Origin of the sequence: Streptomyces sp. NPDC014861, assembly GCF_043081625.1 — a bacterium.
Classification (GTDB): Bacteria; Actinomycetota; Actinomycetes; order Streptomycetales; family Streptomycetaceae; genus Streptomyces.
Genome location: NZ_JBIBWV010000019.1, coordinates 43,390 through 138,401 on the forward strand (window position 1 = coordinate 43,390; position 95,012 = coordinate 138,401).

General features: G+C 73.0%; 93 protein-coding genes. 41 read left to right on the forward strand and 52 right to left on the reverse strand.

All coding sequences use genetic code 11. From position 1 onward, the window contains the following. From ACF1BN_RS28445 to ACF1BN_RS28460, 4 genes are all read left to right on the forward strand, one after another. Nucleotides 1-3,548 (forward strand): condensation domain-containing protein (locus ACF1BN_RS28445; RefSeq protein ID WP_392334447.1); only part of this gene is annotated, 3,548 nt, incomplete at its 5' end. A gap of 50 nt (nucleotides 3,549-3,598) precedes the next feature. After that, nucleotides 3,599-3,802 (forward strand): MbtH family protein, encoded by a 204-nt coding sequence (locus ACF1BN_RS28450; RefSeq protein WP_360310823.1) that lies wholly within the window; start codon nucleotides 3,599-3,601, stop codon nucleotides 3,800-3,802. Between the two features lie 44 nt (nucleotides 3,803-3,846). Further along, the gene (panD, locus tag ACF1BN_RS28455) at nucleotides 3,847-4,218 is read left to right on the forward strand and encodes an aspartate 1-decarboxylase (protein WP_376600176.1); all 372 of its coding nucleotides are present in this window, start codon (nucleotides 3,847-3,849) and stop codon (nucleotides 4,216-4,218) included. 104 nt (nucleotides 4,219-4,322) lie between these two features. Further along, the gene (locus ACF1BN_RS28460) at nucleotides 4,323-5,462 is read left to right on the forward strand and encodes a glycine amidinotransferase (protein WP_392334448.1); all 1,140 of its coding nucleotides are present in this window, start codon (nucleotides 4,323-4,325) and stop codon (nucleotides 5,460-5,462) included. 77 nt (nucleotides 5,463-5,539) lie between these two features. On the opposite strand, the gene ACF1BN_RS28465 is transcribed toward ACF1BN_RS28460, so the two are convergent. Then, nucleotides 5,540-5,806 (reverse strand): hypothetical protein, encoded by a 267-nt coding sequence (locus ACF1BN_RS28465; protein ID WP_392334449.1) that lies wholly within the window; start codon nucleotides 5,804-5,806, stop codon nucleotides 5,540-5,542. Continuing rightward, on the reverse strand, nucleotides 5,799-6,680 hold the full coding sequence (gene mca / locus ACF1BN_RS28470) for a mycothiol conjugate amidase Mca (protein WP_392334450.1): 882 nt from the start codon (nucleotides 6,678-6,680) through the stop codon (nucleotides 5,799-5,801). Before mca ends, ACF1BN_RS28465 begins: the two co-directional genes overlap by 8 nt. Before the next feature lie 97 nt (nucleotides 6,681-6,777). Here mca and ACF1BN_RS28475 point away from each other — a divergent pair, with 97 nt between their 5' ends. Both ACF1BN_RS28475 and greA read left to right on the forward strand, forming a co-directional pair. Next, nucleotides 6,778-7,179 carry a DUF4307 domain-containing protein gene (locus ACF1BN_RS28475; RefSeq protein ID WP_392334451.1) on the forward strand — a complete coding sequence of 134 codons (402 nt, stop codon included), beginning with the start codon at nucleotides 6,778-6,780 and terminating at the stop codon, nucleotides 7,177-7,179. Between the two features lie 189 nt (nucleotides 7,180-7,368). Then, nucleotides 7,369-7,866 (forward strand): transcription elongation factor GreA, encoded by a 498-nt coding sequence (gene greA, locus ACF1BN_RS28480; protein WP_392334452.1) that lies wholly within the window; start codon nucleotides 7,369-7,371, stop codon nucleotides 7,864-7,866. A 79-nt stretch (nucleotides 7,867-7,945) separates the two neighbouring features. On the opposite strand, the gene msrA is transcribed toward greA, so the two are convergent. Together msrA and ACF1BN_RS28490 are read right to left on the reverse strand one after the other, a co-directional pair. Then, complete coding sequence (gene msrA, locus ACF1BN_RS28485; RefSeq protein ID WP_392334453.1) at nucleotides 7,946-8,602, reverse strand: peptide-methionine (S)-S-oxide reductase MsrA; 657 nt, start codon at nucleotides 8,600-8,602, stop codon at nucleotides 7,946-7,948. Between the two features lie 79 nt (nucleotides 8,603-8,681). Next, nucleotides 8,682-9,788, reverse strand: a complete 1,107-nt coding sequence (locus ACF1BN_RS28490; protein WP_392334454.1) for a hypothetical protein — start codon at nucleotides 9,786-9,788, stop codon at nucleotides 8,682-8,684. Nucleotides 9,789-9,860: 72 nt separating this feature from the next. On the opposite strand from ACF1BN_RS28490, the gene ACF1BN_RS28495 reads away from it, so the two are divergent. Continuing rightward, the gene (locus ACF1BN_RS28495) at nucleotides 9,861-11,015 is read left to right on the forward strand and encodes a cystathionine gamma-synthase (protein ID WP_392334455.1); all 1,155 of its coding nucleotides are present in this window, start codon (nucleotides 9,861-9,863) and stop codon (nucleotides 11,013-11,015) included. A gap of 55 nt (nucleotides 11,016-11,070) precedes the next feature. Here the strand turns inward: ACF1BN_RS28495 and ACF1BN_RS28500 are convergent, their stop codons facing one another. Both ACF1BN_RS28500 and ACF1BN_RS28505 read right to left on the reverse strand, forming a co-directional pair. Continuing rightward, on the reverse strand, nucleotides 11,071-11,262 hold the full coding sequence (locus ACF1BN_RS28500; protein WP_392334456.1) for a DUF1059 domain-containing protein: 192 nt from the start codon (nucleotides 11,260-11,262) through the stop codon (nucleotides 11,071-11,073). Between the two features lie 324 nt (nucleotides 11,263-11,586). Further along, on the reverse strand, nucleotides 11,587-12,099 hold the full coding sequence (locus tag ACF1BN_RS28505) for a MarR family winged helix-turn-helix transcriptional regulator (protein ID WP_376601830.1): 513 nt from the start codon (nucleotides 12,097-12,099) through the stop codon (nucleotides 11,587-11,589). A 146-nt stretch (nucleotides 12,100-12,245) separates the two neighbouring features. Here ACF1BN_RS28505 and ilvA point away from each other — a divergent pair, with 146 nt between their 5' ends. From ilvA to ACF1BN_RS28520, 3 genes are all read left to right on the forward strand, one after another. Beyond that, nucleotides 12,246-13,475, forward strand: a complete 1,230-nt coding sequence (ilvA, locus tag ACF1BN_RS28510; RefSeq protein ID WP_392334457.1) for a threonine ammonia-lyase — start codon at nucleotides 12,246-12,248, stop codon at nucleotides 13,473-13,475. Between the two features lie 63 nt (nucleotides 13,476-13,538). Continuing rightward, complete coding sequence (locus tag ACF1BN_RS28515; protein WP_392334458.1) at nucleotides 13,539-14,567, forward strand: ATP-binding cassette domain-containing protein; 1,029 nt, start codon at nucleotides 13,539-13,541, stop codon at nucleotides 14,565-14,567. Beyond that, on the forward strand, nucleotides 14,564-15,424 hold the full coding sequence (locus ACF1BN_RS28520) for an ABC transporter permease (RefSeq protein WP_392334459.1): 861 nt from the start codon (nucleotides 14,564-14,566) through the stop codon (nucleotides 15,422-15,424). The genes ACF1BN_RS28515 and ACF1BN_RS28520 overlap by 4 nt, the downstream gene beginning before the upstream one ends. 7 nt (nucleotides 15,425-15,431) lie before the next feature. Here the strand turns inward: ACF1BN_RS28520 and ACF1BN_RS28525 are convergent, their stop codons facing one another. The 3 genes from ACF1BN_RS28525 to ACF1BN_RS28535 form a co-directional block, all read right to left on the reverse strand. After that, nucleotides 15,432-15,800 (reverse strand): DUF1330 domain-containing protein, encoded by a 369-nt coding sequence (locus tag ACF1BN_RS28525; protein ID WP_392334460.1) that lies wholly within the window; start codon nucleotides 15,798-15,800, stop codon nucleotides 15,432-15,434. 103 nt (nucleotides 15,801-15,903) lie between these two features. Beyond that, nucleotides 15,904-17,172, reverse strand: a complete 1,269-nt coding sequence (locus ACF1BN_RS28530; protein ID WP_392334461.1) for an Ig-like domain-containing protein — start codon at nucleotides 17,170-17,172, stop codon at nucleotides 15,904-15,906. Between the two features lie 204 nt (nucleotides 17,173-17,376). Beyond that, nucleotides 17,377-17,748, reverse strand: a complete 372-nt coding sequence (locus ACF1BN_RS28535; RefSeq protein ID WP_392334462.1) for a hypothetical protein — start codon at nucleotides 17,746-17,748, stop codon at nucleotides 17,377-17,379. A gap of 114 nt (nucleotides 17,749-17,862) precedes the next feature. On the opposite strand from ACF1BN_RS28535, the gene ACF1BN_RS28540 reads away from it, so the two are divergent. After that, a complete protein-coding gene (locus ACF1BN_RS28540; RefSeq protein WP_392334530.1) occupies nucleotides 17,863-18,129 on the forward strand; it encodes a hypothetical protein in 267 nt (88 codons plus the stop codon). A 48-nt stretch (nucleotides 18,130-18,177) separates the two neighbouring features. Here the strand turns inward: ACF1BN_RS28540 and hutH are convergent, their stop codons facing one another. The 3 genes from hutH to ACF1BN_RS28555 all read right to left on the reverse strand — a co-directional run bounded on the left by hutH (nucleotide 18,178) and on the right by ACF1BN_RS28555 (nucleotide 21,133). Further along, nucleotides 18,178-19,719 (reverse strand): histidine ammonia-lyase, encoded by a 1,542-nt coding sequence (hutH, locus tag ACF1BN_RS28545; protein WP_392334531.1) that lies wholly within the window; start codon nucleotides 19,717-19,719, stop codon nucleotides 18,178-18,180. Nucleotides 19,720-20,124: 405 nt separating this feature from the next. Beyond that, nucleotides 20,125-20,319, reverse strand: coding sequence for a DUF397 domain-containing protein (locus tag ACF1BN_RS28550; protein WP_392334463.1), 195 nt, complete (start codon nucleotides 20,317-20,319; stop codon nucleotides 20,125-20,127). After that, the gene (locus tag ACF1BN_RS28555; RefSeq protein WP_392334464.1) at nucleotides 20,312-21,133 is read right to left on the reverse strand and encodes a Scr1 family TA system antitoxin-like transcriptional regulator; all 822 of its coding nucleotides are present in this window, start codon (nucleotides 21,131-21,133) and stop codon (nucleotides 20,312-20,314) included. Before ACF1BN_RS28555 ends, ACF1BN_RS28550 begins: the two co-directional genes overlap by 8 nt. 110 nt (nucleotides 21,134-21,243) lie before the next feature. Between ACF1BN_RS28555 and ACF1BN_RS28560 the strand changes: the two genes are divergently transcribed. From ACF1BN_RS28560 to ACF1BN_RS28570, 3 genes are all read left to right on the forward strand, one after another. Then, complete coding sequence (locus tag ACF1BN_RS28560; RefSeq protein WP_392334465.1) at nucleotides 21,244-21,510, forward strand: hypothetical protein; 267 nt, start codon at nucleotides 21,244-21,246, stop codon at nucleotides 21,508-21,510. Next, entirely contained in the window at nucleotides 21,510-21,728 is a 219-nt protein-coding gene (locus tag ACF1BN_RS28565; protein WP_392334466.1) for a hypothetical protein, read from the forward strand. The genes ACF1BN_RS28560 and ACF1BN_RS28565 overlap by 1 nt, the downstream gene beginning before the upstream one ends. A gap of 128 nt (nucleotides 21,729-21,856) precedes the next feature. Then, entirely contained in the window at nucleotides 21,857-22,792 is a 936-nt protein-coding gene (locus tag ACF1BN_RS28570) for a hypothetical protein (RefSeq protein WP_392334467.1), read from the forward strand. 3 nt (nucleotides 22,793-22,795) lie between these two features. Here ACF1BN_RS28570 and ACF1BN_RS28575 read toward each other — a convergent pair whose 3' ends face one another. The 4 genes from ACF1BN_RS28575 to ACF1BN_RS28590 all read right to left on the reverse strand — a co-directional run bounded on the left by ACF1BN_RS28575 (nucleotide 22,796) and on the right by ACF1BN_RS28590 (nucleotide 27,026). Then, nucleotides 22,796-23,929 (reverse strand): diguanylate cyclase domain-containing protein, encoded by a 1,134-nt coding sequence (locus ACF1BN_RS28575; protein WP_392334468.1) that lies wholly within the window; start codon nucleotides 23,927-23,929, stop codon nucleotides 22,796-22,798. A gap of 85 nt (nucleotides 23,930-24,014) precedes the next feature. After that, nucleotides 24,015-24,803 (reverse strand): enoyl-CoA hydratase/isomerase family protein, encoded by a 789-nt coding sequence (locus ACF1BN_RS28580; protein ID WP_376599341.1) that lies wholly within the window; start codon nucleotides 24,801-24,803, stop codon nucleotides 24,015-24,017. A 50-nt stretch (nucleotides 24,804-24,853) separates the two neighbouring features. Further along, nucleotides 24,854-26,032 carry an adenylate/guanylate cyclase domain-containing protein gene (locus ACF1BN_RS28585; RefSeq protein WP_392334469.1) on the reverse strand — a complete coding sequence of 393 codons (1,179 nt, stop codon included), beginning with the start codon at nucleotides 26,030-26,032 and terminating at the stop codon, nucleotides 24,854-24,856. 142 nt (nucleotides 26,033-26,174) lie between these two features. Next, nucleotides 26,175-27,026: a biotin--[acetyl-CoA-carboxylase] ligase gene (locus tag ACF1BN_RS28590; protein ID WP_392334470.1), complete on the reverse strand. Its 852-nt coding sequence runs from the start codon at nucleotides 27,024-27,026 to the stop codon at nucleotides 26,175-26,177. Nucleotides 27,027-27,160: 134 nt separating this feature from the next. Here ACF1BN_RS28590 and ACF1BN_RS28595 point away from each other — a divergent pair, with 134 nt between their 5' ends. Together ACF1BN_RS28595 and ACF1BN_RS28600 are read left to right on the forward strand one after the other, a co-directional pair. Further along, nucleotides 27,161-28,765: an acyl-CoA carboxylase subunit beta gene (locus ACF1BN_RS28595; RefSeq protein WP_392334471.1), complete on the forward strand. Its 1,605-nt coding sequence runs from the start codon at nucleotides 27,161-27,163 to the stop codon at nucleotides 28,763-28,765. A 20-nt stretch (nucleotides 28,766-28,785) separates the two neighbouring features. After that, the gene (locus ACF1BN_RS28600) at nucleotides 28,786-28,998 is read left to right on the forward strand and encodes an acyl-CoA carboxylase epsilon subunit (protein ID WP_392334472.1); all 213 of its coding nucleotides are present in this window, start codon (nucleotides 28,786-28,788) and stop codon (nucleotides 28,996-28,998) included. Between the two features lie 67 nt (nucleotides 28,999-29,065). Here the strand turns inward: ACF1BN_RS28600 and ACF1BN_RS28605 are convergent, their stop codons facing one another. Further along, nucleotides 29,066-30,517: an MFS transporter gene (locus ACF1BN_RS28605; protein ID WP_392334473.1), complete on the reverse strand. Its 1,452-nt coding sequence runs from the start codon at nucleotides 30,515-30,517 to the stop codon at nucleotides 29,066-29,068. A 69-nt stretch (nucleotides 30,518-30,586) separates the two neighbouring features. Here ACF1BN_RS28605 and ACF1BN_RS28610 point away from each other — a divergent pair, with 69 nt between their 5' ends. After that, nucleotides 30,587-31,219: a TetR/AcrR family transcriptional regulator gene (locus tag ACF1BN_RS28610; protein ID WP_392334474.1), complete on the forward strand. Its 633-nt coding sequence runs from the start codon at nucleotides 30,587-30,589 to the stop codon at nucleotides 31,217-31,219. 96 nt (nucleotides 31,220-31,315) lie between these two features. Here ACF1BN_RS28610 and ACF1BN_RS28615 read toward each other — a convergent pair whose 3' ends face one another. Further along, nucleotides 31,316-31,864: a dihydrofolate reductase family protein gene (locus ACF1BN_RS28615; protein WP_392334475.1), complete on the reverse strand. Its 549-nt coding sequence runs from the start codon at nucleotides 31,862-31,864 to the stop codon at nucleotides 31,316-31,318. A 102-nt stretch (nucleotides 31,865-31,966) separates the two neighbouring features. Here ACF1BN_RS28615 and ACF1BN_RS28620 point away from each other — a divergent pair, with 102 nt between their 5' ends. The 3 genes from ACF1BN_RS28620 to ACF1BN_RS28630 are packed head-to-tail and all read left to right on the forward strand — an operon-like array spanning nucleotide 31,967 to nucleotide 33,718. Beyond that, a complete protein-coding gene (locus ACF1BN_RS28620; RefSeq protein WP_392334476.1) occupies nucleotides 31,967-32,908 on the forward strand; it encodes a LysR family transcriptional regulator in 942 nt (313 codons plus the stop codon). Between the two features lie 47 nt (nucleotides 32,909-32,955). Next, the gene (gene mmpB / locus ACF1BN_RS28625; protein ID WP_360310879.1) at nucleotides 32,956-33,084 is read left to right on the forward strand and encodes a morphogenic membrane protein MmpB; all 129 of its coding nucleotides are present in this window, start codon (nucleotides 32,956-32,958) and stop codon (nucleotides 33,082-33,084) included. Between the two features lie 13 nt (nucleotides 33,085-33,097). Beyond that, nucleotides 33,098-33,718, forward strand: coding sequence for a nucleoside triphosphate pyrophosphatase (locus ACF1BN_RS28630; protein WP_392334477.1), 621 nt, complete (start codon nucleotides 33,098-33,100; stop codon nucleotides 33,716-33,718). 7 nt (nucleotides 33,719-33,725) lie between these two features. On the opposite strand, the gene ACF1BN_RS28635 is transcribed toward ACF1BN_RS28630, so the two are convergent. After that, the gene (locus tag ACF1BN_RS28635; RefSeq protein ID WP_392334478.1) at nucleotides 33,726-34,151 is read right to left on the reverse strand and encodes a hypothetical protein; all 426 of its coding nucleotides are present in this window, start codon (nucleotides 34,149-34,151) and stop codon (nucleotides 33,726-33,728) included. Between the two features lie 373 nt (nucleotides 34,152-34,524). Here ACF1BN_RS28635 and ACF1BN_RS28640 point away from each other — a divergent pair, with 373 nt between their 5' ends. Continuing rightward, on the forward strand, nucleotides 34,525-36,279 hold the full coding sequence (locus ACF1BN_RS28640; RefSeq protein ID WP_392334479.1) for an acetyl/propionyl/methylcrotonyl-CoA carboxylase subunit alpha: 1,755 nt from the start codon (nucleotides 34,525-34,527) through the stop codon (nucleotides 36,277-36,279). A 213-nt stretch (nucleotides 36,280-36,492) separates the two neighbouring features. On the opposite strand, the gene ACF1BN_RS28645 is transcribed toward ACF1BN_RS28640, so the two are convergent. Beyond that, nucleotides 36,493-37,455 carry a DeoR/GlpR family DNA-binding transcription regulator gene (locus tag ACF1BN_RS28645; protein WP_392334480.1) on the reverse strand — a complete coding sequence of 321 codons (963 nt, stop codon included), beginning with the start codon at nucleotides 37,453-37,455 and terminating at the stop codon, nucleotides 36,493-36,495. Between the two features lie 213 nt (nucleotides 37,456-37,668). Next, a complete protein-coding gene (locus ACF1BN_RS28650) occupies nucleotides 37,669-39,108 on the reverse strand; it encodes an NAD(P)H-quinone dehydrogenase (protein ID WP_392334481.1) in 1,440 nt (479 codons plus the stop codon). 230 nt (nucleotides 39,109-39,338) lie between these two features. Here ACF1BN_RS28650 and ACF1BN_RS28655 point away from each other — a divergent pair, with 230 nt between their 5' ends. The 3 genes from ACF1BN_RS28655 (at nucleotide 39,339) to ACF1BN_RS28665 (ending at nucleotide 42,747) form a co-directional block, all read left to right on the forward strand. Further along, nucleotides 39,339-39,776 carry a gamma-glutamylcyclotransferase gene (locus ACF1BN_RS28655; protein ID WP_189847237.1) on the forward strand — a complete coding sequence of 146 codons (438 nt, stop codon included), beginning with the start codon at nucleotides 39,339-39,341 and terminating at the stop codon, nucleotides 39,774-39,776. Nucleotides 39,777-39,951: 175 nt separating this feature from the next. Beyond that, complete coding sequence (locus tag ACF1BN_RS28660) at nucleotides 39,952-40,755, forward strand: purine-nucleoside phosphorylase (protein ID WP_392334482.1); 804 nt, start codon at nucleotides 39,952-39,954, stop codon at nucleotides 40,753-40,755. A gap of 333 nt (nucleotides 40,756-41,088) precedes the next feature. Further along, complete coding sequence (locus tag ACF1BN_RS28665; protein ID WP_392334532.1) at nucleotides 41,089-42,747, forward strand: phospho-sugar mutase; 1,659 nt, start codon at nucleotides 41,089-41,091, stop codon at nucleotides 42,745-42,747. Nucleotides 42,748-42,816: 69 nt separating this feature from the next. Here ACF1BN_RS28665 and ACF1BN_RS28670 read toward each other — a convergent pair whose 3' ends face one another. From ACF1BN_RS28670 to ACF1BN_RS28725, 12 genes are all read right to left on the reverse strand, one after another. Continuing rightward, nucleotides 42,817-43,638 (reverse strand): phosphate ABC transporter ATP-binding protein, encoded by an 822-nt coding sequence (locus tag ACF1BN_RS28670; RefSeq protein WP_392334533.1) that lies wholly within the window; start codon nucleotides 43,636-43,638, stop codon nucleotides 42,817-42,819. Nucleotides 43,639-43,687: 49 nt separating this feature from the next. After that, on the reverse strand, nucleotides 43,688-44,560 hold the full coding sequence (locus ACF1BN_RS28675) for a sortase (protein WP_392334483.1): 873 nt from the start codon (nucleotides 44,558-44,560) through the stop codon (nucleotides 43,688-43,690). Next, nucleotides 44,557-45,822: a hypothetical protein gene (locus tag ACF1BN_RS28680; protein ID WP_392334484.1), complete on the reverse strand. Its 1,266-nt coding sequence runs from the start codon at nucleotides 45,820-45,822 to the stop codon at nucleotides 44,557-44,559. Before ACF1BN_RS28680 ends, ACF1BN_RS28675 begins: the two co-directional genes overlap by 4 nt. A 220-nt stretch (nucleotides 45,823-46,042) precedes the next feature. Further along, nucleotides 46,043-47,017: a hypothetical protein gene (locus ACF1BN_RS28685; RefSeq protein ID WP_392334485.1), complete on the reverse strand. Its 975-nt coding sequence runs from the start codon at nucleotides 47,015-47,017 to the stop codon at nucleotides 46,043-46,045. 131 nt (nucleotides 47,018-47,148) lie between these two features. After that, nucleotides 47,149-49,725: a hypothetical protein gene (locus ACF1BN_RS28690; protein ID WP_392334486.1), complete on the reverse strand. Its 2,577-nt coding sequence runs from the start codon at nucleotides 49,723-49,725 to the stop codon at nucleotides 47,149-47,151. Beyond that, nucleotides 49,722-51,605 (reverse strand): phosphate ABC transporter substrate-binding protein PstS, encoded by a 1,884-nt coding sequence (gene pstS / locus ACF1BN_RS28695; protein ID WP_392334487.1) that lies wholly within the window; start codon nucleotides 51,603-51,605, stop codon nucleotides 49,722-49,724. Before pstS ends, ACF1BN_RS28690 begins: the two co-directional genes overlap by 4 nt. Next, entirely contained in the window at nucleotides 51,602-52,816 is a 1,215-nt protein-coding gene (pstA, locus tag ACF1BN_RS28700; protein ID WP_392334488.1) for a phosphate ABC transporter permease PstA, read from the reverse strand. The genes pstS and pstA overlap by 4 nt, the downstream gene beginning before the upstream one ends. 14 nt (nucleotides 52,817-52,830) lie before the next feature. Beyond that, nucleotides 52,831-53,874 (reverse strand): phosphate ABC transporter permease subunit PstC, encoded by a 1,044-nt coding sequence (gene pstC, locus ACF1BN_RS28705; RefSeq protein WP_392334489.1) that lies wholly within the window; start codon nucleotides 53,872-53,874, stop codon nucleotides 52,831-52,833. 78 nt (nucleotides 53,875-53,952) lie between these two features. Next, nucleotides 53,953-54,324 carry a DUF1508 domain-containing protein gene (locus tag ACF1BN_RS28710; protein WP_392334490.1) on the reverse strand — a complete coding sequence of 124 codons (372 nt, stop codon included), beginning with the start codon at nucleotides 54,322-54,324 and terminating at the stop codon, nucleotides 53,953-53,955. A 139-nt stretch (nucleotides 54,325-54,463) separates the two neighbouring features. After that, nucleotides 54,464-55,096: a PH domain-containing protein gene (locus tag ACF1BN_RS28715; protein WP_392334491.1), complete on the reverse strand. Its 633-nt coding sequence runs from the start codon at nucleotides 55,094-55,096 to the stop codon at nucleotides 54,464-54,466. 207 nt (nucleotides 55,097-55,303) lie between these two features. Next, nucleotides 55,304-55,945, reverse strand: coding sequence for a class F sortase (locus tag ACF1BN_RS28720; RefSeq protein WP_392334492.1), 642 nt, complete (start codon nucleotides 55,943-55,945; stop codon nucleotides 55,304-55,306). Nucleotides 55,946-56,169: 224 nt separating this feature from the next. After that, nucleotides 56,170-57,726, reverse strand: coding sequence for a hypothetical protein (locus ACF1BN_RS28725; protein WP_392334493.1), 1,557 nt, complete (start codon nucleotides 57,724-57,726; stop codon nucleotides 56,170-56,172). A 317-nt stretch (nucleotides 57,727-58,043) separates the two neighbouring features. On the opposite strand from ACF1BN_RS28725, the gene deoC reads away from it, so the two are divergent. From deoC to ACF1BN_RS28745, 4 genes are all read left to right on the forward strand, one after another. Continuing rightward, complete coding sequence (deoC, locus tag ACF1BN_RS28730) at nucleotides 58,044-59,003, forward strand: deoxyribose-phosphate aldolase (protein ID WP_376602226.1); 960 nt, start codon at nucleotides 58,044-58,046, stop codon at nucleotides 59,001-59,003. Nucleotides 59,004-59,008: 5 nt separating this feature from the next. Further along, a complete protein-coding gene (locus ACF1BN_RS28735; RefSeq protein WP_392334494.1) occupies nucleotides 59,009-60,445 on the forward strand; it encodes an aldehyde dehydrogenase family protein in 1,437 nt (478 codons plus the stop codon). Further along, entirely contained in the window at nucleotides 60,438-61,328 is an 891-nt protein-coding gene (locus ACF1BN_RS28740; protein ID WP_392334495.1) for an aldehyde dehydrogenase family protein, read from the forward strand. Before ACF1BN_RS28735 ends, ACF1BN_RS28740 begins: the two co-directional genes overlap by 8 nt. Nucleotides 61,329-61,406: 78 nt before the next feature. Beyond that, nucleotides 61,407-62,849 carry a TerD family protein gene (locus tag ACF1BN_RS28745; RefSeq protein ID WP_392334496.1) on the forward strand — a complete coding sequence of 481 codons (1,443 nt, stop codon included), beginning with the start codon at nucleotides 61,407-61,409 and terminating at the stop codon, nucleotides 62,847-62,849. 10 nt (nucleotides 62,850-62,859) lie between these two features. On the opposite strand, the gene ACF1BN_RS28750 is transcribed toward ACF1BN_RS28745, so the two are convergent. Next, a complete protein-coding gene (locus ACF1BN_RS28750; RefSeq protein ID WP_392334497.1) occupies nucleotides 62,860-63,264 on the reverse strand; it encodes a hypothetical protein in 405 nt (134 codons plus the stop codon). 52 nt (nucleotides 63,265-63,316) lie between these two features. Here ACF1BN_RS28750 and ACF1BN_RS28755 point away from each other — a divergent pair, with 52 nt between their 5' ends. Further along, nucleotides 63,317-64,012, forward strand: coding sequence for a uridine kinase (locus tag ACF1BN_RS28755; RefSeq protein ID WP_392334498.1), 696 nt, complete (start codon nucleotides 63,317-63,319; stop codon nucleotides 64,010-64,012). A 203-nt stretch (nucleotides 64,013-64,215) separates the two neighbouring features. Here ACF1BN_RS28755 and ACF1BN_RS28760 read toward each other — a convergent pair whose 3' ends face one another. Next, nucleotides 64,216-64,941: a SigE family RNA polymerase sigma factor gene (locus ACF1BN_RS28760; protein WP_392334499.1), complete on the reverse strand. Its 726-nt coding sequence runs from the start codon at nucleotides 64,939-64,941 to the stop codon at nucleotides 64,216-64,218. Between the two features lie 171 nt (nucleotides 64,942-65,112). Between ACF1BN_RS28760 and afsQ1 the strand changes: the two genes are divergently transcribed. From afsQ1 to ACF1BN_RS28785, 5 genes are all read left to right on the forward strand, one after another. Further along, entirely contained in the window at nucleotides 65,113-65,790 is a 678-nt protein-coding gene (afsQ1, locus tag ACF1BN_RS28765; RefSeq protein WP_392334500.1) for a two-component system response regulator AfsQ1, read from the forward strand. Further along, nucleotides 65,787-67,337, forward strand: a complete 1,551-nt coding sequence (locus tag ACF1BN_RS28770; RefSeq protein WP_392334501.1) for an ATP-binding protein — start codon at nucleotides 65,787-65,789, stop codon at nucleotides 67,335-67,337. The genes afsQ1 and ACF1BN_RS28770 overlap by 4 nt, the downstream gene beginning before the upstream one ends. Next, the gene (locus ACF1BN_RS28775; RefSeq protein ID WP_392334502.1) at nucleotides 67,334-67,954 is read left to right on the forward strand and encodes a hypothetical protein; all 621 of its coding nucleotides are present in this window, start codon (nucleotides 67,334-67,336) and stop codon (nucleotides 67,952-67,954) included. Before ACF1BN_RS28770 ends, ACF1BN_RS28775 begins: the two co-directional genes overlap by 4 nt. Before the next feature lie 74 nt (nucleotides 67,955-68,028). Further along, nucleotides 68,029-68,631: a VanZ family protein gene (locus tag ACF1BN_RS28780; RefSeq protein WP_392334503.1), complete on the forward strand. Its 603-nt coding sequence runs from the start codon at nucleotides 68,029-68,031 to the stop codon at nucleotides 68,629-68,631. 90 nt (nucleotides 68,632-68,721) lie between these two features. Continuing rightward, nucleotides 68,722-68,925, forward strand: coding sequence for a PspC domain-containing protein (locus ACF1BN_RS28785; RefSeq protein WP_360601528.1), 204 nt, complete (start codon nucleotides 68,722-68,724; stop codon nucleotides 68,923-68,925). A gap of 125 nt (nucleotides 68,926-69,050) precedes the next feature. Here the strand turns inward: ACF1BN_RS28785 and ACF1BN_RS28790 are convergent, their stop codons facing one another. Together ACF1BN_RS28790 and ACF1BN_RS28795 are read right to left on the reverse strand one after the other, a co-directional pair. Then, nucleotides 69,051-69,416: a hypothetical protein gene (locus ACF1BN_RS28790; RefSeq protein ID WP_392334504.1), complete on the reverse strand. Its 366-nt coding sequence runs from the start codon at nucleotides 69,414-69,416 to the stop codon at nucleotides 69,051-69,053. A 188-nt stretch (nucleotides 69,417-69,604) separates the two neighbouring features. Continuing rightward, nucleotides 69,605-70,759 (reverse strand): adenosine deaminase, encoded by a 1,155-nt coding sequence (locus ACF1BN_RS28795; protein WP_392334505.1) that lies wholly within the window; start codon nucleotides 70,757-70,759, stop codon nucleotides 69,605-69,607. Between the two features lie 281 nt (nucleotides 70,760-71,040). Between ACF1BN_RS28795 and ACF1BN_RS28800 the strand changes: the two genes are divergently transcribed. Together ACF1BN_RS28800 and ACF1BN_RS28805 are read left to right on the forward strand one after the other, a co-directional pair. Then, nucleotides 71,041-71,814, forward strand: a complete 774-nt coding sequence (locus tag ACF1BN_RS28800) for a GNAT family N-acetyltransferase (protein WP_392334506.1) — start codon at nucleotides 71,041-71,043, stop codon at nucleotides 71,812-71,814. A gap of 88 nt (nucleotides 71,815-71,902) precedes the next feature. Further along, on the forward strand, nucleotides 71,903-72,682 hold the full coding sequence (locus tag ACF1BN_RS28805) for an alpha/beta hydrolase (protein WP_392334507.1): 780 nt from the start codon (nucleotides 71,903-71,905) through the stop codon (nucleotides 72,680-72,682). On the opposite strand, the gene ACF1BN_RS28810 is transcribed toward ACF1BN_RS28805, so the two are convergent. Then, nucleotides 72,668-73,657, reverse strand: coding sequence for a LysR family transcriptional regulator (locus ACF1BN_RS28810; protein WP_392334508.1), 990 nt, complete (start codon nucleotides 73,655-73,657; stop codon nucleotides 72,668-72,670). The genes ACF1BN_RS28805 and ACF1BN_RS28810 overlap by 15 nt on opposite strands. Before the next feature lie 62 nt (nucleotides 73,658-73,719). Between ACF1BN_RS28810 and ACF1BN_RS28815 the strand changes: the two genes are divergently transcribed. From ACF1BN_RS28815 to ACF1BN_RS28825, 3 genes are all read left to right on the forward strand, one after another. Further along, nucleotides 73,720-74,979 (forward strand): MFS transporter, encoded by a 1,260-nt coding sequence (locus ACF1BN_RS28815; protein ID WP_392334509.1) that lies wholly within the window; start codon nucleotides 73,720-73,722, stop codon nucleotides 74,977-74,979. A gap of 101 nt (nucleotides 74,980-75,080) precedes the next feature. Then, a complete protein-coding gene (locus tag ACF1BN_RS28820; protein WP_392334510.1) occupies nucleotides 75,081-75,788 on the forward strand; it encodes a L,D-transpeptidase in 708 nt (235 codons plus the stop codon). Nucleotides 75,789-75,868: 80 nt separating this feature from the next. After that, nucleotides 75,869-76,840 (forward strand): sigma-70 family RNA polymerase sigma factor, encoded by a 972-nt coding sequence (locus ACF1BN_RS28825; RefSeq protein WP_392334511.1) that lies wholly within the window; start codon nucleotides 75,869-75,871, stop codon nucleotides 76,838-76,840. A 173-nt stretch (nucleotides 76,841-77,013) separates the two neighbouring features. Here ACF1BN_RS28825 and ACF1BN_RS28830 read toward each other — a convergent pair whose 3' ends face one another. The 12 genes from ACF1BN_RS28830 to ACF1BN_RS28885 all read right to left on the reverse strand — a co-directional run bounded on the left by ACF1BN_RS28830 (nucleotide 77,014) and on the right by ACF1BN_RS28885 (nucleotide 90,674). After that, nucleotides 77,014-77,280, reverse strand: coding sequence for an STAS domain-containing protein (locus ACF1BN_RS28830; protein WP_392334512.1), 267 nt, complete (start codon nucleotides 77,278-77,280; stop codon nucleotides 77,014-77,016). Between the two features lie 119 nt (nucleotides 77,281-77,399). Beyond that, entirely contained in the window at nucleotides 77,400-78,677 is a 1,278-nt protein-coding gene (locus ACF1BN_RS28835) for a thymidine phosphorylase (RefSeq protein ID WP_392334513.1), read from the reverse strand. An 84-nt stretch (nucleotides 78,678-78,761) separates the two neighbouring features. Continuing rightward, on the reverse strand, nucleotides 78,762-79,166 hold the full coding sequence (locus ACF1BN_RS28840) for a cytidine deaminase (protein WP_392334514.1): 405 nt from the start codon (nucleotides 79,164-79,166) through the stop codon (nucleotides 78,762-78,764). Then, nucleotides 79,163-80,425 carry an ABC transporter permease gene (locus ACF1BN_RS28845; RefSeq protein WP_392334515.1) on the reverse strand — a complete coding sequence of 421 codons (1,263 nt, stop codon included), beginning with the start codon at nucleotides 80,423-80,425 and terminating at the stop codon, nucleotides 79,163-79,165. The genes ACF1BN_RS28840 and ACF1BN_RS28845 overlap by 4 nt, the downstream gene beginning before the upstream one ends. Then, a complete protein-coding gene (locus tag ACF1BN_RS28850) occupies nucleotides 80,422-81,540 on the reverse strand; it encodes an ABC transporter permease (protein ID WP_392334516.1) in 1,119 nt (372 codons plus the stop codon). Before ACF1BN_RS28850 ends, ACF1BN_RS28845 begins: the two co-directional genes overlap by 4 nt. Continuing rightward, complete coding sequence (locus ACF1BN_RS28855) at nucleotides 81,537-83,144, reverse strand: ABC transporter ATP-binding protein (protein WP_392334517.1); 1,608 nt, start codon at nucleotides 83,142-83,144, stop codon at nucleotides 81,537-81,539. The genes ACF1BN_RS28850 and ACF1BN_RS28855 overlap by 4 nt, the downstream gene beginning before the upstream one ends. Nucleotides 83,145-83,360: 216 nt before the next feature. Beyond that, nucleotides 83,361-84,413, reverse strand: a complete 1,053-nt coding sequence (locus ACF1BN_RS28860; protein ID WP_392334518.1) for a BMP family protein — start codon at nucleotides 84,411-84,413, stop codon at nucleotides 83,361-83,363. 260 nt (nucleotides 84,414-84,673) lie between these two features. Further along, nucleotides 84,674-85,885, reverse strand: a complete 1,212-nt coding sequence (locus tag ACF1BN_RS28865; protein ID WP_392334519.1) for an amidohydrolase — start codon at nucleotides 85,883-85,885, stop codon at nucleotides 84,674-84,676. 116 nt (nucleotides 85,886-86,001) lie between these two features. Further along, nucleotides 86,002-87,276 carry a hypothetical protein gene (locus tag ACF1BN_RS28870; RefSeq protein ID WP_392334520.1) on the reverse strand — a complete coding sequence of 425 codons (1,275 nt, stop codon included), beginning with the start codon at nucleotides 87,274-87,276 and terminating at the stop codon, nucleotides 86,002-86,004. Next, complete coding sequence (locus tag ACF1BN_RS28875; RefSeq protein ID WP_392334521.1) at nucleotides 87,273-88,166, reverse strand: N-acetylneuraminate synthase family protein; 894 nt, start codon at nucleotides 88,164-88,166, stop codon at nucleotides 87,273-87,275. The genes ACF1BN_RS28870 and ACF1BN_RS28875 overlap by 4 nt, the downstream gene beginning before the upstream one ends. Before the next feature lie 13 nt (nucleotides 88,167-88,179). Next, nucleotides 88,180-89,385 carry a cytidylyltransferase domain-containing protein gene (locus ACF1BN_RS28880; protein ID WP_392334522.1) on the reverse strand — a complete coding sequence of 402 codons (1,206 nt, stop codon included), beginning with the start codon at nucleotides 89,383-89,385 and terminating at the stop codon, nucleotides 88,180-88,182. Continuing rightward, nucleotides 89,385-90,674, reverse strand: a complete 1,290-nt coding sequence (locus ACF1BN_RS28885) for a DUF6716 putative glycosyltransferase (protein ID WP_392334523.1) — start codon at nucleotides 90,672-90,674, stop codon at nucleotides 89,385-89,387. The genes ACF1BN_RS28880 and ACF1BN_RS28885 overlap by 1 nt, the downstream gene beginning before the upstream one ends. Before the next feature lie 219 nt (nucleotides 90,675-90,893). Between ACF1BN_RS28885 and ACF1BN_RS28890 the strand changes: the two genes are divergently transcribed. Continuing rightward, nucleotides 90,894-91,922, forward strand: a complete 1,029-nt coding sequence (locus ACF1BN_RS28890; RefSeq protein WP_392334524.1) for a glycosyltransferase family 2 protein — start codon at nucleotides 90,894-90,896, stop codon at nucleotides 91,920-91,922. After that, nucleotides 91,919-93,244, forward strand: a complete 1,326-nt coding sequence (locus ACF1BN_RS28895; RefSeq protein WP_392334525.1) for a polysialyltransferase family glycosyltransferase — start codon at nucleotides 91,919-91,921, stop codon at nucleotides 93,242-93,244. The genes ACF1BN_RS28890 and ACF1BN_RS28895 overlap by 4 nt, the downstream gene beginning before the upstream one ends. Nucleotides 93,245-93,294: 50 nt before the next feature. Here ACF1BN_RS28895 and ACF1BN_RS28900 read toward each other — a convergent pair whose 3' ends face one another. Continuing rightward, complete coding sequence (locus tag ACF1BN_RS28900) at nucleotides 93,295-94,116, reverse strand: MerR family transcriptional regulator (RefSeq protein ID WP_392334526.1); 822 nt, start codon at nucleotides 94,114-94,116, stop codon at nucleotides 93,295-93,297. 51 nt (nucleotides 94,117-94,167) lie between these two features. After that, nucleotides 94,168-94,824, reverse strand: coding sequence for a leucine efflux protein LeuE (leuE, locus tag ACF1BN_RS28905; protein WP_392334527.1), 657 nt, complete (start codon nucleotides 94,822-94,824; stop codon nucleotides 94,168-94,170). Nucleotides 94,825-95,012: the final 188 nt, after the last annotated feature.

A 95,012-nucleotide genomic window follows, 5' to 3' on the forward strand; every position in this document is an offset into this window, starting at 1 on the left:
CCGGCATCCGCCTCACCCCCAAACACGTCTTCACCCACCGCACCGCCTCCGCCCTCGCCGACTTCCTCCAGCAGAACGCCCCCACCCCGCCGGCCGCGGACCGGGCGGAGGCGCCGCGCGCGAACGACGCCCGGGGCGAACGGGCGGAGAGGACCGGGAAGGGCGCCGAGGACGCGAAGGGAGCGAAGAGCGAGCGGAGCGCGCCGAGCGACCGGGAGGTCATCGCCACCCTGCGCGAGCTCTTCGGCCAGGTGCTGAACCTGGAGGACGCGGCCGACGGCGACGACTTCTTCACCCTCGGCGGCGACTCCATCACCGCCATCCAGCTCGTCGCCCGCGCCCGCAAGGCCGGCATCCGCCTCACCCCCAAACACGTCTTCACCCACCGCACCGCCTCCGCCCTCGCCGACTTCCTCCAGCAGAACGCCCCCACCCCGCCGGCCCCGTCCCGGGCGGAGGCGGCGGCGGACAAGGCACCCCCGAAGTCGGCGGCGTCGGCCCCGCGCCCGCCGCGGCGGGACACCACGCCCACCCCGACCGCGCCCGCCGAGGTCGTGCCCGCGACCCCGATCATGCGCTGGCTCCACGAGAGCGGCGGCGCGATCGACGCCTTCCACCAGTCGACGCTGCTGCGCGTCCCGCCCGGCCTCGGCATCGACCATCTGACCGCCGCCGTCCAGGCCATGACGGAACGTCACCAGTCGCTGCGCGGACGCCTCGACGAGACCGGCGATCTGGTCGTGGAGCCGGTGGACGAGGCCGCGATCCGCGAGGCGGTGCGCCGCGTCGACGTCTCCGGCCTCACCGAGGACGCGCTGCGCGCGAAGCTGACGGTCCACGCCCGCCAGGACGCCGCCGCCCTCGCGCCCCGCCGAGGGGCGATGGTCCGGGCGACCTGGTTCGACCTGGGCCCCGCCCGGCCCGGTCGCCTCCTCGTCACCATCCACCACCTGGCCGTGGACGCGGTCTCCTGGCGCATCCTCCTCACCGACCTGTACCTGGCCTGGCGGAGCGTCGCCTCGGGCGCCGCGCCCGCCCTCGAACCGGTGCCGTTCCCGCTGGCCGAGTGGAGCCGGCGGCTCGACGCGGCGGCCCACAGCCCCGAGGTGCTGCGGGAGCTCCCGTACTGGCGGCGGACGCTCGGCGCGGGTTCCGTGCCGCTGAGCGAGGCCCGTCTCTCCCCCGCCCACGACATCTACGCGACGGCCGGCGAGCTCGTCCTCACCCTGCCGTCCGAGCTGACCTCGCCGCTGCTGACCACGGTGCCCGCCGCGTTCGGGGTGCGGACCGTCGACGTGCTCCTCACCGGCCTCGCCCTGGCGGTCTCCGCCTGGCGCGGGACCGGCGGCGCCGGCACCGACACCGCCGTGCTGATCGACGTGGAGGGGCACGGCCGCGAGCCGCTCGACGACACCACCGACCTGTCGGCCACCGTCGGCTGGCTGACCTCGATGTACCCGGTGCGCGTCGACGCGGGCAACGGCGACTGGAAGGCGGACAGCGACCCGGCCGACCCCCGGCTCGGTGCCGCCGTGCGCCGGGTCGCCGCCCAGCTGGCCGAGGTCCCCGAGAGCGGCATCGGCTTCGGACTGCTGCGCCATCTGAACCGGGAGACCGCCGCCGAGCTGGCAGCCTGCCCCGCCCCCCAGATCGGCTTCAACTACCTGGGCCGACAGGGTGGTTCCGAGGACGGCGACGAGGACTGGAGCCCGGCCGCCGAGGCGGACGCGCTGCCGCTCGGCGCCGATCCGCGGATGCCGATGACGCACGTCGTCGAGGTGAACGCGGCGATCGACGACTCCCCGACCGGCCCCCGGCTCGTCGCCCACTGGCTCTGGGCCCGGCTGCACCTGACCGACGCCGAGACCGCCGAGCTGGGCCGGCTCTGGTCCGCGGCGCTCCGCGCGCTCGTGGAGCACGCCGAGACGGTCCGCGCCCGGCGGCTGCCCTCCGGCACCGTCGACGCCGGCCCGGCGGAGCTGGCCCGGCTCACCGCCCGCACCGGCCTGCCGGTCGCCGAGGTGCTGCCGATGACCCCGCTCCAGGAGGGCCTGCTCTTCCACGCCCGGTACGACAGCCGGAACCTCGACGTCTACACCGTGCAGATGGTCCTCGAGGTCCAGGGCGACCTGGAGGCGGACCGGGTGCGGACCGCCTGCGACGCGCTGCTGCGCCGCCACCCGATGCTGCGGGCCGGCTTCGCGCAGCTGCGCTCCGGCGAGCCGGTGCAGGCGATCCCGGCCGAGGCCCGGATGCCGTGGCACCGGCACGACCTGACCGGCCTGGACCCGGCGGAGCGGGACGAGCGGCTCGCCGCGCTCCTCGACGAGGACCGGCACCGCCGCTTCGACCCGGCCCGCCCGCCGCTGATGCGCTGCACGGTGATCGACCTGGCCCCGCACCGCCGGCAGCTGGTGCTCACCCTCCACCACCTGCTGGTGGACGGCTGGACCACCGCGCTCGTCCTGCGCGACCTGCTCGCCCTGTACGACGACCCCGCCGGCACGCTGCTGCCCACCCCGCCCGCCTACCCCCGGTACCTCTCCTGGCTGGCCGGCCAGGACCCGGCCGAGGTCCTGTCGGCCTGGTCCGCCGCCCTCGCCGGACTGCGGGAGCCCACCCTGCTCTGCGCGCCCGAGGAGACCGCGCGGGTCCGGGCACTGCCCCGCACGACGGTCGTCGAGCTCACCGAGGAGCGGACCGCGGCCCTGCACACGGCGGCCCGCGCCCACGGTGTCACCGTGAACACCCTGGTCAGGGCCGCGTGGGCGCTGTGCCTGCACCGCCGGACCGGCAGCCACGACCTCGTCTTCGGCGCGACCGTCTCCGGCCGGCCGGCCGAGCTGCCCGAGGTGGAGGACATGGTCGGCCAGTTCATCAACACCCTTCCGGTACGGGTGCGGCTCCAGCCGCAGGAGAGCGTCGCGGCGCTCCTCGCCCGGCTCCAGGAGGAGCACGCCGAGCTGCTGCCGTACCACCACGTGCCGCTGCCGGACGTGCAGCGGGCCGCCGGTCTGGGACCGCTCTTCGACACCTGCGTGGTCTTCGAGAACTTCCCGGGCGCCGAGGAGCTGCCGGCCGACCCCGACGACACCCTGCGCCTCGTGGAGGTCTCCGGCCACGACGCGTACCACTACCCGCTGAAGCTGATGGTGGTGCCCGGCGACCGGCTGCGCCTCGAACTCGGCCACCGCCCCGACCTCGTCGAGGACGAGGCCGCCGGGGAGGTCGCCGGCCTGCTGCGGGAGCTGCTCGACGGACTGCCCGAGGCCATGACGGAACCGGTCCGGCGGTTCCTCGCGCCGGAGCCCGACCCCGACGGCACGCTGCGCGGCCGGGTGGCGGAACTGGTCGCCGAGGTCCTCGGCCGGGACTCCGTCGGCGCGGACGAGGACGTCTTCGGCCTGGGCTGCGACTCGCTGCTCGCGCTGCGCCTCGCCGGCCGCCTGGAGGCGGAGCTGGACCGCCCGGTGGACGTCGCCACCGTCTTCCGGGCCCGCACCGCCCGCGCCCTGGCCGCGGCCCTCGCCCGGCCCCGTACCGCCTGAGCACCGACCACCCCACCGAGACCGAGACCGACCGGAAGGACGAGAACGCCATGACCAACCCGTTCGACAACGAGGACGGCACCTTCCTGGTGCTGGTCAACGACGAGCGCCAGCACTGCCTGTGGCCCGCCTTCGCCGTGGTCCCGCCCGGCTGGAACGTCGTCGTCACCGAGACCGACCGCAAGAGCTGCCTCGAGTACATCGAGACGCACTGGACCGATATGCGCCCGGCGAGCCTCGCCGACGCCGTCTGACCGATCCGCCGGGGTGCGCCCCGCCGTCAAGGAAGCCACACGCCATGCAGCGCATCATGCTCAAGTCCAAGATCCACCGGGCCACCGTCACCGAGGCCAACCTCAACTACATCGGCTCCGTGACGGTCGACCGCGACCTGATGGAGGCCGCGGACCTCCTCGTCGGCGAGCAGGTACACATCGTCAACATCAACAACGGCGCCCGTCTGGAGACGTACGTCATCGAGGGCGAGCGCGGCTCCGGCGTCATCTGCCTCAACGGCGCCGCCGCCCGGCTCGTCGCCCCCGGTGACCTGGTCATCCTCATCGGCTACGCGTCGGTCGACGACGCCGAGGCCGAGAAGCTGGAGCCGAAGGTCGTCTTCGTCGACGAGCGGAACCGGCCCCTGAAGCTGGGCTCGGACCTCTCCTCCTGACCCGCCGGCAGGCCCCTCCGGCGGCCGGCCCCACTCCCCCGTCCCTCCTCCTGCACACCCCCCACCTTTGCTCCCGTCAGCACTCCACAGACAGGCAGCCTTCCATGCAGCAGAGTGTTCCCCAGGTCAACTCGTGGAACGAGTGGGACCCGCTCCAGGAGATCGTGGTCGGTTCCGCCGACAACGCCCAGTTCGAGCCCGTCGAGCCCGGCAGCCGCCCCGGCATCCGGAACCGCCCCGACACCCCCTTCCCCACCGGCCCGAAGTCCAAGGAGGCCATCGACCTGGCCAACGAGGAGCTCGCCGGCCTGGTGAAGGTGCTCGAAGGCCAGGGCATCACGGTCCGCAGGCCCGAGACCCACGACTTCTCCACCCCGGTGAGCACGCCGGACTTCGAGGTGGAGAACCAGTACTGCGCGGTCTGCCCCCGCGACGTGATGATCACCCTCGGCAACGAGATCATCGAGGCGACCATGTCGCGCCGGGCCCGGTACTTCGAGTACCAGCCCTACCGCAAGCTGGTCTACGAGTACTGGGACGCCGACCCGCGCGTGCAGTGGACCACGGCGCCGAAGCCCTCGATGGCGGACGGCATGTACCGCGAGGAGTTCTGGGACTGGCCGCTGGAGGAGCGGCACGCCCGGATGCACAGCTTCGAGTTCTGCGTGAACCAGGACGAGGTCATCTTCGACGCGGCCGACATGAGCCGGTTCGGCCGTGACGTCCTCGTCCAGGAGTCGATGACCACCAACCGGGCCGGCGTCCGCTGGCTCAAGCGGCACCTGGAGCCCAAGGGCTTCCGCGTCCACCCGGTCCACTTCCCGCTGGACTTCTTCCCCTCGCACATCGACTGCACCTTCGTGCCGCTGCGCCCCGGTCTGATCCTCACCAACCCGGACCGCCCGCTGCGCGAGGGCGAGGAGCGGATGTTCCTGGAGAACGACTGGAAGCTGGTCGAGGTCCCGGAGCCGGTCCTCACCAACGAGGAGATGCCCGAGTACTGCCAGTCCTCGAAGTGGCTGTCGATGAACGTGCTCAGCATCTCGCCGACCAAGGTGATCTGCGAGGAGCAGGAGAAGCCGCTCCAGGACATGCTGGACGGCCTCGGCTTCGAGGTCTTCCCGGTGCCCTTCCGGAACGTCTTCGAGTACGGCGGCTCGCTCCACTGCGCCACCTGGGACGTGCGGCGCGACGGCGTGCGGGAGGACTACTTCCCGAACCTCGACTACCGCCCCCTCGTCTGAGACACGCCGCACCGGCCCGTACCCGCTCTCCGCGGGTACGGGCCGGTGCGCTGTCCGGGGCCGGGACGGGCCCGGCCCTAGGAGGCGGCGGAGGCCTTCCTGCCGGCCTCCTCGCCGGTCTTCTCCCCGGCCCGCGTCCCGGCCTCGGCCGGGTCCGCGGGCTCGTCGAAGGAGATCCGGTTCATGTGGCGGTTCATCGACCTCATCAGCATCCAGACCGCGACCGCGAGGACCGCGAAGACGACGAAGCCCAGGACGCCCGGGGTCACCTTGTTCTTGTCCAGCTCCTCGGCGGCGAAGGGGACCAGCTGCGTCAGTGCGAGGTGTGCGCTCATGTCAGGCATTGTCGCGGATGCCCGCGAAGAGATCTTCCTCGGGGAGGGAGGTCGGCACCAGCGACTTGCTGAGCTCGTACTCCTCCGTCGGCCAGACCTCCTTCTGGATCTCCATCGGGACCCGGAACCAGCCGCCCTCGGGATCGATCTGGGTGGCGTGCGCGATCAGCGCCCGGTCGCGGGTCTCGAAGAACTCGGCGCACGGGACGAAGGTGGTCAGCGTCCGCTCCTTGCGCTCGAACTCCTTCCAGCGCTCCAGCCACTCGCCGTACGGGGACTCCAGGCCCCGGTCGAGCAGAGCCCGGTGCAGGGCCTCGGTGCGCGGGCGGTTGAAGCCCTGGTTGTAGTAGAGCTTCTGCGGCTCGAAGACCGGGCCGAAGTCGGCCTCGGGGAACTTCTCGGCGTCGGCCGCGCCGTCGAAGGCCACCATCGTGATCTTGTGGGTCATGATGTGGTCGGGGTGCGGGTACCCGCCGTTCTCGTCGTAGGTCGTGATGACCTGCGGACGGAAGGAACGGATCTTGCGGACCAGCTCGCCGGCCGCGTGGTCCACGTCCTCCAGGGCGAAACAGCCCTCGGGCAGCGGCGGCAGCGGGTCGCCCTCGGGCAGGCCCGAGTCGACGAAGCCGAGCCACTCCTGCTCGACGCCGAGGATCTCCCGGGCCTCGTCCATCTCCCTGCGCCGGACCTCGTGGATGTTCTCCTCGATGTAGGGGTCGCCCTGGAGCTTGGGGTTCAGGACCGAGCCGCGCTCCCCGCCCGTGCACGTCACCACGAGGACGTCCACCCCCTCGGACACGTACTTGGCCATGGTCGCCGCGCCCTTGCTCGACTCGTCGTCGGGGTGGGCGTGAACGGCCATCAGTCGCAGCTGCTCAGTCAAGACTCGATCCTCAGTGATTCGACGCGGAGGGGGGTCTCTATAGTGACGGAATCGGGGGGAGGAAAATTCCGCCGCCCCCGCCCGAGAGGACTGAACGATGAGCGCCGTGCGAGACCAGCTGCCCGAGGGGCGTTACGGGCGCTCGGCGGACGAGCGGGCCGACCGGAAGCTCCGGATCATCGGCGCGGTCCTCGGGGTCCTCTTCGTGGCCATGATCGGCTGGTTCGGCTGGCACCACGTGGGCGGCAACAAGATCAGCGCCGAGCTGATCAAGTTCGACGTGGTGAGCGACACCGAGGTGCAGGTGCACCTGGAGATCCGCAAGGACCAGGGCGTCCGGGGCGTGTGCACGCTCCGCTCCCGCTCCGAGGACGGCGCCGAGGTGGCCCGCAAGGACGTCACCGTCGACGAGCCGGACGGCAGGATCGACCGCGTGTACTCCCTCCGCACCACCGCCCGCGCGACCAGCGCCGAGCTCATGGGGTGTACGGAGCGGTAGCGGTGGGTAGGTGAGGAGGAGCGAGTTCCGGCGGGTCGCCGCGGTGACCTGGACCGACGCCATCCTTATGGTTTATGTCCTCCCGCTTTCCGCCACTCATTGTTAGGCTCGTGCTTTCGCCCACCCGGGAAGCGAAGATCTCCCGAGTAGGGCGATGCTTTGTATTCCCAGTACCTACGAGGAGCACCTGTGACCCAGACCAGCGACAACGTCACCTGGCTCACCCAGGAGGCGTACAACAAGCTCAAGGACGAGCTTGAGTACCTGTCTGGTCCCGCGCGTACCGAGATCGCCGCGAAGATCGCCGCCGCGCGCGAGGAGGGCGACCTGCGCGAGAACGGCGGGTACCACGCGGCCAAGGAGGAGCAGGGCAAGCAGGAGCTCCGGGTCCGCCAGCTCACCCAGCTGCTCCAGAACGCGAAGGTGGGCGAGGCCCCGGCGGACGACGGCGTCGTCGAGCCGGGCATGGTCGTGACGATCGCCTTCGACGGCGACGAGTCCGACACCATGACCTTCCTGCTCGCCTCCCGCGAGTACGCGAGCGGTGACATCGAGACCTACTCGCCGCAGTCGCCGCTCGGCGTCGGCGTGAACGGCAAGAAGGCCGGTGACGACGCCGAGTACGAGCTGCCGAACGGCAAGAGGGCCATGGTGAAGATCCTCAGCGCGAAGCCGTACACCGGCTGAGCCCCCTTCCGCACGTGCCGAAGGGCCGGTCCCCCGCGGGGGACCGGCCCTTCGTCGTCTCCGGGAGCGCCGGCCGGACCTAGGCCTTCGCCACCCCGATCGGGCAGGAGACACCCGTGCCGCCGATGCCGCAGTAGCCGGCCGGGTTCTTGTCCAGGTACTGCTGGTGGTACGCCTCCGCGGGATAGAAGGGGCGGTCGGCGGCCGGGAGGACGGCGGTGGTGATCTCGCCGTGGCCGGAGGCCGACAGGACCTCCTGGTAGGCGGCGCGGGACGCCTCGGCGGTCCGCGCCTGGGCGGGCGAGTGGGTGTAGGCGGCGGAGCGGTACTGGGTGCCCACGTCGTTGCCCTGGCGGAAGCCCTGCGTCGGGTCGTGGGACTCCCAGAAGAGCTTCAGCAGGGTCTCGTACGACACCTTCGACGGGTCGAAGACGACCCGGACGACCTCGGTGTGCCCGGTGAGGCCCGAGCACACCTCGTCATAGGTCGGGTTCGGCGTGTGGCCGCCCTGGTAGCCGACGAGCGTCGTCCAGACGCCGTCGGTCTGCCAGAACTTCCGCTCGGCGCCCCAGAAGCAGCCGAGGCCGAAGTCGGCGACCTCAAGACCCTCCGGGTACGGGCCGAGCAGCGGGTTGCCGAGCACCGTGTGGCGCTCGGGGACGGAGAACTCCGGCTCCGGGCGGCCGCGCAGGGCCTGCTCCGGGGTGGGCAGGACGGGGGTGCGGGACAGGAACATGCGGCATCTCTCCTCGACGCGGATCGGCAGTCCTCACAACACCGGCGCGCCCGGCCCTGTTCCCCTCGCCCCCGACCGCTCACCGGCGGAGGGTGGCCGGGCTGCCGCCGTTCGCCTCGTAGCCGGCCACCGCCAGGTTGCGGTGGAGGGTGTAGTCGGCGGCCGGGTCGCCGCTCAGGGTCCACGGGAGGGCGCCCACGTGCCCGTCGACGCGGACCAGCTGGTGCATCGCCTCGGCCCAGCGCTCGCCGCGGACCAGGAAGAGGATCAGCAGGTGGCGCACGTGCGACAGCATCGGGTCGTCGGCGCGGGCCGAGTGCACCGCGTACAGCGCGCCCTCCATCGCCTTGCTCACCACGGCCGTCCGGTAGAAGTCCTGCACCAGCACCACGTCCGGCACGTGCTCGAAGACCGCGAAGAGCGGCAGCGCGGCGAGCAGCGAGCCCTGCGGGGCGCGCGCCGCGGCGGTGGTGGCGAAGTGGTCGGCCTCCTCGCGCGAGCCGTGCCACTTCTCGCACCAGTAGTGCAGCGCCGCCAGGTGCGCGCCCATGTGCCGCGGGGCCCGGTCGATGACCTTGGCCCACACCTGGTCGAACTGCTCGTGGCTGTAGCCGAGTCCGCGGGCCACGGCGAGCTGCGTGATGTACGGGACGGGGTCGCCGGGCGCGAGCAGCGCCGCCTCGTCGGCGACCTTCCGAGCCTCCTCCAGGATGATCCGGAAGTCGTCGGAGCCGGCCGCCGAGGAGCGCCAGGCCTGCTGCACCAGGAACTCGGCGTGGACGGCCGCGGCGCCCGCGTCCTTGGGCGCGTCCGAGCGCCAGGCGCGCAGCCAGGCGCCGCCGGCGCCGGGCTTCTCCGCGAGCTCCAGGGAGGCCGCGCCGGCGAAGGCCTGGACGCGCTGCCAGCGGACCTCGCCCTCCTTGGGCGTGCCGGCGAGCAGCTGGGCGGCGGCCCGCCAGTCCTGGGTGGCCTGGACGACGTCGAGGACGTCGAGGAGATCGTGGTCCGGGCCGGGGAGCCGCACGTCCAGGTCCTCCTGGCGGACGAACCCGTACGCCTCCGGGTCGGCGGCGTCGGGCGTGCCGGGCGCGACCTGCCGGATGCCGCCGGAGCGGCGGCGCAGCATGTAGGGGCCGAGGACGCCGAAGAGCAGGCCCAGGGCGATCAGGAACCAGAGAATCTCCATGTGTCCATTGTCCAGGACACCGTCGTGGACGAATCGCGGCGGTGGGCGGGCCCCGGCACTACGCTCCTGAGCATGAGCGACCAGCACAACCACCAGAACTTCGAGACCCGCGCGATCCACGCGGGCAACACCGCCGACCCGCTGACCGGCGCGGTCGTCCCGCCCATCTACCAGGTGTCCACCTACAAGCAGGACGGTGTGGGCGGGCTCCGCGGCGGCTACGAGTACAGCCGCAGCGCCAACCCGACGCGTACCGCGCTGGAGGAGAACCTGGCGGCGCTGGAGGGCGGCCGGCGTGGTCTCGCCTTCGCCTCCGGGCTCGCCGCCGAGGACTGCCTGCTGCGCACGCTGCTCTCCCCCGGCGACCACGTGGTCATCCCGAACGACGCGTACGGCGGCACCTTCCGGCTCTTCGCCAAGGTCGTGCAGCGCTGGGGCGTGGACTTCTCCGTCGCGGACACCTCCGACATCGCGTCCGTGCGGGGCGCGCTCAACGACCGTACGAAGCTGATCTGGGTCGAGACGCCGTCGAACCCGCTGCTCGGCATCACGGACATCGAGGCGATCGCGGGCGTGGCCCGCCAGGCCGGGGTGAAGCTCGTCGTCGACAACACCTTCGCCTCGCCCTACCTCCAGCAGCCGCTGGCGCTCGGCGCGGACGTGGTCGTGCACTCCCTCACCAAGTACATGGGCGGCCACTCGGACGTCGTCGGCGGGGCGCTGATCGCGGCCGACGCGGAGCTGGGCGAGGAGCTGGCGTACCACCAGAACGCGATGGGCGCGGTGGCCGGTCCGTTCGACTCGTGGATCGTGCTGCGCGGCATCAAGACGCTCGCCGTCCGGATGGACCGGCACAGCGAGAACGCGACGAAGGTGGCGGACTTCCTGACCCGGCACCCGAAGGTGACGCAGGTGCTCTACCCGGGTCTGGCGGAGCACCCGGGCCACGAGATCGCGGCGAAGCAGATGCGGTCCTTCGGCGGCATGATCTCCTTCCGTGTCGAGGGCGGCGAGGAGGCGGCGGTCGGCGTGTGCGACCGCGCGAAGCTCTTCACGCTGGGCGAGTCGCTGGGCGGTGTCGAGTCGCTGATCGAGCACCCGGGGCGGATGACGCACGCGAGCGTCGCGGGCTCGGCCCTGGAGGTCCCCGCGGACCTGGTCCGGCTCTCGGTGGGCATCGAGAACGCGGACGACCTGATCGCGGACCTGCGCGAGGCGCTGGGCTGAGCCGGACGGCTGCGCGGCCCGGGTGCGGCTTCCGCTCCCGGGCCGCCGCGTCCGGTCAGGTGCCGGGCATCGCGTCCTTCAGGCTCGACCGGACCTCCTCGCGCAGTTCCGGGGTGTCCGTGTGCTGGTGGACGGAGACCGCGTGCTCGGTGGCGGCGCGGACGACCTCGTCCTCCTCGCCCGAGATGTAGAGCGAGCAGCCCGACACGCTCGGCGCGTCCCGGCAGTCGGCGGCTTTCCTGGTCATGTCGGCCTCCTGGTCCTGCGACGGTTTTCCGACCGACCCCTCCTTCCAGGCTAGGTCCGTCGTCACGGCCCGGCGAACGGCGGGGTGGGGACGCCGTGGATCGCGCCCCGGTCGCGCGCCGCGCGGGCGTGGACGAGGGCGGCGGCAGCGGCGCGGGGGTACGGGGCGCGGGTGCGCGTCGCGTCGGTGGGCGGTGTGGCGGCGTGTGGCGGCCGTCCCGCGGCGTCCGCCGCGGCGGGGCCGAACTCCTGGGCGCGGGCGGCCTGTTCGGATCGGCTCCGGAGCCGCCCCGCCCCTCGTCGAGGCCCCGGGCGGGAGTCGGGGTCAACCCCCGTGCGCGGAGCCCCCGGTGCCGGTCTGGTGCGCCGACTGGCGGGCGGAGAGGGCGGCGTTGAAACGGGTGAGGAGCGAGCAGAAGGAGTCGCGCTCGTCCTCGGTCCAGCCGTCGGTGACCTCGGCCATCAGCGTGCGGCGGGAGGAGCGGACCTCCTCCAGGCGCTCCAGGCCGCGCGCGGAGAGCTGGAGGACGACCGCGCGGCCGTCCTCGGGGTGCGAGGTGCGCTTGACGAGACCGGAGTCGACGAGCGGGGCGACCTGGCGGGTGACGGTCGAGGAGTCGATCCCCATGCCCGCCGCGAGCGCCTTGACGCCCATCGGGCCTTCCTGGTCGAGGCGGTTGAGGAGGAGGTAGGCGGCCCGGTCCATGGAGTTGCGGAGCTGGCCGGTGCCGCCGAGGCGGGTCTGCTCGGCCCGGCGGGCGAAGACGGCCACCTGGTGCTGGAGGGCGTCGAGGAGACCGGGGTCGAGCTCAGTCGTCATGTCCTGAGACGGGGGCATGGCTGGGGGTCTCTCTCGTGCGGGGGTGGTCGGTGTGGGGGACAGAGTACGCGGACGCGGCGGGCTCCGTACCGGCCGTGCGCAAACCGGCGCCGGGGCCGTGGCCCGCGCGCCCGCGACCCCGGTGAGCTGCGAGACTTGGGGTCATGACCTTCAGTACGCGACACCCCTTGCACCGCCTGATGCTCGATGACGTGCGCGGCGCGCAGCGGATGCTGTCGGGGGTCGCCCGGATGACCGCGCTGGAGGGGAGCCGGCACCTGTCGTCGCTGGTGGGGGCGCCGGTGCTGCTCAAGTGCGAGAACCTCCAGCGGACCGGTTCGTTCAAGCTGCGCGGGGCGTACGTGCGGATCGCGGGGCTCCGGCCGGAGGAGAAGGCGGCGGGGGTGGTCGCCGCCTCGGCCGGGAACCACGCGCAGGGTGTGGCGCTCGCCTCACAGCTGCTGGGGGTGCGCGCGACCGTGTTCATGCCGGTCGGCGCTCCGCTGCCGAAGGTCGCGGCGACCCGGGAGTACGGGGCGGACGTGCGGCTCCAGGGGCATGTGGTGGACGAGACGCTGGCCGCGGCGGAGGAGTACGCGCGGGACACCGGGGCGGTCTTCATCCACCCCTTCGACCACCCGGACGTGATCGTGGGGCAGGGCACGGTCGGCCTGGAGATCCTGGAGCAGTGCCCGGAGGTCCGCACGATCGTGGTCGGGGTCGGCGGCGGCGGTCTCGCGGCCGGGGTCGGTCTCGCGGTGAAGTCGGTCCGGCCGGACGTGCGGATCGTGGGGGTGCAGGCAGAGGGGGCGGCGGCCTATCCGCCGTCGCTGGCGGCCGGGCATCCGGTGGTGGTGGACGCGCCGGTGACGATGGCCGACGGGATCAAGGTGGGGCGGCCCGGGGACGTGCCCTTCGGGCTGGTCCAGGAGTACGTGGACGAGGTGCGCACGGTCTCGGAGGACGCGCTCTCGTCGGCGCTGCTGCTCTGCCTGGAGCGGGCGAAGCTGGTGGTGGAGCCGGCCGGGGCGAGTCCGGTGGCGGCGCTGCTGAGCGACCCGGAGTCGTTCCGGGGGCCGGTCGTCGCGGTCCTCTCGGGCGGGAACGTGGATCCGCTGCTGCTCCAGCGGATCCTGCGGCACGGCATGGCGGCGGCCGGGCGGTATCTGAGTCTGCGGCTGCGGGTGGCGGACCGGCCGGGGGCGCTGGCGACGCTGCTCGCGGTGCTGACGGTGGTCGACGCGAACGTGCTCGACGTCAGTCATGTGCGGACCGACCCGCGGCTCGGCCTCACGGAGGTGGAGGTGGAGCTGCGTCTGGAGACGAAGGGGCCGGAGCACTGCCGGGAGGTCGAGGGGGCGCTGCGGGAGGCGGGGTACACCGTCCTGGCCTGAGCGCCACTCCCCGCACTGCCCTAGGATCGGCAGAAATGCCCGAATTGATCCGGGAGTGTGGACATGCCAGGCGCGATCCACGCCGAGGGACTGGTGAAGACCTTCGGCGACGTCACAGCACTCGACGGGGTGGACCTCGACGTCCCCGAGGGCACCGTCCTCGGCCTGCTCGGCCCCAACGGAGCGGGGAAGACCACCACCGTACGGGTCCTGACCACCCTGCTCCGCCCCGACAGCGGCACCGCCACGGTCGCCGGCATCGACGTCCTGCGGCACCCCAACGAGGTCCGCCGCTCCATCGGCCTCTCCGGCCAGTTCGCCGCCGTCGACGAGTACCTCACCGGCCGCGAGAACCTCCAGATGGTCGGACAGCTCTACCAGATGAAGGCCAAAGCGGCGAAGGAGCGGGCCGGTGAGCTCCTGGAGCGCTTCCACCTCGCCGACGCCGCCGACCGCACCGCCAAGACCTACTCCGGCGGCATGCGCCGCCGGCTCGACCTCGCCGCCGCCCTCGTCGTCGCCCCGCCCGTGATGTTCATGGACGAGCCGACCACCGGCCTCGACCCGCGCAACCGCCAGGCCCTGTGGGACGTGATCAAGGAGCTCGTCTCCGGCGGCACCACCCTCCTCCTCACCACCCAGTACCTGGAGGAGGCCGACCACCTCGCCCACGACATCGCCGTGGTCGACCACGGCAAGGTCATCGCCCGCGGCACCTCCGACCAGCTCAAGGCCCGCACCGGCGGCGAACGCGTCGAGGTCGTCGTCCACGAGCGGGACGCCATCGCCCCCGCCCGGACGGTCCTCGCCCGCTACGGGCCCGGCGACCGGGGCCCCGACGCCGTCACCGTCGAGGACCACACCCGCAAGCTCACCGTCCCGGTCACCGGCGGCGCGAAGCTGCTCGCCGAGGTCATCCGCGACCTCGACACCGCCGGCATCGAGATCGACGACATCGGACTGCGCCGCCCCACCCTCGACGACGTCTTCCTCTCCCTCACCGGCCACACCGCCGAGCGCGCGCAGGACGAGGAGAACGGCGCGACGCCCGCCGACCGGGCCCGCAAGCACCGGAAGGAGCCGGCCGCGTGACCACCCTCACCGACGGAGCCCCGCGGACCCCCGCCGCGCGCGGCGGCATCGCCCAGTCCTTCGGGGACTCCCTGGTCGTCACCAAGCGGAACCTGATCCGCATGTCCAGGATCCCGGAGATGATCCTCTTCGGGCTGATCCAGCCCGTCATGTTCGTCATCCTGTTCACGTACGTCTTCGGCGGCTCGATGCAGATCGGGGACAGCACCGACCCGGACGTCTACAAGAACTTCCTGATGGCGGGCATCTTCGCGCAGACCGTCACCTTCGCCACCGCGGGAGCGGGCGCCGGCATCGCCGACGACATGCACAAGGGCCTCATCGACCGCTTCCGGTCGCTGCCGATGGCGCGGGGCGCGGTGCTGACCGGCCGGACGATGGCGGACCTCGTGCAGACGGCGGTGACCCTGCTGGTCCTCGCGATCGTCGCCCTGATCATCGGCTGGCGGCCCGGCTACGCCGCGCCGACCAACGCCGGGAAGATCATGCTCGGCTTCGCGCTGCTCCTCCTGCTCGGGTACGCCTTCACCTGGATCGGCGCCCTCATCGGCCTCTCCGTGCGCACTCCGGAGGCGGCGACCTCCGGAGGGCTGATCTGGCTCTTCCCCGTCACCTTCATCTCGAACGCCTTCGTCGACTCCAGCAAGCTGCCCGGCTGGCTCCAGCCGGTGGCGGAGTGGAACCCGTTCAGCGCGACCGTCCAGGCGTGCCGCAAGCTGTTCGGCGATCCGGGCCTCTCGCCGTCCGACGCGTGGCCGATGCAGTACCCGGTGTGGGCGTCGCTGATCTACTCGGTCCTGATCATCGTCGTCTTCCGCACCCTCTCCGTCCGCAAGTACCGGCGCGCGGACGGCTGACGGCGGCTCACGCCCGCGCGCCGTCCTCCCCCGGGTGGCCGGCGCGCAGGGCGGCGGCGGTCGTGGCGGGGTCGTAGCCATCGGGGGTGCCGTCGATCAGCAGGACGTCGCCCGGCATGTGGCGGGTGCGCAGCGGGAGCAGGGCCTGGTACGGCTCGGAGTCGTACCAGGCCCTCGCCGTGTCGAAGTCGGGGAAGGCGATGAGGACGACGGCGCCGGGCCACTCTCCTTCGAGCACTTCGCGCCGGGGGGCGCCGTGCACGAGGAAGCGTCCGCCGAAGGGGTCCAGGGTGGCCTGGATCCGCTCCATGTAGGCGAACACCTCGGGGTCGAGGACGGGCTTGGGGCTCAGGTTGGCCATCGCGTATGCGGTCATGGGTCCAGCCTGGCGCAAGCGTCCCGCGGGGTCGATGACCTCGGAGGTCATGACGAGGGCCCCCTCCGGGGCGGAGGGGGCCCATGTCACGGGTGCGGGCGGGTCAGAGCGCCGATCCGGCCTTCCAGTCCGACCAGTTCATGTTCCAGCCGTTGAGGCCGTTGCTGGGGGCGATCGTCTTGTCCTTGGAGTTCTTGACGATGACGACGTCGCCGGTGATCGACTGGTCGTAGAGCCAGGCGGCCGCCTGCTTGGGGTCGCCGGCGCCCTTGACGTCGGCGAGGCCGATGCAGCCGTGGCTGGTGTTCACGGAGCCGAAGATGGAGCGGTCGCCCCAGTAGTTGCCGTGGATGAAGGTGCCGGAGGTGGACAGGCGCATGGCGTGCGGCACGTCCTTGATGTCGTACTCGCCCTTGCCGTCGGAGTCGGTGAAGCCGACGGTGGCGCCGTTCATCCGGGTCTCCTTGAACTTCTCGGAGATCACCATCTCGCCGTTGTAGGTGGTGTTGTCCGGGGAGCCGGCGGAGATCGGGATCGTCCGGATCACCTTGCCGTCGCGCTTGACCGTCATCGTCTTCGTCGCGACGTCGACCGTGGAGACCTGGCTGCGGCCGACCTTGAAGGTGACGGTCTTCTGCTGGACGCCGAAGACGCCGTCGGCGCCCTCTACGCCGTCGAGGTCGAGCTTGAGGGTGACCGTCGAGCCGGCCTTCCAGTAGTCGTCCGGACGGAAGTCGAGGCGCGTGCCGTCGAACCAGTGGCCGACGATCTCCTGGCCGGAGCTGGAGGTGACGGTGATGCCGCTCTGGACGGCCTTCTTGTCGGTGATCGCCTTGTTGAAGTTGATCGAGACCGGCATGCCCACGCCGACGGTCGAACCGTCCTCCGGGGTGAAGTTGCCGATGAAGCTGTTCTCCTTCGACACGGTGGTGAAGGAGGAGTTCTCGTGCGCCTCCAGGCCCGACGCGTCGACGGCGGTGGCGGCGATCTTGTAGACGGTCGCCCGCTCCAGCTGGCCGGTCGGCTTCCAGGAGAGGCCGTCGGCCGCTATCTCGCCCTTGACCGCGGTGCCCTCGGCGGAGGTCATGGTGACCTCGGTGAGCTTGCCCTCGGTGACGGCGACCTTGGCGTCGTTGTTGATCGAGGCGTTCTTCGCGCCGTTCTCCGGCGAGATGGTGATCTGCGCCTGGGAGGTCTTCTGCTCGGCGGCCTCGTCGACCTGGGCCTGCGAGGTGGCGGACGGCGAGCCGGACGCGGCCGTACCGGCGTCGTCGTCACTGCAGGCGGAGAGCACGAGTACGCCGCTGAGCACCGCCGCCGCGGCTGCCAGGCTCCTGCGGTGCTTGCCGACCGTCATCACACGCTTCTCCATCGTCGCCGATTTCCCTGTCAATCCATCAGAACACCCATGACACCCCGTCCGGTTCCGGAAGCGGGGGGTTTGTGGGGAACACCACTGATCGACACGCTCGGCGGAACGTTCCGGTTCCCGCCCGCCGCGCAACGGCGCGAAAAGGCCCCGGGACACCGCCCCGGGGCCCTGGCTCCCGGGCCGGCCCGGTCCGGGAGGAACGCCCTACGGCCGGTCGGTCTCGTCGTCTTCCTCGTCCCCATCCTCCTCGTCGAGCTCCCACTCCATGGCATCGGGGTCGTACTCGATCTCCTCGCTGCTCCAGGCGGCCTGGACGAGTTCGACGCCGGGCAGGTCGCGGACCAGGTCGAACGGCTCCACCAGGTAGGCCAGGGCCTCCGAGGGGTCCTCCTGGACGGAGGCCCGGGCGTGCTCGCGCTCCTCGGCCGGCATGAACTCGTCGGAGTCGATCCGCCCCTCCGCCGCGGTGGTCAGTTCGGCGGGGCCGTCGATCTCCAGGACGATGTCGACCCGGAGGCGGACGTGGCGGGTGGTGGTCTCGGTGCCGGGGGTGCCGGGGGTTTCGGAGGTGCTCATGGCTGGGAGCGTAGGGTCTGCCCGGCCTCCGCTTTCCCGCGACCCGCTGTGTTCACTACCATCTGGCCACCGCGGGGTCCCGCGGGGCTTTCCGTGAGGGAGATCGAGATCCGCGTGTCCGCCGCCCGACGCCCGCTGCTGACCGCCACCGCGGCGGGGACCCTCCTGTGCGCCCTGTGGTTCGTCCCGTCGGCGAACGCCTCCGAGGGCGCGACCGGTGCCGCGGCCCGGAGCTCCCACCCGGCCTCCCCCGGCGGCGACCGGCTCGCCGAGACCGGGGGTCCCGACACGACGGCGTACCTGCTGGGCGGGACGGGGTTCCTCGGGGTGGGCGCCGGGTTCGTGGCGCTGGCGATGCGGCGGCACGGACGCGCGTCCTGACGCCCTCGGGGCCGCCCGCGGAGGCGGCCCCGAGGTCTCCCGCAAGGGTCAGGCCAGCGGGCCGGTGACCGGCTCGACGGCGGCGACCAGCCGGCCCTCGCGGACGAAGGCGTCGGCGGCGGCCAGGTCGGGCGCGAGGAAGCGGTCCGGGCCGGGGCCCTCGACGCCGGCGGCGCGCAGGGCGTCGATGGCGGCCCGCGAGGCGGGGGCGGGGGTCAGGCCGTGGCGCAGCTCGATGCCTCGGGTGGCGGCGTACAGCTCGACGGCGATGATCCGGGCGAGGTTGCCGACGGCGGTGCGCAGCTTGCGGGCGGCGGACCAGCCCATGGAGACGTGGTCCTCCTGCATGGCGGAGGAGGGGATGGAGTCGGCGGAGGCCGGGACGGCGAGCCGCTTCATCTCGCTGACCAGGGCGGCCTGCGTGTACTGGGCGATCATGAGGCCCGAGTCGACGCCGGCGTCGTCGGCGAGGAAGGGCGGCAGGCCGTGGCTGCGGTTCTTGTCGAGGAGCCGGTCGGTGCGGCGCTCGGCGATGGAGCCGAGGTCGGCGGCGGCGATGGCGAGGAAGTCGAGGACGTACGCGACGGGGGCGCCGTGGAAGTTGCCGTTGGAGCGGACCTCGCCGTTGGCCAGGACGACCGGGTTGTCGACGGCTGCGGCCAGTTCGCGCTCGGCGACGAGCAGGGCGTGGGCCATGGTGTCGCGGCCGGCGCCGGCGACCTGCGGGGCGCAGCGGATCGAGTAGGCGTCCTGGACGCGGGGGGCCTCGCCGGCCTGGAAGTGGCCGGTCAGGCCGGAGCCCTTGAGGACGGCCAGCATGTTGGCGGCGGAGGCGGCCTGGCCCGGGTGGGGGCGGATGGCGTGCAGTTCGGGTTCGAGGACCTTCTCGGTGCCGAGGAGGGCTTCGAGGGAGAGGGCCGCGGTGACGTCGGCCGACTTGTAGAGGGTGTCGAGGTCGGCGAGGGCCATGACCAGCATGCCGAGCATGCCGTCGGTGCCGTTGAGGAGGGCGAGGCCCTCCTTCTCGCGCAGGACGACCGGCTCGATGCCGGCGGCGGCGAGCAGCTCGCCGGCGGGCCGCACGGTGCCGTCGGGGCCTTCGGCGTCGCCCTCGCCCATGAGCGCGAGGGCGCAGTGGGAGAGCGGGGCGAGGTCGCCGGAGCAGCCGAGCGAGCCGTACTCGTGGACGACCGGGGTGATGCCGGCGTTGAGGACGTCGGCCATGGTCCGCGCGACCTCGGGGCGGACTCCGGTGCGGCCGGAGGCGACGGTCTTGAGCCGCAGGAACATCAGGGCGCGGACGACCTCGCGCTCGACGTGCGGGCCCATGCCGGCGGCGTGCGAGCGGACGATGTTCCGCTGGAGCTGGGTGCGCAGCTCGTGGTCGATGTGCCGGGTGGCGAGGGCGCCGAACCCGGTGGAGACGCCGTAGACGGGCTCGGGCTTGGCGGCGAGCGCGTCGACGACGGCACGGGAGGCGGCGAGCGCCTGGACGGCCTCCTCCGACAGCTCGACACGGGCGCCGTGGCGGGCGACGGCGATGACGTCCTGCGGGGTCGTGCCGGACGTGCCGAGAACGACTGTCTGCATATCCATATTCAGCACCCTACGGATTGAAGACCTGTCTGTCACTAGGTGACTTCGTCACCGTCCCTCACCGGGACGGACCCTTACGCGCCCCTGTGGCGGACGGGGCGGTTCCAGTCTGACGCGCGAGGGGCCGGGGGCAGCGGAGGCGGCGCTCCCGGGGTGGCGGTTCCTCCGTGCGCGACCGGACGGAGTGGGCGGGGCTCGACGGCGCCCGCGGGGCCCGGCGTACGGGGTGGGGACTTCGACGCGTTCCGTACGGGCGGGCGCACGGCGACCGGCCGGGCCACGGGAAGGGGGGGAGGGACGCGCAGGACGTGCGGGCGTCGCCGCGTACGTCCCCGAGCGCGGCGAGCGTTCGTGGGTCGGCGGCTTCACGGCGGGCCCGCGCCCGCCCGAGCGGGCAGCTCAGACCGTGTGCGTCCGGGCGAAGGCGGTGAACGCGGTCCAGGCGGCGGGGGTGGCGGTCACTTCACCCTGGGCGTGATCCTTGGTGTCGCGGACGCGGATCACGTCGGGGGCGTTGTCGGCGATCTCGACGCAGGAGTCGTTGGTGTTGCCGCTGTAGGTGCTCTTGTGCCAGTTCGGCGAGGGCTCAGTCATCTTGTTCCTTCGCGATGTCGCGCATCAGTTCTCGGGAGGCCCGAACGCCCAGGGCAGCCTGTTGCAGCAGATCATAGACACGCTGGAAGTGCATCACCTCGGCTGGATCCTCGGTGTAGTTGCCCGTGTTGAATCCCTCCGTGTAAGCCCCTCGCTGCCCCTTCGCGAACGTGAGGAGCGACACCGAACCGGCCACCGGCGCACCCTTCATGGGCAGCACCTGGATATTCACCTGAGGCCGCTCGCCCATCGCGAGCAGATGCTCGATCTGTTCACGCATCGCCCGGGCGCCGCCCATGTCACGGCGCAGACAGGCTTCGTCGAGGACGAGCATCATCCATGGCGCGTCAGGACGGTCGAGTACGGCTTGGCGCTCCAGCCGCCCCCGTGCGTAGTCGTTGATCTGGGCCGGGGTGCCGGCCAGTCCGGCCTGCATCGCGGCCCGGGCGTATCCGGCGGTCTGGAGAAGCCCCGGCACCACGATGGAGAACTCGTGGATGGCCGTGGCTTCGAGCTGCCGCCTCAAGTAGGTCTTCGCATAGTCACGGACCGTCCGCTCCGTGAGGATCTTCACCAGGTTCACCAGCGTCCCCGGCGGCAGCCTCAGCACGATCTCCAGCCTCCGCGCCAGCTCCCGGTCCGGCGGGTCCTCCCCGCGCTCGATCTCGGAGATCCTCGTCCCGCTGCTGAACGTCTTCCCCGCCACGTACGCCTGCGTCCAGTCGCGCCCGAGGGCCAGCCGTGCCTCGCGGACCACGTTGCCGAGGTACTGCTCGATGCTCTCTCCGGGTTCCAGATCCTGTGGTCCTGGCATATGCCTCGTTCCCCGCCCGCCCGCAGTCACCCAACTCCTGGTGAGCGTAGGGCGGTCGGCGTCATCGTGGAGGGGTTCCCGGAGGAGATCCGTCAGAAAGTGAGCCCTCCATGCACGCGTACAGCGCCCTTCCCCCCGACCACCTCCCCCACCACCCCGTCCACTCCATCCGTCCCGTCTCCGAGGCCGAGGCCGCGCACGCCTACCGGGAGCTCAAGGCCGCCATGGAGGCGACCGGGCTGCCGACCAACGGTCTGTACCGCGAGGTCCTGCGCGGTTCCGGAACGGACACCCACCTGTACGGGATCGGGACCTTCACGCTCGCCGGGGCCCTGCGGCTGACCGCCGTCCTGAACTCGGCCGGGAGCGGCCGGTGATGTACCGCATCGGGGAGTACGTGACCGACGCGACCCGGGCCCTGACCGGGCAGGTCCACGCCGTGCACGGGAGGACGCTCGTCCTCCTGCGGCCCAGCGGGTTCCTGTGGGAGGCCGAGGCCGACCAGTGCTGGAAGGCGAGTCCGCAGGAGCGGGCCGGCCTGACGCCCGCCGGCGGGGTCCGCGTCATCAGCACCGCCCGGCGCCAGGCCCGCTGAACAACACCCGTCACCCGTACGGTGGATCTTTGTTTCGATCGGCCCAACGGGCATATGCCGTGCGGTACGTTCGCCACGAAAACAGCCCCCGCGATGGCGGCAACCATCCGCGAGGGCCTGGACCACCAGTGGAAAGCCCCACCGTGATCTACCGCAACTTTATCGCGCCCTCGCGCGCCTTCACCCGGTTCTCGCACGAGATCATCCGGCATCCCCGGCTCAGCTCCGACGCCGTACGGCTGCTGACCTGGCAGCTCTCCCTCCCCCAGGACGCCCGCGAACCGCTGTCCCGCACCGCCGAACGTGCCCGGATCGGGGCATGCGCGTTCGGGACGGCCAAGCGGCAGCTCAAGGCGGAGGGCTTCGTCCACGAGCGGCGGGTGCAGATCGGGGGCGGGCGCTGGATGACCCAACAGCTCGTCTCCAGCCGCCCCTTGAGCGCGGGCGAGGCGGCGAAGATCCTCGCCGGGATGCCCGCCTACGCCGGGGAGGGGACGGCGCCCCGACCGGCGACACCGCAGGTCGCGCCGAGTGACGGGATCCCGGCCGCCGGTGCGCCGGTGCGTCAGGCCGCCGACGGTCATCCACAGCAAGAACCCACCGCAGGAAAGACCTCTCTCCTTCCGGCCGCCGCACCGACGGCCCCCGCCGTGGCGGAACCGGCCCCCTCGGACGAGGCCCGCGCCGTCATCGGCGCGCTCCCCGTGCTCTCGCCCGCCCTGCGGCACGTCCCGCCCGGCATGCGGGACGAGCTGGCGCGGCTGGCCGCCCGCTGGCTGGAGGCCGGACACACCCCCGCCGACGTCTGCGCCCACATCCGCTCCGGGCTGCCGAAGGACGGTACGCCGGTGCTGCGGCCCGGCGGGCTCGTGCGGTACCTGCTCCGGGAGGTGCCGGAGCTCGTACCGCCGCCGCTCCCGGGGCCCGTACCCCCGCCGCCCTCCCCCGCGCCCCCGGTCTCGACGCGGCTCGCCGGGATGCGGGAGTGCGAGGGACGGCACGACCAGGCGTACCTCTTCCGGCCCGTGGGCGACGAGGACCTGTGCCCCCGCTGCGCGGGCTAGGCGTCACCGCTCCGGCGGCAGTTCCACCGTCGGCGCGTCGCGGAAGCGGCGGCGGTCGCGGCCGCCGGGCGGGGCGTCGGCCAGTCGGATGACGGTGCCGTCGCGCCCGGCCACGACCGGTTTCACGGAGCGGGCGGCCTTGGCCTGGTACTGGGCCGCGTCGGCGAGGCGGAAGAGGCGGCGGGCCGACTTGAGGGGGCCGATCGGGTCGCCGGTGGAGGCGACCCCGCAGGCGACGCCCTCACCCAGCTCCAGCTCGGCGGCGCGGACGCACAGCTCCTCGGCCACCGCGACCACCTCGTCCGCGGTGGGGCCGACGGCCAGGAGGCAGAACTCGTCGCCGCCGAGACGGGCCGCGAGGGCGCCGCGCAGGCGAGCGCCGCAGCGCGAGAGCACGGAGCCGAAGCGTTCGAGGAGGCGGTCGCCGACGGCGTGCCCGTGGGTGTCGTTGACGCGCTTGAGGCCGTTGAGGTCGCAGACGACGAGGCTGACCACCGCGCCGTCGGCCCGGTAGCGCTCGATGGCCTCGTCGAGGCGGGCGTCGACCGCGCGCCGGTTGGCGAGGCCGGTGAGCGGGTCGGTGAAGGCGAGCTTGCGGACCTCCTCCAGGCGTTCGGCCTGGGCGATGCCGGCCGCGACGACCGCGGCGAGGACGTTCGCGAAGTCCGCGTCGGCGTCGGTGAAAGGTTTCGCCCCCGCGGGCCGGGCCACGTACAGCTCGCCCCAGGCACGCCCGTGCAGCACCACCGGGGCCACCACGCAGCAGGACCGGCCACGCCGCCGCAGGCCCGCGACCCGGCCGGAGACGACGGGCGCGTCGGCGGTCTCGACCCAGGCGTGCGGGCCGGCGCCGACCGCCCACCGCTCGTGCAGGAACTCGGTGATCTCCGGGAACTGGTGGACCGGGTACGTCTCCCCGTCCGGGAACTCCTCCTCGCCGGCCGCCCGCGCCCCGGCGTTCACCAGCACCCGCAGCCGTCCGTGGTCCCGCTCCCAGACCGACAGGGCGCCGAAGCTCCCGTCGAGCCCCGCGCACGCGCCGAGCGCCGCGGCCCGCCAGAACTCCCGCGGGGTGTGCGCCGCCGCCATCCCCTGCGCCAGCGCCACCACGGCCCGCAGCCGCACGTCCTCTCCCATTCCTCCAGCTTAGGGAGGTTTGATCCGTTTTCCCTTTCGAGACGTCACAGAAAGTGACATCTGGTACGAAACGGGATCATTCAGGTCACTCGCCGGGCCACTCCGGCTTCCGCTTCTCGTTGAACGCCGCCACACCCTCGGCCCGGTCGCCGGAGAAGGCCACCGAGCGCCAGGCCGCGTCCTCGACCTCCAGGCCGGCCCGCAGGTCCAGGCCCTGTCCCAGCCGCATCGCCTTCTTCGCGGCGCGCAGCCCGACCGGGGAGTTCGCGGCGATCCGCCCGGCGAGCTCCAGCGCGGCCGTCCGGGCCTCCTCCGCGACGACGTCCACCAGGCCCAGCTCCCGGGCCTCGGCGGCCTCCACCCGGCGGGCCGTGAAGACCAGCTCGGCGGCGCGCGCCGCGCCCACCCGGCGGGGCAGCAGCTGCGTACCGCCGCCGCCCGGGATGACGCCGACGGAGACCTCGGGGAGGCCGACGACGGTGGTGGCGTCGGCGACGATCAGGTCGCAGGCGAGCGCCAGCTCGTAGCCGCCGCCGAGGGCGAAGCCGTGCACGGCGGCCACGGTCGGCATCGGCAGCTCCAGGACGCCGGTGTAGGCGGCGCGGGCGGTGGGGCGCTGGCGGACCAGCTCGGCGTCGGTGAAGGAGTTGCGCTCCTTGAGGTCGGCGCCGACGCAGAAGGCCCGGTCGTTCGAGGAGGTCAGGACGGTGACCCGGACGGCCGGGTCGGCGGCGAGGGCGGCGCACGCCTCGCCGATGGAGCGGGCCATCGCGGAGGAGACGGCGTTCATCGCCTTGGGCCGGTCGAGGACGAACTCGGCGACGTGCCCCTCCCTGCGGACCAGCACGAACTCACCAAAACGCTGCTCGGTCATCCCTCACGCCCTCCCGGTTAACGACGGTTCACACCGTCCCGGGAGGGATCTTAGGTCGGCCGGCGGTTCAGGAGCCAGGGCTCCACGACGCCGAGGCCGCGGACGGAGCGCTGCCACATCGGCTGGAGCGCGAAGCGGTACGTCCGGTGCGGCCGGCCCTCCTTCTCGGCGCGGGCGGCCTCCTCCGCCGCCTCGGCCTCCGACACCGGCACCTCGCCGGTCCTGGTCAGCTCCTCGGCGAAGGCGCTGTCGACCAGGACGGCGTCCTTCGGCGCTATCGAGGTGAGCCGGCTCGCGAGGTTCACGGTGGTGCCGAAGACGTCGCCCATCCGGGTCGTGACGGTGCCGAAGGCGATGCCGACGCGCAGCGACGGCATCGTCTCGTCCTGGCTGAGGGTCTCGATGAGGCGCAGCGCGATCTCGGCGGCGATGCCGGCGTCGTCCGCCGCGTACAGCACCTCGTCGCCGAGCGTCTTGATGAGCCGGCCGCCGTGCGCGGCGACCAGGTCGGCGCAGGTGGTCTCGAAGGCCTCGACCAGTTCGCCGAGCTCCTCCTCCTCCAGGCGGCGGGTGAGGCGGGTGAAGCCGACGAGGTCGGCGAAGCCGACGGCGAGCCGCCGGTCGACCATCTCCTCGTCGTCGGCGGCCTGCACGACCCGGCCGGTGGCGGCGGCGAGCTGGCGCCGCCACACGTAGATCAGGAACTCCTCCAGCTCCGGGAGGAGCAGTTCGACGAGGGGGTACGTGACCTCGGTGCGGGTCATGCCGGGCTCGGGCGGCTCGGTCAGGCCCTCCAGGAAGGAATCGATCTGCCATTCGGCCAGTCGGGCGGTGGTCTGCCCGGTGGAGCGGGCGACCTGCACCGCCATCGGCTCGCTGAGCAGCCCCGCCTCGACGAGGCCGGCGAGCCGCCGCAGGGCGAGCACGTCGGCCTCGGTGAGCGCCTTGGCCTGTCCGATGTCGGCGAAGCCCATGGCCCGCCAGAAGCGGGAGGCGAGCTCCATGGAGACGCCGGCGGTGCGGGCGGCCTGGAAGGGGGTGTAGCGGCGGTCGGCGCCGAGGATGAGCTGTTCGAGGCGGATGGCGAGCGGGTCGTCGGTCGGCTCGACCGTGTGGTCGACGGCGTGGTGGGGGGTGGGATACGCCGAGGTCTCCGCGGCCGCGGCCGTCCCGGCCTGCCCGGACGGCTCGGACCGGTCGTCGCCCGTGTTCGCGTCGTCGACGGTCACCGGCCGCCTCCTGCCCGTTCCCTGCCGCTGCCCACTGTTCGTTCTGCCGATCTGTTCGCCTGGATCGCGGTCCACGATACGACAGGTGTGGGCTGGCTCACGCCGGAACGGCCGGGGGATCGGCCCGTCGCGCGCGGCGGGCTCAGCCGGTCGCGCGCAGGTGGACGATGTCGCCCGCGCCGACCGCCTCCGTGCCGCCGCCCTCGGTGGCGACGACGAGGCGCCCGTCGCCGTCCAGGGCGACCGCCTCGCCCTCCAGCGTCCGCTCGCCCGGCAGGTCGGCGCGGACCCGGTGGCCGAGGGTGGCGCAGCCGGCCGCGTAGGCCGCCTGGACCCCGGACGCCTCGGGGTCGCCGCCGGCCCGCGTCCAGGCGCCGTACCAGTCGGCGAGGGAGCGGAGGACGGCCCGCAGCAGGGTGTCGCGGTCGGTGGAGACGGCGTCGGCGAGCAGGAGGGAGCCGGCCGCGGGGACGGGCAGCTCCTCGGCGCGGAGGGAGACGTTGATGCCGAGGCCGATGACGACGCCGTGCTCGCCGGCCCGCTCGGCGAGGATGCCGCCGGCCTTGCGCTCCTCGTCCCCGACCTTCACCAGGAGGTCGTTGGGCCACTTGAGGGAGACGTCGACGCCGGCGGCCTTGACCAGGCCGGTGGCGGCGGCCAGGCCGGTGAGCAGCGGCAGCCAGCCGAGCCGGTGGACGGGCACGTCCGGCTTGAGCAGCACGGACAGGAAGAGGCCGGAGCGGGCGGGGGCGCTCCAGGTGCGGTCGAGACGGCCGCGGCCCGAGGTCTGCTCCTCGGCGACGAGGACGGCGCCCTCGGGCAGTTCGCCGGCGCGCGCGGCGAGGTCGGAGTTGGTGGAGCCGGTCGTGGGGACCACGTCGAGGGAGGTCCACAGGCCGTCCGGGAGGAGCAGTGCCTGGCGCAGCGCACGGGCGTTGAGCGGGGGCCGGTCGAGGTCGGACCAGGGTCCGCCTGATGCGTGGGAGGACGTCATGCAAGCCAGACTAGGTGTGGGATAGACCGCACTGCGCTGCCGTGGTCGCGCCGATACGCTACGGGTCAGCAGGCCGTCAGTAGCCCATTCGCAGTCAGCGAACCCCCCGTGACCAGGCAGGGAGCCGCATCCCGATGTCCGAGCCGGCAGAGCAGTACGAGATCGACATTCACACGACCGCGGGCAAGATCGCGGACCTGAGGCGCCGCATCGGCGAGGCCACGCACGCCGGCTCGGAGCGCGCGGTGGAGAAGCAGCACGCGAAGGGCAAGCTGACCGCGCGTGAGCGGATCGCCCTGCTGCTCGACGAGGGTTCCTTCGTGGAGCTGGACGAGCTGGCCCGGCACCGGTCGACCAACTTCGGCCTGGAGAAGAACCGGCCGTACGGCGACGGCGTCGTCACCGGCTACGGCACGGTCGACGGGCGTCCGGTGGCCGTCTTCTCGCAGGACTTCACCGTCTTCGGCGGGGCGCTGGGCGAGACGTACGGGCAGAAGATCATCAAGGTGATGGACTTCGCGCTGAAGACCGGCTGCCCGGTCGTCGGCATCAACGACTCCGGCGGCGCCCGCATCCAGGAGGGTGTGAGCGCGCTCGGCATGTACGGCGAGATCTTCCGCCGCAACACCCACGCCTCCGGTGTGATCCCGCAGATCTCGCTGGTCGTGGGCCCGTGCGCGGGCGGCGCGGTGTACTCCCCCGCGATCACCGACTTCACGGTGATGGTGGACCAGACCTCCCACATGTTCATCACGGGCCCGGACGTCATCAAGACGGTGACCGGCGAGGACGTGGGCTTCGAGGAGCTGGGCGGCGCCCGGACGCACAACACGACCTCGGGCGTGGCGCACCACATGGCGGGTGACGAGAAGGACGCCATCGAGTACGTGAAGCAGCTGCTCTCGTACCTGCCGTCGAACAACCTCTCGGAGGCGCCGGCCTTCCCGGAGACGGCGGAGACGGAGGTGTCGGGCGAGGACCTGGAGCTCGACACGCTGATCCCGGACTCGGCGAACCAGCCGTACGACATGCACAAGGTGATCGAGCACGTCGTGGACGACGGCGAGTTCCTGGAGACGCAGGCGCTGTTCGCGCCGAACATCCTGACCGGCTTCGGCCGGGTGGAGGGCTTCCCGGTCGGCGTCGTCGCCAACCAGCCGATGCAGTTCGCCGGCTGTCTGGACATCAACGCCTCGGAGAAGGCCGCGCGGTTCGTGCGCACCTGCGACGCCTTCAACATCCCGGTGCTGACCTTCGTGGACGTGCCGGGCTTCCTGCCGGGCGTGGACCAGGAGTACGGCGGCATCATCCGGCGCGGCGCGAAGCTGATCTACGCGTACGCCGAGGCGACCGTCCCGCTGATCACGATCATCACCCGCAAGGCGTTCGGCGGCGCGTACGACGTGATGGGCTCCAAGCACCTGGGCGCCGACCTGAACCTGGCGTGGCCGACGGCCCAGATCGCCGTCATGGGCGCGCAGGGCGCGGTGAACATCCTGCACCGGCGGACGATCGCCGAGGCGGAGGCCGACGGCGAGGATGTCGAGGCGGTGCGGGCGCGGCTGATCCAGGAGTACGAGGACACCCTGCTCAACCCGTACATCGCGGCGGAGCGCGGCTACGTCGACGCGGTGGTCCTGCCGTCGGAGACCCGGGCCCAGGTCGTGAAGGGCCTGCGTCAGCTGCGGACGAAGCGGGAATCCCTGCCTCCGAAGAAGCACGGCAACATTCCGCTCTGACCCTCGGGAGGAACAGCACGATGATCAAGGTCGTACGAGGAAACCCGACGCCCGAGGAGCTGGCCGCCGCACTGGCGGTGGTCCAGGCCCGGGCCGCGGCCACCGCGGCGGCGGCCGCGCAGGGCGGCGGCCCGGCACTGCCGGAGGGCTGGTCGGACCCGTCGCGGATCGCGCGTTCGGTACGGCACCGGCCGGGCCCGCGGGCCTGGGCGCGGTCCTACTGGCCGGTCTAGGAGAGTACGTCGGCGAGGACGAGGGCCGGACCCCGTGTGCGGGGGGTCCGGCCCTCGTCGTGTGCGTTCAGCGGCGGCGCAGCAGGAGCGCGGAGGCGAGGGCGGCCAGGGCGACGAGGGCCGCGTTGACGGCGACGGCGCGGGCGATGCCGTCGGGGAGCGCGGCGGCGGTGACGACGACGGCGCTCATGACCGGGGTCCCCAGGGTGATGCCGATCTGCTGGGTCATGGTGGCGATGCCGGTGGCCATGCCCTGCTCGGTGTCGGGGAGGCCCGAGGTGGCGGTGATCATGAAGCCGACGATGGCGAGCATGTTGCCGACGCCGCCGGCGAAGGTGGCCGCGAGCAGCAGCCCGTACGTGCTCCGCCCGTCACCGATGCCGAGGAGGGCGAGGGTGGCGGCGGCCTGGAGGGCGCCGCCCGCGACCAGGGCGGCGCGGGGCGAGAAGCGGCCGGTGAAGCGGGGGGCGAGCAGGCCGCCGAGGACGGTGCCGGCGCCGAGCACGCCGAAGGAGAGACCGGCGGCGAGCGGCGAGAAGCCGAGCACGTCCTGGAGGTGCAGGGTCATCAGGAAGACCAGCGAGGTCTCGGTGGCGAAGGCGGCGAGCCCGGCGAGGTTGCCCACGACGACGGTGCGGCGCGCCAGGATCCGGAGGGGGACGAGGGGCGCCGCGGAGCGCCGTTCGACGAGGGGGAAGGCGGCGAGGAGGAGGGCGGCCGCGGCGAGCGGGACGAGGGTGCCGGGGGCGGTCCAGCCGTGCTCGCCGGCGCCGGTGAGGCCGAGGACGAGGGCGAGCAGGCCGCCGGTGACGGTGATCGCGCCGGGGACGTCGAGCCGGGGCCGGGTGGCGGGGCGGCTCTCCTTCAGGACGGCCGGGGCGACGAGGAGGACGGCGAGGGCGACGGGCACGTTGACGAGGAAGGCCCAGCGCCAGGAGAGCAGGTCGGTGAGGACGCCGCCGAGGACGGCGCCGGTGGTGAACCCGGCGGACATCAGCGCGCCGTTGAGGCCGAGGGCCCTGGCGCGCAGCGGCCCCTCGGGGAAGGCGGAGGTGAGCAGGGCGAGGCCTGCGGGGGTGACGGCGGCGGTGGCGAGCCCCTGGGCGACGCGGGCGGCCATGAGGAGTTCGGGGGTGGTGGCGAGGCCGCCGGCGAGGGAGGCGGCACCGAGGACGCCCATGCCGGCGAGGAAGACGCGGCGGCGGCCGAGGAGGTCGGCGAGGCGCCCGAAGAGGAGGGTGAAGCCGGCGGCGGCGAGGGCGAAGGAGGTGGCGATCCACTGGAGCCCGCCGAGGGAGAAGCCGAGTCCTTCGCCGATGACGGGGAGGGCGACGTTCAGGATCGAGAAGTCCACGGCCAGCATGAACTGCGCGACGAGGAGGACGACGAGGACGAGCCTGGTCCGCCCGTCCATGCGGGCGTCCGCGCTGGTGTCCGGGCGGGCGTCCGTGCGGGCGTCTTCGCGGGTGTCCGTGCGGGCGGACGTCGCCTGGGTCGGGGGAGCATCGAGGGAAGCCATCACGGGACCCCTTAATGGGAGACTGGTTCCGTTAAGATGAACGAGACCGTAGCAGACCATCCCGCCTTAATGGAACAGGAGACCCGTTTGAGCGAGAGCCCGTCGGCCGTGCCCGGCACCCAGCGCCCCGGAGGCCGTACCGCCAAGGTCCGGCGCGCGGTCCTCGACGCCACCGAGGACACCCTCGCCGCCGGCGGCTTCCACACCCTGAACATGGATCAGATCGCCGCCGCCGCGGGCGTGGGCAAGACCACCGTCTACCGCCGCTGGGGCTCCCCCGTCGGCCTCGTCGCGGACCTGCTGCACGACATGGCCGAGCAGTCGCTGCCCGCCGCCGACACCGGCACCCTCGCGGGCGACCTGCGGGCCAACGCCGCCCTCGTGCGGGAGACCCTCGCCGACCCGCGGATGGGCGCCGTCTTCCGCGCCGTCATCGCGGCCGCCGCCTGCGACGAGGAGTGCGCCCGCGCCCTCGGCGGCTTCTACCGGACCCGGCTGGCCGAATGGGCGCCGGTCGCCGAGCGGGCCGTGGCCCGCGGCGAGCTCCCCGCGGGCACCGACCCGCTGGAGCTCCTGCGGGCCGTCTCCGCGCCGCTCTACTACCGCTTCGCCGTCACCCACGAGGAGTTGACCGCCGCCGACGCCGAGCGGGCCGCGACGGCCGCCCTGGCCGCCGCGACGGCGGGCGCGTACACGACCTGAGCGCGCTGACGCCCTCCGCGCCCCGGGAGGACGGCTTGACCCGGGGCGCGGAGGGCGCCATAGTGAGCTGACGAGACGAGACGTTTCGTCTCTGAATTACTCGGGGGAGGCGGGCGCGTAGGTGAGCACCACGACGCCGGTGTCGAGGGTCTCGGTGCGGACGTGCCGGAGCCTGCCCTGGAAACCGTCGGCGGCGAGGCTCCCGCCGCCCGCGAGAACCGGGTGCACCCAGAAGTGGACCTCGTCCAGCAGACCGTGCGCGAGCAGCGTCTTGGCGACCGGACCGAAGCCGTACATCAGGATGTCCCCGCCCGGCCGCTCCTTGAGCGCGGCGATCGCCTCCACGGCCCCCTCCCGGGGGATCACCGTGGTGTCGCCCCACGCGCCGCCCGTGAGGGTCGAGGAGACGACGTACTTCTCGATGGCGTTCATCCGGTCCGCGAAGGCGTCCGTGCCCGCCCGCGCCGGCCACGCGGAGGCGAAGTTCGTGTAGGTCTCCCGCCCCATCAGCAGCGCGTCGGCGGCGAGGAGCAGCTTGTTCGCGTACCGCTCCAGGTCGTCGCTCCAGTACGCGAAGGACCACTGGTCGAGCTTCTCGATGTCGCCGTCGAGGGAGAGGTACGTCGAGTTGACGATCTTGCGCATGCCGGTGCACTTCCTTGGCCGAGACGGGGGTTCCTGAGGCCACCCAGCATCAGGACCGGCCCGACGTACCGACAAGACCGGAAGGAGGAACGCTCGTTGAGCGTGGCTACACGAAGGGGCGGGCACCCCGCGCGGCACCCGATGCCGGACCGGCTGGAGCTGGAGGCGTTCCTCACGCTCGCCGAGGAACTGCACTTCGGGCGCACCGCCGTCCGGCTCCACGTGACGACCAGCCGGATCAGCCAGACCATCAGGAAGCTGGAGCGCCGGGTCGGCACCCCGCTGTTCACCCGCACCAGCCGGAGCGTCGCGCTGACCGGGGTCGGCGAGCGGCTGCGGGACGACCTGCTGCCCGCGTACGAGCAGATCGGGCTGGGGCTCGCCCAGGCCGTCGCGGCCGGACGCGGCGGGCGGATCGAGGGGCTGCTCCGGGTCGGCTGGTCCGCGCCGTGGTGCGGCGACCTCGCGGCGCGGGCCGCGCGGGTCCTCCGGGCCCGGCACCCCGGCTGCGAGGTCGAGCTGCGGGAGGTCCCGCTCCGCGACCCCCTGGGCGGGCTGCGCGCCGGCACCGTCGACGTCCAGCTGACCGAGCTCCCCGTCGACGAGCCGGACATCGCCACCGGACGGCCGGTCCTCGCGGAGCCGAGGGCGCTGCTCGTCCCCGCGGACCACCCCCTCGCCCGCAGGGAGTCCGTCTCCGTCGAGGACCTCGCGGACACCGTGCTGGTCACCCTCGCCGACGCCCGCGCCCCGCGCCCCTGGCTGGAGCGGCACTTCCCGCGCCGGACCCCGGCCGGACGGCCGGTCCCGCAGGGGCCCGCCGCGCGCTCCTGGCAGGAGGTCCTGGTGCAGGTCGCCGCCGGCGGCGGTGTCGGCACGGCCGCGGCCCGCGCGGAGCGCTTCCACGGCCGGCCGGGGGTCGCGTACGTGCCCTTCCGCGACGCCCCGACCGTCGACTACGCCCCGATGTGGCCGGCGACCGGACGGAACCCGCTCGTCCGTCCCTACCTGGAGATCGTCGACGAGCTCGCGCCGCCGTGTTGAGTATCCGTACTCAGGCGCCGCGGCCGTCACCGGAGCAGGATCGGGGCATGCTGTGGTCCGACCCGGAGAACAAGCCGCCGAAGTTCCTGCGCGAGGCCCAGGAGATGCTGCGCAGATCGGGCGTGCTGCTGGCGATGGCCATGGTCGTCCTGATGCTCGCGGTGGGCGCGCGCTGAGTACGCTGCCCCCATGACTGCTGATCGTCCGGGCGGCACGCCCCGCCGGCTCGTCCTCGCCTCCGCCTCGCCCGCCCGGCTCGGCCTGCTCCGCCAGGCCGGCCTCGCCCCCGAGGTGATCGTCAGCGGCGTGGACGAGGACAAGGTCCACGCCCCCACCCCGGCGGAGCTCGCCCTCGCCCTCGCGGAGGCCAAGGCGGCCCACGTCGCCGCCCGCCCCGAGGTGAGCGGCGCCCTGGTGATCGGCTGCGACTCGGTCCTGGAACTGGACGGGCGCGCCCTGGGCAAGCCCGCGGACGCCGCCGAGGCCACCGCCCGCTGGAAGGAGATGCGGGGCAGGGTCGGCATCCTCCAGACCGGCCACTGCGTCTACGACACGGCGGCCAAGCGGTACGAGTCGGCGACGGCGGCCACCGTGGTGCGGTTCGGCGAGCCGACGGACGAGGAGGTCGCCGCGTACGTGGCGAGCGGCGAACCGCTGCACGTGGCGGGCGCGTTCACGCTGGACGGCCGGTCGGCGCCGTTCATCGAGGGCATCGACGGCGACCCGGGGAACGTCATCGGCCTGTCACTGCCGCTGCTGCGCCGGCTCCTCGCCAAGCTGGACGTGGGGATCACCGAGCTCTGGACCTGAGGCCCCCTCAGGCCGCCGCGACCGCCGCCTTCTCGGCGGCGGGCTCCTTCGCGTACACCACCAGGGTGAGCACGATCAGGCCGACGACGGTCATCATGACGGCGAAGGCGGTCCAGCCGATCAGGCCGACGGCGACCGCGCCCAGCACCCCGTGGACGACCGCGCAGCCGATCAGGAGCCCCCGGCCGAAACGCCCGGGGGCGCGGTCGCGGAGGCCGGTGAGGAAGGCGACGAGGGCGCAGAGCGCGAGGGCGAGGCCGGACCCGATGCCGAGCGCCCAGGTGCCGGTGACCATGTGGTCGGGGTCGAGTCCGTCGAGGGACATCGACTGGGCCTCCACGAAGCGGGCCATGATCGCGTTGATCCCGATGATCGCGGGAGCCTCCAGGAGGAGGACGGCGGCCGTGACGAACGCGATCGGTCTGCGGGCCATTCCGGCCACCCCCTGGATTCGCTTGTTACCGACAGTACGGTCGACAGCGCGAAGGCTACTGGCCGGTAAACGCTCGGACAAGAGTCCGCACGCGATGGCCGAAGGACGACGGTGCGGCAAAGAATCGTTGGGCCATTCGTAGGGACTCGACAAAGAAACCCGAATGGCGACTGGCTCCACGAACAGAGACCTGCGCCACACCTCGGAGCTACTGTGCCGTAAAGGAACCCTGCGTACCTTGGTGCGACAAGGGAATTCACGACCCGAGCGACCCTCGATTCACGCTCCGTGTGGGCAAGGTCACCTTGGGGGCCAGGTCGAGGGGTCGTGTCGGCAGTCCCTAAACTCAGCTTGTTTCAAGGAGGGAGCCATCGTGCGCAAGGTGCTCATCGCCAACCGTGGCGAAATCGCTGTTCGTGTCGCCCGTGCCTGCCGGGATGCCGGGATCGCGAGCGTAGCTGTCTACGCCGATCCGGACCGGGACGCCCTGCACGTCCGCGCGGCCGACGAGGCGTTCGCCCTGGGCGGTGACACCCCGGCCACCAGCTACCTGGACATGGCCAAGGTGCTCCAGGCCGCGAAGGACGCCGGAGCGGACGCGATCCACCCCGGGTACGGCTTCCTGTCCGAGAACGCGGAGTTCGCCCAGGCCGTCCTGGACGCCGGTCTGACGTGGATCGGCCCGCCGCCGCACGCGATCCGCGACCTCGGCGACAAGGTCGCCGCCCGCCACATCGCCCAGCGCGCCGGCGCGCCGCTCGTCGCGGGCACGCCCGACCCGGTCTCCGGCGCGGACGAGGTCGTCGCCTTCGCCAAGGAGAACGGCCTGCCGATCGCGATCAAGGCCGCCTTCGGCGGCGGCGGCCGCGGCCTGAAGGTCGCCCGCACCCTCGAAGAGGTGCCCGAGCTCTACGACTCCGCCGTCCGCGAGGCCGTCGCCGCCTTCGGCCGCGGCGAGTGCTTCGTCGAGCGCTACCTCGACAAGCCGCGGCACGTCGAGACCCAGTGCCTGGCCGACACCCACGGCAACGTGGTCGTCGTCTCCACCCGTGACTGCTCGCTGCAGCGCCGGCACCAGAAGCTCGTCGAGGAGGCCCCCGCGCCGTTTCTGACGGACGAGCAGAACGCGCAGCTGTACGCGGCGTCGAAGGCGATCCTGAAGGAGGCCGGCTACGTCGGCGCCGGCACGGTCGAGTTCCTCGTCGGCATGGACGGCACGATCTCCTTCCTGGAGGTCAACACCCGTCTCCAGGTCGAGCACCCGGTCACCGAGGAGGTCACCGGCATCGACCTCGTCCGCGAGATGTTCCGGATCGCCGACGGCGAGGAGCTCGGTTACGGCGACCCGGCCGTGCGGGGTCACTCCTTCGAGTTCCGTATCAACGGCGAGGACCCGGGCCGCAACTTCCTCCCGGCCCCCGGCACCGTCACCCTCTTCCAGCCGCCGACCGGCCCCGGCGTCCGCCTGGACGCGGGCGTCGAGTCCGGCAGCGTCATCGGCCCGGCGTGGGACTCGCTCCTCGCCAAGCTGATCGTCACCGGTGCCACCCGCGAGCAGGCGCTCCAGCGCGCCGCCCGCGCCCTGGCGGAGTTCAAGGTCGAGGGCATGGCCACCGCCATCCCCTTCCACCGGGCCGCCGTGGTCGACCCCGACTTCACCGCCGACCCGTTCCGCGTCCACACCCGCTGGATCGAGACGGAGTTCGTCAACGAGATCAAGCCGTTCGCCCCGGCCGGTGCCGACGCGGACGAGGACGAGTCCGGCCGCGAGACGATCGTGGTCGAGGTCGGCGGCAAGCGCCTGGAGGTCTCCCTCCCGTCGAGCCTGGGCATGACCCTGGCCCGCACGGGCCTGGCCGCCGGCGCCAAGCCGAAGCGCCGCGCCGCGAAGAAGTCCGGCCCGACCGCCTCCGGCGACACCCTCGCCTCGCCCATGCAGGGCACGATCGTGAAGATCGCGGTCGAGGAGGGCCAGGAGGTCAAGGAGGGCGACCTGATCGTCGTCCTCGAGGCCATGAAGATGGAACAGCCCCTCAACGCGCACAAGTCGGGCACCATCACCGGCCTGAACGCCGAGGTCGGCGCCTCGATCACCTCCGGCGCCGGCATCTGCGAGATCAAGGCCTGACGGCCCGGAAGCTCACAGGGAAGGGCCCGCAGGCAGCCGCCTGGGGGCCCTTCGCCGCGTTCGGGGCGGGAAGGGACGGCGGCTCACCGCGTACGACGCGGGACGGACCTGCTCAGGGGCGGAGCCCCGGTGCGTGAGCACGGGACCGTGGCTCGGCGGCGGACGGACCTGCTCAGGGAGCGAAGACCCGGTGCGCGGGCCCGGGACCGTGGCTCAGCGGCGGCGCAGGTCCGCGACGCGGGCCGTGCGCTCCAGGGGCTCGGCGCCGAGACCGGGGCCGGGGCCGCGGAACTGGCCGGCGGGCATCCTGCCGCCGCGCTGGACGGGGAGCGGCATCTCCCGGCGGCCCCGGACGCCCGGGGGCAGCTGCTCGGGGGCGGGGACGCCGCTCTGCCCGGTGCCGGCCACGGCGATCTGCACGCCCTGGTCGGCGAGGGCCTGGAGCTCGGTGGCGGCCCGCTCGTCGTGCGGCGGGGGCTCGTCGGTGACCAGGCGGGTGATGACGTCCGTCGGCACCGTCTGGAACATGGTGTCGGTGCCGAGCTTGGTGTGGTCGGCGAGGACCACGACCTCGGCCGCCGCCTGCACCAGCGCCCGGTCCACGCTCGCGGAGAGCATGTTGGACGTGGAGAGGCCGCGCTCGGCGGTGAGGCCGCTGCCGGAGAGGAAGGCGCGGGAGACCCGCAGCCCCTGGAGCGACTGCTCCGCCCCGCTGCCCACCAGGGCGTAGTTGGAGCCGCGCAGGGTGCCGCCGGTCATGACGACCTCGACCCGGTTGGCGTGCGCCAGGGCCTGGGCGACGAGCAGCGAGTTGGTGACCACGGTGAGGCCGGGCACCCGGGCGAGCCGGCGGGCCAGCTCCTGGGTGGTGGTCCCGGCGCCGACGACGATGGCCTCGCCCTCCTCGACCAGGCTCGCGGCGACGTCGGCGATGGCCGTCTTCTCCGCGGTCGCGAGATGGGATTTCTGCGGGAAGCCGGATTCTCGCGTGAATCCGCCCGGCAACACCGCACCGCCGTGCCGGCGGTCGAGGAGTCCTTCTGCCTCCAGGGCCCGTACGTCACGGCGCACGGTCACTTCGGAGGTCTGGACGACGCGGGCGAGCTCGCGGAGCGACACGGCCCCATTGGCTCGCACCATTTCGAGGATCAACTGGCGACGTTCTGCAGCGAACACGAAACTGACAGTAACGTGCGTCGCCGGTGCTTTTCAGCACTATGGACCGGATTGCGGAAGATGCACATGGGCGAGGCCCCCAAGTGGTATGGGGAGCCCCGCCATTGATCCGTTTTGTGCCCCGGCTATGCCCCGTCTTGCCGGGGGTTGTCCGAGTCGGCGAACCGTTCCCGCAGGCGAGGGGCCGTGATCGCCGCCGGGTCCGGCGGGCCGTCAGCCCTCGCCCGAGGTCTTTCGGGTGTGCAACTGCCGTGCCACTTCGGCGATCGAGCCCGACAGGGAGGGGTACACGGTGAAAGCATTTGCGATCTGTTCGACCGTCAGATTGTTGTCGACCGCGATCGAGATCGGGTGGATCAGCTCGCTCGCCCGGGGGGCGACGACACAGCCGCCGACCACGATGCCGGTGCCGGGGCGGCAGAAGATCTTCACGAAGCCGTCCCGGATGCCCTGCATCTTGGCACGCGGGTTGCGCAGCAGCGGCAGCTTGACGACCTTGGCGTCGATCTTGCCGGCGTCGACGTCGGCCTGGGTGTAGCCGACGGTGGCGATCTCGGGGTCGGTGAAGACGTTCGAGGAGACCGTCTTCAGGTCGAGCGGGGTCACCGCGTCGCCGAGGAAGTGGTACATCGCGATCCGGCCCTGCATGGCGGCGACCGAGGCGAGCGCGAAGATCCCGGTGACGTCGCCGGCCGCGTACACACCGGGGGCGGAGGTGCGGGAGACCCTGTCGGTCCAGATGTGCCCGGAGTCCTTGAGCCTGACCCCGGCCTCCTCCAGCCCCATCCCGGCGGAGTTCGGGATGGCGCCGACGGCCATCAGGCAGTGGGTGCCGGAGATGACCCGGCCGTCCGAGAGGGTGACCTCGACCCGGTCGCCGACCCGCTTGGCGGACTCGGCGCGGGAGCGGGCCATGACGTTCATGCCGCGGCGGCGGAAGACGTCCTCCAGGACGGCGGCGGCGTCCGGGTCCTCGCCCGGCAGGACGCGGTCGCGGGAGGAGACGAGCGTGACCCGGGAGCCGAGCGCCTGGTAGGCGCCGGCGAACTCGGCGCCGGTGACACCGGAACCGACCACGATGAGCTCCTCCGGGAGCTCCTTCAGGTCGTAGACCTGGGTCCAGTTCAGGATCCGCTCGCCGTCGGGCTTGGCGTCGGCCAGCTCGCGCGGGTGGCCGCCGGTGGCGATCAGCACGGCGTCGGCGGTCAGCGTCTCCTCGGTGCCGTCGGCCGCCGTCACGATCACCTGGCGGGAGCCGTCCATGGCCTGGCGGCCGGAGAGCCTGCCGCGGCCGCGCAGCACCCGGGCGCCCGCCCGGGTGACGGAGGCGGTGATGTCGTGCGACTGGGCCAGCGCGAGCCGCTTCACCCGTCGGTTGACCTTGCCGAGGTCCACGCCGACGACGCGGGCGGCCTGCTCGACGTGCGGGGTGTCGTCCGCGACGATGATGCCCAGCTCCTCGTAGGAGGAGTCGAAGGTGGTCATCACCTCCGCCGTGGCGATCAGGGTCTTGGAGGGGACGCAGTCGGTCAGGACGGACGCGCCGCCGAGGCCGTCGCAGTCGACGACGGTCACCTCCGCGCCGAGCTGGGCGCCCACCAGGGCAGCCTCGTATCCGCCGGGTCCGCCGCCGATGATCACGATCCGGGTCACTGGGATCTACGCCTCGCGCTCTCGTTCTGCGGGGGTGTGCGGCCCCCGTGGGCTGCAGTGCGTACGCCATTGTCCCGCACGCTTCAAGTGCGTACTCCATTCTCCCGTACGCCGCCCGGTCTCTCGCGCCGGGGCCGGGAAAGCCCACCCAGGACCGCTCGGGGAGCACCCGTACGGCCCCCACCTCGGGGTTCGCCGGACAGCGGCGCCACTCCCGTACCCTCGGTCCCATGTCGCTCTACGCCGCTTACGCCGGCAACCTCGACGCGCGGCTGATGAGCCGCCGCGCCCCGCACTCCCCGCTGCGCGGCACCGGCTGGCTGAACGGCTGGCGGCTCACCTTCGGCGGGGAGCAGATGGGCTGGGAGGGAGCGCTCGCCACACTCGTCGAGGCCCCGCGCCAGCAGGTCTTCGTGGCGCTGTACGACATCGCCCCGATGGACGAGGACTCGATGGACCGCTGGGAGGGCGTCGGGCTCGACATCTACCGGCGGATGCGGGTGCGGGTGCACACCCTCGACGGCGAGGAGGCGGCCTGGGTGTACGTGCTCAACGCGTACGAGGGCGGGCTGCCGTCCGCCCGCTACCTGGGCGAGGTCGCCGACGCGGCGGAGTCGGCGGGCGCGCCGCACGACTACGTGATGGAGATCCGCAAGCGGCCCTGCTGAGGGCGGCGCCGAAGCCCCGCCCGGGGCGCTTTCGTGGGAAACGACAAGACAACGATCGCATGTCCGTCCGCGCCGTCATCTACGCGCGTAGGAATTCTCGGGCTAGGCTTCTTCGCGAACGAATTCCGTCCGGGGCCACCTCCCTCGGACCCCCTCCCCGAGGCGAGAAGAGCCAGTGAACGCTACTGCCACCCCGTACGAGGCCGCCGAGGCCGCGGCCGCGCGTCTGCGCGAGCTGACCGGAGTCGAGAACCACGACGTCACCCTGGTCATGGGCTCCGGCTGGGCCCCGGCCGTGGACGCCCTGGGCGCCCCCGAGGCCGAGTTCCCCGTCACCGAGCTCCCGGGCTTCCCGCCGCCGGCCGTCGAGGGCCACGGCGGCAAGGTCCGCTCGTACCGGATCGGCGAGAAGCGCGTCCTGGTCTTCCTCGGCCGCACCCACTTCTACGAGGGCCGCGGGGTCGCCTCCGTCGCCCACGGCGTCCGCACCGCGGTCGCCGCCGGCGTGAGGACCGTCGTCCTGACCAACGGCTGCGGCGGCCTGCGCGAGGGCATGCGCCCCGGCCAGCCCGTCCTCATCAGCGACCACATCAACCTGACGGCCGCCTCCCCGATCGTCGGCGCGAACTTCGTCGACCTCACCGACCTGTACTCGCCGCGGCTGCGCGCGCTGTGCAAGGAGGTCGACGAGACGCTGGAGGAGGGCGTGTACGTCCAGTTCCCCGGCCCGCACTACGAGACCCCCGCCGAGATCAACATGGTCCGCGTCATGGGCGGCGACCTCGTCGGCATGTCCACCGTGCTGGAGGCCATCGCCGCGCGCGAGGCCGGCGCGGAGGTCCTCGGCATCTCCCTCGTCACCAACCTGGCCGCGGGCCTCTCGGGCGAGCCGCTCAACCACGAGGAGGTCCTCCAGGCGGGGAAGGACTCGGCGGCGCGGATGGGCGAACTGCTGACGCGGGTCCTGGACCGGATCTGACGTCGCCGCAGGGGTCGGAACGGGCGGAGCGGGCCGCTGCGCGGGGCCTCTCCCCCGCCCCGCCCCTTCCCGAACCGGGGCCCGAGCCCCTGGACCCCCGTACGGCCTCCGGCCGTGTTCTCACACGCCGGACGGGCTGAGATCCGGCCCCGCCGGCGCCTTAGGCGCCGGGTCCGGGGCGGAGCCCCGGTTACGGGAAGGGGCGGGGCGGGGAAAGGCTCCGCGCAGCGGGCCACCCGCGCCCCGCACCCGCCCGCACCCCCGCACGCACCACCACCCGCCCCCACCCCGCCGCTCCCCACCGCCCCCACCCCGCCCGCAGACGAAAGGCGCATCACCGTGACGCAGGACGAACTCCTCGCCCGGGCCCAGGCGTGGCTCGCCGAGGATCCCGATCCCGAGACCCGGGAGGAGCTCGGCGCGCTCCTCGACCGGGGCGACACCGACGAGCTGGCCGTCCGGTTCGCCGGGACGCTGCAGTTCGGCACCGCGGGTCTCCGCGGTGAGCTGGGCGCCGGGCCCATGCGGATGAACAGGGCCGTGGTGATCCGGGCCGCCGCCGGGCTCGCCGCGTACCTGAAGAAGGAGGGGCAGGCCGGCGGTCTGGTCGTCATCGGCTACGACGCCCGCTACAAGTCGGCCGACTTCGCCCGCGACACCGCCGCCGTGATGACGGGCGCCGGGCTGCGCGCCGCGCTGCTGCCGCGCCCGCTGCCGACGCCGGTCCTGGCCTACGCCATAAGGCACCTGGGCGCCGTCGCCGGCGTCGAGGTGACGGCGAGCCACAACCCGCCGCGGGACAACGGCTACAAGGTGTACCTGGGCGACGGCTCGCAGATCGTGCCGCCGGCGGACGCCGGGATCGCGGCCGAGATCGACGCCGTCCGGGCGCTGGCCGACGTGCCGCGGCCGGAGGACGGCTGGGAGACCCTCGGCGAGGAGGTCCTGGAGGCGTACCTGGCCCGGACCGACGCCGTGCTGTCCCCCGGCTCGCCGCGGAGCGCCCGCACCGTCTACACGGCCATGCACGGCGTCGGGAAGGACGTCCTGACGGCGGCCTTCGCCCGGCACGGCTTCCCGCCGCCCGCGCTGGTCGCGGCGCAGGCCGAGCCCGACCCGGCGTTCCCGACGGTCGCGTTCCCGAACCCGGAGGAGCCGGGGGCCATGGACCTGGCCTTCGAGGCGGCCCGGGCCGTGGACCCCGACATCGTCATCGCCAACGACCCGGACGCCGACCGCTGCGCCGTCGCCGTGCCGGACGCCTCCGCCGAGGGCGGCTGGCGGATGCTCCGCGGCGACGAGGTCGGCGCGCTGCTCGCCGCGCACCTGGTGCGCAAGGGCGCCACCGGCGTCTTCGCCGAGTCGATCGTCTCGTCCTCGCTGCTCGGCCGGATCGCCGAGGCCGCCGGGGTCGGGTACGAGGAGACGCTGACCGGCTTCAAGTGGATCGCCCGGGTGGACGGCCTGCGGTACGGGTACGAGGAGGCGCTCGGCTACTGCGTGGACCCGGAGGGCGTCCGCGACAAGGACGGCATCACGGCGGCGCTGCTCGTCACGGAGCTGGCCTCGGAGCTGAAGGAGCGGGGCCGGACGCTGACCGACCTGCTCGACGACCTGGCGGTGGAGCACGGGCTGCACGCCACGGACCAGCTGTCGGTGCGGGTGGAGGACCTGTCCGTCATCGCGGACGCGATGGCGGCGCTGCGCGAGAAGCCCCCGGTGCGGCTCGCGGGGCTCCCGGTGGTCTCGGCGGAGGACCTGACCGAGGGCACGGAGTCGCTGCCGCCGACGGACGGTCTGCGCTACCACCTCGACGGCACCTACAAGGCGCGGGTGATCGTCCGCCCGTCGGGCACCGAGCCCAAGCTGAAGTGCTACCTGGAGGTCGTGGTCCCGGTCGCCGACGCGAGCGGTCTGGCCGCGGCGCGGGCGACGGGCACCGAGGTGCTGGACGCGCTGAAGAAGGACCTGGCGGCGGCCGCGGGGCTGTGAGCCGGACGTGAAGGGCGAGGGCCGGTACGGGAGTTCCGTACCGGCCCTTCGTCGTGCCGCCCGATCGCGCTACCCGAAGCGGCCGTTGACGTAGTCCGCCGTGCGCGGGTCGACCGGAGCGCCGAACATCCGCTCCGTGGGGCCGTGTTCGACGATCACGCCGGGCGTGCCCTGCTCGGCGAGGAAGAAGGCGCAGGAGTCGGAGACCCGGGCGGCCTGCTGCATGTTGTGGGTGACGATCACGATCGTCACGTCGGACTTGAGCTCGGCGACGGTCTCCTCGACGCGCCGGGTGGAGGTCGGGTCCAGGGCGGAGCAGGGCTCGTCCATGAGGAGCACGCGGGGGCGGACGGCGAGCGCGCGGGCGATGCAGAGGCGCTGCTGCTGGCCGCCGGAGAGGGCGCCGCCGGGCTGCCGGAGCCGGTCCCTGACCTCGTTCCAGAGGCCGGCGCGGGTCAGGCACTCCTCGACGAGGGCGTCCCGCTCGTCCCGGCCGGCCCGGACGCCGCCGAGCTTGAGGCCGGCGAGGACGTTGTCGTACAGGGACATCGCGGGGAACGGGTTGGGCTTCTGGAAGACCATGCCGATCTCGCGGCGGGCGTGCGTGATGCGGCGGCCCCGGTCGTAGATGTCCTCGCCGTCGAGCAGGACGCGGCCGGACAGGGCGGCGGAGCCGATGAGTTCGTGCATCCGGTTGAGGATGCGGAGGAAGGTGGACTTGCCGCAGCCGGAGGGGCCGATGAGGGCGGTCACCTCGTGGGCGGGCATGGCGAGCGAGACCCGGTCGAGGACCTTGCGGTCGCCGAACCAGGCGGAGACGGCCTCCGCGTCGAGCGCTCCGGCGCGGCCGGTGCGGACGGCCGGCGGCTTCCCGGCGGGGACGGGTGGCAGGGTGGCGGTGTCGGCGAGGTCGGTCACGGTGTCATCAGCTCCACGGCTTTCAGAGGAGGTTGGGCAGGAGGCGGGTCAGCTCGCCGGAGACGAGGACGCCGAGGGCGAGGAGCACGGGGGTGGCGGCGACCCACGTCTGGCGCGGGCCCCAGCGGCGTCGGGCGGCGGCGGTGAGGACGGCGGCGAGAAGGAGGGCCTGGGCGCCGAGGAAGATGTTCGGCCAGGCCGCCGGGTCGCCGGCGAGCGGCTTCTCGGCGTCGGTGATCCAGCCGGGCCGGAGCGGTCGGGGCGGGCTGGGCCGGACCTCGGAGACCAGCTTCGCGTCGACGAAGAGATGGTTCTCGGGGGTGTACGCGCCGCCGCTCGCCGTCACCAGGGTCAGCCTGCCCTCGCCGTCGCGCGGCGCCGGCAGGGTGGGGTCGCCGGGGCGGCGGACGCCCACCACCGCGTACACGGCCTCGCCCTGCCCGGTGGTCACCTCGACGCGGGCGCCGGGCGGCAGCCGGTGGAGGTCGTTGAAGGGGCTTCCGTAGCCCCACTGGCGGCCCATGAGCACGGACTGGCCCGCCTGGCCGGGCAGCGGGGTGTCCCGGCGGTGGCCGGGTCCCGATCTGAGGACCTCCGAGGTGGTGCCCTCGGCGACGACCTCGCGCACGCCGAGGACCGGGATGCGGAGCAGGGCGACGGGGTCGCCGAGGGCGACCGCCCTGCCGTCGTAGGTGGTCTGCCCCACCGGCGCGGTGCCGAGGGCGAGTTGCTCGCGCAGCTCGTCGTAGGCGGTGGACTGGTCGCGGGCGTGCTGGAGGTGCCCGACGACGGTCAGGTTGGCGGCGAAGCCGATGAGGAGGGCGGCGAGGACGCACAGCGCCACCCCGGCCGGGCCGAGCCCGGAGCGGGGGGCGGGTGCCGGTGCGGTCGTCACGGCCGGGTGACCGCCCTGCGCCGGCGGACCTCGATCACGGCGGCGGCGCCGAGCAGGCAGAGCGCGAGCGCGCCGGCCGCGGCGGAGGCGGCGGAGACCGCTCCGGTGGCGGCGAGGGTGCCGCCACCGCCGTGGGGGGTGGCGCCGGAGCCTGAGGACCCGGAGGAGCCGCCGCCGGCCTGGCCGCCGTCGCCGGAGCCGGTGGAGCCGCCGCCCGCCGTGTCCCCGGAGGAGCCCGAGGAGCCGGAGGAGCCGGAGGGGTCGGTGGACGCGGACGGGCTCCCGGTGGTGTCGGGAGTCCCTGAGGCGGACGGGGTCGGCGTGTCCGAGGGCGTCGGCGTGTCCGTCGGGGTGGGGGTGTCCGAGGGGGTGGGGGTGTCGGACGGGGTCGGGGTGTCCGTCGGGGTCGGGGTCGGAGTCGGGGTCGTGGGGGTGGGGGTCGTGGGGGTCGGGGTGGGGGTGGTCTCCGGGCCCGCCGTGAACACGTGGACGAGCTGCGCGGACGTGTACGCGGCCGGGTCGGCGGGGGCGTACTGCGCGAGCACGGGGAAGGTGAGGTTCACCGTGGCGTGCATGGTGGCCGTGATCTCGGCCCGGCCCGCCACCAGTTCCTCGGTGCCGAGCTCCCTCACCTCTCCGGTGGCCTCGTCGAGCGTGACGAAGGTGACCGTGCCCGTCGCGGTGGCCGGTTCGACCCGCGCCCTGATGGGGAAGACCCGGCCCGCGGGCGGGGTGTCGCTGTCGGAGCCGACCTTCAGGTTCGTCGCCTGCCGGTCCATGGCCGACCAGCTCTCGCCCGTCACCTCGATCATCCGGGAGAAGTAGGCGGCGCGCGCGCCCGCTTCGGCCGTCTCGCAGTACAGCCTCAGCTCGTACGCGCCGTCGAGCGGGCCGGACGGCGTGATCTCGCGGAGCCGGTCCTGGAGGGAGGCGTACCCGGCGCCGGATCCGTCGAGGGTCCCGGCGAGGGGGGTGGTGTCGGCCGGGCCGCTCGCCGCGACCTCGCCGACGAGTGTCTCCGGCAGGGTCGGGTCGAGCGGGTTGACGAGCCCGAGGACGCCCTTGACGTAGGGCTTTCCGGCCTCGGCGGGCGCGGGGCAGGGACCGTCGGCGGTGACGGCCGCCGGGCCCGCCGCGAGGGTTCCCGCGGCCGGGGTGAGGGTGAGGGCGCCCTGCCGGGTGACGGCGGAGGCGGGCACGGACAGGGCCAGGACGATCGCCAGGGCACCGCAGAGGAGGGCGAGGGCCGTGAGCAGAGCCACGGGTGACCTGAGGGGTGAGACGCGGTTCATGGGACGGGGTTCCTCCGGAGCGGGTGGACGGCGGGCGAAGGGCGGCGGGCGAAGGGCGGCGGGCGAAGGGCGGCGGGCGAAGGGCGGCGGGCGAAGGGCGGCGGGCGGCGCGGGACGCGTGCGGGGGTACGCCGTGGGGCCGGGCACCCTGGGGTGCCCGGCCGTCGCGCGGGTTACGGGAGCGGGGCGGTCAGCGCTCGCCCTTGAGGGTGGTGGTGCCGCAGTTGGCGCCGAGCGTGCCGAAGCCGTAGTTGGCGATCGTCGTGCCGGCGGCGCAGACCTTGGAGGTGGAGCCGACGAAGGTGGAGGCGATGGTGGCGTTCGTCAGCTTCGGGGTGGGGACGACGTTGTAGACGTCGCGGGTGAAGGGGAAGGCCAGGTTGAGCGTCTTGTCGGCGTTGCGCGCGGCGACCGTGCCGACGGAGCCGAGGACGGCCGCGCCGCGGCGGTCGGTGACGACGGCCTTCTCCTGCGCCGTGTACTGGGCGACGGAGTACGGGGCGATGTCGCCGGCGGTGTCGAGGACGGTGCCGTCGTTCTCCTGGACGCCCTGCTGGACGCAGGTGCCCGGGGTGGTCACGCCGATGGAGGCGAGGAAGAACTGGCGGGTGCCGGAGTTGGACTGCGGCAGGATCGGGGTGAGGGCCACCCCGCCGAGGGACGTGGTGGTGCACTCGTAGATCGCCTTCAGCTGCGCGGCCGTGAGGTCGGACGGCAGGGCGCTGTCGGAGCGCTTCACCCAGGACACCGCGTCCTTGGCGAAGGGGATCCAGGTGAGGTCGGTGGTGGAGGCGTCGGCCGGGCCGCGCGAGGAGCGGGCGAAGTCGAGGCAGCCGGAGTTGGTGTCCACGGCGTTGCGGAGCGCGTCGATGCCGGCCGAGGAGCCGTTCGGGCGGTTGATCACGCAGCCGGTCGCCTTGGTCTTGACGGTGGCGGTGCCGGTGGCGTCCCAGGAGGCGATGATCTTCTGGCCGAAGGCGTTGGTGACGACGTTGCCGAGACCGTTCAGGACGTCCTGGGTCGTGTCGGAGCCGACACCGGCCAGGGTGCGGTACTGGGTGACCGGGCTGGGGTCGGCCTGGGCGGCCGGGGCGAAGGCGGCACCGAGACCGAGGGCGGCCACGGCGAGGGCGGCACCGAGACGAGCGCGGGACTTGACGTTCACTTCTGATCTCCTCCGTGAAAACGGATGTCATGGAATGCACGCACAAGCAGATCCGGATTCTTTTTCCCGGCCGACCCGTCGACCGGCCGGGAACAACGATTCCTTATCGGCGGATCCGGGAACCACCACGTTCAGCCGCTTTTCAGGTTACGAATCCCTGTCCTAGGTGAATCCGCGGGGATCTCCCGCCGGCCGGCGAATCCGAGGACGGCGGGACCCGCGATCCCGGCGATTCCGCCGGCGACCAGGACGCCCAGCAGGACCCAGCGGATCCAGCCGAGCACCCCCGAGGGCGTGGTGCCGGTGCCGGCGGCGAGCTGGGGGCCGGGCGCCGGGCCGGGGCCCGTGCCGCCGTCGGCGCCGGGGCCGCCGACGGTCCCCGCGGGCGGGGCGGAGGACGGCGCGCCGGGGCCCGTACCGCCGCCGTCGGTGCCGGAGCCGGAGCCCGTACCGCCCGCCGACCCGGTGCCGGTCGAGCCGGACGCGGAGCCGGTGCCGGTCGCGGGGGCGCCGCCGGGACCGGCGCCGGGGTCGCTCGTGCCCTGACCCGTCGTGCCCGCGCCTCCGGAGCCGGCGGAAGGGCCGGGGGTGCCGGAGGGTCCGCCCGGTTCGGCGGGCGCGCCGCGTTCCAGCCGGTCGGCGGCCGCGGCCGCCTGGGCCTTGAGCTTCGCGGGGAGCGGGGCGTAGCCGTACGGCAGCTCGCCGGGGCCGGTGCCCTGCCGCTGGCCGGGGCCGGAGGCGTAGCGGATCAGCCGCGCGTAGTCCTTGCGGGCGTCGGCGGGGAGGCTGCTGGAGGAGGCCGCGTAGGCGACCACCGTCAGCGGATAGCCGTCCTTGCCGACCCGCGCCGGGTCGGCGGCGAGCACGCCGGAGACGGCGGAGTCGCGGAACTGTCCGACCGCCTGGAGCAGGGCGGCGGCGGTGGGGCGGACGAAGGTGCCGTCCCGGTTCGGCAGGGCGGCGTGCTCCAGGCTGTACCGGGTGGCGGAGGCGGCGTCGACGATCCCGAAGGCCCGGCGGGCGCCGGGGTAGGTCGTCGCGGCCTTCAGCTTGAGCCCGCCGTTGGCGGTGTCGTCCTCGGCCTCGAACTTCGAGTTGTGGGTGCCCCGCCTGATCCACCGGGCGGCGTCGTGGAGGTCGGTGGCGTACGGCGAGCGGTCGACCGCCCCGTAGGCGATGGTCCGGTCGCCCAGGGTGAGGGTCGTCTCGGTGGGGTCCGCCTTCGGGAATTCGTGGAGTCGGGTGCCCGCGATGTCCAGTTCCTCGTAATGGGGGTTCACCTTCATTCCCCACGGGTCCGCTTTTCCTTCGAGGAAGGCGCGGGCGTCCGGATCGCTCCGCACATAGTCCCAGACGACCGCGGAGGTGTCGGACCGCTCGGCGGAGAGCAGAATTCCGCCGGGATAGTTCAGCTCGCCCTGCCGGAACTCGTCGAATTTCGGATTGAGCGCCAGGAATTCCGGGTCGCGGAGGAGGGAGTTCGGGTTGCCCTTCAGGTGTTCCAGGGGTTCGAGCCCGTGGACGCCGACCCTGACGTCGTACGGGTAGGAGAGCGTGAGCAGCTTGGCCAGGAGCCGTTGGTTGAGCCGCAGGTCCTTCACGAGCCCGATGCCGTCGGCCTCCCAGAAGAAGCCGACGGTGAGCCCGCTGACGGCGACGGGCGCGTGGACGAAGCCGGCCTTCTCGCCGCCCTCCACCGGCTCGACGGTGAGGGCGAGCCCCGGTGAGGTGGGCGTCGGGGCGAGCAGGGCGGTGCGGGCCAGCTCCTCGCCCCGCTGGGAGAAGGTGAAGCGGGTGGTGCCGGTGGCGCACAGGGACGCCTGCCACGAGGTGACGGCCTCGGTCATCAGCTCGGAGCCCGAGATCCGCCGCTCGGCCTTGTCCGCCGGGCAGGGATCGCCGACCGGGAGGAAGTCGAGCGGGAAGACGATCCGCTGGTTCCAGTTGCTCTGGGAGAACGGCGAGCTCTGCGGCCGGCCGTTGTTGCGCGTGCCGTCCGGGTCGAAGGAGCCGCGGGGGACGACGACGAGCCAGCAGGCGCGGCCGCCCGCGCCCGCGCCGCCGGGGTCGCCGCAGCCCAGGTGGGGGGCCTCCCGGGTGGACTGGAGGTTGAAGCCGACCTCGCCGGTGCCGTCGGGCTGGGTGACGGCGTACGCCTCCTCGTTGGTGTCGTTGGGGCCGAAGTAGGTCCAGTCGGTGACCCTCGTCGTGGCCGGCCCGGACACGGGGGTGAAGGGGACGAAGGGGCTGGTCCTCAGCCCCGGCACGTCCGGGTCGGGGATGTCCTCGGTGTACGTCCGCTCCAGGGGGTCCGTGCCGGCGATCAGCTTGCGCTGGCCGACGAAGCTGCCGAGCGAGCCGATGGAGGACATGTTGGTCGCTCCGAACTGGCACTGCTCGCGTTCCGGACCCGCCGGGTCGTCGCCCCAGCACTGCATGATCTGGAGGAAGTTCGTGCCCAGGGCGGTGGGCTCGCCGCCCTTCCACGTCACGCGTACGCCCTGTCCCCGCAGGTCCCGGGTCTGGTGGACGGTCACCTCCAGGCCGGAGAAGTCGTCGTGCGGGCCCGCCGTGCCGCGCTTGGTCACCGCCGAGCCCTCCGGTTCGGCGGCGAGCGCGACGGTGTCCCTCGGGAGCGGGAGGAGGGCGAGGAGGACGGCGGCGAGGAGGGCCCCGAGGCCTGTCGCCCTGCTGCGGCGGTGCTTCACGGGGTGTCTCCCTGGCGTGCGGCGCGGTTCGCCAGGAGGCGGCCGACCAGCGGTGGGGCGATGATGGTGGCGAGGAGCAGGAAGGCGGAGAGGACCATCAGCAGGCCGCGCAGGCCCGCGCCCGATTCGGCGGCGAGGGTCACGGGGGTGCCGACGACGGGGTTCGCGCCCCCGAGGCCGCCCGCGTCGCCGCCACCGCCGGCCGCGCCGCCGTCCGTGATGAGGTCGCCGGTGTCGGGGTCGACGGCGGGCCCGCCGGAGGTGCCGGAGGCGGCACCGCCGGAGCCCGTGCCGGAGCCGGTCCCGGAGGCGGCGCCCGTGCCGGAGGCCGTGCCCCCGGTCGACGCGGTGGAGCCGCCGGTGCCGGTCGTGCCCGTGGTGCCCGTGGCCCCGCCGGAGCCGGTGCCCGCGCCGGTCGCGCCGGTCGCGCCCGTACCGGATCCCGTACCGCCGCCGGCACCCGCGCCCGGGCCCGCGCCGGTGCCGCCGGTGCCGCCGCCCGGTCCGCCGCCGGTCGCGCTGCCGCCGGACGCCGCACCTCCTCCCGTGCCCCCGCCGTCGACGACCGGGGTGGCCACTCCCCGCGCGCCGCCGGTGCCGTCGGCGCACTGCCGCGGGCCCTGCTTGTCGCAGGGCTTCGGCCTCGGGGCGTTCTCGGCGAGGGTGTTGGTGCCGTCGGAGGAGAAGGTGGGGTTGCGGCAGGAGGAGAGGTCCACGGCTCCGGTGGGGGCGCCGGGGATGCGGCGGACCTGGTCGAAGCCGGCCTGGACGAGGTTCTTCGGCAGCGGCGAGTAGCCCAGCTCCTCGGCCTGCTGCTGGCCCTCGCAGAGGAAGTAGCGGGCGAAGGTGCCGAGCGAGCGGCCCTTGTCCCCGGTGTGCGGGGCGGTGTCCGAGGTGGGGACGATCATGTAGCTGTAGCTGGAGAGCGGGTACGCCCGGGAGTCCGTCGCGCGGTAGACGTCGTCGAGGATCTGGGTGAGGTAGTCCGCCGAGGCGCGGTCGGTGTTGATCCGGGCCCTGAGGAGGGCGACGGCGACGGCCTGGGCGGTCGGCTCGACGTAGTGGCCCGACCGGTTGAGGACCTTGACGACGGGGAAGTGGGCGTTGACCGCGTACGAGTACTCGACGTAGGTGATGGCGCCCTCGCCCTGCGGCTGGCGGACGTGCGCCGAGACGCCGAGGGAGCCGGACTTGGCGACCGCCGTCGTGCCGGGCACGACGGGGAAGTACGAGGTCATGCCGCAGGGGGTGGAGCGGCCGGCTCGGCGGCAGTGCTCGTTCCAGACCGCGCCGTGCTCCTTGGCGAGCCAGGTGGTGAACTGGGCGGTGGTGCCCGAGCCGTCGGAGCGGACCACCGGCACGATCCGGCGGGCGGGGAGGGTGAGGCCGGGGTTGTCGGCCTTGATCTCGGGCGCGTTCCACATGGTCAGCTGCCCGGTGAAGATCCTCGCGAGGACGGGGCCGGACAGGCGCAGGTTGGTGACCTGGCGGCCGCCGATGCGGAGGTTGTACATGAAGGCGGTGCCGCCCGCGACGATCGGCATGTAGGCGTACCCGCGGCCGGGCGGGACGTCGGTGGCGCCGCCGTCGGTGAGGCCGTACGGGATCTCGGAGACGGCGAAGTCGACGGTGCCGTTCTTGAACTGCTCGCGGCCCTGCGAGGAGCCGTTGGCGTTGAAGTTGACGGTCAGGCCGATGTTGGCGCCGATGTTGCGCCGCCACTGCTCGACGGCGTTGGAGCTCCAGGTGGAGCCGGAGCCGGTGATCTTGGTGTAGCCGGCGGCCTGGGCGGCGGGCGGGCCCGCGAGGAGGGCGAGCAGTGCGCAGAGCACGGTGCCCAGGCCCAGGAGGGTGCGGGTGAGCGGGACGGGCGATCTCACGACGTGCTCCTCGGAGGTGCGGGCGGGTGGGGAAGGAGGGAGGCGCGGGCGAACCGGGCCGCGTCCTCCCGCGAGGCCGCCGCCCGCCGCCGCTCCTGGCGCTTCGTCAGCTGCCCGGGTCCGCGTCCGCCGGCGATCCGGGCGAGCACGAAGAGGAGCAGGACGAGCAGCATCAGCACGGCGGCGGTGCCGAACCCGCGGGCGATCATGTTCGGTTCGGGCGACTTGACGAGTTCGAAGGTGGCGAGCGGCAGGGAGACCTGGGCGCCGGCGGTCGGCAGCGCGTTCAGCTCGGCGGTGAAGCCGGCGGTGAGCAGCACCGGCGAGGTCTCCCCCACCCCGCGGGCGGTGCCGAGGATGACGGCGGTGGTGAGACCGGAGCGGGCGGTGGGCAGGACGACGTGCCAGACCGTGCGCCAGCGCGAGGCGCCCATGGCGTACGAGGCCTCCCGCAGGGTGCCGGGGACGAGCCGGATGACGACGTCGGAGGCGCGGATGATGATCGGCAGCATCATCACCGAGAGGGCGAGGGCGGCGGCCAGGCCGGAGCGCTCCATGCCCAGGGCGAGGATGACGGTGGCGTAGACGAAGAGGCCGGCGACGATCGACGGCAGCGCGGTCATCGCCTCGACGATCGTGCGGACGAGGCGGGCGAAGGGGCCGGGGACCTCGTTGAGGAAGACGGCGCAGACGATGCCGGCCGGGACGGTGAGGACGAGGGCGATGCCGACCTGCTCCAGGGTGCCGACGACGGCGTGCAGGACGCCGCCGACGTCAAGGGGTTCGAGCGGTCCCGCGAGGCTCATGTCCTCGGTGAAGAAGTTGAGGTGGACGAGGGCCTCGCGGCCCTCCCAGAGGGTGAAGGCGACGACGAAGACGAGGACCGCGAGGAGGATGAGCCCGAGGGTGCGGACGACCACGCCGGCGACCCGGTCGCGGACGGCGGGGCCGTCCTCGTCGAAGGAGACGAGCAGGGCGTACAGGCCGAGGAAGAGGGCGTACGCGACGAGGACGAAGCCGACGGTGCCGGAGAAGGGCAGCAGCCGGGCGAAGAGCAGCCAGGTGAGGGCGAGGGCGGCGGCCGCGGCGCCGAGCACGGCGTAGACGTCGGTGGCGCGCGTGCCGGTGGTGGCGCGGCGGCGCTCGGGGCCGGCCGGCGGGGCCTGTCCGGCGGGTGGCCGCGGCGCCGGCCGCTCCGGGGCGATGGTCATAGGGGTTCCCCCTGTTACGCGTCGCTGGACGCGCCGGAGCGGCTGCGGGCGACGATGGACGAGGCGGCGAAGTTGACGATCAGGGTCATGACGAAGAGCGCGAAGCCGGCCGCCATCAGCGCGGACATGCCGAAGGCGGTGGCCTCTCCGTAGCGCAGCGCGATGAGCGAGGAGACCGAGCTGGTGCCGGTCTGGAGCACGTGCCACTGGATGGTGAAGACCTGCGAGATGACCATGTAGACGGCGATGGTCTCGCCGAGGGCGCGGCCGAGGCCGAGCATCGTGCCGCCGATCATGCCGCCCTTGCCGAAGGGCAGGACGACGGCGCGGATCATGCCCCAGCGGGTGGCGCCGAGCGCGTACGCCCCCTCGCGCTCACCGGCGGGGGCCTGGGAGAAGACCTCGCGCATGATCGAGCAGATGATCGGGGCGACCATCATCGCGACGACGAGCCCGGCGACGAAGGTGGAGGAGGTGTAGACGGTGGGCGGGGCGAGCGGGTCGTCCGGGTCGGCGCCGTCGACACGGAGGAAGGGGATCCAGCCGAAGTGGGCGGAGATCCAGCGGGCGATCGGCAGGATCGATTCCTCCAGCCAGAACACGCCCCAGAGGCCGTAGACGACGGAGGGCACGGCGGCCATCAGGTCCACGGTGGAGATCAGGGTGCGGCGCAGCCGGGGCGGTGCGTACTCGGAGATGTACAGCGCGGCGCCGGTGGCGAGCGGGACGGCCACGACGATCGCGACGAGGGCGATGAGGACGGTGCCGAGGAGGACGGCGGCGATGCCGAACTTCCCGGCGTCGGGCTCCCAGTTCTCGGTGGTGAGGAAGGATCCGCCGGCCCGGTCGAGGGCCTGCCAGGCGCGGTGCAGGAGGAAGCCGCCGACGAGGAGCATCACGGCGAGGACGAGTCCGCCGCCGGTGCGGGCGACGCCGCGGAAGACCCGGTCGGCCGGGCCGGGGTCGGCGTACAGCCGTCTCGGCGTGTCGGGCGGGCCGGCGGGCCGCGCTGCGGGGGCGCCGGGCGGCGCGGGCGGATCGGTCGTCTCGGTCGTCACGGGAAGGACACAAGTCCGGCCCGGTTGACGTGCCCGCCCCGCGAGGTGAATGAGGGGCGCCCGAGAGGCAACTTCCGTTCACCATAAGGAGGTTGAGCTCCAGTGGGTGGCCTCGGCGGCCAGCAGGGAGCGGAAGCGGTCGTAGGCGGAGCGACAGGTGGAGTGGCGCTCGTACGCCCTTCCGGAGAGGGCGGCGGTGCGGCCCTCGGTATCGCGCAGCAGCCAGACCCAGCCGTTGCCGCCGGCGGTGTGCTGCACCCCGCCGCCCATCGCCGCGTGCCCGGCGCAGAGCGCCGCGAAGGCGGCCCGGCAGGCGGCGTGGTCGGTGAAGCACTGCCCCGACCGGGCCACCACCCGCCCGTTCTGCGCGACAAGCCGCCAGCCGTATCGTCCGTCGGCTCTGACGTCGACCAGACAACGTGTTCCGGACACACCGGTGCCCTTGGTCATTGCCCCCACCCCCACAGTCTCGGCACGGGCAATCTATTGACCCGGCCCGGATCGTTGGGAGCCAAACCAACCGCGCGAGGCATGCTTCACCCCGCCGTTGCCCCTAGGACACCGGTGGGGCGGGGAGCGGATCGGGGGCTCAGCCGGTGGCGACGAGCACCACGAGGAGGATCAGGCCGACGACGGCCGGGGCGATGATCTCGTACGCCCAGCGCACCTGCGGCTCGCCCTGCGTCGCGGCGTCGCTCCGCCGGCGCTCGGCCATCTCCCGCAGGTCGGCGACGTTCTGGTCGCTGGGCGCGGTGCGCGCCGCGCTGTCCCGGACGTCGGCGGTGACCGAGGTGCGTCCGTGGGGGTCGTCGTGGGCGGCGCGGGCGGCCCTGCGGGCGGCCCGCTTCCGCTGCCGCAGCGAGACGGGGACGGCCCACAGCTGGTACTTCGCGCCGCCCTCGGTGAAGACCTCGCTGGAGTAGCCGGCCCGGATGTCGGCGACGGACCCCCAGGGCAGCAGGATCGAGCGGAACGGGTTGCGGATCCGGAGCCGGTCCTCGCCGGCGTACACGGCGGGCCGGACGGTGAAGGCGACGATCAGCGGCACGGCGACCAGCAGCGCCGCCAGCGCGAGCCAGGGCGCCCTGCCCTCGCCGCGCACCAGCGCGTCGATCACGAAGACGAGCGTCAGGACGAGGAGGAAGACGCCTCCCGCGATGGCGAAGGGGGAGCGGTAGACGCGTTCGGCGGGGGGCGGCTCGGAGGGCGTGGGGCTCGTCATGCCGCCGATTGTGCCTCAGGAGGCGCCGGGAGGCTCGGGCGCCCCGCTCGGACCCGCCCCGGCGCCCGCCGGACCCCCGGGACCGGCCTCCATCGGCCCTCCCCCGGCATCGCCCGGCCCCCGGCGCCCGCCGGATCTCCGGGACCGGCCCTCCCCCCGCCCCCGCCCCGGCCCCGCCCCGGAGCGACCGGGCGGAAGGAAGGGTGCTCAGGCCTTCCCGCCGGCGGCGAGGTCGGCGTACAGGATGATGTTGTCCGGCCGGTGCCCGTCGACGAGTTCGCCGCCGCAGGTGATCACGCGCAGTTCGGGGCGGCGGGTGTCGCCGTAGACCTTGGCGGTCGGGAAGGCGTCCTTGTCGACCTGTTCCAGCTCGCGGACGCGGAAGACGGCGGTGGTGCCGTCCGCGCGGGTCACGGTGATCTCGTCGCCGACCCGGACCCGGGAGACGTCCTTCAGGACCGCCGGCCCACGCTCCGTGTCGAAGTGCCCGATGAGGACGGCGGGCCCGGTCTCGCCGGGCGTGACGCCCTTCCCGTACCAGCCGATCCGGTCGGCCTGCGCCACGGACGGCACCTCGACGGTGCCGTCGGCGTTCAGCCCGAGCTCCAGGATCCCGCGGGCGTCCACGGCGGCCGAGGGCAGCTGGACCCGGACGGGCAGCGAGCGGGCGAGCGGCCGGACCGGTGCGGCGCTCGCGGTGGGGGCCGGCGCCGCGGACCCGGCGATCCGGGCGGGCGGGGTGGCGGTCGTACCGGTCCCGTCCGAGCAGCCGGCGAGCGCGGCGAGGAGGGCCGCGCAGAGCACGGCGGAAGCGGTACGGCGGTGGCGGTGGTGCTGGTGGTGTTTCACGGGCGGGCTCCGGCGGCTGGGGTCCGTACGACGGGCGGCCGGCCGTCACGGGGTGGATGACGGCCGGCCTGGGACGGGTGGAACGCTCCGGGCTCGGGTCGTGGGCGAGGAGCGGGGCGCACGGGATGTGCGGGGTGCACGGGGTGCACGGGGTGCACGGGGTGCACGGGATGCGCGGGATGCGCGGCGTACGCGGGGCGCACGGGATGCGCGGGGTGTACGGGTCAGCCCCGGGTCGCGGCGGAACGGCGGCGCAGCACGGTGAAGCCGAGCCCCGCGGCGGCCAGCGAGGCGGCGGCGCCGACCGCGACCAGCGTGCCGGGGCCCTCCTCGGCGGCGAGCTCGGCGCCGGCCGCGACCCCGCCCTTCGGGACGACGGAGGTCTGGCCGCCCTGCGGGGTGGCGCCCTCGCCCCGCGCGGAGGTCCCGCCGCCCTGCGCGGCGGGGGCGGCGTTCAGCGCGCAGCCCTTGGGAAGCTTCGGGAAGGCGTGCGTGCCGCCCTTCGTGTCGCCGCCCTGGGTCTTCGTGTAGAGGGACGGGGTGGCGCTGTGGGCGTCGACGATCCGGGCGATGATGCCGGCGTCCTTCGGGAGCGACGGGCGGGCGCGGTCGAGGACGGCGATGAGCTTGTCGTCGCCGGCGGTGATCAGCTTGGCCTTCGGACCCTCGGGGCTCATGATCAGCTTGGCGCCGGTGCCCGCGCCGATGTCCACGAAGCGGGTGACGGTGCACTCGCCGAGGGCGTCGGGGTCGGTGTCGACCGGGGTCTCCTCGCCCTGGCCGCCGCCGCCCATGCCGTACGGCTGCGGGGCGGCCTGCTTCGCGGAGCCGGGGATGTGAGCGGCGAACTGGCCGTCCGCCTCCAGGACCACGACGGCCCCGCCGAAGCGCAGCACCCGGCGCTCGCCGTTGGCGTAGGCGTAGGGGCCGCCCCGGTCGGTGACGGGGTCGATGAGCCGCAGGCCGAAGGAGCCGTTCTTCGCCTGGAGCTCCACCACGGTGCCGTCGGCCAAGCGGTAGATGCCCGGGCGGTTCGGGGCGACGTTGCCGACCCAGTTGTGGGTGGTGCCGTCGGGGTCGAGGACGAAGAACTCGCCGTTGTCCTGGCCGGCGACGGAGATCCCGTACGCCTTGAGGACACCGACCGGGTGGCCGTCGCGGAACAGCTCGGCGCGGTGGTTCCCGGCCTTGACCTTGTAGATCTTGGCGACGGTGCCGCCGATGAGGGTCTGGGTGCGGACCGGCGTGCCCGTCGTGGTGGCGGCCGCGACGGCGCTCACCTCGCCCGTGGAGTCCAGGGTCACCGCGTACCCGGCGAAGACCTTGGTCTCCTTCGGCGGGTGGCCCGCCCCGGCCTTCAGCTCGCCGAGCACCGTGCCGCCCTTCAGGACGGTGGCGCTGTGGTACGGGTGCTGGTCGCCCCGGGCGTACACCTCGGCGGAGAGCCCGCCGGCGAGCTGGACGGTGCGCAGCGGGGCGGCGGTGGGGGCAGCGACTTCGGCGGTCCCGGCACCGGCGGTCTCCGCGGCCTTGCCGGGCGCGGGCGCCGCCGCCTTGCCGTCCGGGGTGGTCGTGGAGGCGGGCTTCGCGGCCGGGGTCGTCGTGGCGGCCGGCTTCGCTGCCTGGGCCGGAGCGGCCGGCTTCGACGCCGGAGCGGCGGCGGCGGGCTTCGGCGCCGGGGTCGTCCCGGCGGCGAAGGCGCTGCCGGCCGCGAGGACCGGGGTGGCGGCGACGCCCGCGACGAGCGCGGCGGCGAGGGCGGTGCGGAGGGCGGTGCGCATAACGACTCCCGAAGAGGTCCGGCGGTGGATGATGCAGAGCCGCATGCCGCTGACATCTCCTCGGGGAGGGCCGGTGAGTTCTCGCTGGCTGCTGATGAATAATCTAAAGATCTTGTATGGGGGAGCGGTCCGCTCCGTGTCACGAGCACGTGACAGCCGTCACCGCCCCGACGGACCTTTCGCGCGCCGCCCTTCGCGCCCCCCGCGCGCCGCGTCGACGCGCCGCACCACGCCGTCCCGCGCCCGTGACCTCGGCCTCCTCGGACGCCCTCCCCTGTACAGGTCGCTACGCGCGTAGATATGCTCGACTGGTGACCATGCCCACCACTGCATCCGCAGCAGCAGCTTTCGCCGACGTGACCGCGTCCGAGAGCACGCTGCGCCGCTTCCTCCACGGGCTGCCCGGCGTCGACGCCGTGGGCCTGGAGGCGCGCGCCGCGTCCCTCGGCACCCGCTCGATCAAGACCACGTCCAAGGCGTACGCCATCGACCTGGCCATCTCCATGATCGACCTGACCACGCTCGAAGGCGCGGACACCCCGGGCAAGGTCCGGGCCCTCGCCGCCAAGGCCGTCCGCCCCGATCCGACCGACCGCACGACCCCGACGACCGCCGCCGTCTGCGTCTACCCCGACATGGTGGCCACCGCCAAGGCCGCCCTCGCGGGCTCCGACGTCAAGGTCGCCTCCGTCGCCACCGCCTTCCCGGCGGGCCGCGCCGCCCTCCCCGTGAAGCTCGCCGACACCGCCGACGCCATCGCCGCCGGCGCGGACGAGATCGACATGGTCATCGACCGCGGCGCCTTCCTCGCAGGCCGCTACCTGGAGGTCTACGAGCAGATCGCCGCGATCAGGGCCGAGTGCGGCGACCGGGCGCGACTCAAGGTGATCTTCGAGACCGGCGAGCTGTCCACGTACGACAACATCCGCCGCGCCTCCTGGCTCGGCATGATGGCGGGCGCCGACTTCATCAAGACCTCGACCGGCAAGGTCGCGGTCAACGCCACCCCGGCCAACACCCTGCTCATGCTGGAGGCGGTGCGCGACTTCCGCGCCCAGACCGGCGTGCAGATCGGCGTGAAGCCCGCCGGCGGCATCCGCAACACCAAGGAAGCCATCAAGTTCCTGGTGCTGGTCAACGAGACCGCCGGCGCGGACTGGCTGGACAACCACTGGTTCCGCTTCGGCGCCTCCAGCCTGCTCAACGACCTGCTGATGCAGCGCCAGAAGATGGCGACCGGCCACTACTCCGGCCCCGATTACGTGACGGTGGACTGATCGACATGACCTCCCCCTTCGAGTACGCCCCCGCGCCCGAGTCGCGCGCGGTCGTCGACATCGCCCCGAGCTACGGCCTGTTCATCGACGGCGAGTTCACCGACGCGGCCGACGGCAAGGTCTTCAAGACCGTCTCCCCCTCCTCCGAGGAGGTCCTCTCCGAGATCGCCCAGGCGGGCGAGGCGGACGTGGACCGCGCGGTCAAGGCCGCCCGCAAGGCCTTCGAGAAGTGGTCCGCGCTGCCCGGGGCCGAGCGCGCCAAGTACCTCTTCCGGATCGCCCGGATCATCCAGGAGCGCTCCCGCGAGCTGGCCGTCCTGGAGACCCTGGACAACGGCAAGCCGATCAAGGAGACCCGCGACGCGGACCTCCCCCTGGTCGCCGCCCACTTCTTCTACTACGCGGGCTGGGCCGACAAGCTCGACCACGCCGGCTACGGCGCGAACCCCCGCCCGCTGGGCGTCGCCGGCCAGGTCATCCCGTGGAACTTCCCGCTGCTGATGCTGGCGTGGAAGATCGCCCCGGCGCTCGCGACCGGCAACACGGTCGTCCTCAAGCCGGCCGAGACCACCCCGCTGTCCGCCCTCTTCTTCGCGGACATCTGCCGCCAGGCGGGCCTGCCGAAGGGCGTCGTCAACATCCTCCCCGGGTACGGGGACGCCGGCGCCGCCCTGGTCGCGCACCCGGACGTGAACAAGGTCGCCTTCACCGGCTCCACCGCCGTCGGCAAGCAGATCGCCCGCACGATCGCCGGCACCGACAAGAAGGTGACGCTGGAGCTGGGCGGCAAGGGCGCCAACATCGTCTTCGACGACGCCCCCCTCGACCAGGCCGTCGAGGGCATCGTCAACGGCATCTTCTTCAACCAGGGCCAGGTCTGCTGCGCGGGCTCCCGCCTGCTGGTCCAGGAGTCGATCCAGGACGAGCTGCTCGACAGCCTCAAGCGCCGCCTCTCGTCGCTCCGCCTCGGCGACCCGCTCGACAAGAACACCGACATCGGCGCCATCAACTCCGAGGAGCAGCTGGCCCGCATCACCTCCCTGGTCGCGCAGGGCGAGGCCGAGGGCGCCGAGCGCTGGAGCGCCGCCTGTGACCTCCCGGAGGCGGGCTACTGGTTCGCCCCGACCCTCTTCACCAACGTCACCCAGGCGCACACCATCGCCCGCGACGAGGTCTTCGGCCCGGTCCTGTCGGTGCTCACCTTCCGCACCCCGGACGAGGCCGTCGCCAAGGCCAACAACAGCCAGTACGGCCTCTCCGCCGGCATCTGGACGGAGAAGGGCTCCCGCATCCTCGCGGTCGCGAACAAGCTCCGCGCCGGCGTCGTCTGGGCCAACACGTTCAACAAGTTCGACCCGACCTCGCCCTTCGGCGGCTACAAGGAGTCGGGCTTCGGCCGCGAGGGCGGTCGCCACGGCCTGGAGGCGTACCTCGATGTCTGACACGACCCGACTCTCCGTCTTCAAGACCTACAAGCTGTACGTCGGGGGCAAGTTCCCCCGTTCCGAGAGCGGCCGGGTGTACGAGGTGACCGACTCCAAGGGCAACTGGCTGGCGAACGCCCCCCTCTCCTCCCGCAAGGACGCCCGTGACGCGGTCGTCGCCGCGCGCAAGGCGCAGGGCGGCTGGGCCGGCGCGACCGCGTACCTGCGCGGCCAGATCCTCTACCGCGTCGCCGAGATGCTGGAGGGCCGCCGGGACCAGTTCGTCCGCGAGGTCGCCGAGGCCGAGGGCCTGTCGAAGTCGAAGGCGGCCGCCCAGGTCGACGCGGCGATCGACCGCTGGGTCTGGTACGCGGGCTGGACCGACAAGATCGCCCAGGTCACCGGCGGCGCCAACCCGGTGGCGGGTCCCTTCTTCAACCTCTCCACCCCGGAGCCGACCGGCGTCGTCACCGTGCTCGCCCCCCAGGAGTCGTCCTTCCTGGGCCTGGTCTCGGTGGTCGCCCCGGTCATCGCCACCGGCAACACGGCCGTCGTCATCGCCTCCGAGAAGGCCCCGCTCCCCGCCCTCTCCCTGGGCGAGGTCCTGGCCACCTCCGACCTCCCCGGCGGCGTGGTCAACATCCTCTCCGGCAAGGCCTCCGAGATGGGCCCGCACCTCGCGGCCCACCTGGACGTCAACGCGATCGACCTGACCGGCGCGGACGCCGACCTGGCCAGGGACCTGGAGATCGCGGCGGCGGACAACCTGAAGCGCGTCCTGCGCCCCCGTACCGAGGACTTCACCGAGTCCCCCGGCACGGACCGCATGACCGCCTTCCTGGAGACGAAGACCGTCTGGCACCCCACGGGCTCCCTGGGCGCCTCCGGCTCCTCGTACTAGCCCCACCTCCGCGAGGCCCCCGGCGTGTCCGCACCCGGGGGCCTTGCGCACGGCCGCGATCGGCCGCAGGATCCGGTCATGCTGAGGGGATTGATCAAGGGAGACAACGCCTTCGTCCCGACGGCCGCGCTGCGCGTGGCGGTCGGGGGCGGGGTGGACGTCGCGGCGCTGCTCGTGACGGAGCAGGGCCGGGTCCGGGGCGACGCCGACATCGTGTTCCACGGCGCTCCGGCGCACGCGTCGGGCACGGTACGGCTGTCGTACGGCGCGGACGGCGACCGGGAGGGCACCGCCTGGCTGGACACCGACCTCACGGGCGTCGAGGAGGGCATCACCCGCGTCCTCGTCGTCGCGTCGACGGAGCAGGGCGCGCTGCGGGACGCGCGCGGCCTGTCCGTGGAGGTGCTCGGCCCGGACGGCGGGACGGTCGTGGCGTACGAGGTCACCGACGCCGGCCCCGAGACGGCGATGGTCGTCGCGGAGCTCTACCGCCGCTCGGGCGGCTGGAAGTTCCGCGCGGTCGGCCAGGGGTACGTGGACGGGCTGACGGGCCTCGCGGTGGACCACGGCGTGGACGCCGACGAGCAGCCGGGGGACACCCCGGACCGGACCCCGACCCCCGCCGCCCCGACCCAGGCACCGCCCACCGGCCAGGACCGGCACCAGCCCCCGACCGAGGCCCCGACCGAGGCTCCGGCTCCGGCTCCGGGTACGCGTCCCACGCGTGACCAGCTGCTGGACATGACCCCGGACCAGATCCGCGCCCTGGCCCAGGCCCAGAGGCAGGCCGGGGCCGGGTCCCCGGCCGAGGCGCCCTCGACCGCGTCTCCCCCGGCCGACCCGGCGGCCTGGACGTGCGGGCCCGCCTTCGAGCCGCGCACCGCCACCGGCCGGGACAACGACGTCATCACCGTGAAGGACCTCCCGCACGGCCCCGTCATGGTCGAACTGGCCGTGCGGGGCGACGGCTACACGGGACTGTGGCCCCTCGACGACTCCAACACCAAGGGGCGCTACCTCGTCAGCAGCACGGAGAAGGACTTCCGGGGCCGGGTGATCGCCTCCGTACCCGAGCACGGGCGCCTGCGCCTGCGCCTGGAGGCGGGCGGCACCTGGCAGGTGCGGGTCCTGCCCCTGGCGGAGGCACGGCGCCTGTCGCAGGACCGGCTGGAGGGCTGGGGCCCCGAAGTCCTGCTCCACACCGGGGGGACGGCCGACGTCACCTTCCAGTACAAGGGCACCAGCAATTTCATCGTCCACCTCTACCGGCTGGCGGGGCACACCGACCCCACCACGCTCCCGAAGCCCGGAGGAGCCGCCGTCAACGAGATCGGCGCGCGCAAGGAGACCCTGCCGCTGCCCGAGGGCCCGCTCCTCGTCTTCCTGTCCGCGGCGGACGCCCCCTGGACCGCGCGCCTGAAGGACCTCCGGCCCCACAGCGCCGGCCCGGACGCGGACGGCCCGGCGAAGCTGCCCGAGCCCCGCAGGGCATTGGCCTGGCTGCGCCGGGCGAGGAGCTGAGCCCGCCGGTCTACGGAAGCAGCTTCTGCGTCAGCGGACCCGCCACCGGCAGGTCCGCGACGGCGCCGCCCTTGGTGACGTGGTCGGTGACCAGGTTCGTGCCGATCGGCTTGAAGTCGGCGACCTGGGTGCCGAGGCCGTTGGCCAGCGGGTCGACGCCGGTGTTGGCCAGCGGGTCGAGCTGGAGGCGGGTCAGCGGGCCCACCCCGTGGGTGACCCCGGACAGGGCGCCCGCGCCGGCCGCGCCGGCGTCCGTACGGGTCAGCGAGTCCACCGGCAGCGGCACGGCGGCGCCCGGGGCCGCCTGGGCCGCGGCGGCCGCCCCGAACACGGCGGCACCCGCCGCCGTGACACCGAGACCGGCCTTGAACAGGAGGCCGCGGCGGGGAGGCTTCGGCTCTGCGTGACGCGCCATGGGGATCCTTCCGAGGGGTGAGCGGGCGGCCACCGACAGTAGTGGAGGTGTGATGCTGGATACCAACAGCCCTCCTCGGTGGTCCCCTGGACGGGGTAATGCCTCACACTGGTGTTCCGTGAGTCCCCAATCGATCCCCGCCCGGGTCGTCCTGCTCGCGGGCCCCTCCGGCTCCGGCAAGTCGTCCCTCGCAGCCCTCGCAGGTCTTCCGGTGCTGCGCCTCGACGACTTCTACAAGGAGGTCGGCGACCCGACCCTCCCGCTCGTCGACGGCAGCAGCGACATCGACTGGGACTCCCCGCTCTCCTGGGACGCGGACACCGCCGTCGCCGCGATCGTCGAACTGTGCCGGACGAGCCGCACCGACGTCCCGGTGTACTCGATCGCCACCAGCTCGCGCACCGGCAGCGACCGCCTCGACATCGGGCGGACCCCGCTGTTCATCGCCGAGGGCATCTTCGCCGCGGAGATCGTCACCCGCTGCCGCGAGCTCGGCGTGCTGGCCGACGCGCTCTGCCTGCGCGGCCGCCCGTCCACCACCTTCCGCCGCCGGCTCCTGCGCGATCTGCGGGAGGGACGGAAGTCGGTCCCGATGCTGCTGCGCCGCGGCTGGCGCCTGATGCGCGCCGAGCGCGCCATCGTCGCCCGGCAGACCTCGCTGGGCGCCCACCCGTGCGCGAAGCCGGAGGCACTCGGCCGGCTCGCCGCCGCCGCGGCGGGCCGCCACCGCACCCCCGCGGGCCGCTGACCACCGACGGCTGACCGCCGAGCAGAACCGGACTGGTCCCGGACCGAGCCGGACAGGCCCGGACAGGCCCGGACAGCACGAAGCGGGCCCTACGAGACCCCCCGGACTCGTACGACCCGCTTCGTTCTTTTCCCCCGTGGGCCCCAGATCCCCCCTGAGGCCCTTCTTTCCCCCGTGGTGCTCCCCCGTGTCCCCCGTGATCCTCAGGCGACCAGTTCGCCGAAGGACTCCTCCTCGTCACGGCCGAAGCTCAGCACCTCGTCCTCGCGCAGTCGCCGCAGCGAGCGCCAGATGCTCGACTTCACCGTGCCGACACTGATGTCCAGGATCTCCGCGATCTCCGGATCGGTCCGGCCCTCGTAGTAGCGCAGCACCAGCATGGTCCGCTGGAGCTCGGGCAGGCGGGCCAGCGCCTGCCACAGCACCGCGCGCAGCTCGGTGCCGCGCATCGCGTCCGTCTCGCCGACCGTCTCCGGCAGCTCCTCGGTCGGGTACTCGTTGACCTTGCGCCGGCGCCAGGCGCTGATGTGCAGATTGGTCATCGTGCGGCGCAGGTAGCCACCGACGGCGGCCTTGTCGCTGATCCGCTCCCAGGCGCGGTACGTGGAGAACAGCGCGCTCTGGAGCAGGTCCTCGGCCTCGAAACGGTCACCGGTCAGGTGGTAGGCGGTGGCGTACAGGGAGGCCCGGCGCTCCTGGACGTAGGCCGTGAACTCGGCCTCCGAGCAGGAACGCTCCCCCGTGACCTCCCCGTACACCGCTCCCCCGTCAGCGACGGCGACCATGTACGGCGCCTTGCGCTGACGCCCGACGGTCGTCCGAACGCACCCCCGTCCGTTCGTGACGACACCGCCGGACTTCTCGGTGCCCCGCACGTCGTGAAGACGCGTGACCACTGCGCTGTTGGTCGTGCCGTGCAGTGTGTTCATTTCGCGCCCCCCGTCGTTCGGAGTCAGTGTTTCGGTCCGTGTGCCAAGAAGCTTGCCCGGCGGACTTCATGGCGTTGTCCGCCGACTGTCACAGACGTGTCACAGGGGCGAGGACGGAAGCGCGCCTCCGGGCGGTCGATCTCGGACGGCTCATGAGCCAGAATGGCGACCGTGCCTTTTCTGTTGCTGATCGAGGACGACGACGCCATCCGCACGGCCCTCGAACTCTCCCTGTCCCGGCAGGGCCACCGGGTGGCCACCGCCGCGTCGGGCGAGGACGGCCTGCAGTTGCTCAAGGAGCACCGGCCCGATCTGGTCGTGCTCGACGTGATGCTGCCCGGCATCGACGGCTTCGAGGTGTGCCGGCGCATCCGTCGCACGGACCAGCTGCCGATCATCCTGCTGACCGCGCGCAGTGACGACATCGACGTCGTCGTGGGTCTGGAGTCGGGGGCCGACGACTACGTGGTGAAGCCGGTGCAGGGCCGGGTGCTCGACGCCCGGATCCGGGCCGTGCTGCGGCGCGGGGAGCGGGAGTCGACGGACTCGGCGACCTTCGGCTCGCTGGTGATCGACCGGTCCGCGATGACCGTGACGAAGAACGGCCTCGACCTCCAGCTGACCCCGACCGAGCTGCGGCTGCTGCTCGAACTGAGCCGGCGGCCGGGACAGGCGCTGTCGCGGCAGCAGTTGCTGCGGCTGGTGTGGGAGCACGACTACCTGGGCGACTCGCGTCTCGTGGACGCGTGTGTGCAGCGGCTGCGGGCGAAGGTGGAGGACGTGCCGTCCTCGCCGACCCTGATCCGTACGGTGCGGGGCGTCGGATACCGGCTGGACGTTCCTGCGTGACGAAGGGGAACAGGGGGGTCTTCGCCCGGCTGCGGCTGTCCAGCCTGCGCCTGCGGCTGGTCGTGGTGTTCGCGCTGGTGGCGCTGACGGCGGCGGTGTCGGCCTCGGGGATCGCGTACTGGCTGAACCGCGAGGCGGTGCTCAAGCGCACCCAGGACAGCGCGCTGAACGACTTCCGGCAGGAGATGCAGAACCGGGTGGCGACGCTGCCGCTGCGTCCGACGCAGGAGGATCTGCGGCGCACCTCCGAGGAGATGACGGCGGGCGGTTCCGGCTATCAGGTGCTGCTGCTCGGCGAGCGGGCGGCGGGGAAGCCGATCGTGGGCGCCTCGGACCCGGACGTGTTCACGCTGGCGGACGTGCCGGTGCCGCTGCGGGAGGCGGTGGACACCCGGCGCCCGGTGACGGAGGCCGACCCGTACCCGTACCACCTGTTCTGGCAGCGGATCGAGCGGGGCGGGACGCCGTACCTGGTCGGCGGGACGCGGATCGACGGCGGCGGGCCGGCCGGTTACATGTTCAAGTCGCTGGCGGCGGAGAAGGCGGACCTCAACTCGCTGTCGTGGTCGCTGGGGATCGCGACCGGGCTCGCGGTCATCGGTTCGGTGCTGCTGGCGCAGGTCGCGGCGACGACGGTGCTGCGGCCGGTGCGGCGGCTCGGCGAGGCGGCGCGGCAGCTCGGCGAGGGCAAGCTGGACACCCGGCTGCGGGTCTCCGGCGCCGACGAACTGTCCGACCTCTCGCGGACGTTCAACAGCGCGGCGGAGAACCTCCAGAAGAAGGTGGCGGACATGAGCGCGCGGGAGGAGTCCTCCCGCCGGTTCGTCGCCGACATGTCGCACGAGCTGCGGACACCGCTGACCGCGCTGACGGCGGTCACGGAGGTCCTGGAGGACGAGCAGGACTCCCTGGACCCGATGATCGCCCCGGCGGTGGCGCTGGTGGTGAGCGAGACCCGGCGGCTCAACAACCTGGTGGAGAACCTGATGGAGGTGACCCGCTTCGACGCGGGCACCGCCCGGCTGGTCCTGGACGACGTGGACATCGCCGACCAGATCACCGCGTGCATCGACACGCGGGCCTGGCTGGACGCGGTGGATCTGGACGCGGAGCGCGGCATCGTGTGCCGCTTGGATCCGCGGAGGCTGGACGTGATCCTGGCGAATCTGATCGGGAACGCGCTGAAGCACGGCGGTTCGCCGGTGCGGGTCTCGGTCAGGACCGAGGAGGGCCCGGGCGAGGAGGAGCTGGTGGTGGCGGTACGGGACCACGGGCCCGGCATTCCCGAGGAGGTGCTGCCGCACGTCTTCGACCGCTTCTACAAGGCGAGCGCCCAGCGTCCCCGGTCGGACGGCTCCGGTCTCGGGCTGTCGATCGCCAGGGAGAACGCGCTGATCCACGGCGGGACGATCGCCGCCTCCAACTCGGTGGGCGAGGACGGCGCGGTGGACGGCGCGGTGTTCGTGCTGCGGCTGCCCCGGGACGCGTCGGCGGTCGCCCGCGACCTGGGCACCGGCACCCGGCAGGGCGAAGGGGTGGACGGGTGAGGCCGCGGACCGCCGCGGTCGCGGCACTGGCTGTGCTGGCCGTACTGGGCACGGGCTGTGGGATCAGGACGACGTCGGTGCCGGTGGACGCGGGCGCGGCCCCGTCCCGGGTGCCCTGCAACGTGACGGAGGCGGCGCCGACCCAGGGCGTGCTGGTGCGGGCGTTCCTGGTGTGCGGATCGCAGCTGGAGCCGGTGGACCGCAGGTCGCCGCAGCCGGAGGACAAGGTGAGCGGCGATCCCGTGCGGACCGCGTCGGCGCTCCTCGCGCAGCTGCTCGCGGATCCGTCGGACGCGGAGCGCCAGGCGGGCTTCACCACGGCGGTACGGGCTCCGCTGGAGGTGGCGGGCGGCCGGGCGGGCGATCCGGAGGGCACCCTGCGACTGAGCCGGCAGCCGGAGGACCTGGCGCCGGCGGCGCTGTCGCAGCTGGTGTGCACCTTCGCGGAGAGCTCGGCGGGCGCGGGCGGGCACACGGTGCTGCTCGCGGGCCCGGGGGCGTACCCGCCGAAGCGCTACCGCTGCACGACGCAGCTGCGGGAGCGCCCGGAGTCGGCCCCCGCGACGGCTCCGGTGCCGACCCCGGCGCGGACGCCCGCGGAGCCGTCGGCGGGGTGAGCCCGGCGCCGTCCCCGCGGACGCCACCGGACCGAACCGGAACCGTTCCCCTCGTACGGGGCGTCTTGGGGGGCGTGCAGCGTCAAGGTTCGGGCGGGAACGCCGCCGTGGTCGTCCGCGTGACGGGGTTCGTGCTCCTGGTCGCGCATCTGCTGCTCGTCGCCTGGGTCGGACTGCTCCCACGGGACGTGGCCTGGGTGACCGCCCCGAACACGGTGCCGCTGGCCGGGATCCGCGCCGATCTGGCGCTCGGGCCGGCCGAGGCGGCCCGGATGCTGGCCGAGGGACTGCTGCTGCTCGCCCCGCTGGGGATCCTGCTGCCGATGTGCGAGGGACGGCTCGACGTGTCCCCGTGGGCGTCGCTGACCCGGACGACGGCGGCGGGGGCGCTGGTGTCGCTGGCCCTGGAGCTGTTGCAGACGGCGGTGCCGGGGCAGGTCGTGGACGTGGACTCGGTGCTCCTGAACACCCTCGGGGTGGCGCTGGCGCACCTCCTGGTGGTGCCCGCCGCGCGGGTGCGGCTGCGGCGCCGGCGGGAGCCGTCCGGGAGCCGGGGTGGGTCCCGGGACAGGGCCGGGTCCCGTCGCCGGGGTGGGTCTCAGGGTCGGGTCGTGATCGGGAACGAGACGGATCAGGGTCGTACCCCGAGGATTCCCAGGGTTCCGATCGCCCGGTAGGCCGACGTCGCAGGCGTGGCACCGGCGGCACCATGGAGTCATCGGGAAGCCCGAGGGAGCGGCTTTCCGGAACCGACGAAGGAGCCCACCATGGCCGCACTTGTCCGCCCGCGTGAAGGCCGGATGATCGGCGGGGTGTGCGCGGCGCTCGCTCGGCGCTTCGGCACCTCCGCCCTGACGATGCGCGTGATCTTCCTGGCCTCGTGCCTGCTGCCCGGCCCCCAGTTCCTGCTCTACCTGGCGCTGTGGCTGCTGCTGCCGAGCGAGTCGCGGACGAAGGCCGCCGCCTGGTAGCCGTACGGGCACGCCGTACGGGCACGCTTCCCGCGCACGCCTGACGAGACGTTCCACGCGCACCCCGAAGGGGCGCGGACCCGGGGGATCCCGGTCCGCGCCCCTTCGGCGTGGGGTGGTGCGGGTCAGCCGATCGGCAGGCCGCCGGCGCCCAGCGGGAGGCCGCCGAGCAGACCGCCGAGCGGGGTGGCGCCGAGGGCGCCGGTGGCGGCGTCGGTCGGGAGGTTCTGGGTGGCCTGGCCGGCCGCCGCGGGGAGGGTCTTGACGCCCTGGCCGAGCGCGCCCTGGCCGGCCGCGAGGGACTCGCCGGCGCCGTCGGGGAGGGTGGTGAGACCGTCGCCCAGCGGGGCGAGCTGGGTCACGGAGCCCAGCGCGTCGGCGCCGTCGAGCGGTGCCGGGAGCGGGGCCGCGGAGGCCGTGCCGGCGGCGGCAGCGGCGAATGCGGCGCCGAGGGCGGCGACACCGAGCTTCTTGGCGGCAGACTGCTTCATCTGAGGATCTTCCTTGGGCTTGGGGGGCTGAGCTTCGGGACATCAGGCGGAGAAATCCGGAAGAACGGAATCCGGACAGGCAAATCAGCTCCGCAAACTAACCGTCCCGACTCCGCTCCGCAAACACCGGACGACCGCCGGGTGTCGCACCTCCCCCGGCGGTCCCGACCCCTTCGGAGCCCCTTTTCTCAGCCCTCCCGGCCGGAAGACGCGCTGGTCGTGGCGGTCTGCCGGAAAAGCCACTCGGACTTCAGTTCGGCATATCCGGGCTTGATCACGTCATTGATCATGGCGAGTCGTTCATCGAAAGGAATGAACGCTGATTTCATCGCATTGACCGTGAACCACTGGAGATCGTCGAGCGTGTAGTCGAAAGTGTCGACCAGGAGCTCGAATTCCCGGCTCATGCTGGTACCGCTCATGAGCCGGTTGTCGGTGTTGACGGTGGCGCGGAAATGGAGCTTACGGAGCAGGCCGATGGGATGGTCGGCGTACGAGGCGGCGGCACCGGTCTGGAGGTTGGAGGTCGGGCACATCTCCAGCGGGATCCGCTTGTCCCGGACGTACGCGGCGAGCCGGCCGAGCCGCACCTCGCCGTCCTCGTCCACCTCGATGTCGTCGATGATCCGGACGCCGTGGCCGAGGCGGTCGGCGCCGCACCACTGGAGCGCCTGCCAGATCGACGGCAGGCCGAACGCCTCGCCGGCGTGGATGGTGAAGTGGTTGTTCTCCCGCTTGAGGTACTCGAAGGCGTCGAGGTGGCGGGTGGGCGGGAAGCCGGCCTCCGCACCCGCGATGTCGAAGCCGGTGACGCCGTCGTCCCGGTACCGGTTGGCGAGCTCCGCGATCTCCAGGGCGCGGGCCGCGTGCCGCATGGCGGTGAGCAGCGCGCCGACCCGGATCCGGTGCCCGTTGGCCCGGGCCAGTCGCTCGCCCTCCCGGAAGCCCTCGTTGACCGCCTCGACGACCTGCTCCAGGGTCAGGCCGGCCTCCAGGTGCTGCTCGGGGGCGTACCGCACCTCGGCGTAGACGACGCCGTCCTCGGCGAGGTCCACGGCGCACTCGGCGGCGACCCGGAACAGCGCCTCGCGGGTCTGCATGACGGCGCAGGTGTGCGCGAAGGTCTCCAGATAGCGCTCCAGGGAGCCGGAGTCGGCGGCCTCGCGGAACCAGACGCCGAGCTTGTCGGGTTCGGTCTCGGGCAGCTTCGTGTAGCCCTGCTCCCGGGCGAGTTCGATGATCGTGCCGGGGCGCAGTCCACCGTCGAGGTGGTCGTGGAGCAGCACCTTCGGGGCACGGCGGATCTGGTCCGCGGTGGGGACGTGGGATGTCTGGCTCGTCATTGCCGCACTCTAGCCCCTACGCGCGTAGAACGCGCCTGGTCGCGCCGGACCCGACCGCGCTTTTTCCGGTGCGGCGCGAACGGCGAAACGCCTAGGGCGTGTTTCGAAAGTCCCGCCTGCCCCGCGACGCCTGGCACGCACGCTCGCCGCGTTGTCGGGATCATCCGAGTACGCCCGGTACGAGGACGACCCTCCGCCTTGCGATCGCACGCACCAGACGCCGCGAGGCCCGCCCTCCGGGCGGACGGCGCTACTTTCGAAACACGCCCTAGCCTCGGTCCATGACCGCCACCCCGCAGGCCGATGAACTCCGCCGCGTCCACGCCTTCGTGTCCGCCTTCACCCGCCGGCAGGCCGCCCGGACCGTCCCCTTCCCCGGCGGCTTCGCCGCGCTCGACGACGCCTACGCGCTGTCGCGCGGCGACAACCACGTCCTCGTCGACGGCCCGACCGACCCCCGGGCCCTGCCCGAGGTGGCCGACGAACTCCTCGGCCACCTCGGGCACCGCGCGGTGTACGTGCTCGACGCGGCGACCGCCGCCGCGTGCGCGGAGCCGCTCACGGCGGCCGGGTACGAGCTCTCGACCGTGCTCCTCATGCGTCACACCGGCCCGGTGCCGGAGCTCGGCGGGGCGCGCGAGGTGGATCTCCCCGCCCTGCGCGGACCGCTCGCGGAGAGCTGGCGCCGCTTCCTGCCGGAGGCGGGGGACGAGGTGGTCCGGGATCTGGTCGAGCGGCGGGCCGCCCGTCGGCGCGGCGCCGACGACGTGCGCTTCCTCGCCTCCCACGACGAGTGGGGCGAGGTGGCCGCCTGGGGCGACCTGTACCTGGACCCGGCCACCGGGACGGCCCAGATCGAGGACCTGGTGACGGCCGCCTCCCACCTGCGGCAGGGCCACGCCGGCGTGGTCCTCGACACGGCGCTGCGCATGGCCGCCGAGGCCGGCTGCGCCACCGTCTTCCTCTCGGCCCTGGCGGACGACTGGCCGCGCCACTGGTACGAGCGGCGCGGCTTCACCGCGATCGGATCCGTCCACTGCTTCGAACGCGCCTAGAGCGGAAGCGAGTTCGATCGCCGGACGATACGTAACAGAGACCGCGCGTACGACTGCCGTACACCTCCGATTCTGAGAATGTTCTGTCATGGCGCAGTACGCACTCGTGGGGACCGCCGACGGCCGGAGACCCCGGCTCGGTCGGCCTGTCGGGGTTTCACGGTCCGTGGCGGCGGTGGGCGGCGTGGTGCTGCTCCTGCCGGACGGGGAGCCGGTGTCGGGGCGCGGGGCCTCGGCCCGGGCGCACGCCGCCGTACTCCCGCTGGGGCGTGAACTCGCCCGCGCGGGGCGGTCGGAGGGGCTGGTCGCCCAGGTCGTGCGGTACCGGGGGCGGGGCTGGAACGGCACCGACGCGGAGCTCGCGGCGGACGCCTCCTGGGCGGTCGCCGAGGCGGTGCGCCGGTACGGCGACGTACCGGTCTGCCTGGTCGGCCACGGGATGGGCGCCCGGGCGGCGCTGCGGGCGGCCGGGCATCCGGCGGTCGGCGCGGTCCTCGCGCTCGCGCCCTGGCTCCCCGAGGAGGACGTGGCCGCCGAGCCCGAGCCCGTACGGCAGTTGGTGGGGCGCCGGGTGCTCATCGTGCACGGCACCAACGACGCCCGGATCGACCCCGAACTCTCCTTCCGCTACGCGGCCCGGGCCAAGAAGGCGAACCGCGAGACCTGCCGCTTCGAGGTCCACACGGACGGGCACGGGCTGCGCCAGTACGCCGACGAGGTGCGGGCCCTCGCCGCCGACTTCGTCCTCGGCGCGCTCTTCGCCCGCCCCGTCACCCGCCCGCTGACGGACGCGATGGCGGCCCCGCCGCCGATCGGCCTCCGGATGCCCCTGGCGGCCGGGTTCGGCACCGGTTCACGCCGGCGCTGAGTCCTCCCGGGGCGGCTGCGACCCCTTCGGGAGGAGGTGGCCGCGGCGGCTCAGCAGGAACCGCTTGAAGGCGGCCACCGGGGGCGTGTCCGGGTGGCCGTCCAGCCAGGCGACGCCGATCTCGCGGACCGCGCGCGGGGCGGTGACGGTCAGCTCGACGACACCGGGGCGGGCGACGGCCGGCGGCGGCAGCAGCGCCACCCCGAGGCCGGCCGCGACCAGGCCGCGCAGGGTCTCGGCCTCCTCGCCCTCGAAGGCGACCCGGGGCGTGAAGCCGGCCTCCGCGCACAGGTCGTCGGTGATGCGGCGGAGCCCGTACCCCGGTTCGAGGGTCACGAAGGTCTCCTCGGCGGCCTCGGCGAGCCGGATGCGGCGGCGGCCCGCCAAGCGGTGGTCGTCGGGGACGACGAGCCGCAGCCGCTGCTCGTCGAGGCGGCGGCCGACCAGGTCCGGCGCGTCCGGCACGGGCGAGGTCAGGCAGAGGTCGAGCTCGCCGGCGCGGAGCCGTTCGATCATCGCCTCGCCGTAGTTCTGGACGAGGGTGAAGCGGACCTTCGGGTGGTCCACCCGGAAGGCCCGGATCAGCGCGGGCACGGTCTCCGAGCCCATGGTGTGCAGGAAGCCGAAGGCGACCCGCCCGGCCGTCGGGTCGGCGTCGGCCCGTACGGTGTCGGCGGCCCGCTCGACCTCCGCCAGCGCCCGCTCGGCGGCGGTCAGGAAGCGGCGCCCCGCGGGGGTGAGCGCGACGGTCCGGCCGCGCCGGGCGAAGAGCGCGACCCCGAGGTCCTCCTCCAGCCGGACCATCGCCCGGGACAGCGTCGACTGGGGCACGCCCATCTCGGCCGCCGCCCTGGTCACGTGCTCGTGCCGGGCAACCGCGGCGAAGTACGCGAGCCGCGGCGCGAGCAGCAGCCCCATGTCTTCTTCGTTACTGTTCGGTGACAGCCGCGGCTGTGACCTGTACTCATGCACCACGGGAACGATTACAGCAGATCCGTGCATTGGACGCATGAAGCGGAGCGTCCTACGTTCGACCTATGCCTTCCGCCAGTACCAAGGCGGACGCGACACCCGCGTCCGCCGACACCCGCCTCGCCCCGGGCGCCCCCGGCCACCGCCGGATGAGCCTCGCGCTCTTCGCCGCCGGTCTGGCCGCCTTCGCCCTCCTCTACTCCACCCAGGCCCTCCTCCCCGCGATCTCCGCCGAGTTCGGCGCCACCGCCTCGGCCGCCTCCTGGACCGTCTCCGCCGCGACCGGCGCGCTCGCCCTGTGCGTGCTCCCGCTCAGCGCGCTGTCGGAGCGCTTCGGCCGGCGCACGATGATGACGGCCTCCCTCACGATCGCGGTCGGCATCTCCCTCCTGGTGCCCCTCGCGCCCAGCCTGGAGGTCCTGATCGCGCTGCGGGCGCTCCAGGGCGCGGCGCTGGCCGGACTGCCGGCCTCGGCGATGGCGTACCTGGCCGAGGAGGTGCGGCCCCGGGCGCTGATCGGCGCCATCGGCCTCTTCGTCGCGGGCAACTCGATCGGCGGCATGAGCGGCCGGATCGTGACCGGCTGGGTCGCCCAGATGTGGGGCTGGCGGGCGGGTCTGGCCGCCGTCGGCCTGACCTCCCTGCTCTGCGCGCTCGCCTTCCGGGCGCTGCTCCCGAAGGCCCGGCACTTCTCCCCCGCCTCGCTCGACCCGAGGGCGCTCGCCGCCACCGTGAAGGGGCACCTGGCGGACCCGCTGCTGGCGCGGCTGTACGGCATCGGCGCGCTGTTCATGACGGTCTTCGGCGCCGTGTACACGGTGATCGGCTTCCGGCTGGCGGAGGCGCCGTTCTCGCTGCCGCCGGGCGTGATCGGCTCGATCTTCCTGGTCTACCTGGTCGGTACGGTCTCCTCCGCGGCGGCCGGGAAGCTCGTCGGCCGGCTCGGCCGGCGCGGGGCCCTCTACCTGGCGGTCTCCACCACCACGGCGGGCCTGCTGCTCTCGCTCTCCGACTCGCTCGCCGCGGTCCTCGCGGGGCTCGTGCTCATCACCGCCGGCTTCTTCGCGGGCCACGCGGTGGCGTCGTCCTCGGTGAGCCGGACGGCGAGGACGGGCCGGGCGCAGGCGTCGGCGCTGTACCAGTCGGCGTACTACCTGGGCTCCAGCGCGGGCGGCACGCTCGGCGCGATCGCCTTCCACGCGGGCGGCTGGGCCGGGACGGTCGGGATCGGTCTGGTGGCGGTGCTCGGCGTCGTCTCGATCACCCTGTACGGCTCGCACAGCGCGCGCGTCGAGGCCCGGCGGATCGCGCCGGTGACGGCCTGAGCACGCTCGTGTGACCGTCGTGTCACGGCTCGGGGCCCGGCGCAACCGGGCCCCTCCCCCGCACGTCTCGAAGTGCAGGACTCAAGGGGGAGGGGAGAATCATGAACCGATTCGCGAACAGGGTGGGGAAGAGAGCCGGCATAGCCGCCGGTCTCACCTCGCTGCTCGTGCCGGCCGCCATCGTGCTGGGCGCGTCGCCGGCCCAGGCCGCGTCGTGCAACGTGACGACGGGGCCGCACCAGAAGCAGGTCGAGAAGTTCCTCGGCCGCACCGTCGACGGGCGCCAGTCGCTCGCCGACTGCAAGGCCATCCAGGCCTTCCAGGTCAAGCACGGCATCACGCCGTCCGTCGGTTACGCCGGTCCGCTGACCTGGCGCACGATGAACACGATGATCCAGCAGAAGGCGGCCGGGACCAACCCGAACAAGGACCGCAAGTGTCCGACCAACAAGGGCCGGATCGCCTGCGTGGACCTGACCCGCCAGCTCAGCTGGATCCAGGACGGCTCGCGCCTCAAGTACGGCCCGGTGCCGGTGCGCACCGGCAAGGACGGCACCGAGACCCGTACGGGCCTGAAGAAGGTCTACTGGCGGAACATCAACCACTGGTCGACGCTGTACAACGTCTCGATGCCGTACGCGCAGTTCTTCGACGGCGGGCAGGCCTTCCACTCGACCACCAAGTCGATGTGGAACCCGCCCGGCTCCGGCGGCTGCGTCAACATGCGCTCGGCCGACGCCAAGGCGTACTGGAACCTGCTGCGCAACGGCGACGACGTCTACATCTACGGTCGCAAGCCGGGAACCTGACCCGGCTGTCGGTGCGCTGCGGTAGCTTCGCTCCCACCGGTGCCGAACGCCGGCGCCGGTGAGGGGTGAGTGGGGACGCGATGGGCGAGACCGCCGTGGTGACGACCGATGAACTCGACAAGTACCGGCGCGAGCTGACCGGTTACTGCTACCGGATGCTCGGTTCCTCCTTCGAGGCGGAGGACGCGGTCCAGGACACGATGGTGCGGGCCTGGAAGGCCCTGGACTCCTTCGAGGGGCGCTCGTCCCTGCGGTCCTGGCTCTACCGGATCGCCACCAACGTCTGCCTCGACGCGCTCAACGCGGGCAACAAGCGCGCCCGGCCCATGGACCTGTCCGGGCCGACGCCCGTCGCGCAGGCGCAGCTCGTCAAGCAGCCGGAGATCACCTGGCTGGAGCCGATCCCGGACGGGCGCGTGATGCCGACCGCGGGCGACCCCGCGGAGGCGGCGCTGCACCGGGAGACCGTACGGCTCGCCTTCGTCGCCGCGCTCCAGCACCTGGCGCCCAAGCAGCGGGCCGTGCTGATCCTGCGCGAGGTGCTGGCCTGGAGGGCGAGCGAGGTCGCGGAGCTGCTCGGCACCTCGGTCGCGTCGGTGAACAGCGCGCTCCAGCGGGCCCGGGCGACCATCGCCGAGCAGGCCCCGGCCGAGTCCGACGCGGCGAACCCGCTCGACGAGGAGCAGCGGGCGCTGCTCGACCGGTACGTGGCCGCCTTCGAGGGCTACGACATGGAGGCGCTGACCGCGCTCCTCCACGAGGACGCGACCATGTCCATGCCGCCGTTCGACCTGTGGCTCCAGGGCCACGACGACATCGTGGGCTGGATGCTCGGCGTCGGCGACGTCTGCCGCGGCTCGAAGCTGGTCCCGACGGTCGCCAACGGCGCGCCCGCCTTCGCGCACTACCACCCGGACCCGGAGGGCGGCTACAGCCCGTGGGCCCTGATCGTGCTGGAGGTGCGGGACGGCAAGGTGGCCGGGATGGACTTCTTCCTCGACACCCCGCGCTGGTTCCCGCTCTTCGACCTGCCGGAGCGGCTGGACGCCTAGGGCGTGTTTCGACAGTAGCGCCGTCCGCCCGGAGGGCGGGCCCCGCGGCGTCTGGTGCGTGCGATCGCAAGGCGGAGGGTCGTCCTCGTACCGGGCGTACTCGGACGATCCCGACAACGCGGCGAGCGTGCGTGCCAGGCGTCGCGGGGCAGGCGGGACTTTCGAAACACGCCCTAGAGGATCTCGTCGAGGCCGGTGAGGCGGAGCAGGGCGGTCAGGTCGGACCCTGCTCCGTGGAAGGTGAGCCGGTGGCCCGCCCTGCGGGCCGCGAGCGCCAGCCGTGCCAGGGCGTCGACGGCGGCGAGTCCGCCCGCGCGCGGGTCGAGCTCGCACCGCACGTCCCCGGGCGGGGCGGCGGCCAGGTCCGCGCAGAGCCGGGCGACCTCCTCGCGGGTGGGCGCGGCGGGCAGGGTCACGACGAGGGGCTGACTGGTGTCCACGAGGGGGTGACCGGCCCGGCGGCCGGAACTCATCGCGGCGGGTCCGGTACGCCGGACGGGACCGGTGGAGATCCACCGGTCCCGTCCGCCCGAAGGTGTCATCGGCGCACGTCGGGGCCTCAGGCGATGCGGTCCAGGACGATCGGGCCCGCCTGGAAGTTCGTGCCCGCCGGGGCGATGTCCCAGGCGCCCTCCAGGGAGCCGAGGGCGTAGTCGAACTTCTCCGGGGTGTCCGTGTGGAGGGTGAGGAGGGGCTGGCCCGCGGTGACGGTGTCACCGGGCTTGGCGTGGAGCTCGACGCCGGCGCCCGCCTGCACCGGGTCCTCCTTGCGGGCGCGGCCGGCACCGAGGCGCCAGGCGGCGATGCCGATGTCGTAGGCGTCGAGGCGGGTCAGGACGCCCGAGGACGGGGCCGTGACGACGTGCTGCTCGCGGGCGACGGGGAGGGTCGCGTCCGGGTCGCCGCCCTGGGCCGCGATCATCCGGCGCCAGACGTCCATCGCGGAGCCGTCCTTGAGGGCCTTCGCCGGGTCGGCGTCCTTGATGCCGGCCGCGGCGAGCATCTCGGCCGCCAGGGCGACGGTCAGGTCGACGACGTCCTGGGGGCCGCCGCCGGCCAGGACCTCGACCGACTCGCGGACCTCCAGCGCGTTGCCGGCGGTGAGGCCGAGCGGGGTCGACATGTCGGTGAGGAGCGCGACCGTCCGCACTCCGCTGTCGGTGCCGAGCGCGACCATGGTGGAGGCCAGCTCGCGGGCGTCCTCGATGGTCTTCATGAAGGCGCCGGTGCCGACCTTGACGTCGAGGACGAGGGAGCCGGTGCCCTCGGCGATCTTCTTCGACATGATCGAGGAGGCGATGAGCGGGATCGCCTCGACGGTGCCCGTCACGTCGCGGAGCGCGTACAGCTTCTTGTCGGCGGGGGCCAGGCCGTCGCCCGCGGCGCAGATGACGGCGCCGGTGGTGTCGAGGACGTGGAGCATCTCCTCGTTGGAGAGCAGGGCGCGCCAGCCGGGGATGGACTCCAGCTTGTCGAGGGTGCCGCCGGTGTGGCCGAGGCCGCGGCCGGAGAGCTGCGGGACGGCCGCGCCGCAGGCGGCGACGAGCGGGGCGAGCGGAAGGGTGATCTTGTCGCCGACGCCGCCGGTGGAGTGCTTGTCGGCGGTGGGGCGGGAGAGCGCGTCGAAGTTCATGCGCTCGCCGGAGGCGATCATGGCCGCGGTCCAGCGGGCGATCTCGTCGCGGTTCATGCCGTTGAGCAGGATCGCCATGGCGAGGGCGGACATCTGCTCGTCGGCGACCGCGCCGCGGGTGTAGGCGTCGATGACCCAGTCGATCTGCTCGGGGCTCAGCTCGCCCTTGTCCCGCTTGGTGCGGATGACGGAGATGACGTCCATGTCGTGGTGCCTCTTTCTACGCGCATAGAGGGGGGAACGGGAGGAGCGGCCCTTCCATCGTGCCGGAAGGGCCGCTCCGGTGTGCTACTTCGCCAGGTGATCGGGGCCGAAGGCCTGCGGCAGCATCTGAGCCAGGGTGAGGAACCCGGCGGGCGTCTCCAGGACGAGTTCGGGGCCGCCGAACTCGTACAGGAGCTGCCGGCACCGGCCGCACGGGACCAGCGACTCGCCCCGGCCGTCGACGCACACGAAGTGGGTGAGACGACCGCCGCCGGTGGCCTGGAGCTGGGAGACCAGGCCGCACTCGGCGCAGAGCCCGAGCCCGAAGGAGGCGTTCTCGACGTTGCAGCCGGAGACCGTCCGCCCGTCGTCGACGAGGGCGGCCGCGCCGACCGGATAGCCCGAGTACGGGGCGTAGGCGCGGCCCATCGCGGCCCGGGCCTCCTTCCGCAGGGACTCCCAGTCGGGCCCGTCGGCGGGCGTCGTCACTTGCCCTGGCCCTTCCGGTAGGGCAGGCCGTCCGCCTTCGGCATCCTCAGCCGCTGTGCGGACAGGGCCAGCACGAGCAGCGTGGTGATGTACGGGGCGGCGTCGACGAACTGGCTCGGGACCTGGTCGGTCAGGGCGTACCAGAGGAAGAAGCCGACCGCGAAGACCGCGGAGACCACGGCGGGCACGTACTTCTTCTTGTACAGCTGCCAGGCGGCGGCGAGCACGAGCAGGATCGCGACGAGCAGCAGCAGCGCGTGGACGTTCTCGGCGCCGCCGCGGATCTTGAGGCTGTCGGTGAAGCCGAAGAGGCCGGCGCCGAGCGCCATGCCGCCGGGCATCCAGTTGCCGAAGATCATCGCGGCGAGACCGATGTAGCCGCGGCCGCCGGTCTGGCCCTCCTGGTAGATGCCTGTGGCGACGATCGCGAGGAAGGCGCCGCCGAGGCCGGCGAGGGCGCCGGACATGGTGACCGCGATGTACTTGTACTTGTAGACGTTGACGCCCAGGGACTCGGCGGCGACCGGGTTCTCGCCGCAGGAGCGCAGCCGCAGGCCGAAGGCGGTGCGCCACAGCACCCACCAGGTGGCCGGGATCAGCAGGATCGCGACGACGGTGAGCAGCGACAGGTTGGTGACCAGGCCGCCGAGGATGCCGGCGATGTCGGAGATCAGGAACCAGTGCTTCTGCTGGAGGTCCTGGAGCCAGTCGGACAACCCTGGGATGGTGATCTGGGTGATCTGGTCGATGCGCGGGGACTGCTTGGAGGAGCCGCCCTCGGCCTCGCCGAACGTGAAGTTCGACAGGTACATCGTGAAGCCGGCCGCGAGGATGTTGATGGCCACGCCGGAGACGATGTGGTTCACGTTGAAGGTGACCGTGATGATCGCGTGCAGCAGGCCGCCCAGCGCACCGCCGAGGAGACCGAAGAGGACGCCCACCCAGGGGCCCCACTGGTAGCCGGCCCAGGCACCGAACCAGGTGCCGAGGATCATCATGCCTTCGAGGCCGATGTTGACCACGCCCGCGCGCTCGGCCCACAGGCCGCCGAGGCCGGCGAGGCCGATCGGGACGGCGAGGCGGAGCGCGCCGGAGACCTGGCCGACGGAGGTCAGGTCGTCGGCGCCGGAGATGACCCGGACCAGCGAGAAGAGGACGAGGCCGGCCGCGACGATCAGCAGGATCCACGGCCAGGTGAGCTTGCGGCGCCCGGTCTTCCTGGGAGCGGCGCTCGGCTTGGCGACGGTACCGGTGCTCATGCCGAGACCTCCTTGTCGGTCTTGATGGCGCCGCCGGCGGCCAGCTCCTCGCCGACCTTCTGCTGCTGGCGGCGGGTGCCGTAACGGCGGACGAGCTCGTAGGAGACGACCACGGCGATCACGATGATGCCCTGCATGATCTGCGTGATCTCCTTCGGGTAGCCCTCGACGTCGAGCGAGGAGGACGCCTTGTCGAGGAACGCGAAGAGCAGGGCGGCGAAGAGGATGCCGACCGGGTTGTTCCGGCCGAGCAGCGCGATCGTGATGGCGGTGAAGCCGACGCCGACCGGGAACGACAGGCTGTACGTGTGGGTGTCGCCGAGCAGCGTGGGCATGCCGGAGAGACCGGCGAGGCCACCGGAGATGAGCATCGAGGTGAGGATCATCTTCTTGGCGTCGACACCGCTGGCCTGGGCCGCCGACTCGCTCTCGCCGGTGGCGCGCAGGTCGAAGCCGAAGCGGGTGCGGTTGAGGACGAACCAGTAGACGACGCCGAGGGCGAGCGCGACGAAGGTGAAGCCGTAGATCTCGCCGTTGCCCTGGCCCATGTCGATGCCGGGGAACCAGCCGGACTCGGAGATCTCACCGGTGGTGAGGTCGTTGGAGCCCGCGGGCTGGACGCCGAGGTTGGCCGGCAGGATCAGCCACGCGATCAGGGAGGTCGCGATGGCGTTCAGCATGATCGTGGAGACGACCTCGGAGACGCCCCGGGTGGTCTTGAGGAGGCCGGCGATGCCGGCCCAGAAGGCGCCGGTGAGGGCCGCGACGACCACGATCAGCAGGATGTGCAGCGGACCGGGCAGCTCGACGGAGGCGCCGACCACGGCCGAGAGCATCGCGGCGAGGCGGTACTGGCCGTCGACGCCGATGTTGAAGAGGTTCATCCGGAAGCCGATGGCGACGGCCAGGGCTGCCAGGTAGTAGATCCCCGTCTGGTTGACGATCAGGACCTGGATGTCCGAGTACTCGGCGTTCTCGATCATCAGCTGGATCGGCTCGATCGGGTCGAGACCCGTCGCGAGCAGCACCAGCATGGTGAGGACGAACGAGGAGACCAGCGCGAGCACCGGGCCCGCGGCCCCGATGATCAGCTTGTCCTTGTCGATCTTCTTCATCGGGCGTCACCGTCTTCGGACTGCTCGGTGCCTTCGAGGTGGCCGGTGGCCGCGCCGGTCATGGCGGAGCCCAGCTCCTCGGGCGTGATGGTGGCGGGGTCCGCGTCCGCGACGAGCTTGCCGCGGTACATGACCCGGAGGGTGTCGGAGAGGCCGATCAGCTCGTCGAGGTCGGCGGAGATCAGCAGGACCGCCAGGCCCTCGCGGCGGGCGTCCCGGATCGCGTCCCAGATCTGCGCCTGCGCGCCGACGTCCACACCGCGGGTGGGGTGGGCGGCGATCAGGAACTTCGGGCCGTGGCTCATCTCGCGGCCGACGATCAGCTTCTGCTGGTTGCCGCCGGAGAGGGAGGCCGCGGTCACGTCGATGCCCGGGGTGCGGACGTCGTACTCGCGGACGATCCGCTCGGTGTCCTTGCGGGCGGCCTTCGGGTCGAGGATGCCGCGCTTGGAGTTGGGCGCCTCGGTGACGTGGCCGAGGATGCGGTTCTCCCAGAGCGGGGCCTCCAGGAGCAGGCCGTGGCGGTGCCGGTCCTCGGGGATGTAGCCGATGCCGCCCTCGCGGCGCCCCCGCACGGAGACCTTGGAGATGTCCTCGCCGTCGAGCCGGATGACGCCCGCGTCGGGGGTGGCCATGCCCATCAGGGCCTCGATGAGCTCGGTCTGGCCGTTGCCCTCGACGCCCGCGATGCCGAGGACCTCGCCCTTGTGGATGGTGAGCGAGATGTCGTCGAGCAGCTTGCGGCCGGCCGCGACCTCCTGGACGACCGTCGTGCTCGACGGGTCGGCGGGGGCGGCGGTGGTCAGCGGGGCGCCGGTGGCACCGCCCTCCAGGAGGGTGAGGTTCTCGACCTGGAGCATGGCGACGTCGGTGACGGTCGACTCGCGGGTCTCCGGGGAGGGCAGCTCGCTGCCGACCATCAGCTCGGCGAGCTGCTTGGTGGTGGCGGTCTTCGGGTCGGCGGTGCCGACGGTGGTGCCGCGCCGGATGACGGTGATGTCGTCGGCGACCTTCAGGACCTCGCCCAGCTTGTGCGAGATGAAGATGACGGTGAGGCCCTCGGCCTTGAGCTCGCGCAGGTTGTCGAAGAGCGCGTCGACCTCCTGCGGGACGAGGACGGCGGTCGGCTCGTCGAGGATGAGGATCTTCGCACCGCGGTAGAGCACCTTGAGGATCTCGACGCGCTGCCGGTCGGCGACGCCGAGGTCCTCGACGAGGACGTCGGGGCGGACGCCGAGGCCGTACGCGTCGGAGATCTCCTTGATCTTCTTGCGGGCCTTGGCACCGATGCCGTAGAGCTTCTCGCCGCCGAGGACGACGTTCTCCAGGACGGTGAGGTTGTCGGCGAGCATGAAGTGCTGGTGCACCATGCCGATGCCGCGCGCGATGGCGTCGCCGGGGCTGGCGAAGGTGACCTGCTCCCCGTCGATGGCGATGGTGCCCTCGTCCGGCTTCTGCATGCCGTAGAGGATCTTCATCAGGGTCGACTTGCCGGCACCGTTCTCACCGATCAGGGCATGCACGGTGCCCTTGCGAACGGTGATCGCGATGTCCTTGTTGGCGACGACGCCGGGGAAGCGCTTGGTGATGCCGTGGAGTTCCACGGCAGGGGGGCTGGACGCGTTGATGACGCACTCTCCTTGGCCGAAAGGAGTGGGAGGCGAGGGCAGGGCGGGGCGAAGTTATCGTGCCGGTGCGACATCTACACGCGTAGCGCTGCCGAAAAGTGAAAACCCGTACGGGAATGGGCCCGGGGCCCGGTACTGGTGGGAGTCCCACCGGGGCCGGGCCCGCGGGCAACTGGTCGTGACCTGCGCGCCTTACGGGGCGGTCTTGACCGTGATCTTGCCGTCGATGATGTCCTTCTTCGCCTTGTCCACCGCGGCGATGAGGTCCGTCATGGACTTGTACTTCGGGTTCGAGTCGGCGAGGGCGACACCGTCGGTGGCGAGGCCGTAGCGGACCTCACCGACCTGCGGCTTGCCGTCCTTGACCGACTTGATCAGGTTGAAGACGGAGTCCGAGACGTCCTTGGTGACCGAGGTCAGGATCGCGTCCTTGTACTCGGCGAGACCGGCCTGGTTGTACTGGTCGGAGTCGACGCCGATGGCCCACTTGCCGGCCTTGGACGCGGCCTCGATCGCACCGGAGCCGGCGAGACCGGCGGCGGCGTAGATCACGTCGGCGCCCTTGTCGAGCTGGCCCTCCGCGGCGGCCTTGCCGAGGTCGGGCTTGGCGAAGCCGTCGAAGTTCGGCGGCTGGGTCAGGTACTGGGTGAGCACCTTCGCCTTGGGGTTGGTGTCCTTGACGCCCTGGACGTAGCCGGCCTCGAACTTCTTGATCAGCGGGACCTCGACACCGCCGATGAAGCCGACCGTGCCGGACTTCGACGCCTTGGCGGCGGCGACGCCGGCCAGGTAGGAGCCCTGCTCCTCGTTGAACACCATGTTGGCGATGTTCTTGCCGGTCACCGAGGTGTCGTCGATGATGCCGAAGGTCGTGTCCGGGAACTGGGCGGCGACCTTCTTGATGGCCGGGGCGTAGGCGAAGCCGACGCCGATGACCGGGTTGTTGCCGGCGCGGGCCAGCGAGGTGAGGCGCTGCACCTTGTCGGCGTCGCCCTCGCCGGACGACGGCTCGGCCTCGGAGCCGTCGACGTCGAGCTCGTCCTCGGCCTTCTTCAGACCCGCGTAGGCGGCGTCGTTGAAGGACTGGTCGCCGCGGCCGCCGATGTCGTACGCGATGGCGGCCTTGGAGGCCTTCGTGTCGGAGCCGGAGCCGCCCTCGGAGGAGGACTTGCCGCAGGCGGTGGCGGAAAGCGCGAGCGCCGCGGAGGCGATGCCCACGGTGGTGATCCTGGTGATCCGGCGCAAGAGGAGGGTCCCTTCAAGACTGACCGAAAGCGCCTCTTCCGGCGCTGGCTTTGCGGCGATCGTAACGCGCGTAGATGTCAGTTAAAGACCCGTTCATGAGTCGTTACCGTATCGACGCGAACCCACAGGCCACAGTACCCGTACACGCTTCGCGATCAAGAAGCAACCCCGTGTCATCAGCCGAGATGGGGGCGCGGGAAACGGCCGGGGCACCGCTCCCCCGCGGTCGGCGGGTGGGCGGTGCCCCGGTTCCGTACGCGTCAGTCGGCGTCGATCAGCGCGGCGGCGGTGAAGAGCTCCACGGCGGTCCGGATGCACTGCTCGTCGACGTCGAAGTCGCCCGCGTGGAGGTCGCGGACGCGCAGGTCCCCGGGGGTACGGACGCCGAGCCGGGCCATCGCGCCGGGCACGTGCTCCAGGTACCAGGAGAAGTCCTCGCCACCGAGGCTCTGCTCGGTGTCCTCGACGGAGTCGGCACCGCGGCGGGCGGTCATGGCGTCCCGGAGCAGCTCCACGATCACCGGGTCGTTGACCACCGGGGGGACGCCGCGGACGTAGTTCACGGTGGACTTGGCGCGGTGCAGCGCGGCGATCTCGTCGACGGCGGCGTGCACCAGGTCGGGCGCGTCGCGCCAGGTGGGCAGGTCGAGGCAGCGGACGGTGCCGGAGAGCTCGGCGTGCTGCGGGATGACGTTGGGCGCGTGGCCGGCCTCGATCCGGCCCCAGGTGACCGAGAGGCCCGAGCGGGCGTCGACCCGGCGGGCGAGCACGGCCGGGACGTCGGTGGCGATCCGGGCGGCGGCGGTCACCAGATCGGTGGTGAGGTGCGGACGGGCGGTGTGGCCGCCGGGGCCGTCGAGGGTGATCTCCAGGCGGTCGCAGGCCGAGGTGATGGGGCCGGTGCGGATCCCGATCTTCCCGGCGTCGACCTTGGGGTCGCAGTGGACGGCGATGATGCGGCCGACGCCGTCGAGGACTCCGGCCGCGACCGCGTCGGCGGCGCCGCCGGGCAGCACCTCCTCGGCCGGCTGGAAGAGCAGCCGCACCGGGCGGGGCAGCCGGCCCTCGCGGGCCAGCTCGGCGAGGACCAGGCCGGCGCCGAGGACGGTGGTGGTGTGCACGTCGTGGCCGCAGGCGTGCGCCCGGTTGGGGACGGTGGAGCGGTACGCGACGGTCTTGGCGTCCGGGATGGGCAGCGCGTCGAGGTCGGCGCGGACGGCGAGCATGGGGCGCCCGCCGTCCCAGGTGCCGATGTCACAGATGAGTCCCGTGCCGCCCGGGAGGACGCGCGGCGCGAGGCCGGCCGCCTCCAGGCGGGCCTTGAGCGCGGCGGTGGTACGGAACTCCTGGTTGCCGAGCTCGGGGTGCATGTGCAAGTCCCTGCGGAAGGCGATCAGTTCGTCGCGCAGGGCGGAGGACAGCGTTCCGGGCAGGGTGAAGGATCCGGGCTCACGGGTCTTCAACTGGTTCACCCTGTGAAGGGTAGGCCCATCCGGTGATCAACTGCCCGTTGATCACCAAAAGTTCAGCCCCTTAGGGGAAAGAATCTCGGTTTGCCGTGCATGGGACACACTCCGTATGGGTATGGTCACCCGAATTCGAGCCGGTCGACCGCGGAGCCGGTGCGCGGGGTGAGGCGGTCCGCCCCCGCCGCCGTCCCGGCGACGCCGGAGAGGAAGCCCTGGGCCCGCGGCGAGGCGGTGGCCTTGAGCCACTCGGGCGCGATCTCGCAGACCGCCACCTTCACCCCGGTGCCCGCCAGGGCGAGCGGCAGGGTGTGCACCACGGTGGAGGGGAAGCTGACGACGGTGGCGCCGATCGGGCCCCGCCGGGCGATCAGCTCCAGCGGCAGGTCGGGGCGGACCACCTGGAGGCCGGTCTCGACCGCGACCCGGTGCAGCTTCTCCGGGGTCTCCCGGCGGTGGGCGAAGTAGCGGGTGGCGCCGTGGGTGCGGGCCAGCTGTCCGACCACCCGGAGGTAGTGCTCCGCGTCGATCACGCCGGTCTCCACGAGCGAGGTGCCCACCAGATCCGCGCCGCCGGTGAGCGCGGGCGGTCCGAAGCGCTCCCGGGTCCACGCGTAGGTGTTCTCGGTGACCTCGGTGCCCGGCGGGGCCTGCACCGGCAGCGAGGTGAAGATCTCCACGCTCCGGCCGGGCCCGGGGGCCAGCCGGCGGCGCGCCAGCGAGGTGACCGGGGCGAGGACCAGCTCGCGCGGCCCGAGGTCGCCCTTGCGGTGCCAGCGGACCAGCCGCTCCCCGCCCGCCAGCTGGGCGGCGAACTCCATCGTCGCGGTGCCGTCGTCGACGACCGTGACGTGCCGGGGCCCGAAGAGCGTGAGCAGCAGCTGGACGTAGCGGGAGAAGGGGTCGCCGACGATCACGCGCCCGGCGGCGCGCAGCGGCCCGCCCAGCTCCCGCAGGGTGCGCACGAGCGCGCCGCGCCCGGCCCGCGCCTCCTGCCAGTGCACGGCGAACCCCTCGTCGCGGGCGAGCTGGGCCATCCGGCGCAGCTGGCCCCGCGACATGGGATCGGTCGGGGAGAGGACGACGATCCTGAGGTCGTCGGCGGCGGAGCCCCGCGGCCCCCCGGGCACCGGCCCGGGAGCCTCGCCGGCTCCCGGCGCCGGTGCGGGTCCCCCCGGCCCGGACGGATCCGGGAGCTCGGAGGGCGGAGCCCCCTGCCCGGACGGATCCGGGGACCCGGGGGACGGGGCCCCCTGCCCGGACGGATCCGGGAGCTCGGGGGAGGGTACGGGCGCCGCGGCGGCGGCCGGGGTGGTCCCCCGGCCGCGCGCGTGGGCCCACTCCAGGACGTTCAGGAGCTGGACGGGGCTCTCGACGAACGCCAGTCGGCCGGTCATGCGGAGACGGGCTCCAGGACGCGGCGGAGCTTCTTCATCGGGCCGAGCTCCGACTCGTACACCTTCTTCACGCCGTCGCCGAGCGCGGTCTCGATGGTGCGGATGTCGCGGACGAGGCGCTCCAGGCCCCCCGGCTCGACGGAGGCGGCCTGGTCCGAGCCCCACATGGCGCGGTCGAGGGTGATGTGGCGCTCGACGAAGGTGGCGCCGAGGGCGACGGCGGCCAGCGTGGTCTGGAGGCCGGTCTCGTGGCCGGAGTAGCCGATCGGGACGTTCGGGTACTCCTCCTGGAGCGTCTGGATGACGCGCAGGTTCAGCTCCTCGGCCTTGGCCGGGTAGGTGGAGGTGGCGTGGCAGAGCAGGATGTTGTCGCTGCCCAGGACCTCGACCGCGTGGCGGATCTGCTTCGGCGTCGACATGCCGGTGGAGAGGATGACCGTGCGGCCGGTGGCGCGCAGCTCGCGCAGCAGCTCGTCGTCGGTGAGGGAGGCGGAGGCCACCTTGTGGGCGGGGACATCGAACTTCTCCAGGAAGGCGACGGCCTCGGTGTCCCACGGGGAGGCGAACCAGTCGATGCCGCGCTCCTTGCAGTGCGCGTCGATCTGGCGGTACTCGTCCTCGCCGAACTCCACGCGGTGGCGGTAGTCGATGTACGTCATCCGGCCCCAGGGGGTGTCGCGCTCGATGTCCCACTGGTCGCGCGGGGTGCAGATCTCCGGGGTGCGCTTCTGGAACTTCACGGCGTCGCAGCCGGCCTCGGCGGCCACGTCGATCAGCTTGAAGGCGTTCTCGAGGTCGCCGTTGTGGTTGATGCCGATCTCGCCGCAGATGTAGACGGGCTGACCGGGACCGGCGGTCTTCGGGCCGAGGGTGCGCAGACGGGTGCTCATGGTGGTGCTTCCTTCAGTTCGGGAGAGGGGTGGGGGTGTTCAGCTCGGGTCCGAGGAGCCAGGCGGCGATCTCGCGGATCGCTCCGAAGCCGCCCGGGGTGACGGTGACCGCGCGGGCCGCGGCCCGGACGGAGTCGTGGGCGCTGCCCACCGCGACGGGCCAGCCGACGAGGTGGAAGCAGGGCAGGTCGTTGACGTCGTTGCCGGCGTAGAGGACGCGCGCGGGGTCGATGGACTCGGCCTCGCACCACTCCTTGAGGGCCAGGTCCTTGCGGTCGATCCCGTGCAGGACCGGGATCCTCAGCTTCCTGGCGCGGGCGGCGACGACGGGGTTCTGCTCGGTGGAGAGGATGAGGACGGGGAGCCCGGCGCGGCGGAGGGCCGCGATGCCGAGGCCGTCGCCGCGGTGGGCGGAGACGAACTCCCGCCCCTCCGCGTCGAGGTGCACCCGGTCGTCGGTCTGGGTGCCGTCGAAGTCGAGGACGACCGCGTCGACGTCGGCGAAACCGGGGGTGGCCGGCTCGTCGAGGAGCGGTGCCAGGGCCTTGGCGCGGGCCAGGTCGTGCGGGTCGTCGATCTCCAGGACGCGGGCCGGGTCGGTGACGACGACGGCGGTGCGGCCGAAGAAGCGGTGCCCGTGGGTACGGAAGCCGGCCGCGTCCATCGCGTAGACGGCGCCGGTCTCCAGGTACTCGGGCTCACGGTCCTGGCGGCGCGGGCGGTGGGCCTTGTCGTGGTTGACGCCGGTGGCGCCGTCGGCCGTCTCGCGCCAGAGGAAGCCGTGCGAGGGGGCGGCGGTGAAGGCGGTGTCGGCGGCGCCTGAGGTGATCCGGGCGACGGCCTCTGCGACCTCGGCGGAGGTGAGGAAGGGGCTGGTGCACTGGACGAGGAGGACCACGTCGACGGTGCGGCCGTGGGTGGCCTCGAAGGCGTCGAGGGCGTGCAGCACGGCGGACTCGCTGGTCGCGGTGTCGCCGGCGAGGGCGACCGGGCGCGGCACCGCCTCGGCGCCGAAGGAGCGGGCGGCGGCGGCGATCGCGTGGTCGTCGGTGGAGACGGCGACGTCGGTGACGCCGACGGCGCCGAGGCAGGCCCGGACGGCCCGGCCGACCAGCGGGATCCCGGCGACCGGGGCGAGGTTCTTGGCGGGGACGCCCTTGGATCCGCCCCGCGCGGGGACGACGGCGAGCACGGTGGGGCTCGGCTTCTTCAGGGTCATCACAGTTCTCCCAGGCGTCGGACGACGGGGGCCACGCGCTGGACGCCGTGGCGGTAGGCGCCGCGCGCCGCCTCGCGGACGATCCGGCGCAGTCCGCTGTCGCGGGCCGGTGGCGCGGTGACGTCCAGGCGGTGGCGGGCGAGGATCCCCGGCAGGTAGCCGGGGGCCGTCTCCGCGGTGTAGTAGGGGCTGATCGGGGGGAGGCCGGGCAGCGCGAGGAGCTTGGCGACCCGCTCGCGGGCGGCGTCGAAGGCGGAGTCGTACCCGCCGTCGGACGCCACGCCCTGCCGGGCCAGCCACTCCTCGTCGGGCTCGGGCGCCTCGCCCCGGTCGAGCCGGTCGAAGGAGGCCAGGAGGCCGGAGCCGATGAAGTGGTGGTTGCCGTTGACCTCGCGGACACCGCAGTCGGTGAGGATCGCGGTGGGGATCCGTCGGTGCAGCGCCTCCAGGGCGGCCGTGGAGGAGACGGTGACCAGCAGGTCGGTGCGGTCCAGGACCTCGCCCATGTGCCCGTAGACCAGGCGGAAGTTGGCGGGCGGGTCCAGATCGCGCACCAGCCGCTGGTACGGGTGCTCCTCCAGGTGCGTGGTGTGCTCGCCGGGCTTGGAGCGGAGCTTGAGGAGGACCTCGCGCTCCGGACGCAGCCGGGCGTGCCGGACCAGCCGCTCCAGCACGTACGCCCGCTCGGCCCGGGTGACCGGTACGGACGGCTGGGCGGCGAACACCAGGGTGTCGCGGCCCTCTTCGGCGCGGTACGGGGCACCGCCGAGGAACGGCAGCGCGGCCTCGACGACCGACTCGGCGCCCGCGCCCACCCCTTCGTACACGGCGCGGAACCGGTCCGCGTCGTGGCGGGAGTTGGCGAGGACGACATCGGCGCCGTGGCGCAGCAGCAGTCCGTCGGCCAGCTTCTCGTAGACCACGCCGACGTATCCGGTGACGATCACCGGCCGGCGGTCGAGGCCGAGGTCGGCGAGGCCCTGGAGGACGGCCCGGACGGTGCCGCCGACGAGCGCCAGGACGACCACGTCGTACCGCTCGCCGCGGGCCTCCGCGTCCCGCACCTCGCGCAGGAACTCCGCCCCGGTCACCTCGCGCGGGGCGGCCGTGGAGGCCCCCGTCTCGGCGAGCTGGCGGGCGGTGGGGGTGGCGCGGCCGCGGAGCACGAAACCGGTCGGCTCGGTGTCCGCGGCGGTGATGCGGCGCGCGGTGAGCGCACCCCATTTCCACCGGGTGTCGGAATCCGCGAGTACGGCGATCCGTACCGCTTCACTGGAACTTGCTGGCACGTCGAGGACGCTAGAAGGGCATTCCGGTCTACGGCCCAACTGAGCCGCAACAAACGGTGAACAGCACCTCTCCGCGATCTGAAGCGGCCCGGGATTCAGCCGTTGGACGGCCCGAAATCCCCTCGGGTAAAGGCGGTTAATCAGCCCGCCGCTTCGTGTTCACCGAAAATCCCCCGGCCGGTCGGCGGAGCGGCCGGGCGGGCGCCTAGCGTCGGCCGCGTGGTCAAGCTCTCCGTCGTCGTGCCGTTCTTCAACGTGCAGACATACGCCCCCGACACCCTCGCCAGTCTGCGCGCCAACGCCCGCGACGACTTCGAGTTCCTCCTCGTCGACGACTGCTCGTCCGACGACACCCCCGAACTCCTCGAACGCGCCGCCCGCGAACTGCCCGGCGCCGTCCTGATCCGGCACGAGCGGAACGAGGGCCTGGCGACCGCCCGCAACACCGGCCTCGACGCGGCCCGAGGCGAGTTCATCACCTTCCTCGACGGGGACGACTGGCTCTCCCCCGGCTACTACGGGCGCCTGGTCGGGGCCGCGGAGGAGCTCGGCTGCGACTTCCTGCGCACCGACCACACCTCGGTCACCGGCCGCGCCCGCTCGGTCCGCCGGGCCCCCGTCCCGCGCCGCGAGGAGGTCCTCGACCCGCGCGAGGCGATCCTCCCCGCCCACCGCACCACCTCCGTCGACTACCCCTTCGCCTGGGCCGGCGTCTACCACCGCAGGCTCCTCGACCGGGGCCTGCTGCACTTCCCGCACGGCCTGCGCACCGCCGAGGACCGGCCCTGGATCTGGCGGCTGCACCGCGAGGCGGAATCCTTCGCCGCCATCGGCGAACTCGGTGTCTTCTACCGGCGCGGAGTGGCGACCTCGCTCACCCAGATCGGCGACGTCCGGCAATTGGATTTCATCCGCGCATTCGACCAGGTGATCGCGGAGACCGCCCAGGACAAGGAAGCGGACCGCTTTCTCCCGAAAGCCGTCCGCACCTATTGCGCGGTCATCGCCCACCACATCGGCTCGATACAGAAGTTCGAACCCGACGTGGCCCGGCAGCTGAAGGCGATGAGCGCCGGCGCGCTGCGCCGCATGCCGCAGGACGTCCTCGAACAGGCGCTGACCGCGATGGGCGGCGACCGCGCCGCCGTCCTGCGCAAGCTGCGCCGCCGGCGCCCGGCGCCCCCGCCGCCGGCCCCGCCGGGCGGTCGCGGCCCCGCCGGCACGACCCCCTCGGAGGTGGCCGCGTGAGCACGGCCCGTACCACCCAGATCTTCGCCGCCTCCACCCTCTACGGGGCGGTCACCCTGGCCGCCGCCATAGACAGCGGCTGCTTCGGCACCGCCGCCCGGCGGATCCTCCTCGTCACCAACAACGCGCCCGTCCCCGAGACCACCCCGGCCTTCGACGAGGCCGAGGGCTTCGGGCGGATCGGCGACCGCTTCGACGAGGTGGTGTCCTGGAACGAGACCATCTCCCCGCTCCACCCCGGCGGCTGGACCCCGCGCGGCCAGGACGTGCCGATGCTCCAGCGCCACCTCCGCAAGGTGTGGGGACTCGACGGCGGCCGGATCGAGCTGGTCCTGGAGTCCATCCAGGTCACCCCCGCGCTCGCCCTCGCCCAACTGCTCCCGGAGGCGGCGATCACCGTCTACGCGGACGGCCTGATGAGCTACGGCCCCACCCGCAACAAGATCGACCCGCTGATCGGCGGCCGGGCCGCCCGCCTCCTCCACCTCGATCTGGTGCCGGGGCTGCGGCCGCTGCTGCTCGGCGAGTTCGGCGCGGTGCCGGAGACCGTACCCGTGGAGGCGTTCACCAAGGCCGTCGCGGAGCTCGCCGGCACCGACGCGCCCGCCGCGGGCGACGAGGGCCCGGCGCTGCTCCTCGGCCAGTACCTGGCCGCGCTCCACCTGATGACGGCGGCCGAGGAGGAGGAGCTGCACCTGAGCATGGTGCGCGGCGCGGTCGCCCGCGGCCACCGGCGCCTCGTCTTCAAGCCGCACCCCACCGCCCCCGACTCCTGGACGGCCTCGCTGGCCGAGGAGGCCGGCCGGCTCGGTGCCGAGCTCGTGGTGGAGACCCGCCCGGTCCTCGCCGAGGTGCTCTACCGGGAGCTGCGGCCCGCGCTGGTCGTCGGCTGCTTCTCGACGGCGCTGATGACCGCCCGCACCTTCTACGGCCTGCCGGTCGCCCGGGTCGGCACCCGGGAACTGCTCCAGCGGCTCACCCCGTTCCAGAACAGCAACCGGATCCCGCTGACGGTGGTCGACGCGGTCGTGCCGCCGCTGGTGCCAGGACCGGAGGACGAGGAGCCGGTGACGGACGCCGCCCGCCTCGACGACCTGGTCGCCGCGGTCGGCTTCGCGATGCAGCCGAACATAAGGGCCGACCTGCGGGAGGCGGCGGTACGCCATCTGTCCGGGCCGTACGCCGAGCGCACCCGGCACCACTTCACCCGCCGCCGGCTCACCGTCCTGGACCTCCCGGGCGGCCTGCCGGTCCCCCGGCACCCCCGGGTGCGCCGCCTGGCCCGCCGGGCCCTGCGGCTGCGCAAGGCCCTGAGGAAGTAGCACCGCAGGACCGGCCCGGGACCCGTGCGGGGGTTCCGGGCCCGCCGTCCTCACGCGCGGGTGATCGGCTCCTGGAGCTCGGTCACCCAGCCGGCCGGGTCCTCCGGGCACTCCAGGTACAGCTCGCGGGCGTAGCCGGCGGAGGCGTGGCCGTTGACGTCGATCCAGGAGGCGAGGGCCTGCGCGGTCGGCAGGATGTCGTCCATGGCTCCGCGGTGGACGACGGTGGCCGCCTCGTCGATGCCGGGCAGCACGTGCACGCGCACCCCGTCCGCCTCGGTGCCCTCGGGCACGGACATGCAGGCGTGCACGACGATCGACCCGTCGCCCTCGCCCGCGTCCTCGTAGTACGCGATCCCCGGCCCGAAGCCGGTGACCCCGGCCGCCTCCAGGCGGCCGCACAGCTCCCCGTACAGCGGCCCGATGACGGGCGAGATGGCCCCGGGCTCGAAGCCCGCGGCGACCGCGCTCAGCTCGGCGACCCGGACGGCGGGGATCTTCTTGACGACGACGTCCTGCGTGGACATGCGTCCCTCGCTCTCGATGGCTCGGAGCCGCGCGCCGACCTGGGCGAGCCGGGCCCGCGACGCTTCCAGGGCCGCTTCCAGCTCGGCCTGGCGCAGTCTCAGCATCCCGCGCAGCTCCTCCGCGCCGATCTCGTCCCCGAGGATGGCCCCCACCTGTTCCAGGGTGAAGCCGAGGTCCTTGAGCGCGATGACGCGATTGAGCCGCGCGAGCTGGTCCGCCGTGTAGCGGCGGTACCCGCTGTACGGGTCGACGTGGGCCGGGCGCAGCAGTCCGATGCTGTCGTAGTGACGCAGCATCCGGACCGACACCCGCCCGTGCCGGGCGAAGTCTCCGATGTTGAACATGACGCCCCCTACGGAACGGCCTCACACGGTGTGAGGGTCAACCGGCTCCGGTCAGGCGGCGCTGCTGAGGGAGAGTTTCACGGCGAAGCCGAGGAAGAGGGCGCCGGCGGCGGAGGTGGCGCCGGCGGAGAGGCGCTTGCGGCGGCGGAAGGCGGCGGCGAGGCGGGTGCCGCTGAAGATCAGGGTCGTCAGGTAGAGGAAGCTGCCGAGCTGGAGCAGGCCGCCGAGGACCAGGAAGGAGAGCGCCGGGTAGGCGTAGGAGGGGTCGACGAACTGCACGAAGAAGGAGATCAGGAAGAGGATCGCCTTCGGGTTGAAGAGGCTGATGATCAGCGCCCGGCGGTAGGGGTGCTCGTTGGGGCCGGTCTCCGCGGCGGCGGTCTCGGCGGTGGCGGGTTCGCGGCGGGAGCGCCACATCTCCAGGGCCGCGCGGAGCATTCCGTACGCCATCCAGGCCAGGTAGCCGGCGCCCGCGTACTTCACGACGGTGAAGAGGAGCGGGGTGGTCTGGAGGAGGGAGGCGGCGCCGAGGGCGGCGAGGGTCATCAGGACGGTGTCGCCGGTGAAGACGCCGGCGGCGGCCTTGTACCCGGTCCGGGTGCCCTTGCGGGCCGCGACGGACAGCACGTAGAGCGAGTTCGGCCCCGGGAGAAGGATGATGAGGACGAGCCCGGCGAGATAGGTCGGCAGATCGGTGACACCCAGCATGGGCGGAGTGTCGCACATGGGTGCGACACTCCGCAGTGACCTGCGTCTATGTGATACGCGGGGGCCACGGCAGGACCGGCAGGCCCGGCAGGCCCTAGTAGTGCTTTGTTAGGTGGTCTTGTCACGGCTTGTGTTCGGTAGTTCGCTGGCCGTATGAGGGCTGGGGAACTTGCTGGGGTGCGGGTCCG

Coding starts and splice junctions, on each gene's coding strand:
- ACF1BN_RS28595 (WP_392334471.1), top strand. CDS start 27,161: ATGTCCGAGCCGGCAGAGCAGTACGAGATCGACATTCACACGACCGCG.
- ACF1BN_RS28870 (WP_392334520.1), bottom strand. CDS start 87,276: ATGACCGGCCGACTGGCGTTCGTCGAGAGCCCCGTCCAGCTCCTGAAC.
- hutH (WP_392334531.1), bottom strand. CDS start 19,719: ATGCAGACAGTCGTTCTCGGCACGTCCGGCACGACCCCGCAGGACGTC.
- ACF1BN_RS28875 (WP_392334521.1), bottom strand. CDS start 88,166: ATGAGCACCCGTCTGCGCACCCTCGGCCCGAAGACCGCCGGTCCCGGT.
- ACF1BN_RS28820 (WP_392334510.1), top strand. CDS start 75,081: ATGAACCGATTCGCGAACAGGGTGGGGAAGAGAGCCGGCATAGCCGCC.
- ACF1BN_RS28715 (WP_392334491.1), bottom strand. CDS start 55,096: ATGACGAGCCCCACGCCCTCCGAGCCGCCCCCCGCCGAACGCGTCTAC.
- ACF1BN_RS28530 (WP_392334461.1), bottom strand. CDS start 17,172: ATGGAGAAGCGTGTGATGACGGTCGGCAAGCACCGCAGGAGCCTGGCA.
- ACF1BN_RS28635 (WP_392334478.1), bottom strand. CDS start 34,151: ATGGCCCGCAGACCGATCGCGTTCGTCACGGCCGCCGTCCTCCTCCTG.
- ACF1BN_RS28815 (WP_392334509.1), top strand. CDS start 73,720: ATGCCTTCCGCCAGTACCAAGGCGGACGCGACACCCGCGTCCGCCGAC.
- ACF1BN_RS28735 (WP_392334494.1), top strand. CDS start 59,009: ATGACCTCCCCCTTCGAGTACGCCCCCGCGCCCGAGTCGCGCGCGGTC.
- ACF1BN_RS28610 (WP_392334474.1), top strand. CDS start 30,587: ATGGAACAGGAGACCCGTTTGAGCGAGAGCCCGTCGGCCGTGCCCGGC.
- ACF1BN_RS28560 (WP_392334465.1), top strand. CDS start 21,244: ATGCACGCGTACAGCGCCCTTCCCCCCGACCACCTCCCCCACCACCCC.
- ACF1BN_RS28475 (WP_392334451.1), top strand. CDS start 6,778: ATGAGCGCCGTGCGAGACCAGCTGCCCGAGGGGCGTTACGGGCGCTCG.
- leuE (WP_392334527.1), bottom strand. CDS start 94,824: ATGCTGGGTGTCACCGATCTGCCGACCTATCTCGCCGGGCTCGTCCTC.
- ACF1BN_RS28580 (WP_376599341.1), bottom strand. CDS start 24,803: ATGACCGAGCAGCGTTTTGGTGAGTTCGTGCTGGTCCGCAGGGAGGGG.
- ACF1BN_RS28740 (WP_392334495.1), top strand. CDS start 60,438: ATGTCTGACACGACCCGACTCTCCGTCTTCAAGACCTACAAGCTGTAC.
- ACF1BN_RS28600 (WP_392334472.1), top strand. CDS start 28,786: ATGATCAAGGTCGTACGAGGAAACCCGACGCCCGAGGAGCTGGCCGCC.
- ACF1BN_RS28880 (WP_392334522.1), bottom strand. CDS start 89,385: ATGACCCTGAAGAAGCCGAGCCCCACCGTGCTCGCCGTCGTCCCCGCG.
- ACF1BN_RS28710 (WP_392334490.1), bottom strand. CDS start 54,324: ATGACCAAGGGCACCGGTGTGTCCGGAACACGTTGTCTGGTCGACGTC.
- ACF1BN_RS28615 (WP_392334475.1), bottom strand. CDS start 31,864: ATGCGCAAGATCGTCAACTCGACGTACCTCTCCCTCGACGGCGACATC.
- ACF1BN_RS28495 (WP_392334455.1), top strand. CDS start 9,861: ATGAGCGACCAGCACAACCACCAGAACTTCGAGACCCGCGCGATCCAC.
- ACF1BN_RS28785 (WP_360601528.1), top strand. CDS start 68,722: ATGGCCGCACTTGTCCGCCCGCGTGAAGGCCGGATGATCGGCGGGGTG.
- ACF1BN_RS28760 (WP_392334499.1), bottom strand. CDS start 64,941: ATGAACACACTGCACGGCACGACCAACAGCGCAGTGGTCACGCGTCTT.
- ACF1BN_RS28845 (WP_392334515.1), bottom strand. CDS start 80,425: ATGAGCACCGGTACCGTCGCCAAGCCGAGCGCCGCTCCCAGGAAGACC.
- ACF1BN_RS28465 (WP_392334449.1), bottom strand. CDS start 5,806: ATGCCTGACATGAGCGCACACCTCGCACTGACGCAGCTGGTCCCCTTC.
- ACF1BN_RS28725 (WP_392334493.1), bottom strand. CDS start 57,726: ATGCGCACCGCCCTCCGCACCGCCCTCGCCGCCGCGCTCGTCGCGGGC.
- mmpB (WP_360310879.1), top strand. CDS start 32,956: ATGCTGTGGTCCGACCCGGAGAACAAGCCGCCGAAGTTCCTGCGCGAG.
- ACF1BN_RS28630 (WP_392334477.1), top strand. CDS start 33,098: ATGACTGCTGATCGTCCGGGCGGCACGCCCCGCCGGCTCGTCCTCGCC.
- ACF1BN_RS28750 (WP_392334497.1), bottom strand. CDS start 63,264: ATGGCGCGTCACGCAGAGCCGAAGCCTCCCCGCCGCGGCCTCCTGTTC.
- ACF1BN_RS28550 (WP_392334463.1), bottom strand. CDS start 20,319: ATGACTGAGCCCTCGCCGAACTGGCACAAGAGCACCTACAGCGGCAAC.
- ACF1BN_RS28605 (WP_392334473.1), bottom strand. CDS start 30,517: ATGGCTTCCCTCGATGCTCCCCCGACCCAGGCGACGTCCGCCCGCACG.
- ACF1BN_RS28825 (WP_392334511.1), top strand. CDS start 75,869: ATGGGCGAGACCGCCGTGGTGACGACCGATGAACTCGACAAGTACCGG.
- ACF1BN_RS28795 (WP_392334505.1), bottom strand. CDS start 70,759: ATGACGAGCCAGACATCCCACGTCCCCACCGCGGACCAGATCCGCCGT.
- panD (WP_376600176.1), top strand. CDS start 3,847: ATGCAGCGCATCATGCTCAAGTCCAAGATCCACCGGGCCACCGTCACC.
- ACF1BN_RS28900 (WP_392334526.1), bottom strand. CDS start 94,116: ATGTTCAACATCGGAGACTTCGCCCGGCACGGGCGGGTGTCGGTCCGG.
- ACF1BN_RS28575 (WP_392334468.1), bottom strand. CDS start 23,929: ATGGGAGAGGACGTGCGGCTGCGGGCCGTGGTGGCGCTGGCGCAGGGG.
- ACF1BN_RS28745 (WP_392334496.1), top strand. CDS start 61,407: ATGCTGAGGGGATTGATCAAGGGAGACAACGCCTTCGTCCCGACGGCC.
- pstA (WP_392334488.1), bottom strand. CDS start 52,816: ATGACCATCGCCCCGGAGCGGCCGGCGCCGCGGCCACCCGCCGGACAG.
- deoC (WP_376602226.1), top strand. CDS start 58,044: ATGCCCACCACTGCATCCGCAGCAGCAGCTTTCGCCGACGTGACCGCG.
- ACF1BN_RS28555 (WP_392334464.1), bottom strand. CDS start 21,133: ATGCCAGGACCACAGGATCTGGAACCCGGAGAGAGCATCGAGCAGTAC.
- ACF1BN_RS28565 (WP_392334466.1), top strand. CDS start 21,510: ATGTACCGCATCGGGGAGTACGTGACCGACGCGACCCGGGCCCTGACC.
- ACF1BN_RS28460 (WP_392334448.1), top strand. CDS start 4,323: ATGCAGCAGAGTGTTCCCCAGGTCAACTCGTGGAACGAGTGGGACCCG.
- ACF1BN_RS28755 (WP_392334498.1), top strand. CDS start 63,317: ATGCTGGATACCAACAGCCCTCCTCGGTGGTCCCCTGGACGGGGTAAT.
- ACF1BN_RS28835 (WP_392334513.1), bottom strand. CDS start 78,677: ATGGACGTCATCTCCGTCATCCGCACCAAGCGGGACAAGGGCGAGCTG.
- ACF1BN_RS28525 (WP_392334460.1), bottom strand. CDS start 15,800: ATGACCGCATACGCGATGGCCAACCTGAGCCCCAAGCCCGTCCTCGAC.
- ACF1BN_RS28655 (WP_189847237.1), top strand. CDS start 39,339: ATGTCGCTCTACGCCGCTTACGCCGGCAACCTCGACGCGCGGCTGATG.
- ACF1BN_RS28450 (WP_360310823.1), top strand. CDS start 3,599: ATGACCAACCCGTTCGACAACGAGGACGGCACCTTCCTGGTGCTGGTC.
- ilvA (WP_392334457.1), top strand. CDS start 12,246: ATGACCTTCAGTACGCGACACCCCTTGCACCGCCTGATGCTCGATGAC.
- ACF1BN_RS28790 (WP_392334504.1), bottom strand. CDS start 69,416: ATGAAGCAGTCTGCCGCCAAGAAGCTCGGTGTCGCCGCCCTCGGCGCC.
- ACF1BN_RS28590 (WP_392334470.1), bottom strand. CDS start 27,026: ATGACGTCCTCCCACGCATCAGGCGGACCCTGGTCCGACCTCGACCGG.
- msrA (WP_392334453.1), bottom strand. CDS start 8,602: ATGTTCCTGTCCCGCACCCCCGTCCTGCCCACCCCGGAGCAGGCCCTG.
- ACF1BN_RS28850 (WP_392334516.1), bottom strand. CDS start 81,540: ATGAAGAAGATCGACAAGGACAAGCTGATCATCGGGGCCGCGGGCCCG.
- ACF1BN_RS28490 (WP_392334454.1), bottom strand. CDS start 9,788: ATGGAGATTCTCTGGTTCCTGATCGCCCTGGGCCTGCTCTTCGGCGTC.
- ACF1BN_RS28500 (WP_392334456.1), bottom strand. CDS start 11,262: ATGACCAGGAAAGCCGCCGACTGCCGGGACGCGCCGAGCGTGTCGGGC.
- ACF1BN_RS28805 (WP_392334507.1), top strand. CDS start 71,903: ATGGCGCAGTACGCACTCGTGGGGACCGCCGACGGCCGGAGACCCCGG.
- ACF1BN_RS28515 (WP_392334458.1), top strand. CDS start 13,539: ATGCCAGGCGCGATCCACGCCGAGGGACTGGTGAAGACCTTCGGCGAC.
- ACF1BN_RS28505 (WP_376601830.1), bottom strand. CDS start 12,099: ATGCCCCCGTCTCAGGACATGACGACTGAGCTCGACCCCGGTCTCCTC.
- ACF1BN_RS28535 (WP_392334462.1), bottom strand. CDS start 17,748: ATGAGCACCTCCGAAACCCCCGGCACCCCCGGCACCGAGACCACCACC.
- ACF1BN_RS28800 (WP_392334506.1), top strand. CDS start 71,041: ATGACCGCCACCCCGCAGGCCGATGAACTCCGCCGCGTCCACGCCTTC.